Annotated in this window: 102 protein-coding genes and 2 riboswitches (1 of these 104 running past the window's edge); of the genes, 27 read left to right on the top strand and 75 right to left on the bottom strand. The window is 43.5% G+C overall.

All coding sequences use genetic code 11. The annotated features are described in order from the left end of the window. A protein-coding gene (locus BLT18_RS04755; protein WP_175487377.1) for a YheC/YheD family protein crosses the window boundary here: on the top strand, positions 1-1,074 show its 3' portion. 6 nt of this gene lie to the left of the window's left edge; the window shows 1,074 of its 1,080 coding nt (coding positions 7-1,080); its start codon lies beyond the left edge, outside the window; its stop codon occupies positions 1,072-1,074. Between the two features lie 155 nt (positions 1,075-1,229). On the opposite strand, the gene BLT18_RS04750 is transcribed toward BLT18_RS04755, so the two are convergent. The 5 genes from BLT18_RS04750 to BLT18_RS04730 all read right to left on the bottom strand — a co-directional run bounded on the left by BLT18_RS04750 (position 1,230) and on the right by BLT18_RS04730 (position 5,527). Next, entirely contained in the window at positions 1,230-2,402 is a 1,173-nt protein-coding gene (locus BLT18_RS04750; protein ID WP_091271712.1) for a pyridoxal phosphate-dependent aminotransferase, read from the bottom strand. Between the two features lie 449 nt (positions 2,403-2,851). Then, positions 2,852-3,289 carry a hypothetical protein gene (locus BLT18_RS04745; RefSeq protein ID WP_091271710.1) on the bottom strand — a complete coding sequence of 146 codons (438 nt, stop codon included), beginning with the start codon at positions 3,287-3,289 and terminating at the stop codon, positions 2,852-2,854. Then, a complete protein-coding gene (locus BLT18_RS04740) occupies positions 3,279-3,737 on the bottom strand; it encodes a DUF2243 domain-containing protein (RefSeq protein WP_091271709.1) in 459 nt (152 codons plus the stop codon). The genes BLT18_RS04745 and BLT18_RS04740 overlap by 11 nt, the downstream gene beginning before the upstream one ends. 123 nt (positions 3,738-3,860) lie before the next feature. After that, positions 3,861-4,493 carry a hypothetical protein gene (locus tag BLT18_RS04735; RefSeq protein WP_091271708.1) on the bottom strand — a complete coding sequence of 211 codons (633 nt, stop codon included), beginning with the start codon at positions 4,491-4,493 and terminating at the stop codon, positions 3,861-3,863. A 140-nt stretch (positions 4,494-4,633) separates the two neighbouring features. Then, positions 4,634-5,527 (bottom strand): ROK family protein, encoded by an 894-nt coding sequence (locus BLT18_RS04730; protein WP_091271707.1) that lies wholly within the window; start codon positions 5,525-5,527, stop codon positions 4,634-4,636. Positions 5,528-5,775: 248 nt separating this feature from the next. Between BLT18_RS04730 and nagE the strand changes: the two genes are divergently transcribed. Then, complete coding sequence (nagE, locus tag BLT18_RS04725; RefSeq protein ID WP_091271706.1) at positions 5,776-7,143, top strand: N-acetylglucosamine-specific PTS transporter subunit IIBC; 1,368 nt, start codon at positions 5,776-5,778, stop codon at positions 7,141-7,143. 242 nt (positions 7,144-7,385) lie between these two features. Here the strand turns inward: nagE and BLT18_RS04720 are convergent, their stop codons facing one another. The 5 genes from BLT18_RS04720 to BLT18_RS04700 all read right to left on the bottom strand — a co-directional run bounded on the left by BLT18_RS04720 (position 7,386) and on the right by BLT18_RS04700 (position 11,494). Next, positions 7,386-8,126, bottom strand: coding sequence for an SIS domain-containing protein (locus BLT18_RS04720; RefSeq protein ID WP_091271705.1), 741 nt, complete (start codon positions 8,124-8,126; stop codon positions 7,386-7,388). Positions 8,127-8,148: 22 nt separating this feature from the next. Next, positions 8,149-8,886 carry a GntR family transcriptional regulator gene (locus tag BLT18_RS04715; RefSeq protein ID WP_091271703.1) on the bottom strand — a complete coding sequence of 246 codons (738 nt, stop codon included), beginning with the start codon at positions 8,884-8,886 and terminating at the stop codon, positions 8,149-8,151. Between the two features lie 17 nt (positions 8,887-8,903). Beyond that, positions 8,904-9,653, bottom strand: a complete 750-nt coding sequence (gene nagB / locus BLT18_RS04710; protein ID WP_091271702.1) for a glucosamine-6-phosphate deaminase — start codon at positions 9,651-9,653, stop codon at positions 8,904-8,906. Positions 9,654-9,677: 24 nt separating this feature from the next. After that, positions 9,678-10,865, bottom strand: coding sequence for an N-acetylglucosamine-6-phosphate deacetylase (gene nagA / locus BLT18_RS04705; RefSeq protein WP_091271700.1), 1,188 nt, complete (start codon positions 10,863-10,865; stop codon positions 9,678-9,680). Positions 10,866-11,020: 155 nt separating this feature from the next. After that, positions 11,021-11,494: a thioesterase family protein gene (locus BLT18_RS04700; protein ID WP_175487376.1), complete on the bottom strand. Its 474-nt coding sequence runs from the start codon at positions 11,492-11,494 to the stop codon at positions 11,021-11,023. 116 nt (positions 11,495-11,610) lie between these two features. Here BLT18_RS04700 and BLT18_RS04695 point away from each other — a divergent pair, with 116 nt between their 5' ends. Beyond that, positions 11,611-13,170 carry a BCCT family transporter gene (locus BLT18_RS04695; RefSeq protein WP_091271697.1) on the top strand — a complete coding sequence of 520 codons (1,560 nt, stop codon included), beginning with the start codon at positions 11,611-11,613 and terminating at the stop codon, positions 13,168-13,170. 55 nt (positions 13,171-13,225) lie between these two features. Here BLT18_RS04695 and BLT18_RS04690 read toward each other — a convergent pair whose 3' ends face one another. Next, on the bottom strand, positions 13,226-14,218 hold the full coding sequence (locus tag BLT18_RS04690; protein WP_091271696.1) for a zinc-dependent alcohol dehydrogenase: 993 nt from the start codon (positions 14,216-14,218) through the stop codon (positions 13,226-13,228). Between the two features lie 169 nt (positions 14,219-14,387). Here BLT18_RS04690 and BLT18_RS04685 point away from each other — a divergent pair, with 169 nt between their 5' ends. Continuing rightward, positions 14,388-15,743, top strand: coding sequence for a hypothetical protein (locus tag BLT18_RS04685; protein WP_139184707.1), 1,356 nt, complete (start codon positions 14,388-14,390; stop codon positions 15,741-15,743). Between the two features lie 134 nt (positions 15,744-15,877). On the opposite strand, the gene BLT18_RS04680 is transcribed toward BLT18_RS04685, so the two are convergent. The 4 genes from BLT18_RS04680 to BLT18_RS04665 all read right to left on the bottom strand — a co-directional run bounded on the left by BLT18_RS04680 (position 15,878) and on the right by BLT18_RS04665 (position 20,042). Further along, a complete protein-coding gene (locus BLT18_RS04680) occupies positions 15,878-17,023 on the bottom strand; it encodes an MFS transporter (RefSeq protein WP_139184706.1) in 1,146 nt (381 codons plus the stop codon). 477 nt (positions 17,024-17,500) lie between these two features. Then, positions 17,501-18,064: a shikimate kinase gene (locus BLT18_RS04675; RefSeq protein WP_091271691.1), complete on the bottom strand. Its 564-nt coding sequence runs from the start codon at positions 18,062-18,064 to the stop codon at positions 17,501-17,503. Between the two features lie 160 nt (positions 18,065-18,224). After that, positions 18,225-18,989, bottom strand: a complete 765-nt coding sequence (gene aroD / locus BLT18_RS04670) for a type I 3-dehydroquinate dehydratase (protein ID WP_091271689.1) — start codon at positions 18,987-18,989, stop codon at positions 18,225-18,227. A gap of 291 nt (positions 18,990-19,280) precedes the next feature. Beyond that, positions 19,281-20,042, bottom strand: coding sequence for an IclR family transcriptional regulator (locus BLT18_RS04665; RefSeq protein ID WP_091271688.1), 762 nt, complete (start codon positions 20,040-20,042; stop codon positions 19,281-19,283). A 488-nt stretch (positions 20,043-20,530) separates the two neighbouring features. Here BLT18_RS04665 and BLT18_RS04660 point away from each other — a divergent pair, with 488 nt between their 5' ends. From BLT18_RS04660 to BLT18_RS04650, 3 genes are read left to right on the top strand one after another with little or no spacing between them, the layout of a single operon-like run. Then, positions 20,531-21,592 (top strand): tripartite tricarboxylate transporter substrate binding protein, encoded by a 1,062-nt coding sequence (locus tag BLT18_RS04660; RefSeq protein WP_091271686.1) that lies wholly within the window; start codon positions 20,531-20,533, stop codon positions 21,590-21,592. Positions 21,593-21,609: 17 nt separating this feature from the next. Then, positions 21,610-22,107, top strand: a complete 498-nt coding sequence (locus BLT18_RS04655) for a tripartite tricarboxylate transporter TctB family protein (protein WP_091271684.1) — start codon at positions 21,610-21,612, stop codon at positions 22,105-22,107. Positions 22,108-22,119: 12 nt separating this feature from the next. After that, positions 22,120-23,637 carry a tripartite tricarboxylate transporter permease gene (locus BLT18_RS04650; RefSeq protein ID WP_091271682.1) on the top strand — a complete coding sequence of 506 codons (1,518 nt, stop codon included), beginning with the start codon at positions 22,120-22,122 and terminating at the stop codon, positions 23,635-23,637. A gap of 197 nt (positions 23,638-23,834) precedes the next feature. Here the strand turns inward: BLT18_RS04650 and metE are convergent, their stop codons facing one another. The 5 genes from metE to BLT18_RS04625 all read right to left on the bottom strand — a co-directional run bounded on the left by metE (position 23,835) and on the right by BLT18_RS04625 (position 33,378). Further along, on the bottom strand, positions 23,835-26,105 hold the full coding sequence (gene metE, locus BLT18_RS04645; RefSeq protein WP_091271680.1) for a 5-methyltetrahydropteroyltriglutamate--homocysteine S-methyltransferase: 2,271 nt from the start codon (positions 26,103-26,105) through the stop codon (positions 23,835-23,837). A 41-nt stretch (positions 26,106-26,146) separates the two neighbouring features. Then, the gene (locus BLT18_RS04640; protein ID WP_091271678.1) at positions 26,147-27,184 is read right to left on the bottom strand and encodes a ribonucleotide-diphosphate reductase subunit beta; all 1,038 of its coding nucleotides are present in this window, start codon (positions 27,182-27,184) and stop codon (positions 26,147-26,149) included. Between the two features lie 23 nt (positions 27,185-27,207). After that, positions 27,208-29,475 (bottom strand): ribonucleoside-diphosphate reductase subunit alpha, encoded by a 2,268-nt coding sequence (locus BLT18_RS04635; RefSeq protein ID WP_245705181.1) that lies wholly within the window; start codon positions 29,473-29,475, stop codon positions 27,208-27,210. 311 nt (positions 29,476-29,786) lie between these two features. Next, a riboswitch (cobalamin riboswitch) is annotated at positions 29,787-29,984 on the bottom strand. 334 nt (positions 29,985-30,318) lie between these two features. After that, positions 30,319-32,538, bottom strand: a complete 2,220-nt coding sequence (locus BLT18_RS04630) for a PepSY1/2 domain-containing protein (RefSeq protein ID WP_091271675.1) — start codon at positions 32,536-32,538, stop codon at positions 30,319-30,321. Between the two features lie 198 nt (positions 32,539-32,736). Continuing rightward, a complete protein-coding gene (locus BLT18_RS04625; protein ID WP_091271673.1) occupies positions 32,737-33,378 on the bottom strand; it encodes an O-methyltransferase in 642 nt (213 codons plus the stop codon). A gap of 360 nt (positions 33,379-33,738) precedes the next feature. Continuing rightward, positions 33,739-33,844, top strand: a riboswitch (TPP riboswitch). Between the two features lie 274 nt (positions 33,845-34,118). Here BLT18_RS04625 and tenA point away from each other — a divergent pair. The 4 genes from tenA to BLT18_RS04605 are packed head-to-tail and all read left to right on the top strand — an operon-like array spanning position 34,119 to position 37,847. Continuing rightward, on the top strand, positions 34,119-34,823 hold the full coding sequence (gene tenA / locus BLT18_RS04620; protein WP_091271670.1) for a thiaminase II: 705 nt from the start codon (positions 34,119-34,121) through the stop codon (positions 34,821-34,823). Further along, entirely contained in the window at positions 34,820-35,416 is a 597-nt protein-coding gene (locus BLT18_RS04615; protein WP_091271668.1) for an ECF transporter S component, read from the top strand. Before tenA ends, BLT18_RS04615 begins: the two co-directional genes overlap by 4 nt. Further along, the gene (locus BLT18_RS04610) at positions 35,416-37,086 is read left to right on the top strand and encodes an ABC transporter ATP-binding protein (protein WP_091271666.1); all 1,671 of its coding nucleotides are present in this window, start codon (positions 35,416-35,418) and stop codon (positions 37,084-37,086) included. The genes BLT18_RS04615 and BLT18_RS04610 overlap by 1 nt, the downstream gene beginning before the upstream one ends. Continuing rightward, on the top strand, positions 37,083-37,847 hold the full coding sequence (locus BLT18_RS04605) for an energy-coupling factor transporter transmembrane component T family protein (RefSeq protein ID WP_175487375.1): 765 nt from the start codon (positions 37,083-37,085) through the stop codon (positions 37,845-37,847). Before BLT18_RS04610 ends, BLT18_RS04605 begins: the two co-directional genes overlap by 4 nt. 425 nt (positions 37,848-38,272) lie before the next feature. Here the strand turns inward: BLT18_RS04605 and BLT18_RS04600 are convergent, their stop codons facing one another. Beyond that, the gene (locus BLT18_RS04600; protein ID WP_091271663.1) at positions 38,273-39,022 is read right to left on the bottom strand and encodes an alpha/beta hydrolase; all 750 of its coding nucleotides are present in this window, start codon (positions 39,020-39,022) and stop codon (positions 38,273-38,275) included. 60 nt (positions 39,023-39,082) lie between these two features. Between BLT18_RS04600 and BLT18_RS04595 the strand changes: the two genes are divergently transcribed. Further along, complete coding sequence (locus tag BLT18_RS04595) at positions 39,083-39,373, top strand: hypothetical protein (protein ID WP_091271662.1); 291 nt, start codon at positions 39,083-39,085, stop codon at positions 39,371-39,373. Here BLT18_RS04595 and ctaD read toward each other — a convergent pair. From ctaD to BLT18_RS04575, 4 genes are all read right to left on the bottom strand, one after another. After that, positions 39,339-41,222, bottom strand: a complete 1,884-nt coding sequence (ctaD, locus tag BLT18_RS04590; protein WP_091271661.1) for a cytochrome c oxidase subunit I — start codon at positions 41,220-41,222, stop codon at positions 39,339-39,341. The two genes, BLT18_RS04595 and ctaD, sit on opposite strands and share 35 nt — an antisense overlap. A gap of 449 nt (positions 41,223-41,671) precedes the next feature. Further along, on the bottom strand, positions 41,672-41,881 hold the full coding sequence (locus BLT18_RS04585; protein ID WP_091271660.1) for a hypothetical protein: 210 nt from the start codon (positions 41,879-41,881) through the stop codon (positions 41,672-41,674). Next, positions 41,878-42,291: a hypothetical protein gene (locus BLT18_RS04580; protein ID WP_091271658.1), complete on the bottom strand. Its 414-nt coding sequence runs from the start codon at positions 42,289-42,291 to the stop codon at positions 41,878-41,880. The genes BLT18_RS04585 and BLT18_RS04580 overlap by 4 nt, the downstream gene beginning before the upstream one ends. Positions 42,292-42,805: 514 nt before the next feature. Beyond that, positions 42,806-43,201, bottom strand: coding sequence for an ArsR/SmtB family transcription factor (locus tag BLT18_RS04575; RefSeq protein WP_091271657.1), 396 nt, complete (start codon positions 43,199-43,201; stop codon positions 42,806-42,808). Positions 43,202-43,341: 140 nt separating this feature from the next. On the opposite strand from BLT18_RS04575, the gene gvpU reads away from it, so the two are divergent. Next, positions 43,342-43,764, top strand: coding sequence for a gas vesicle accessory protein GvpU (gene gvpU / locus BLT18_RS04570; protein WP_091271655.1), 423 nt, complete (start codon positions 43,342-43,344; stop codon positions 43,762-43,764). A gap of 158 nt (positions 43,765-43,922) precedes the next feature. Here gvpU and nadA read toward each other — a convergent pair whose 3' ends face one another. Genes nadA through nadB form a run of 3 tightly spaced genes read right to left on the bottom strand, consistent with a single transcriptional unit; the run spans position 43,923 to position 47,460 of the window. Beyond that, positions 43,923-45,020 carry a quinolinate synthase NadA gene (nadA, locus tag BLT18_RS04565; RefSeq protein ID WP_091271654.1) on the bottom strand — a complete coding sequence of 366 codons (1,098 nt, stop codon included), beginning with the start codon at positions 45,018-45,020 and terminating at the stop codon, positions 43,923-43,925. Between the two features lie 27 nt (positions 45,021-45,047). Then, complete coding sequence (gene nadC, locus BLT18_RS04560; RefSeq protein ID WP_091271652.1) at positions 45,048-45,881, bottom strand: carboxylating nicotinate-nucleotide diphosphorylase; 834 nt, start codon at positions 45,879-45,881, stop codon at positions 45,048-45,050. Continuing rightward, positions 45,862-47,460, bottom strand: a complete 1,599-nt coding sequence (gene nadB / locus BLT18_RS04555) for an L-aspartate oxidase (RefSeq protein ID WP_091271650.1) — start codon at positions 47,458-47,460, stop codon at positions 45,862-45,864. The genes nadC and nadB overlap by 20 nt, the downstream gene beginning before the upstream one ends. A 138-nt stretch (positions 47,461-47,598) precedes the next feature. Between nadB and BLT18_RS04550 the strand changes: the two genes are divergently transcribed. The 3 genes from BLT18_RS04550 to BLT18_RS04540 all read left to right on the top strand — a co-directional run bounded on the left by BLT18_RS04550 (position 47,599) and on the right by BLT18_RS04540 (position 50,469). Then, the gene (locus tag BLT18_RS04550) at positions 47,599-48,732 is read left to right on the top strand and encodes an IscS subfamily cysteine desulfurase (protein ID WP_091271649.1); all 1,134 of its coding nucleotides are present in this window, start codon (positions 47,599-47,601) and stop codon (positions 48,730-48,732) included. Positions 48,733-49,018: 286 nt separating this feature from the next. Beyond that, the gene (locus tag BLT18_RS04545) at positions 49,019-50,104 is read left to right on the top strand and encodes a branched-chain amino acid aminotransferase (protein ID WP_091271647.1); all 1,086 of its coding nucleotides are present in this window, start codon (positions 49,019-49,021) and stop codon (positions 50,102-50,104) included. A gap of 128 nt (positions 50,105-50,232) precedes the next feature. Beyond that, positions 50,233-50,469, top strand: a complete 237-nt coding sequence (locus BLT18_RS04540; RefSeq protein ID WP_091271645.1) for a hypothetical protein — start codon at positions 50,233-50,235, stop codon at positions 50,467-50,469. A gap of 271 nt (positions 50,470-50,740) precedes the next feature. Here the strand turns inward: BLT18_RS04540 and BLT18_RS04535 are convergent, their stop codons facing one another. From BLT18_RS04535 to BLT18_RS04515, 5 genes are all read right to left on the bottom strand, one after another. Further along, positions 50,741-51,718, bottom strand: a complete 978-nt coding sequence (locus tag BLT18_RS04535; RefSeq protein WP_091271643.1) for a 2-hydroxyacid dehydrogenase — start codon at positions 51,716-51,718, stop codon at positions 50,741-50,743. 28 nt (positions 51,719-51,746) lie between these two features. After that, complete coding sequence (locus BLT18_RS04530; protein ID WP_091271641.1) at positions 51,747-53,786, bottom strand: thioredoxin domain-containing protein; 2,040 nt, start codon at positions 53,784-53,786, stop codon at positions 51,747-51,749. A 161-nt stretch (positions 53,787-53,947) separates the two neighbouring features. Next, a complete protein-coding gene (locus tag BLT18_RS04525; protein WP_245705177.1) occupies positions 53,948-54,442 on the bottom strand; it encodes a DUF1259 domain-containing protein in 495 nt (164 codons plus the stop codon). Positions 54,443-54,804: 362 nt separating this feature from the next. Then, positions 54,805-55,572: a hypothetical protein gene (locus BLT18_RS04520; protein ID WP_091271640.1), complete on the bottom strand. Its 768-nt coding sequence runs from the start codon at positions 55,570-55,572 to the stop codon at positions 54,805-54,807. 211 nt (positions 55,573-55,783) lie between these two features. Continuing rightward, positions 55,784-57,217, bottom strand: a complete 1,434-nt coding sequence (locus BLT18_RS04515; protein ID WP_091271638.1) for a YfcC family protein — start codon at positions 57,215-57,217, stop codon at positions 55,784-55,786. An 893-nt stretch (positions 57,218-58,110) separates the two neighbouring features. Here BLT18_RS04515 and BLT18_RS04510 point away from each other — a divergent pair. Both BLT18_RS04510 and BLT18_RS04505 read left to right on the top strand, forming a co-directional pair. Then, a complete protein-coding gene (locus tag BLT18_RS04510) occupies positions 58,111-59,067 on the top strand; it encodes an SGNH/GDSL hydrolase family protein (RefSeq protein WP_091271636.1) in 957 nt (318 codons plus the stop codon). Then, positions 59,064-59,702 (top strand): YpmS family protein, encoded by a 639-nt coding sequence (locus tag BLT18_RS04505; RefSeq protein ID WP_091271634.1) that lies wholly within the window; start codon positions 59,064-59,066, stop codon positions 59,700-59,702. The genes BLT18_RS04510 and BLT18_RS04505 overlap by 4 nt, the downstream gene beginning before the upstream one ends. Positions 59,703-60,135: 433 nt before the next feature. On the opposite strand, the gene BLT18_RS04495 is transcribed toward BLT18_RS04505, so the two are convergent. From BLT18_RS04495 to BLT18_RS04450, 10 genes are all read right to left on the bottom strand, one after another. Continuing rightward, complete coding sequence (locus tag BLT18_RS04495) at positions 60,136-61,641, bottom strand: tripartite tricarboxylate transporter permease (RefSeq protein ID WP_091271630.1); 1,506 nt, start codon at positions 61,639-61,641, stop codon at positions 60,136-60,138. Positions 61,642-61,662: 21 nt separating this feature from the next. Beyond that, positions 61,663-62,115, bottom strand: coding sequence for a tripartite tricarboxylate transporter TctB family protein (locus BLT18_RS04490; RefSeq protein ID WP_091271628.1), 453 nt, complete (start codon positions 62,113-62,115; stop codon positions 61,663-61,665). Positions 62,116-62,170: 55 nt separating this feature from the next. Continuing rightward, positions 62,171-63,136 (bottom strand): Bug family tripartite tricarboxylate transporter substrate binding protein, encoded by a 966-nt coding sequence (locus BLT18_RS04485; protein WP_091271624.1) that lies wholly within the window; start codon positions 63,134-63,136, stop codon positions 62,171-62,173. A 76-nt stretch (positions 63,137-63,212) separates the two neighbouring features. Next, complete coding sequence (locus BLT18_RS04480; protein ID WP_091271623.1) at positions 63,213-63,872, bottom strand: RraA family protein; 660 nt, start codon at positions 63,870-63,872, stop codon at positions 63,213-63,215. Positions 63,873-63,890: 18 nt separating this feature from the next. After that, positions 63,891-64,274: a RidA family protein gene (locus tag BLT18_RS04475; protein WP_091271622.1), complete on the bottom strand. Its 384-nt coding sequence runs from the start codon at positions 64,272-64,274 to the stop codon at positions 63,891-63,893. Positions 64,275-64,294: 20 nt separating this feature from the next. Then, positions 64,295-65,518 carry a Rieske 2Fe-2S domain-containing protein gene (locus BLT18_RS04470; RefSeq protein ID WP_175487374.1) on the bottom strand — a complete coding sequence of 408 codons (1,224 nt, stop codon included), beginning with the start codon at positions 65,516-65,518 and terminating at the stop codon, positions 64,295-64,297. Positions 65,519-65,564: 46 nt separating this feature from the next. Continuing rightward, on the bottom strand, positions 65,565-66,527 hold the full coding sequence (locus tag BLT18_RS04465; protein WP_091271619.1) for a DODA-type extradiol aromatic ring-opening family dioxygenase: 963 nt from the start codon (positions 66,525-66,527) through the stop codon (positions 65,565-65,567). A gap of 32 nt (positions 66,528-66,559) precedes the next feature. Further along, entirely contained in the window at positions 66,560-67,543 is a 984-nt protein-coding gene (locus BLT18_RS04460; RefSeq protein WP_091271617.1) for an amidohydrolase family protein, read from the bottom strand. Between the two features lie 90 nt (positions 67,544-67,633). Continuing rightward, the gene (locus BLT18_RS04455; RefSeq protein ID WP_091271616.1) at positions 67,634-68,419 is read right to left on the bottom strand and encodes an enoyl-CoA hydratase-related protein; all 786 of its coding nucleotides are present in this window, start codon (positions 68,417-68,419) and stop codon (positions 67,634-67,636) included. Between the two features lie 33 nt (positions 68,420-68,452). After that, the gene (locus tag BLT18_RS04450) at positions 68,453-69,640 is read right to left on the bottom strand and encodes a CaiB/BaiF CoA transferase family protein (RefSeq protein WP_091271614.1); all 1,188 of its coding nucleotides are present in this window, start codon (positions 69,638-69,640) and stop codon (positions 68,453-68,455) included. A 201-nt stretch (positions 69,641-69,841) separates the two neighbouring features. On the opposite strand from BLT18_RS04450, the gene BLT18_RS04445 reads away from it, so the two are divergent. Both BLT18_RS04445 and BLT18_RS04440 read left to right on the top strand, forming a co-directional pair. Next, positions 69,842-71,719 carry a sigma 54-interacting transcriptional regulator gene (locus BLT18_RS04445; RefSeq protein ID WP_091271613.1) on the top strand — a complete coding sequence of 626 codons (1,878 nt, stop codon included), beginning with the start codon at positions 69,842-69,844 and terminating at the stop codon, positions 71,717-71,719. 187 nt (positions 71,720-71,906) lie between these two features. After that, on the top strand, positions 71,907-73,055 hold the full coding sequence (locus tag BLT18_RS04440; protein ID WP_091271611.1) for an ArgE/DapE family deacylase: 1,149 nt from the start codon (positions 71,907-71,909) through the stop codon (positions 73,053-73,055). 229 nt (positions 73,056-73,284) lie between these two features. Here the strand turns inward: BLT18_RS04440 and codA are convergent, their stop codons facing one another. The 16 genes from codA to BLT18_RS04360 form a co-directional block, all read right to left on the bottom strand. Beyond that, positions 73,285-74,544 carry a cytosine deaminase gene (gene codA, locus BLT18_RS04435; protein WP_091271610.1) on the bottom strand — a complete coding sequence of 420 codons (1,260 nt, stop codon included), beginning with the start codon at positions 74,542-74,544 and terminating at the stop codon, positions 73,285-73,287. A 353-nt stretch (positions 74,545-74,897) separates the two neighbouring features. Beyond that, positions 74,898-75,521 carry a 4-carboxy-4-hydroxy-2-oxoadipate aldolase/oxaloacetate decarboxylase gene (locus tag BLT18_RS04430; protein WP_091271608.1) on the bottom strand — a complete coding sequence of 208 codons (624 nt, stop codon included), beginning with the start codon at positions 75,519-75,521 and terminating at the stop codon, positions 74,898-74,900. A gap of 13 nt (positions 75,522-75,534) precedes the next feature. After that, entirely contained in the window at positions 75,535-76,200 is a 666-nt protein-coding gene (locus tag BLT18_RS04425; RefSeq protein ID WP_091271606.1) for an RraA family protein, read from the bottom strand. Positions 76,201-76,245: 45 nt separating this feature from the next. Then, positions 76,246-77,829, bottom strand: a complete 1,584-nt coding sequence (locus BLT18_RS04420; RefSeq protein WP_091271605.1) for a class I adenylate-forming enzyme family protein — start codon at positions 77,827-77,829, stop codon at positions 76,246-76,248. Positions 77,830-77,848: 19 nt separating this feature from the next. After that, on the bottom strand, positions 77,849-78,250 hold the full coding sequence (locus tag BLT18_RS04415; RefSeq protein ID WP_091271603.1) for a Zn-ribbon domain-containing OB-fold protein: 402 nt from the start codon (positions 78,248-78,250) through the stop codon (positions 77,849-77,851). Position 78,251: 1 nt separating this feature from the next. Then, positions 78,252-79,385 carry an acetyl-CoA acetyltransferase gene (locus BLT18_RS04410; RefSeq protein ID WP_091271601.1) on the bottom strand — a complete coding sequence of 378 codons (1,134 nt, stop codon included), beginning with the start codon at positions 79,383-79,385 and terminating at the stop codon, positions 78,252-78,254. 35 nt (positions 79,386-79,420) lie between these two features. Next, positions 79,421-79,834 (bottom strand): MaoC/PaaZ C-terminal domain-containing protein, encoded by a 414-nt coding sequence (locus tag BLT18_RS04405; RefSeq protein ID WP_091271600.1) that lies wholly within the window; start codon positions 79,832-79,834, stop codon positions 79,421-79,423. A 12-nt stretch (positions 79,835-79,846) separates the two neighbouring features. Next, positions 79,847-80,266, bottom strand: coding sequence for a MaoC family dehydratase N-terminal domain-containing protein (locus BLT18_RS04400; protein WP_091271599.1), 420 nt, complete (start codon positions 80,264-80,266; stop codon positions 79,847-79,849). Between the two features lie 36 nt (positions 80,267-80,302). Further along, positions 80,303-81,061 (bottom strand): beta-ketoacyl-ACP reductase, encoded by a 759-nt coding sequence (locus BLT18_RS04395; protein WP_091271598.1) that lies wholly within the window; start codon positions 81,059-81,061, stop codon positions 80,303-80,305. Between the two features lie 18 nt (positions 81,062-81,079). After that, positions 81,080-82,870 carry an acyl-CoA dehydrogenase family protein gene (locus BLT18_RS04390; RefSeq protein ID WP_091271597.1) on the bottom strand — a complete coding sequence of 597 codons (1,791 nt, stop codon included), beginning with the start codon at positions 82,868-82,870 and terminating at the stop codon, positions 81,080-81,082. 84 nt (positions 82,871-82,954) lie between these two features. Next, positions 82,955-83,236 carry a hypothetical protein gene (locus tag BLT18_RS04385; RefSeq protein ID WP_139184705.1) on the bottom strand — a complete coding sequence of 94 codons (282 nt, stop codon included), beginning with the start codon at positions 83,234-83,236 and terminating at the stop codon, positions 82,955-82,957. 192 nt (positions 83,237-83,428) lie between these two features. Then, a complete protein-coding gene (locus BLT18_RS04380; protein ID WP_091271595.1) occupies positions 83,429-84,421 on the bottom strand; it encodes a Bug family tripartite tricarboxylate transporter substrate binding protein in 993 nt (330 codons plus the stop codon). A 644-nt stretch (positions 84,422-85,065) separates the two neighbouring features. Next, on the bottom strand, positions 85,066-86,502 hold the full coding sequence (gene panF, locus BLT18_RS04375; RefSeq protein WP_091271594.1) for a sodium/pantothenate symporter: 1,437 nt from the start codon (positions 86,500-86,502) through the stop codon (positions 85,066-85,068). Beyond that, the gene (locus tag BLT18_RS04370) at positions 86,499-86,783 is read right to left on the bottom strand and encodes a YhdT family protein (protein WP_091271593.1); all 285 of its coding nucleotides are present in this window, start codon (positions 86,781-86,783) and stop codon (positions 86,499-86,501) included. Before BLT18_RS04370 ends, panF begins: the two co-directional genes overlap by 4 nt. Positions 86,784-87,198: 415 nt before the next feature. After that, positions 87,199-88,557 carry an aspartate aminotransferase family protein gene (locus BLT18_RS04365; RefSeq protein ID WP_091271591.1) on the bottom strand — a complete coding sequence of 453 codons (1,359 nt, stop codon included), beginning with the start codon at positions 88,555-88,557 and terminating at the stop codon, positions 87,199-87,201. 164 nt (positions 88,558-88,721) lie between these two features. After that, positions 88,722-88,970 (bottom strand): GlsB/YeaQ/YmgE family stress response membrane protein, encoded by a 249-nt coding sequence (locus BLT18_RS04360; protein WP_091271589.1) that lies wholly within the window; start codon positions 88,968-88,970, stop codon positions 88,722-88,724. A gap of 163 nt (positions 88,971-89,133) precedes the next feature. Between BLT18_RS04360 and BLT18_RS04355 the strand changes: the two genes are divergently transcribed. Continuing rightward, the gene (locus BLT18_RS04355) at positions 89,134-89,616 is read left to right on the top strand and encodes a hypothetical protein (RefSeq protein ID WP_091271587.1); all 483 of its coding nucleotides are present in this window, start codon (positions 89,134-89,136) and stop codon (positions 89,614-89,616) included. Between the two features lie 167 nt (positions 89,617-89,783). On the opposite strand, the gene BLT18_RS18740 is transcribed toward BLT18_RS04355, so the two are convergent. Beyond that, a complete protein-coding gene (locus BLT18_RS18740) occupies positions 89,784-89,858 on the bottom strand; it encodes a putative holin-like toxin (protein ID WP_407639916.1) in 75 nt (24 codons plus the stop codon). Between the two features lie 131 nt (positions 89,859-89,989). After that, entirely contained in the window at positions 89,990-90,544 is a 555-nt protein-coding gene (locus BLT18_RS04350; protein ID WP_091271808.1) for a DJ-1/PfpI family protein, read from the bottom strand. A gap of 178 nt (positions 90,545-90,722) precedes the next feature. On the opposite strand from BLT18_RS04350, the gene BLT18_RS04345 reads away from it, so the two are divergent. Beyond that, on the top strand, positions 90,723-91,511 hold the full coding sequence (locus BLT18_RS04345; RefSeq protein WP_245705176.1) for a carbon-nitrogen family hydrolase: 789 nt from the start codon (positions 90,723-90,725) through the stop codon (positions 91,509-91,511). A 578-nt stretch (positions 91,512-92,089) separates the two neighbouring features. On the opposite strand, the gene BLT18_RS04335 is transcribed toward BLT18_RS04345, so the two are convergent. Continuing rightward, complete coding sequence (locus BLT18_RS04335; protein WP_245705175.1) at positions 92,090-93,109, bottom strand: DUF3231 family protein; 1,020 nt, start codon at positions 93,107-93,109, stop codon at positions 92,090-92,092. A gap of 158 nt (positions 93,110-93,267) precedes the next feature. Here BLT18_RS04335 and BLT18_RS04330 point away from each other — a divergent pair, with 158 nt between their 5' ends. Continuing rightward, entirely contained in the window at positions 93,268-94,731 is a 1,464-nt protein-coding gene (locus BLT18_RS04330; RefSeq protein WP_091271804.1) for a spore germination protein, read from the top strand. A gap of 67 nt (positions 94,732-94,798) precedes the next feature. Here the strand turns inward: BLT18_RS04330 and BLT18_RS04325 are convergent, their stop codons facing one another. The 10 genes from BLT18_RS04325 to BLT18_RS04280 form a co-directional block, all read right to left on the bottom strand. Then, positions 94,799-95,488: a protein kinase family protein gene (locus BLT18_RS04325; protein ID WP_091271583.1), complete on the bottom strand. Its 690-nt coding sequence runs from the start codon at positions 95,486-95,488 to the stop codon at positions 94,799-94,801. Positions 95,489-95,697: 209 nt separating this feature from the next. After that, on the bottom strand, positions 95,698-95,967 hold the full coding sequence (locus BLT18_RS04320) for a hypothetical protein (protein ID WP_091271581.1): 270 nt from the start codon (positions 95,965-95,967) through the stop codon (positions 95,698-95,700). Between the two features lie 22 nt (positions 95,968-95,989). Continuing rightward, a complete protein-coding gene (locus BLT18_RS04315; RefSeq protein WP_091271580.1) occupies positions 95,990-96,763 on the bottom strand; it encodes a hypothetical protein in 774 nt (257 codons plus the stop codon). Positions 96,764-96,788: 25 nt separating this feature from the next. Then, the gene (locus tag BLT18_RS04310) at positions 96,789-98,252 is read right to left on the bottom strand and encodes an aldehyde dehydrogenase family protein (protein ID WP_091271578.1); all 1,464 of its coding nucleotides are present in this window, start codon (positions 98,250-98,252) and stop codon (positions 96,789-96,791) included. 19 nt (positions 98,253-98,271) lie between these two features. Further along, complete coding sequence (locus BLT18_RS04305) at positions 98,272-99,588, bottom strand: MFS transporter (RefSeq protein WP_091271576.1); 1,317 nt, start codon at positions 99,586-99,588, stop codon at positions 98,272-98,274. Positions 99,589-99,626: 38 nt separating this feature from the next. Then, positions 99,627-100,721, bottom strand: a complete 1,095-nt coding sequence (locus tag BLT18_RS04300) for an NAD(P)-dependent alcohol dehydrogenase (RefSeq protein ID WP_091271575.1) — start codon at positions 100,719-100,721, stop codon at positions 99,627-99,629. A 311-nt stretch (positions 100,722-101,032) separates the two neighbouring features. Further along, positions 101,033-101,506 carry a YjdJ family protein gene (locus BLT18_RS04295; protein WP_091271573.1) on the bottom strand — a complete coding sequence of 158 codons (474 nt, stop codon included), beginning with the start codon at positions 101,504-101,506 and terminating at the stop codon, positions 101,033-101,035. Positions 101,507-101,950: 444 nt separating this feature from the next. Continuing rightward, positions 101,951-102,172: a hypothetical protein gene (locus BLT18_RS04290; RefSeq protein ID WP_245705174.1), complete on the bottom strand. Its 222-nt coding sequence runs from the start codon at positions 102,170-102,172 to the stop codon at positions 101,951-101,953. A 33-nt stretch (positions 102,173-102,205) separates the two neighbouring features. Beyond that, a complete protein-coding gene (locus BLT18_RS04285; protein ID WP_091271572.1) occupies positions 102,206-102,805 on the bottom strand; it encodes a sigma-70 family RNA polymerase sigma factor in 600 nt (199 codons plus the stop codon). Between the two features lie 159 nt (positions 102,806-102,964). Next, on the bottom strand, positions 102,965-103,930 hold the full coding sequence (locus BLT18_RS04280; protein ID WP_175487373.1) for an alpha/beta hydrolase: 966 nt from the start codon (positions 103,928-103,930) through the stop codon (positions 102,965-102,967). 431 nt (positions 103,931-104,361) lie between these two features. Here BLT18_RS04280 and BLT18_RS04275 point away from each other — a divergent pair, with 431 nt between their 5' ends. After that, on the top strand, positions 104,362-105,972 hold the full coding sequence (locus BLT18_RS04275) for an amidohydrolase (RefSeq protein WP_091271570.1): 1,611 nt from the start codon (positions 104,362-104,364) through the stop codon (positions 105,970-105,972). 133 nt (positions 105,973-106,105) lie between these two features. Here BLT18_RS04275 and BLT18_RS04270 read toward each other — a convergent pair whose 3' ends face one another. Further along, positions 106,106-106,597: a hypothetical protein gene (locus tag BLT18_RS04270; protein WP_091271568.1), complete on the bottom strand. Its 492-nt coding sequence runs from the start codon at positions 106,595-106,597 to the stop codon at positions 106,106-106,108. A gap of 110 nt (positions 106,598-106,707) precedes the next feature. Beyond that, entirely contained in the window at positions 106,708-106,929 is a 222-nt protein-coding gene (locus BLT18_RS04265; RefSeq protein ID WP_091271567.1) for a hypothetical protein, read from the bottom strand. Positions 106,930-107,386: 457 nt separating this feature from the next. Between BLT18_RS04265 and BLT18_RS04260 the strand changes: the two genes are divergently transcribed. After that, positions 107,387-108,946 carry a right-handed parallel beta-helix repeat-containing protein gene (locus BLT18_RS04260; protein WP_217635728.1) on the top strand — a complete coding sequence of 520 codons (1,560 nt, stop codon included), beginning with the start codon at positions 107,387-107,389 and terminating at the stop codon, positions 108,944-108,946. Between the two features lie 197 nt (positions 108,947-109,143). Here BLT18_RS04260 and BLT18_RS04255 read toward each other — a convergent pair whose 3' ends face one another. After that, positions 109,144-112,395, bottom strand: coding sequence for an S-layer homology domain-containing protein (locus BLT18_RS04255; protein ID WP_091271565.1), 3,252 nt, complete (start codon positions 112,393-112,395; stop codon positions 109,144-109,146). 522 nt (positions 112,396-112,917) lie between these two features. Here BLT18_RS04255 and BLT18_RS04250 point away from each other — a divergent pair. Continuing rightward, positions 112,918-113,952, top strand: a complete 1,035-nt coding sequence (locus tag BLT18_RS04250) for a potassium channel family protein (RefSeq protein WP_091271561.1) — start codon at positions 112,918-112,920, stop codon at positions 113,950-113,952. Between the two features lie 678 nt (positions 113,953-114,630). Beyond that, a complete protein-coding gene (locus BLT18_RS04245) occupies positions 114,631-115,143 on the top strand; it encodes a sigma-70 family RNA polymerase sigma factor (RefSeq protein ID WP_091271559.1) in 513 nt (170 codons plus the stop codon). Positions 115,144-115,343: the final 200 nt, after the last annotated feature.

Genomic DNA, 115,343 nt, shown 5'->3' with positions numbered 1-115,343 from the left:
GGGATTGTCCTGCCTGCCCGTCTCATGAGAAACGCTATGAGAGGCAGCACAAGTCACCCCACCATAGATTATTACCGGCAGCTTGCACGAAATAATAACATTGATATTTGTTTTTATTCAATGAAACAAGTTTCGTCAAAAAAACGAACCGTTACCGGACTCTTTTACAACCACAGCTTTGATATGATGACGAAAAAGGCATTTCCGCTTCCAAAAGTAAATGTCTACCGAGTCGGGTCGTATATGCGAAACCAAACATCAATCAACAAAATAAAAAGACTGCGTAAAAACGGCTATGCTTTTTTCCATGCAGTGACAAACAAAGAACGCAGCAAATTCAGCGTCTATCAATATTTGGCGTCTAACCCGAAAACCGCCAAGTATATGCCAGATACCGCGATGCTTTCTTATTCAACGCTGGTACAAATGATTGACCGTTACGGTAAAGTCTATATTAAACCCATCCGCAGCTCACGAGGAAGAAATATTCATGTATTGGAGTCCAAACGAGATGGGTTTGTAATGACTCACATCGCAAATTTCCAGGAAAAGAAAACGAAAATGGCAAAAGGCGAACTATATGACCATTTCGAGCGCACGTTTACCGAACCGGAGAAATTTCTCGTTCAACAAGCCGTCCAGTCAGATACGTACAAAGGCAAAAAATTTGATTTTCGTATATCACCGCAAAAAAATAAGCACGGCCGCTGGCAAATAACCGGAATGATTGCCCGAATCGCTAATAAATGTGAAAACATTACCAACCTTGACCAAGGCGGACGTGTAAAGTATAAACTGTCGCCGCTTATTAACAAAAGTACAAAAAACAATATCAAGAAAGCATGCATCACCATCGCAAAAACGATTGAAGCGAAGTTTCCGCAAGTCATTGACCTTGGACTGGATATGGCAGTCGATAAAAACGGCAATGTGTGGATGTTAGAAGCTAATTTCCGTCCTTACCGGCGTCGTATCAATATTCGTCATACACGCATTCCATTTCAATATGCCGTCTGGTATTACCGGCAAAAGTTCTCCTCTGCTAGCAGTAATCAGTCACACACAGCTATTTAGGTTCTCTTTCTGGTTTGGCCCTGTAATGAGAAAAGAACTGCCAGGGCCTGCCCTTACATAAAAATGCCAACTTTTATCATCTTTGTTTTAAGACAAAAATGAATGTCCCTCACGCTTGCTGACGGACATTCATAGATATCAATTACCCAGTTCTTCTATTCTAGAGGAAATTGCGCGATACGCTTACCAGCTTCTTGTAATCTTTCTTCGGAATCCAAAAGCCCAACACGCACATAACCTTCCCCGTGTTCTCCAAACCCTCGTCCAGGCGCTACCGCAACGTGGCATTTTTCTAATAACACGTCTGCAAACTGTTCAGAAGTATATCCCTTTGGAACCGGCAGCCATGCAAAAAAGGTCCCTTGCGGTGCACGCACGTCCCATCCCGATGCCTGCAGTGAAGACATGAATGCGTGACGTCTCGATTCATATGTATTCACCAGCTGCTGCACCGAACGCTGACCACTGTTTAAAGCATGCACAGCTGCTTCTTGAACAGCGCCAAATAAGCTCACATACAAGTGATCTTGTAACAGATTAACAGCTTCTATCATCGATGCATTTCCCACGGCCATGCCGACACGCCAGCCAGCCATATTGTACGTTTTCGACAGTGTATACATTTCTACTCCGACCTCCGCGGCACCTGGTGATTGCAAAAAACTTTGCGGTTTTCCAGAGCCAAATCCGATAGCCCCATAAGCAAAATCATGCACAACCCCTATTTGATGCTGCTTGGCAAAAGCAACTGTTTGATCAAAAAAAGAGCGGTCGGCAGCAGCTGCTGTTGGGTTATTAGGATAATTTAAAAACATCAGTTTTGCTTTTTCTCTTATTTCTCGGGAAATATTGTGATAATCCGGCAAAAAGTGATTTCTTTCTACAAGCGGCATCGTTTCTACATGTGCTCCCGCTAAAGCCGTTCCAGATAGATAATCTGGATAACCTGGATCGGGCAGCAGCACGGTATCTCCTTCATTCAGAAGACACTGACTAATTTCCACCAGTCCGGTTTTTGCACCAAACAAAATCGCAACCTCGGTATCGGGGTCGACATCTACATTGTATTCTCTTCGATAAAAAGACGCCGTCGCCTCCTTTAACTCTTGACGGCCGCGAAATGGTGAGTACTTATGGTTGGCCGGCTTCTCTGCTGCTTCTTTTAATTTTTCAACAATATGTGCGGGGGTCGGCATGTCGGGGTTGCCTTGTCCTAAATTAATCACATCGTGCCCTGCTTGTTTTAAATGTTCTACTTTTTTTACAAGACTAGCAAAAAACTGGGTTGGAAGCCTCTGTAATGCATCTGATTGTTTAAATTGTGCCACAACCTCTCTTCCTTTCTATTTCTGTTTCTTTTAGTATGATGGTTTCCTACTGTTATGAAAAGAGGATTCGACCACATTCGAATATATTCCCCAGGAAATGCCGTATGATGCTGCAAAGCAATATAAAACGCACAAAACTCCTTACAAAAGTCTGTTCAGCTACGGTGACACCACGGAACGAATCCTGTCGCAAGAATCTGCAGCAAGCTCTGCACAGCGTACCGAATGCAGGAAGAGCAAGAATTCTTATACCCATAGTCATCCGAGAATAAATCCTGAGCGGCCGGAACTTGAATGCAAATATGAGTACACCGTATTCTATCTTTTCTTAGCAGCGTTAGAAAAACAATGTTTTGCATGTCTCTTCATTCTTTGTGTTATTCAAGTAAAAAAAGCCCCTATATAAGAGGCATTAGAATACAAAAAAGTCTATGTGTTTCACCATTGGTCTACTGAACGCCAATTTCCTCCTGATAGGCAATTAGACTTTCGTTTTCATACAGCAATTGATGCTGGTTAGTGGCCAGCACCACCTGCACAATATCGCCTTCCTGCAATGATCCAAGATCATAGTAATGTCCATATAGACGACCTTGCTTTGTTCCATTTATATAAAGATGCGCATGCCCTTCATGATAGCTTCCCTTGTTTGTGCCCACCTTTTCTGGAGTAAAGGTGAAATTCTCTACCTCCAGCATAAGAAGCCACTGCTCTGTGTTATCTTTCATCAACTTGCCGCTTACATCCGGGACTGGCTGGTTTTTTGGAACGTGCAAAACCTCGTGGTAATGCGCTTCTCCGCTCACATGACTATTTTCTAGATGCAGATGCACCATCACCGACACAAAAGCAGTAATCACAACAAAGCTTATAATCCTATACCACATAACTATTCCTCGCGTATCGATAAATCACATATCCAGCCAAAAACAACCCAAGGCCGATCGCCAAAAAACCTAAGTCATATAACAATGCATTCGGATCCCCAGGCTTTACACGGTGTATCTGTAACAGATGATGATTGATAATACCTTCTAACAGGTTAAAAACTCCTCCTCCTATGAGGAAAGAACCAATTAACAGCTGAACTCCTCTAGTCACATCTGTTGGCTTGCCAGCTATCCACAACACCAGCCCTCCACCGATTAGCGTAATCGTTACGGCCAAATGAAAAAAACCATCACTCATAATTTGTCCCTGCCGAGTTGTTTCCATTACCACACTGTGCCATTGCAAAAGCTGATGAAAGATAATACCATCTAGCGCTCCTAACGTTCCAAATCCCATAAGAAAACTTCCAATAATCAGAAACTTCCTCTTAGCTTGAACCGTCATCCGTCTGCCTCCTTTTTCACTGTTTCATTGATTCATTATTTCCTAAAACAAGGAATTAAAACCAATTTCGTGTGAAAAAGAAAGTGGTAGAGCTAGATGAGCAGCTTCATACTGATTTTTTTCTTATAATTGCAATATTTTTTGTTCGGCTATGTACTTGATAACCTCCTCCGCCTCGAGTTCGCTGTTTACGTAATATCTGCTTCGTTGAGGGGGGGTCGGTTTTTCAAGGACATTGAGTTTATAACAGTACCGAAACAATAACGTAATAAACTGCCTCAGTGTAGAAGATTGATAGGTGGTAAATGGCTTCAATTCACCGGCAAACGTCTCGTAGTACGTTTTGGATGAAAAAGGTTCCTTGCCTTTCCATAACTCTAAATAACGGAGAAATTCCCGAAAGAAATCCAGACTGACTGCATATGTCTGAGGTGTTTTTTTAAATTTCAGAACCTTTTCATCAGCCATATAATATAACATGAGTGTGTCCTGCTTGCGTTGATTAGCCAGCACTGCCGGCTCACTAGCTGCTTGACGAAAAGAGCTGAACCCTTCCTGTACAGCAATGTCTCTGTTTTCCTGAACGGCAGCACTCACTTTATTTACACTTGTTTGTATACTATCACCAGTAACAAATGCTTCAATTTCAGCTAACTGTTTCATATACATTACGGCCTGTTCAGCCTTGTCGAATTCATGTGATTGAATGGATGCTTGTAGAATATCCTGCAACTTTCCTTGCAGTTGTGATGACATACGGTAAAGCTCCTTTCTAGTTTTCTTCCTATTTAATTGTACACAAAGTAACAGGTTATGGCTATTAAAATTAAAGCGTTTTCTTCAACTAGTCCATCAGTCCCGTCTGTAAGTCCTGTACACTATTCACATCATACATATTATCCCAACAAGTTAGCTGCCCCGACAGCAGAAGCTTCTGTCTTCAGAGACGCCTTTCGAACCCTTGCTGGAATCATCACATGTCTTTTCACATATGTTTCAATCTCGTTTATAAACATACCTTCTTTCTGAAGTACACCACCTCCCAATACAATGTCATCAATATTAAGTAAATGAACAGCATTGACCAACGCAAGCCCAAGATAACCGGCACCTTCCTTGATTACTTGCTGGCACCACTGATCACCTTCCTCTGCCAATGCAATAATACACGGCATGGCAATCGCTGCATAAGAGCCGCCTTTTGACTGCGCTTTCTTCTCTAATGCTTGTCCAGAGGCATAATGTTTTAAGCAGCCTTGGTGGTTGCATGAACAGGAAATACCATTTCTTTCTACAGCCATATGGCCAATTTCTCCTGCTCCTTTTAGCAGCTTTCCATGTTTCACAATGCCCGCTCCAATGCTTGTTCCTACGGACACATATAAAAATGAAGCATGCTTGTCATTGGCTGTATCAAGCTCTGCTAATGCTGCTGCATCTGTGTCATTGCATAAGTAAACCGGAAGCTGAAACGCTTCTTCCAAAAAACCTCCAATAGGCAAATCGTGTATTCCCAGACTTTGTGCATATCGTATGGTACGGTTAGTATCATCAATGATTCCAGCACAAGCGATTCCTATTCCCATTAATGTATAACCATACTGTTTTGCACGATCATATAACTGTTGAATGGTGTGTTGGACAGTTCGCAAAAGTGACGTATGTGCATCCCCAGCTTGCGAAAGTGTCGGGTACTTTAAGGTTTGAATGATGTTATTTTGATTGTCGATTACCACTCCTAATGTTTTCGTCCCCCCGATATCGATGCCTATTCTCGCTGTTTGCTGCATGTTTACATCCCCGTTTCCACATTATTTATTAGCAATATAACATATTTATACATCAAAAAATATCTGGATGCTTTTATCTATTTTTCTATCATAAAGAGACAGAGGGCTTCATTCTTTCATAAATGGCTAACTATTTAAGCGCTCTAGTGGTATAGACAACTATATATTACAGTGTTATACTGTATTTTACAATGCTATTGATTAATTTTCATTGTAATCGCTTACTTTACACACAAGGGGGTTTCATCATGCTTAGTTTTTTACAGCGAATCGGTAAAGCCCTAATGCTCCCGATTGCAACATTGCCCGCTGCCGCTTTATTGCTTCGTTTGGGGGAAGAAGACTTTTTTGATATTCCCTTTATGGCAGCGGCAGGATCGGCTTTATTTGATTATTTACCTCTTATTTTTGCTATTGGTGTTGCGGTGGGGTTATCCAAAGACGGTAACGGAGCTGCTGGACTTGCCGGTGCGATTGGTTTTTTAGTCTTGCAAGAAGGCACAGCTGCCGTGAATGAAGAAATTGATATGGCATTTCTCGGTGGTATTCTTTCTGGTATTGTTGCTGGTCTTTTATATAACCGCTTCCATGGAATTAAATTGCCAAATTGGCTGGGCTTTTTTGGCGGAAGGCGTTTTGTTCCAATTGTTACCGCCGGCTCTATGGTCATTTTAGCTGGCATTTTCGGATTTGTTTGGCCGCCTATCCAAGCAGGGATTGACAGCATCGGCCAATGGATTATCGATGCAGGAGCAGTTGGCGTTGGCGCTTACGGATTTCTCAACCGTCTCCTTATTCCCATTGGATTGCACCACGTTCTAAACAGTCTTGTCTGGTTTGAATTTGGTTCGTTTGAAGGAGCCACTGGTGACTTAGACCGCTTTTTTGCTGGTGACCCAACGGCTGGTATTTTCATGGTCGGTTTCTTCCCGGTGATGATGTTTGGTCTTCCCGCAGCTTGTATCGCGATGATTTTGGCTGCTAAGCCTGAACGAAGAGCACAAGTAGCTGGTCTTCTAGGGGGACTTGCATTTACATCGTTTCTTACCGGTATTACCGAGCCAATTGAATTTACATTTATGTTCTTGTCCCCTCTCTTGTACGTTATTCATGCTGCCCTGACAGCTGCAGCAATGGTAGTCACATACTTTGCCGGTACATTGCATGGTTTTGGCTTTTCAGCTGGTGCAATTGACTATTTCTTAAACTTTAATATTGCAACAAGGCCTCTGCTGCTGGCTGGAATCGGCCTGGTGTTTGCGGTTATCTATTTTGTTGTCTTTTATGCAGCTATTAAAGGATTAAACTTAAAGACACCTGGTCGTGAAGATGAAGATGATGTGGCATCTGCAAATGATGCAGACGACAAGTATGGCGCGATGGCTGCTGCATTTGTTGATGCCTTAGGCGGATATGAGAATATCCAGAGCATCGATAACTGCGTGACGCGCCTGCGCCTAAAAATTCACGACATGGATAAAATTAATGAAGAAAAAATTAAGCAAAATGGTGCACGCGGAGTAATGAAAGTAAACAATACTGACTATCAAATCATCGTTGGCACCGACGTGGAATTCGTCGCTGATGCCATGCGTAACAAACAGCCAAACGAGTAACTGGCAAAACAGAGCTGTCCCATAAAACTGGGACAGCTCTGTTTTTACACTGATAGGAAAGGGTAACACAATCACATGGATAAATTTTCGACGTCGCCAGCACATGAAAGAAATCAGTAAAGGAGCAAAGTTCAGCTTATCGCTGAACCCTTACAGCGAAAGTCGCCGTTTTTTACCTTTTCATCCTTTTCATCCTTTGACTACATTCCACATCCCTAAAATGGAACAAAAAAGAGCTGATATCAGCTCTTTAACAGAGGTATCTGTTGTTGATACGCTTCTACCATCTTTCGGTTGTGTTCATCACTGCCTTCTATATTAGCACTCTGAAAGATAGGAATATCCATGTCTGCTTTTGTTAATTGATGAACTACTTCTGCCATCATCCCTTGAAGTATCGCAATGTTTATCAGTGAGGACCCTGGCGCAAAGCGCAATGCGGACGGTGATTCCGTCTGAAGAAGTGCATCTCCTGCTGGAATATGATTGTCCAACACGATGTCTGCCACGTTGTGCAAATGTTTTCCTGATGTGTGGCGCGACGCTTGGGATGCAGCATATGTGGTCGACGTTAAACCGATCACAACAGCGCCCGCTTCTCTTCCAATCAAAGCAGCATCAATAGGAACACCGTTTCTGCCCGACGTAGATACAACAATCAGCACATCTTTTTCTGTCAGGGGGACCTTTTCCATAAAAGAAACAGCCCATCCTGGCTTACGTTCTAGCTGCGATGATTGATTAGGCCCTTGATGAAGCATCAATGTCTCTTCTAAAATCGGATATACAGGAACAAGACCGCCAGCACGATAAAATAACTCTTCAGCCATCATATGTGAATGCCCGCAGCCAAAAACATACACCAAGCCGCCGCCGCTTATTTTGTCAGTAACTGCCGAAGCCGCTTCTTGAATAACTTGTTCTTCTTTTTTCTCGACTGTTTCCATGAGCTGCTTAATTTCAGCCAGATAATTAGTAAACATAACACCCTCTCTTTTCTTCCAATTAGTGCCGGCGCGTACTACGAGGCAAATGTATGCTGAACTTGTATCGATCTCCCCGGTACGCCGAACGAACATACTCAAATGGCGTCCCATCTTGTAAATGGGTCTTCCTAGAAATCCATAGGATTGGATCTCCTGCCTCTATTTGTAATAATTCCGCTTCTTTTTCTCCTGCAAGTGCAGACTCTAACGTTTGTGATGCATGACCAATCGTAAGCCCCAGTGTTTGTTCGATATAGTTATATAATGAAGACTGAGCAATATCTTTCGACAGATTTGTCACTACTCCAGCGTGTATAGATGTCATTTCCAATGCCATCGGTTTGTTATCAGCAAGCCGAACTCTCTCTAATTCATATACACTGTCGGTCTTCTTCATGTTCAAAGCATCCGCAACATCACGGCTGGGCGGTGTGACACGGAATTCATACAATTTATTTCCGGGTTGAAAGCCTCGTGCTTTCATATCCTCCGTAAAACTTGTTAAGCCTTGCAAGGGCTGCTCCAGCTTTTTCTCCGCTACAAATGTCCCTTTTCCTTTTTCACGCCGCAGCAACCCTTCATTGACCAGTTCAGTAATAGCTTGCCGCACCGTCATTCGGCTGATATTAAATTGCTCAGCAAAAATCCGCTCAGATGGGAGCATATCCCCAGGCTCCCATTCGCCATCATCCATTTTTTTCCGAATCCATTCTTGAATTTGATAATAAATTGGTAACGGTGAATTTTTGTCAATCATCCGTGTTTCCCTCTCTTTCATCCCCTGACCATGTCTTTATACGACACAAGAGAAAGCGCTTTTTTATCTGCTATAATTGTAACATACGGGTGCTTTTTCAAAATGGAAGCGGGAAACGATTCATCTATATCGCCTTCTAATAACCTTTTCATTGCTTCTTGCTTTCGCTCTCCTGAAGCCAGCAGCACAATTTGACGGCTTCCCATAATGGTAGCGATCCCCATCGTAACCGCTTGCTTGGGAACAGCTTGCAATGATTCAAAATAACGAGCATTGGCTTGACGTGTAGACTCGTTTAAATCAACAACATGCGTGCGTGATGAAAAAGACGTGCCGGGTTCGTTGAAACCGATATGACCATTTTCACCGATTCCTAAAAGTTGTACATCCATGCCGCCGTGCTGTGTAATCAATTGTTCGTAACGCTTCGTTTCCTGTTCAATATCCGGCGCATCCCCGCGCGGAAGATATGTCTGTTCTTTGTCTAAACGAAGCGGCTGAAAAAAGTGCTCGTCCATGTAATAGTGATAGCTGTGCGTATCCGAAGGCAGCAGCCCCACGTATTCATCAAGGTTAAAAGTCGTTACATGAGAAAGATCGATATTTTCTTTTTCTGCTTTTTGAACAAACACACGGTACGTTCCTTTTGGTGTGCCGCCCGTTGCTAAACCTAGTACGGTATGCGGCTTCTGCTGAATTTGTTGGAATAGCAAGGAAGCCGCTTTTTCGCTCATTTCCTGTTCATTTTGTACACGTATTACGTCCATGTCAGTCCCCTCCCTCTGCCAGGTTTATTGTTCATAAGCCAGTGTTCCTTTACACCACGTTCTGATAACCTCTTTAGAGTCACAGTCCAATTGAACAATATCAGCATCTTTTCCAACAGCAATGTTTCCTTTTCTATCTTCCACACCCAGCTTACAAGCTGCATTCCACGATGCCATAGCACATGCCTCTTCCTCTGTACATCCTGTAAATGCGATGCTGTTTTTCAAGGCTTCGTTCATTTTCAGCATACTGCCGGCGATGGTCCCATCTTCCAAATACGGTCGATTTCCACGTACTGTTACTGTCTGTCCACCTAAATCATACTCTCCATTTTGCAGGCACTTGGCACGAATCGAATCTGTAATCAACAACAAGCCAAATGCGCCTTTTAGTTGATAAGCCAGCTGCACCATCGTTGGATGAACATGCACTCCATCAGCAATAATTTCATTCGTCAGCTCTGGCCGGATTAAAGCAGCAGCGGCCAAACCGGGTGTTCGGTGATGCAATCCGCTCATTCCATTAAATAAGTGGGTGACATGTGACAGTCCATCATCAATCGCTTTTTCCACTTCTTCTGATGATGCATTCGAATGAGCCGCAGCGGCAACGACCCCTGTTTCATGTAAGAAACGAATCAGGTCATGATCAGGATCTTGTTCGGGGGCTAAGGAGACCCATTTTATCAGTCCTTCTGCAGCCTGCTGCCATTTTTGGAACAACGCCGTATCCGCTTGCCGCAAATGTTCTTTTGGCTGCGCCCCTGCTTTTTCTTCTGTAAAAAACGGCCCTTCTAAATGCACCCCTACCATCTCTGCTTGATTATCTCGTTGGCCAGAGCGCTTAAAGGCAGCCGCGTTAACTAAAGCATCCGTGATTGCTTGTTCACTTTGCGTTAAGGTCGTAGCGAGAAAAGACGTGGTGCCTTCTGATGGCAGGGAGCCCGCTATCGTTGAAAGTGCTTCTTCTGTCGCATCCATTGTATCTGCATTGCTCGTGCCATGAATATGCACATCAATCATCCCGGGCACAAACATCGTCTGAGCATCAGCTGTTACTTCTGGAAGTATTTTTTGTTCATTAGGTTGTTCATATTGAGCATCCTTTCCTATGTCGGAAACTTTCCCATTTCGGACTACAATATACATTTTTTCTTGTTTGTACAGTGGATTTACAATCGTAGCGCTTCGGATGACGAACGACCTTGCCATTGTGAGCCCCCTCCTTATCTCTTCTTCACGATTTCTTTGTATGTTCATCTTAGCAAACAAAATATATAGTTGTCTATACCAATTAACATGCGGTTTATATCATTCTTTATACCCCTTCCTTCTAAATAAAAGGAGGCCGCCACCCTCCTTTCATATTATGTTCCCTTCCTTTGGCGAATACCAATTCGTCTTCCTGCTTCTTTTGGCCATGTTTGCTCCCTGGTTTCCTCAGCGAAAGATTGAATGTTTTCATACACAACATCCGGAAAGTGTCCAGCTTTGCGTTCTTTCTGGTTAATGGCCATCAGCATTGTCTCCGCTGTTGCTAACTTTTCATGTTGGTCATTTCTCATTTCCATAAACAAATGAATCCGTTTTTTATCGTAGTCGAGTATACGCCCATGTACGGTAAAATGTTCACCTTCTCGTATTTCTTTAACATATACGACGTGTGTCTCTAATGTAAAAATCGTTGTGCCATACTCGTCACGTTCTCTTTGCCCCATTCCAAGGTCATCGGTAAATGAAAAGCCGGCTTCACTGAATACTTTGTAGTAAGCGGCATCATTCATATGCTGGTTGTAGTCCACTTGTTCTGCAACTACCACATTACTTAATAAATCATGCATCGTCTCCACCTCTTTCAACGTAAAAAGCATAGTATACATATCTAAGGGAAAGCTACCATGATAGATAACTAAAGCACTGTCTTGAGTAATATTATACCAAATATGAGGGGATAGATATGGATAAAAATGTAATGGATTGGCCGACATTTATCGGAGCATTGCTGCTATTGATTCTTATTGCAGCTCCACTTGTAATTGTTCCTGATTACGGCGAGGCTGTCATTTCCGCTGCGAATGCTTTTGTGACAGAAAACTTAGGCGTTTTATACTTATTAATCGGAATGGTTTTATTTGTGTTTTTGTTGTATATTGCTTTTAGCCGTTATGGCCGCATTGTCCTTGGCAGCCGCGGGGTGAAACCCGAATTTAACACACTGACGTGGGCGGCAATGCTGTTTGCCGCTGGAATCGGTTCTAGTGTTCTGTATTGGGGGACGATTGAATGGGCGTATTATTACACCGGCCCTCCTTTTGGCCTTGAACCAGGTTCTGATGAAGCGCTGCAATGGGCGACGACGTACGGCATTTTTCACTGGGGCCCTATTGCCTGGGCGATATACTGCTTACCAGCACTTCCCATTGCTTATTTTTATTACGTACGCAAACGCCCGGTTCTCAAAATTAGTGAAGCCTGCCGCCCCGTGTTAAAAAAATATTCAGATGGACCGGTTGGCACCATTGTTGATATATTGTTTATGTTTGGCCTTTTAGGCGGAGCCGGCACAACGATGGCGCTTGCTACACCGCTTATCGCAGAAGGTGTTAACTACTTTACCGGCATCGAGCCAAACATGACATTAAACACCATTGTTCTTATTATCAGCACGATCATTTTTGCAGTCAGTTCTTACAGCGGCCTTCGTAACGGAATCCGCGTATTAAGTAACATTAACTTATGGCTTTCGTTTGTGCTTTTGGGCTTTATCTTTATCATCGGCCCGACTGTGTTCCTCAGCAACACGATATTCAACAGTATCGGGCGCTTGCTGGATAACTTTTTTATGATGAGCATGTGGACAGAACCTTTCGCCGGAATCGGAGGATTTCCCGAAACTGGATTCCCGGAAGCTTGGACCATTTTTTATTGGGCGTGGTGGCTTGTTTATGCACCGTTTGTCGGCTTATTCGTTGCTCGCATTTCCAAAGGCCGCACGATTCGGGAGATGATTGTCGGAACGCTTGTCTACGGGACAATCGGCTGTGCGCTGTACTTTGGAATACTGGGCAATTACGGTATGTATCTGGAATTAAGCGGGCAGCATTCTGTTGTTGATGTGCTGAACGAACAAGGTGCACCGGCTGCGATTATCAGCACGATTGCGAAGCTGCCTGCCAGCAGTATATTTGTGGCCATCTTCGTTGTTCTAGCCATCATCTTTTTATCCACTACATTTGACTCTGGCTCTTACATTTTAGCCTCCGTCACGCAAAAAGAGATTGATGATGAGCCGCTGCGCTGGAACCGTCTGTTTTGGGCATTTGTTTTAGCAGCCCCATCGCTTGTATTGATGTATTTGGGCGGTCTTGAAACCTTACAAACCGCAAGTATTGTCGGCGGGTTTCCATTGATTATTATTATGGTGATGCTGATTATCTCCTTTACGCGAGCCATTAAAGAAGACATGCCGAAAACATTTGGCAGCAAGTATTTCATTTACCGGGATGAACAGGAATAAAAAAAAGAGAAGCGCAAACACTTGTGCTTCTCTTTTCCATCTTACTATTCACTACCTATGTTGTTTGAAAATCCAGCAAAATTTTCCCATACCGGCCAGAGACAGCATCATCATATGCTTGCTGACATTCTTGAAACGGATATATTTTTGAGATGACAGGTTCCGCCCGAAATGCATCATCGTTTAGGTACGCGATCGCTTTTTCAAAGTCGTGAGGCATCGTATAGATAATCGAACCGTAAATAGTCACTTCTTTACGGACAAGGCGGATGACTGCCACATTCGCTTGTGGAGCCATGCCTACAACGACAAAGTCTCCGCCAGGCTTTACAATTTCTACACCTTGTTCAAAAGAAGCACTTGCTCCAGCCGCTTCCACGACGATATCATATTGATCCGCTTCTGCCTCTGAGGGGAGAAGTGTCTTCACATCGGGATAATGGTGGTTGACTTTCGCCAGCTTTTCTTCGCTAATGTCAATGGCGGTAATATCTGCCCCAGCGTAATCGCACATCGCAATCGTCAACATGCCCTCAGTACCGCATCCAATGACAGCCACAGACACTCCTTTTTCCACTTTTACTTTTTCAAGCGCGTGTACAATGACGGCTAACGGCTCAATTAAGACTGCCTTCTCGCTTGGTAATGTTTCCGGAACTGGCAGTACATACTTCGCTGATATCGTAAATGTCTCCGCAAACCCTCCATCATCATTGACACCGAGCGATTTTTTATATTTACAAATATTTGTTTTTCCTGCCTGGCAGAATTCACATGCGCCGCAAAACGAGTTCGGCTCTACAACCACCCGTTCTCCCACAGTGTACGGAGCTTTTTCCCCTGCTTCTGCAATCATCCCAATCAGCTCATGTCCAGGGCGAACCGGGTAGCTGGCGTGAGCTATTTTTCCTTTATAGACACCTACGTCTGATCCACATATCCCCCCATAAATGAGCTTCACTTTCACCTCATCGTGTTCAGGCTCTTTTGCATCGGGGTATTCTTTTAACTCCAGCTGTTCAGGTTCCTTGACGTTTAGTCCTTGCATATTTTCACCTTCATTTATGATTGTCCGCCTCTAAAAGTCGTTGATAGACAAAAAAAAGAGTTGTAATATGATTAATAGTGCTTTCTATAACATTATTAAATCTACTTCATCATACGATATCGATTAGACGATTTCAATATGATGGCCTGCGCTGAAAGTTGGAATACTGATGTGGAGTCTTTTGTTATATCCGCTTCTTATTGTTTTATATATTATTCATGAATTTGTATATTCCGCGCCTCTAGCATATATCATTGGGGCGCTCGCCAACGTCGCCATTTTTTATGCGTTGTTTCGAACACAAGGGTTGTACCGCATCTCGGGTATTCTTTTTTATACAATCGGCATCCTCTTATTTTTCTATAACGGGCTGGAGTGGCACGAGTACTTTCTTTATTTTGATTCAATGCTCGGTATTCTCGCCTTGTTTTTATTTCTGCCGTTTTTGCAGTCATTAATACGAGTAGGGCGCTACGACACCAACTTGCAATTATTTTTAAAAGAGCGCGTCACCAATGTCCATCAGCTTTACAAACGAAGCTTTTTCGTTGGACATTCGCTGGGGCTCTTTTTAAACATTGCATCGATTCCGCTGTTGTATCACTCGTTAAAACGTACGGTGTCACAACTGCCAGAGCGGCTGCAGCTGGTGTTTTTTAGAGAAAATTTATTACGCGCCTATGCTTTTTGCATCACATGGAGTCCGCTGGAGATTATGGTCATTACATCTCTTGACATCACTGGACAAAGCTATGTATTTGTGTTTCCGTTTATTTTTTCTATCGTTATATTAATGATCGCCATTGACATTTGGCAGTCTCGTTATAAGTATCAGTCCTATCCGATCGAACAGCCGTATCAAACAGAAGCGCCCAAACACAACATACATAAAAAAGCACGCGAACTTCTTCTTATGCTGCTTATATTAGTAAGCGGCGTATCAGTCATTGATTATATACTTGGAAAAGGCTATTTATTCTCTCTCGTCTTATTCATCCTGCCTTTTTCTATTGTTTGGGCATACGTGCTGCGTAAGCCAAAACGTTATTTTGCCGTTGGAATGCCGGCATGGAAAACTCGCACAAAAGGATTGGCTAATTTCTTTTTCATGTTTTTAAGTGCTGGTTTTTTCGTGCAAATGGTTTCTATGACAGCACTCATGGACGTGCTGCAGCATGGTTTTCTTTTTCTAGGAGATTATATTTTATTATTTTATATAGCGATTGCACTCTATTTCTTACTCTTTTCGTTTGTCGGCTTTCACCCGCTTGTTTCGATTTTTCTATTGGCTGAAGTACTTCAGCCGGTGATTGGCGACGTATCCAGTATATCTTTAACGATTGTTATGATTACATGCAGCCTGTCTCCGGTCATGTATAGCCCGTTTAATATATCCGTTACCATTTTAGCGAACCAAGTCGGCTTAAACCCGTACCGCCTCGGTGTGAAAAATATCCCCTTTGCCGTCTTTTACATGAGTATCGCTATTGTCATTGCTTATGTGCTGCAATTCTTTTGGACATAAGAAAAGCACAAGTGTCCTTGAAAAACAGCTGGGCACTTGTGCTGAAGATGAACCGCACCAACATTCAGTTTTTTCCGCTAGTGCAGGAAAGCCCGGGAAAGCCGGACTTTTAACAGCTATATTCCTTCCCGTTGTCAGCTGTCACCTTTTCCAATCTTTAATGCTGCCCCTAATCCGGCAGCAACAGCCGCTGCACCAATTAAAAACATGCTTGCCAGCCCCGCTGCACTTGCCACTGCACCTAATAACAACGGAGTGACCACTTGCGTGGAGCGATTCAGTGTGAGACGCAGTCCCAATGTTTCTCCCGCTCGACCTTCTAAACTAGACTCAAGCGTCAGCGTAATCGATAATGGTGCCCCTAATCCCAGGCCGACCCCTAACAAGAAGACGAGTGCACCGGTGACAATGATGGACGGCGAAAACGGCAGTACCGCCAGAGCAGCAGCCACGAGTACAACCGTTCCAATCAACAGTTTGATACTTCCAAAATAATCCAGCAAGCGAGTCAAATAAAAGCGGACAAGAACCCCCGCTAAACCGTTCATGGCGATAAAAAAGCCAATGACAGAGTCACTGTAGCCAAATTCCACGCCTAAAAGCGGAAAAAATGTCATATATAAGTCTCGTGCAAATAAAATAAGCGCACTATACATGAGCGCCAAACGCAGGCTTGGAATCCGGAAAAGCTGGGTAAATGATTCGGATGAGGTGTTTTGCTGCTTGTCCCTTTTCTCTCCCGGAGGTACATTCGGAGTAAAATGAACCAGAACAGCACCAATGACCCCAGTTGCAGCTAAAGCTGAAAACGCTACTTGATAACTGCTCATATCAGCCACAAACCCGCTCATAAGCGGCCCCAAAAACATGCCCGCTCCAATGCCTAAGCTAAACCAGGACACGTTCTTGCTGCGATTCTCCTTTGTTGATATCCGGCCCACGAAATCCTGGGCCGCTAATACAAAAATGGTCTGTGCTGAACCAGCAATCACTTGTGATGCATATAAACTTGCCATATTTGAAAACAAACCAGGGAGCGCAATGCCGATGACACCTAAATAACTTCCAATAATTAATGCTGTTTGAGAAGGTAAATGGTCAATTTTCTTGCCAATATAAATGGCAAATAACAAAGGAACGAACGAAAATAAGCTTGTAATGAATCCAATATGTGTCGCACTTGCTCCAAGGTCATTAGCGAACAATGAAACAGTAGGACGCGCGCCCATTACTGCAATAACGTTCAAACAACCTATGACCATAATTAATCCCAGTTTCATACGCCCATCACCAGCTTCCTGTTCCTGCACGTTTTTACGATAATAGATTCTTGTACAAATATACAGGAATGTAAAAAACAAAGCCAAAGGAACGAACTTCTTCCAGGTATAAATAATGTCAATGACTCAACTGCACTGTTATGTCAGCCTTTTGGCTCTCTCATACAAATGTCAGAGTGCATAGATAGTGTGCTTTTTTCTGCTGTCTGGTTGGTGGCAGCCAAGGACGACACCTGCAGCCGTGACGAAAACGAACTTCTACCAAAACCACACACGTCCTATGCCGGGTGTAGAAGCCGCCGTCTCCTGCGGAAGTAAAATCCCGCAGGCAGCGCGGGCAGGCTGCCACGGAAGTTGAAGCTCTTCCCGCGGCAAGGGAGCTTGAAGAGCCATCCAACCAGAAAGGAAGATGATGAATGATCACCCAGAACCAAAAAGAGTGTGCCGCACATCACCGGCACACTCTCCTCCCTTTCTTTATTCCACCGCGAGCGGCTGATATAAATCCCAGCCAAATTTTAATAACCGGACAATTTCATCAGCCACTTCGTCTGCATCCATTTGGTCTGTTGTGACTTGGAAACTGTTGACGTCATATGTGCTCTGCCGCTTTTGGAACAATTCTTCTATCTCTTCCATGGACTTGTTATGCAACACTGGCCGGCTGTCAATAATCAAATTTAAGCGGTCTTTCCATGAATCCCAAGTTAAATGCAGCGAAATGACAATGCAATATTTCATGCATGCTTCGCGAATATCATCTTGGGCATATGCTCCGCCGCCAAGAGAAAGAATTTTCAAGCGCTTGTTTTTGCAGTAATCAATGGAGATATCTTTTTCGATACGACGGAACTCTTTTTCCCCTTTTTCTTGAAAAATATCAGGGATAGCCATTCCATATGTTTCTTCAATCGTCTGATCGATATCAATAAAGTCGCGGTATAGTTTTTTCGACAAACGTTCGCCAATAGTGGACTTTCCCACTCCCATAAAACCGACTAGAGCGATATTTCTTTCTCGAAGCGAAGGAATATTCTCCATTCTACACACTCTTTCTTTGCTCGTTATTTATTGTTTCATTCTACCCAATCCATCAATAGCATGTCAAACCAGCTATTGATGGATGCACCGCTGTTCTATACAGCTTTGCAATGAATGTGATCGTATCATATGCCAATCAGCCGGCAAATGCTATCAGCCTTTATTTATTCTGCAAGTACTCTTCTACTTGTTTCACTACTTCCATCGGAATTTGTCCAGGGGCGGAACTTTGACTCCCTACTGCAAATGTTAATGCTGACCCAAACTTCCAGCCAACCAGCCGGGTTAATGCCCCATCTGCCCCCATGGACATTGTAATAACCGGTATATCCATTTGTTCATAAGATTGTTGTGTCACCTTTAAAACAGACAGTACGTCCGTCATATTGACAGGCATCACCGCCAATTTACCGATATCCGCTTGATACGCTGCAGCTTTTTCGAGCTTGGCCAACATATCAGCTTCTGACGGGGTCTTGTCAAAGCTGTGGTAAGACAGAATCACTTTCACTCCGTGCGCCTTCGCTGTATGAAGAAGCGCTTCAATGTCAGCGGGATGCTGCTCGAGCTCATAATCAACCAGATCCGCACTGTTTGTTTCACACACGCGCTTTAACAAATCAACTGTCTCACGCTCATCCAGTGGAATGGGTTCTCCCCCTTCTTTTTCAGAACGAATTGTCAACAACAGCGGGATGTTTCCTACCTTTTCACGCAGTTTGGCTGCTGTTGTGATAACGGCGTCAGTGTGATGGATCTGTTCAAAAAAATCAACGCGCCATTCGATAACATCCGGCTTTTTTTCATAAACTGTTTCCGCTTGATACATGAGTTCTGTTTCACTCTTTGCCACCAATGCAGAACAGACAGACAGTTTCCCCCCCATTAAAATCGTATCTCTGACTTTCACTTGTTTCACACCCATGCCCTCACCTCATTTTTTTCATCATTCTTTTCCTGTATACTGTTACTTTTTCATGAGCAGGATCTATTGTTGTTTTTTAAGGCGTTATTGCCAGATTTTACTGCGAACACAGCCTTCTTTTTTCCACATGAAACCGGGCAAATCACACTTGGTTCCCCCTTCTAGTGCCGTCGCCTGTTGCTGACCCTGCCGATAACCATTGTTGTGTTACATATGGCATCACCTTTAACAAAGCCAGCCGTTGAACTGCCCCTCCGCTTTATCATAAACACTCTTTGCGGGGGTGGCTGCCTACGGACGATAAAAACCATACCCTAAGTCATGAGAAATATTTATGGCTGCATCCATAAGAAGACTTTTCATATTCTCATAGTCATTTGGGAAACGGCTTTTCGGTCCTGAAACAGCTAAAGCCGCTGCCATACTTCCCTCAATGTTAAATATGGGAGAAGCCATCGCAGCTACTCCTTCACCCCGTTCATCTGTACTTATCGCAATATGTTCCCTCTTTATCATTTGCAGCTCTTTGTCAAACACATCGGGATCAGCTTTCCTTTCCTGCTCTGTTAGAATACGCGCCTGGAACGAAGCGGACTGAAACGCCAGCAGTACCTTTCCTGCCGCTCCACGTGCCAGCGGCAGCTTCTGTCCAACAGGAACTGTATGTTTAATGGCTTGCATGCTTTCATATTGCTGTACACATATTCGGTAATCGCCATCCAGTGTATAGATACTGACGGTTTCATTCGTAGCCTGGCGCAGGCGTTTCATGGCTCCTTCTGCTGCCGAACGCAGCTCTATTGATTTCCCGGCAGCATGCCCAATAAAATAGAGCTGCCTGCCAAGCTTATATTTTGATGTGACAGGATTTTTTTCAACGAAACCATTTCCCTCTAACGTTGCTAACAAACGCATTGTCGTGGATTTTGCCAATCCAATGCTGTTGGCTACTTCCGTTAGCGTTAACTCGGATGTTTCTGCACAAAAGCAATACAAAATATCAATGGCTCGCTGTAATGTCCTTATCCCTTTTGGAGGGTCCTTTTTTTCCATGAACGTTCCTCCTTTGTTTTGGCACATGGAACTGAATTTCATTTCGTGAAAATTGACTTCATTGTATAAAGCCTTATCGATTATTTCAAGTAGACAGAATCGTGCGGTTCACAAAAAAGATGAAATTCGCCCTTTCTTTTTTGCCCCTTATACTTTTATAATGGAAAGCAGTAACGTGATAAATAATACAGGGGAACTTTCTCTTTATCAATGAACGAATGGACATTTCTATAGTGACATCTTCTGAATCTTTTGATACAATGCTTGTAATCAAAGTTCCACTTATTAATACTAAATTCCATACTGTGGAATTTCTTTTTTTGTACTGATAAGAAAGTATAAGTGCAACGAGGCTATCACCTGCACCTAAATGCTTGGCGCTGGCCAAGTTTTCTTTATTGTAATCCTTTGCATCTGTTTATTGATGTTTCTGTACATACAACGTAAACAGAAGGCAGACATGTATAGGCATACGAGGGGGAATTGGCATGACGTGGAAAAAGAAAACGAAAAAACTGGCTTCTGCTGTGCTTCTTACACCCATGCTCTTTTTAGCAGCATGCGGCGGGCAGACGGACACTGAAATGTCCGAATCAGATATTGAGAATTATCCAGAACGTGATATAAGAGGTGTGATTCAGTGGGGCGAAGGCGGTGCGACCGACAATATTTCACGTACATTGGCTCCGCTTGCTGAAGAAGAACTGGGCGGCACACTAGTAATGGAAAACCGTGAAGGCGCCTCTGGTGCAACGGGTGCCCAGTACGTGTATGATCAGCCTGCTGACGGATATACCCTTCTTTTTGGCGCTGAAAACCCTAATGGTTTGTACCAGGTTTTAGGCATTTCAGAAAGAGATTACTTAAGTGATTTTCAGCCAGTATCTATTATCGGGCAAAGCTATGCAGGAATTGTAGTAAACAAAGACTCTGAGTTTGATACATTAGAAGAACTTGCAGACTATGCATCCGACAACCCTGGAGATATTACAATGGGGACTTCCGGTGAAGGCGGCCTTCCTTATGTGGCTAGTGCTATGCTTTCCGCTGAACTTGGCACCGAATTTAACCAAGTTCCATATGATGGCGATGGCCCGCTGGCTACAGCACTTCTTAGTGAAGAAATTGATGCCACTGTTCTTGCTGTATCAGCAGCACAAGAATATGTGGATTCCGGCGACTTTAAAATGCTGGCTGTCATTAACGATGAACGCCTTGAATCCGTTCCGGATGCACCTGCTTTAACAGAAGCATATCCTGAGTTTGAAAAATATTTGCCGTGGGGACCTTTTCAAGGTGTATTTGCTCATAAAGACACACCAGATGCAATTATAGATAAGCTAACCGAAGCATTTGCTGCTGCCCAAGAAGATGAACAATTCCAAACAACATTAGAAAACCTTGGCGTGCAGCCATTAAATATCCATGGCGAAGAAGCCATTGAGTATTTAGAACAAAATCGTTCTACTTCAACATGGATGTTATATGATGCAGGAGCCACTGACACGTCACCAGAAGAATTTGATATTCCAAGAGTTGACGAGGAGTAACAAGGAGCGAACTAACCATGTCCATAAAATCATCGCTGCCTGGACTTTTAATGGTCATCATAAGCCTGGTTGTATTAAGCCAGGCTCTTATGATGGAAGATCAATCTGTTACTGATCCTTCGAGCGGGAGCTTTTTTCCGGCTCTTATCTCCGTTATTATGCTCGCAGCCGGCATTTTTACCATTTTTCAAGACAACCGGGCACGCGCTGCCACACAACAATCAGACAAAGATGCTGTAGAAAAAGCACCAGATACAACCACTACTGCGTCTGAGAGCAACCTAATCTTTACGAAAAAAGACTATCAGCTTATCATTGCTTATTTTGCTCTTGTTGTTGGATTTGTATTATTGCTTCCGGTATTAACTTTTTTTCCAGCTGCGTTTTTATTTTTAATAGCCAGTATGTTCTTTCTCAAAGGAGTATCCTGGTTTGTAAACATTGCTGTTTCCATCGGTACCATCGTTGTCATTTATTTTCTATTCTCACAATTGTTCAATATTGTGTTTCCGTAAGGAGAATGCACCATGGACGTACTACAACAATTTCTCACGCCCTTTGTCAACATAGAGCTGCTGTTGTTCGTTGCAGCCGGGACGCTGGCCGGTATTTTTGTTGGTGCTATTCCGGGCCTTTCCGTAACGATGGCTGTTGCACTCTTGTTATCGTTGACCTATTCCTGGGACTTGCTGCCAGCGCTCGCGTTAATGCTGGGCATTTATTACGGGGGCGTTTTTGGTGGTTCACGAGCAGCCATTCTCGTCAATATGCCCGGTTCTCCTTCTTCGGTGGCAACGTCATTTGATGGATATCCTCTCTCACAGCGCGGAGAGGCACGCATGGCCTTAACGTTAACAACCATCTTTTCCTTTCTTGGAGGATTGGTTGGCGTAGCCGTTTTAGCTACAGCCGCCCCTCTTGTCTCGTCTATTGCTATTCAATTTGGACAGCGTGACTATTTTCTGCTGGCCATGCTTGGGTTGCTGTTAATCGGCAGCTTGAGCCAAGGTTCGATGGCAAAAGGTATGTTTTCAGCTGGTGCCGGTATTATCTTAGGACTTGTCGGCATGGATACAATCGGCGGCGGCAGCCGTTTTACATTTGGGTCCCTTCAGCTGATGAACGGTATCGATTTTGTCGTAGCGATATTAGGTTTATTTGGCATGTCAGAAATCCTTTATCAGCTGAAAACGTTGAATGAGAAAGGACAAACTGTCACATTGAAGAAAATGGCCTTTCCGCCGCTTCGGTTTTTGCTTGGTTTTTTGCCGCTGTCGATGCGGGTTTCTGTCATGGGTGTTTTAATTGGAGCCTTGCCTGGTGCAGGCGGTGAAATCGCATCGCTGCTTTCCTATGACCACGCCAGGCGTACAACGAAAAATCCGAAGCGCTCATTTGGAAAAGGGGCATATGAAGGCGTCATTGCACCAGAAGCGGGAAATAACTCAGCTATCGGCGGTGCACTGATTCCTATGTTAACGCTAGGTATTCCAGGTGATGCTGTTACAGCCATTTTCATCGGTGCCCTTTTCATTCATGGCTTGCAGCCAGGTCCGATGCTGATGGAACAAAGCGGCGACTTGTTTTGGGTTATGGTCGGCTCATCTGTCTTAGCTAATATCTTTTTGTTGATTTTCGGTCTGCTCGTTGTTGGCATATTTGTTCGGGTCGTTACGATACCAAAACAAATACTGCTTCCGATTATTGCGGTAATAACTGTTATCGGTGCTTATGCCTTAAATAACAGTATGACAGACGTATACTGGATGCTTGGCTTTGGTTTTGTTGGTTTCTTTATGAAAGTTTATCAATTCTCTGTTGCACCGCTTGTATTAGGTTTAATTCTAGGACCGCTTATCGATTCTTCGTTTCGACGTGCGTATATGACAGCTCAAGAACCTGGTGCTTTTCTCATCGGATTTGTGAATAATCCTATCAGTTTATTGTTAACATTGGCGTTTTGTTTCACATTATTTTCACAAACAAAAACGTATCAAAAAATGATGGCTTCTTTTAAAAAGAAGCAGAAAGTGTTTCGTAAGTGATTTTCTCCCTAACCGTTTAGGGGGTGACATTAGAAACAATTTGATTTCCGCACTTACACGTGACGTGGCAGTACTTAGCAGAGCCCATGCCTCAGCTTGTAACATGCCAGCTTCACATGCTGCCTTACCTTTTTTATACGGAAAGAACCTGAAAACAGCTGCTTGGCTATAGCCAAGCAGCTGTTTTCATTTTTGTTTTACACCTGTTTTTGTTGAACGGACAATCGGACATCTTGAGCAGCCTGCACCATATTTTTTAAAGCGGCTGTTGTTTCTGATTCTTTTCTCGTTTTCAAGCCGCAGTCTGGATTCACCCAGAATAAGGATGGCGGTAATACACGCAGGGCACGTTCAACCATATCTTTTATTTCATGGACTGAAGGTATGCGTGGACTGTGGATGTCATAGACCCCAAGTCCAATTCCTTTATCATATTGGCCTGTTTCGAACGCTTTAATCAATTCCCCATGGCTCCGCGATGTTTCAATAGACACAACATCAGCATCAAGAGCACGAATATCTTCTATAATGTCGTCAAATTCACTATAGCACATATGCGTGTGAATTTGAGTTGTATCTTTTACTTGTGAGGTTGCTATACGAAATGCCCGTACCGACCAGTCTAAATATTCCTGCCACTCCTTTTCTTTTAGAGGCATTCCTTCACGAAGGGCTGGTTCATCGACTTGAATCATTTCTATTCCGGCTTCTTCTAGTGCTTTCACTTCATTACTAATAGCAACTGCAATTTGCTCACACACTTCTTTTTCTGCAATATCATCACGTACAAAAGACCAATTCAGTATCGTTACCGGTCCTGTCAGCATTCCTTTTACCGGCTTATCCGTTAGAGATTGGGCGTAAAGAGTTTCTTCCACTGTCATCGGTTTTATGTACTCAACATCACCGTATATAATCGGTGGTTTTACACATCGTGAGCCATAAGACTGAACCCAAGCATACGAAGTAAAGGCAATTCCTTTCAGCTTCTCCCCAAAAAACTCAACCATGTCATTTCTTTCAAATTCACCATGAACAAAAACGTCAAGACCAATGTCTTCCTGGATATTTATCCACTCTTCAATTCTCTTTTGAATATACTGTACGTATTCCTGTTTTGATATATCACCTTTACGAAAATCACGCCGCTTCACTCGTACTTCTCGTGTCTGCGGAAAACTTCCGATTGTAGTAGTCGGAAGCAGCGGAAGGTTCCACTTTTCCTCTTGAAGCTTCTGTCTTTCTGCAAATGGAAGCGGGCGACTGTCCCGTATTTCTTTTATGTCAGATGGTCTAGAAAGGCACCGGAAAGAGGACTGCGCAAGCGCCTCTCGCGAACGTAAGCTATTCTCTAATATATCTTCATGCGCGGACGGGTTTTTCAACACTGCAAGCTCCATTAGTTTCTCATCTGCAAAAGCAAGCGAATCTTGAAGTACTTGCGGAATATCCTTCTCAAGCTCCGTTGTCACGGGTACGTGAAGCAAGCTGCAGGAAGGCTGGACCATGATGTTTTCTTCCCTGACTATCTCTTTTAGTTGTTCCAATAATCCAAGTTTCTCCCTGAAGTCCGCGCGCCATATATTGCGTCCATCAATAACACCGGCAGCCAATACCTTATCTGATGGAAAGCCATGTACATGTATATTATGCAGTGTTTCACTACGTCCATACACAAAATCAAGACCAATCCCTGCTACCGGCAGACTAATCATTCTTTGATAATCATCGACAGAGCCGAAATACGTCTGCAATAGAATCTTCAAGTGCGGAGCTGCCGTTGTCAAATGCTCATAGGTTTGTTTTAATATTTGCCATTCATCGTCTGACAGTGAAACCGAAAGAATCGGTTCGTCTATCTGTACCCATGAAGCACCTGCTTCTTCTAACTCTGTTAGAATAGTTTCATATAAAGGCAGCAGCTTGTCGACATAACTTGAAAACTCTTCCGGCTCATATCCCTTAGACAGTTTTACAAACGTTATAGGGCCAACGATTACCGGTTTCCCTTCTATTCCCAATTCTTTTTTTGCCTCTTGATAAAACTTCAATGGTATGTTTTCCGTTAAAAACGGCTCTGATTGCTCCAATTCAGGTACGATGTAGTGATAATTTGTATTAAACCATTTTGTCATTTCGCAGGCAGGAGCCTTATCCGTTCCGCGTGCCATTGCATAATAAGTAGACAACGGTACACGGCCTGCGGATTTCCCAAAACGTTTAGGTACAATACCGAACATCACGGCTGTGTCTAGCATGTGGTCGTAGCAGGAGAAATCACCAATCGGTATAAGATCTAATCCTTTCTCTTTTTGTTTTTTTAGAAAGGACAATCTCAGCTCCTTCATTCGTCTTTCAAAATCTTCCTCTCCCATCGTGCCAGCCCAAAAACTTTCCAGCGCTTTTTTCCACTCTCTTTTCTCTCCAAGCCGGGGATATCCCAGGCTGCTGCTTTTTATGTTTGTCACAGTTTTTTTCCTCCCTAAAGTTCATGGAATATAATAATAGGTTATAAGGCGTCAAAGTCGTTCTCTTGATCAACAAGGTTGTAATCGGTCACGGTTGTTTCAAAAAAATCAGCTTTTCCTTTCGAGTTGTCGTTATATACAGAAATCCATTTCATCGGATTTTTCTGATGCCCTTCAAAGACAGGGTCAAAACCCAGCTCTTTTGTGCGTTTATTTGCCATAAATCGAATATAGCTTTCCAGTTCTTGCGAATGAATGCCTTCTATCTCATCACCGATAATATAGTTGCCCCATTTTATTTCAAGCTCTGCTGCCTTTTGAAACGTCTCTTTTACAAAGTTGGCAAATTCCTCCGTATGAAGCTCTGGATTCTCTGTTAAAGTCTCCTTTAAAATGTTTGCAAATAAGGAAACGTGCAGCTGCTCATCTCGGTTAATAAAGTTAATCATCTTGGCTGTACCGAGCATTTTTTGATTACGAGCCAAATTATAGAAAAAGGCAAAACCAGAGTAAAAAAACAAGCCTTCCAAAATAACATCATAGACAATAGCCCGAATGAACGTTTCCTTTGTCGGGTTCTCCGTGAAAGCTGTATATCCATCAGCAATAAATTGGTTGCGCTCAAGCAGGACGTTATCCGTCTTCCAGTATTCAAAAATTTCCTGCTGCGTATGACTGTCTGTTGTGCTTGATAACACATACGTATAAGATTCGTTATGAACGACCTCTTGAAACGCGAGAACTGTCATAAGAGCATTTAAACTCGAATCGGTTAAATAGTCGGCAACTTTTGAAGAAAAATCAGTCTGCACACTGTCGAGAAAAGCAAGCAAGCCAATAATCTTATTAAAAGCGTTGCGTTCTTTCTCGCTTAGTTCTTTGTATTGATTGCGGTCATGAATTAAGCTTACTTCGTCCGGTATCCAAAAGTTTCGAAGCATATTTTTATACATTGGATACGCCCATTTTTTAGAGGTATCATCCCAATTCAAGATATTAGAACTTTTGCCGTTAATAATTCCCGTTGATCGGTTAGCTGCTGCCGTATCATACAAAACACGTTTATTTAATGTTGACATTCTGTTAAACTCTCCTTTTTCTATCAGCTTGAACAGCTTTCGCAGTCCTCAATAACTGTAGCAGTGGAACGTGTATAGTATGTCGTTTTTAAACCTGACTTCCACGCTTCTAGATGTAAATTCAGAAATTCAACAGCTTTAATATGCCGAGGGACATATAGATTAAAACTAATTGCTTGGTCGATATGCTTTTGACGGACGGCGTTTTGCTTAATGCTCCACTTTTGGTCAATATTAAAAGCGGACTTGTAATACCAGATTGTTTCAGGACCTATGTCTGGTGCAGTGACTGGTGATCGGAAACTTTTTTTCTCTTCAATGTGCTCTTGTCGGAAAATAGGATCAATGCTTGCAGTAGATCCTGCAATAAGAGAAGTTGTCGCGTTCGGTGCCACAGCTAATAGATACCCATTTCGAATACCATCTTGCTGAATGGACTCAGCCAACTTCCTCCATTCATCTGTAATGTAGACATTTCTTCCCTCTTCATCCTGAACTGCATACTGTCGTTTTAAATAAGCACCTGTCTCCCATTCACTGCCATCAAATAAAGGATAGGCTCCCTTCTCTTTTGCCAGCTCGGCACTTGCTTTAAATGTCAGATACGCAATCTTTTCGTAAAGCTTGTCAGTGAAAACTACCGCCTCCTCTGATTCCCACCGGATTCCTTTAAGCGCAAGCAGGTGATGCCACCCAAATGTTCCCAGGCCTACTGCCCGGTAGCGTTTATTTGTATATTCTGCTTGCGGGACACCAATGTTGTTTAAGTCAATCACATTGTCGAGCATACGAACTTGTATCGGAATAAGGCGTTCGAGGACGTCATGCTGTACAGCGCGTGCTAACGAAATCGAAGAGAGGTTGCAGACAACCATATCTCCTGGAACTTTTTCTGTAATGATAGTTCCATCTGCTGTCATTGTTTCTTCTTTCATCGTTGTTGCACTCATATTCTGCATTATTTCCGTGCACAAATTGGAGCTGTATATCATCCCCTTATGTTTATTTGGATTATCGCGGTTCGCTGAGTCACGATAAAACATATAAGGGGTACCTGTTTGTAACTGTGATTTCAATATACTTTTCATTATTTCAATTGCTGGCACTTTTTGCTTGGATAAATCCGGATGATGCACACACATCTCATATCTTTCTCGAAACGTTCCGCTGCCTTTCTCTTCATCATAACTGTCTTCTAGTGACCATCCCATCACTGTCCGTACCTCATGCGGATCAAACAAATACCAATCCCCGCGCTCTTCTACTCGTTCCATAAACAAATCCGGCACACAAACACCTGTAAAGATATCATGGGTCCGCAGGCGCTCATCTCCTGTGTTCAGCTTCGCATCAAGAAACTCTTGAATATCCCGATGCCAGACATCAAGATAAACAGCAAAAGCACCTTGTCTCTGTCCAAGCTGATCAACGGATACCGCTGTATTGTTCAGCTGTTTCATCCAGCCCATAATCCCCCCGGCAACCCCTCTATATCCTCGAATGGAAGATCCGCGGCTTCTGAGCTTCCCGAAGTAGATTCCGACACCACCCCCGTTTTTTGATAATGAAGCCACATCTGTATTCGAATCAAAAATCCCCCTAAGGCTGTCATCTACTGTCTCCACAAAGCACGAACTTAGCTGGCCTACACCTTTACCTGCATTCGCAAGTGTCGGCGTTGCTACTGTCATGTACAAATTAGAAAGAGCCCAATATGCCTCTTTTACAAGCTTTTTTCGCTTTTCACGTGGTTCATTAGACATTAGTTTCATAGCAATGATCATAAAGCGTTCTTGCGGAAGCTCAAAAACGTTTCTATTTTTATCAGTTGCTAGATATTTATGGGTAAGTGTCAAAATACCGATGTGAGTGAATAATTTATCACGCTCTGGATCAATTACCTGCTCTAATTCGGCGATTTCCTCTTTGCTGTAGTCGCGAAGAAGAGCAGAATCGTACACTCCCTCACGCCGAAGAGTACCTAATAAATGAAACAGCGATCCGTACTTCTTGTGTTTGTCATATCCACGATTTTCTGATGCTTGCCGGTATAAGTTTTGTAAAAAAATATCAGCTGCTACATATGTCCACTCTGGCTCATTTCTGTCAATTCGTTCCGTCGCATGCAGGATAAGAAGGTTAGCTAGTTTTGAAAATGACTCTGGCGGTTGTTTTTTTATATATTGGAGCACCGTTTCTTCATATTCCGTCTTATCCAAACGCGAATAAGGCCGTACAGCTTCACTGATCCACTCTTGAATTCTTTCTTCCGGCAGTACGCTGTTCTCCATCTTCTCTGTTATAAATGATGTATTCACCTTTTCTCCTCCTTCACGATTTTTTTTCTTTGTTCGCTCACATCCGCTCCGGTGTGTGAAACAGCAACGTCCACTCATACAATCTGAAACCATAAAAAAAGGGTATTATTACGCACGCAGTTGGGAGAGCGTACGCAACAATACCCTTGTCTCAATCCATTAGATATGAGAAAAACCAGGCTTGCGTTTTATTGCGGAAGTAATCGTTATCCTCTATACTGTAACCGAAAAACTGTTATACTTTCCTCACAGTACAAGAACACCTCCCTATCTCCCGTAGGTCAAACAGTGTTGTTAAACAGGCAGGTCTCCTGGCTCCAGTATGGTTACTCCCCCACCTTCCCGAATCTCCTCGATTCAGTGGTATCATGTAGAGAGTCCTTCACTGTTACAGTGGCGGGACCGCGTCGGATTTGCACCGAACTTCCCTTTTAAATTTTGAAACAAGATTGTTTCAAAATACCTGTTTCTTCCTTTATAAAATTGCTATACATACACTATATATTGTATAGACGAAAAAAATCAATACAATATATGGAATTAGGACATTAGTCACAACCTGTTTCCATCCTAACAAGATTCTGTTGCATGAGATCCTAAAGTGCAACCTTTTCATCGGCTATACGCTAACGTGCGTATTGGTTATATGCCTCGACGCTGTAACTGCCCAATTGTCCTATGCAGAGAAAGAGATTAACTTATAACTAATAGAAACAATGATTTTTGAAAACAAACGAAAATTCACCTTTCATGGAAGCCAAAATATTAAAAACACCCATTATTTTTTATACAGGCTCTTTCACAGACCGTTTTCTTTTAACGTATAACTCCACCGATCTCACTTGCATTTTCTGCCAGTCGAAAGCTTGTAACGGCTAATTGTGCCAGCGTGACTTCGCTTTCTGGGTTGAAGGCATTGTTGTCATCACCTTCGAATATACCAAGCTCTTTTGAAAGTGCAACATATCCTTTATACGCGTCTTCAATTTCATCTGCATCGCTGAACGGCACACGATAAATATCAGAATGTTTAGCCGCTTCTTCTAGCCCGAGCGCACGAATGTACCAGTAAGCCAGCTGTTGACGTGTCAGCGACTCGTCCATCGGAAAGGACGCATTATCTGTGTCAACAATCTGTTGCTGCGCAGCCCGCTCCACGACTTGATAAAGTTCGTGGTCTGGACCAATATTGTTAAACGTTTGTGTTTTTTCTTCCTCTACAGGAGCAGGATGATCGTAAAACCTTGTCAACGACTTCATCACCATTTCAAGACCTTCTCCGTTTGTTACTGCATCGTTTGGATGCGGCGGATTTTCTGAAACAGACAAAATCCCTGCATCAATTAAGTAATTCAACTCGTCTGCTGCCCAATGTTCGGTATAAACCGGCTCACTTTCTGGTTCATCCGCTGATGTGCGTTCTTGCCACTCCCCTCGAATGGCATCATAATAAATTCCTTGCCACTCCGGGTGATAAACAAGATAATGGTGATCACTGTCTTCTGATTGGGGATGATTCACATAAGACAATGACACATCTAAATCTTTCACGTAATCATTTAAAGCCGTTTCTTTGTCGACCGCTTCATCTTTAGCCGGCCACTCTGTAATAGACAGCGGGTTTTGGCGCAGTGACACAAGGGAGCCATCCTCAGCTGAAATAGCAACAGAAAGAGAACTTCCATTTACGATTAAACCATTTTTCACTTGAGGGAATTGAAAATGATAGATTCCTTCGTTTACATTCTCTCCCCCTTCATAAAGCGGGTAGGCATGGTTATGCATCGCAGATGGCGCATGCTGTTCGAGTGCTTGTACCGCTTTCTCTAATGCTTCCTCGTGGTTCAAGTTCTCTTCTGGTGTTCCATTGCGTATAGCGGAATTATGGAAGTTTATAATTTCTCCTGTTTGTTTATCAATGTCCACACTGCTGCCATAACCTGAATGTTCTTGACGAATCATATAATGAATGCTGTACACGTCTGTATCATTGTAGTTACGTTCTTGAACAGATTCTAGATGCAGTTCTCCTTCACCCTCTGGTACAACAAACAGCTCTTCTACTAATGTTTTCGCCTCGTCAGCAGATATCGGTTCTCCTGTCTCTTCATCTGGCGTGTCACCGTCTTTTAGCATCGTAACTTCCGGTGCTTCAGGCAGCTCTTCTATAAATGCTTGATTTATTTCCCACGTTCCATTTACGGCATGAACGCTTTGAATTGCCGGCTGAGGGCCATAAACAAGCTTTACCTCCGGCTCTTCTTGGCCTGGTTCGTGCTCTACTGCATATTGTAATTCTACATTTATGTTTTCCTCGATTGCTTCTATCACTTGTTGTTTATCAAGCACATTGTCTTGGGGCTCATAGGAAGCGGAATCTTGTACTGGCTGTCCGGCATAGTACTGTGTAATTTCGCCATTTCCAAGCACCGTCACACGAGCCTCTTGGTTTTGAACAGGCACCCCATCCTCAAGCCGTTGAAAATAAAATTGATATTCCACTGGTTCTGTTAACGTACGATTTCCCCACGATATTTGTGGATGTTGACGCTCACTTTGCTGATAGTCTCCATCAGTCATGCGCTCCACAAAATCCGTTGCCTTTTGCTGTGCTTCTTCTTGTGTGACATCTGGCGGATACAAGGCTCCAGCTGTATCTTCCGGCTGGTAGTGAAAATTGTGCAGCTGCAAATCATCGCCAATAAATTCAACTGTGCCATTTATATGGTCATTGCCGACTTGCTTATTAAAATGCAGCGAATGACGTACGACATCATCATCCACACCAATGATATGGTGGTTGTTCATGCGAAAGTCCTGTTCTGATAAAAAATCAAACTTGTCTGGAAACAGTTCATGCAAACGTTGAATCAAATCGGACTTTTGGACCTCCACATCTGCCGCGCTAATTTCTACTTCTTGGACTGCATTATTCTCTTCCATTTGGTGCTGCATGTCTTGGGCTGAAGCAGCACTAGTAACTCCAAGTGCCAGCGCTGATGAAAGGGAAAGCAGCCCAACGTAGCGGTGCCTCATACAAACATCCTCCTCTTTTCATAGATACCTAGTGTCAATCCATTTTCATGAAGTAAATCCATACTTTTACATTGTAACAGACAATAGTCATCGTTATAAGGTCTTATTCCAGCGTTTGCTATTAACATAAACCAGCAGATGGCGGGACAAAAGTCCAAGGACGAGAAAATAATCCGTAAGTAAGATCCACACATGCCGTTATCCTTGCTTCACTTTCGATACAGTCATCCCGTCACCAATCGGGACAAGCACAGACTCTAATTGAGGATGGCTGGCTGCTGTTTGGTTGAACTGTCTCATTATTTCAGTATAACGTTTTGGCTCCACATTTTTATCTGCTACACTTCCGCGTGCCAATACATTATCAGCCACAATGACAGCACCTGGTTTGGCCAGTTTGATACAGGCACGCAGGTATGCTTCATAATGGGCTTTATCCGCATCAATAAAGAAGAAATCAAAACGTTTCTGCTCGTTAATAAGCTTTTTCAGACTTTGCAAAGCCGGGCCGGTCATGTAAGACACTTGCTCACTAAAACCTGCTTTCGATAAATTGTTGTAAGCAATGCTGACATACTTTTTCTCTAATTCAAGAGACGTTAATGTACCTGTTCTGCCTATCCCCCTGGCCAGGCAGATGCCACTGTATCCGCCTAATGCTCCAATCTCTAGAACATCCTTGGCCCCTGACATGGATACAAGCATCGTCAGCAGTTTGCCAGACGAAGGAGAAACGGAAATGTCTGGCATTCCGTTTGCTTTTATCGAAGAAAGAACCTCTTCCAACACAGCATCATCATCGTAAAATACAGTATCTATGTATTTGTTTACCTGTTCCAACCCATTCCCTTCCTTTCTCACCTCTCGCGTCGTGCGGACGAGCTCGCACACCGGCAGCTGCCTTCCATTCCAAAACAGAATGAAACACGAAAGATATGTGCTTGTTTTCGCTATATTTGTAAAGTGTACCACGGAACCAGCTTATTTTCCGCAAATATTGTCCCCTGCTGCAGCACGATATGGAGATATAAAAAGAAGAAAACTGACGCTCAAAAGACTTATTTGCCACGGTGTAAAAACTAAGTGCATTCACACAACAACAACGCAAAACTGCCATGGATAAAAAATTAATTCCCTTTGTGATTATGAATATTTTGACAACAAAATGAAGACATGATATGGTTATAGACAATTCAATAGGGAGTCCACTGGGGGCGCTTGTAAAAGCTGAGATAAGGACACAGTCCTTGGTCCCTTAGAACCTGATCTGGTTAATACCAGCGGAGGGAAGTGGAGACGGATGACTGGCAGGCCGATGAATTGGCTCGCCGTTTATAATGCGTAAAGCAGTGCCGTCCCCATTTCCGGGGACGGCTTTTTTATGCTTTAGAAACAGGGAAAAACCGATTCTATTTGCATGAGAGAATCTGCACATAAGTAAAAATGCTGTTCCGCCATAAGGACAGAGCGGCAAGCCAAGTGTTTCTAATGTATGCAGCCATTTTTCACAGACTGCTTCTGCTGCCGTCATTCTTCCTTACAGGTTCGACTTCCTAACATTATAAGGAGGAATGTTTTCTATGAAGTTTTCTCAAAAAATTCGCCAACAGGCAGATCGTATGTTTGAAGAGTGTTACCATCATCCGTTTGTGCAGGGAATCGGCCAAGGGAAATTGGAAAAAGAACAGTTAATTCATTACGTAAAGCAAGACTATGAATATTTAAACGCTATGATTCAAGCACGTGCACTTGGCATGGCAAAATGTAAAACACGAGAAGACATGGAAATGTTTCATACAAGCATTGGATTTATCTTAAACAGTGAAACACATCCACATCACAACATGTGCAAGCAAGCTGGTGTCCGTTATGAGGATTTGCAAGGATATCCGCTTGCTCCCGTCGCCCAGCACTACGCCAAGCACATGCTTCACACTGCGTATGAAGGGACAATTGGTGACATTATTGCTGCTACGCTGCCTTGTCCTTGGATTTACTTGTACGTTGGGGAGCGGTTAATGAAAGAAATCAATCCAGATCCAGATCATCCATTCTACGATTGGATTTCTTTTTACGGCAATCAAGAAGAACCGCGCATGAATGTGTATTTAGATACGCTAGACCGCCTGGCTGAAACAGCGTCAGAAGAAGAAAAACAACGCTGGCAAGAGCACTTTTTAGAAGGCTGTCAGCTGGAATATATGTTTTTTGATATGGCCTATCATGCTTCAGACTGGCCTTTTGATAGAGAACCTGCTGCACTTTCAGGGCGTGGGAAGCAATGAGTCTTGGAAAACCGTTGAATTTGCGTGAGATCGTCGTCATGGCTTTCATTTCAGCAGTCTTCGGCGTCCTCTATTTACTCTGGATTTTTCTTAACCAAATTGTTACTGGTGTATTAGGACCAGTTGGCGGTGGGCTGATGGCTGGTTTTTGGATATTGGCTCCTGTTGTTTGTGCACTCATTATCCAAAAGCCAGGTGCTGCCCTGGCAGCGCAAATGATAGCCGCCGGCACTGAAGTGATGGTCGGTTCGGTCAATGCAGGAGCTGTACTGCTTTTAGGTCTGACGCAAGGACTTGGAGCAGAACTTATTTTCGCCCTGTTTTTATACCGAAACTACCGTTTGCCGGTACTTATGCTGGCTGGAATGAGCGGCACATTTGCCAACTTTCTTACTCAATACGTGATGTATGGCTACAGTCAATATGAAACGATGATTGTATGGTTCATGCTCGGCACCATGCTGGTTAGCGGGGCGCTTCTTGCCGGCTGGGCAGGGCAGGCACTCTCTTATGCTCTTGTACGCACCGGTGTGTTAAACAACTTTGCGCTTGGCCGGTCGTATTACCAGAAAAAAATGGAGGAGTCAGCGTGATGAGCTATGTGGAAACCAAAGAGATGTCCATCACATACCCACTCGAACAACATGCATCGCTCCCTCCCGTCAGCGTTGGTATCGAAAAAGGCGAAAAAATCCTTATACTCGGGGCAAGCGGGTGCGGAAAAAGCACACTCGCTTTGGCTCTGCAAGGGCTGATTCCCCGCTCCATCGATGCCAAACGCAGCGGAAGCGTAACAGTCGATGGCACCGATCCGAAATCATGGACAGCCAAACAAGCGAGCAGCCACATCGGTGTTTTATTTCAAGACCCACAAACGCAATTTTGTATGCTTACCGTTGAAGATGAAATTATTTTTGGACTAGAAAACCTCGGTCTTTCCAAAGAAGAAATCAAACGACGCTTAGAAGAAAGCCTCGCTCTTACGAACCTAACAGACAGGCGTCATGATGCTCTTCAGACACTGTCTGGGGGACTCCAGCAAAAAGCAGCCTTTGCTTGCCTTTTAGCTATGGATGCCAACACATTGATTGTAGACGAGCCCACAGCCAATCTGGACCCAGAAAGCAGCAAAGATCTCTTGCAATGCTTGGCAGATGTTTCAGAACAAAAAAATAAAACTGTACTTTGTATTGAACATAAGCTAGACGATGTCCTGCCTATTATAGACCGTGTCATTGCTCTTTCTTCATCAGGCGGGGTATTCGCACAAGGACAGCCGCGAACATTTTTTCAACAAAACACTTCTCTTCTTCAAGATGCGGGTATCGCCATACCTGAAGTGTGCGAAATGGCTTTCAAACTCGAACAAGAAGGCTTGGTAACGTGGGGCTGTTTTCCACTGACGTTACGTGAGTGGGAAGCAGAATGCCAACGATTAGGAATCCAAAAAACAAATCATATGCCATGTCCATCAGAAGTGGCTGCCTCTTCCGAACCGATTTTAGAAACCAATGCATTATCATTTTCATACCGAAAGCAACCGGTTCTTCAACACGTTACATTTTCGCTTCATCGTGGACAGTTTGTTGCGCTTACTGGTGCAAATGGATCTGGAAAAAGCACACTTTTTCAACTGCTTTCAGGAATTTATACACCTGCACAAGGCGACGTAGCACTCCATGGCAAAAGCCGGCACGACATCTCTGATTCGGACTGGATGCAGCATATCGGTTATGTGTTTCAAAATCCAGAGCACCAATTCATATGTGACACGGTTGAAGAGGAGCTTACCTATGGCCTGAAAATGAAGGGCACCTCACCCGCTGTCATTGCCTCACAGGTAGATGAACTGCTCGAGACATTTTCACTCACTGCTAAGCGCGCTGCCAATCCGTTCTCATTAAGCCAAGGGCAAAAGCGCCGCCTGTCGGTTGCGACGATGCTAACGAGCGATCAAGACATCCTGCTTTTAGATGAGCCGACATTTGGCCAGGACGAAGCGAATACAACCGCTATGATGGATCTGCTTTTGGCGCTGCACCGACGCGGGAAAACAATTGTTATGATTACGCACGACATGGAGCTCGTTTATCAATATGCAGATCATATTCTGCTGCTGCACGAGGGGACAATCGCGTATGATGGCCCGACCGATGCTTTTTTTGAGAATACAACGCTGTTAAAACAAGCTCATTTAACACCTCCCATCAACCGGGAATTAGCAGGCTGGCTTCCATCTTTTCAAAAGGAGGAAGTGCTGTGATTGAACAATACCAAAGGAAAGAGGCGTTTTTACAGCACGTCAACCCATCGTTAAAGCTGATAAGTGTTCTGTTTATTATTGCGGTGATGATTCCTGTGTTTGATCCATGGACTCCTCTTGTTTTATTTGCAGCCACTGTGCTGATGATTACGAGTTTGGGAGGCGTTTCGCTGCGTTTTTTGTTGCTGTTGTTATTACCGTTTGTACTGTTTGCTTTTAGTTTTGTCTGGATTCAAGTCGTTTTTCCGGATGAAAGAGGCAGCACCGTTTTGTTTTCTATTGGCAGTATGCCGGTTGCACTGGAAAATGTGTTGATTGGTATGTCACTTGGTATGCGGGCACTTGTGTTTGCTTCCTGGTCTTTATTGTTTGTGTTAACGACAGAACCAACAAAACTGATGCTTAGTTTAATTCAACAATGCAAACTCCCACCGCGCTTTGGATATGGAATGATGGCTGCCTACCGTTTTCTGCCTACCTTTCAACAAGAGCTCAAGCAAATCCGCAAAGCTCATAAAATCCGCGGACTCGGTACGAACAGCAAATGGAGAAATGCCAAACGCTACGCAATTCCTCTTATCGCTGGTGCTGTGCGAAAAGCGGAAAGAACAGCTGTGGCAATGGAGTCCAAAGGATTTGACGGAAGTCGAAACCGCCAGTTTTACCATACAATCACTTGGAATAAAAACGATGCCCTGTTTTTATTGCTGTTTATCAGCTTAGTGGCTAGTCTTATCACCTTTCGCTGGGCGTTATTATAAGAAACAAGCGCTTTTAATCATAAATACAGAGTGATGGCTTGATGTTATCACCTTTATACACCAGAAACCTTCCTTTCTCCATGTTTCACGCAGTGGCTACATGGCAGCAAAGGAAGGTTTCTTTGGTATTCGCAGCTGTGTATCTGCATGCACATAGAGAGGCTGGGACAAAACCCAGTAAATGAAGAACGCCCTCACTTATTGTGAGGGTTTTCTGCGTGCAAGGGTAGATGGTACAAAAATACATTCGCTTGCCGCGGGCAAGGCTTCAGCTAACCGACGGAAGATCACCGTCGGTGGATCTTCAGCTCTTGCTTCGACGCACAGGACGTGCTAGTGTCGGCGTTAGCCACACGATGTGGCTGGTCTTAGCCGACGCCCCACAGGCGTCTCATGATTTTTGACCATGTCTGCTTTTTGTTGACTTACCCTTCGGTGGACACGGTCAACCCATTAATGAATGCGATACTCTCTAATGCAATTTTTCCTTGGTCATGGTCTAACGTGGCAACGTGATAACTATCTTCCATGACAATCAGGTGTTTATCATCAGTCGGTATCTCTTTATAAATAAACTCACTGTTGTTCATTGGCACGACATGGTCTTCCCGTGACACAAAAATACGAGCTGGTACATGAATGTGAGAAAGTTTTTCTTTCGTTTCTTTCATGAGCTTTTCCAATTCTTTTAATGATTGGACAGGGATGTTGTCATAAGCAAGCTCTGCTACACCTTCTTTTTTGATATCGGAGTGAATCCCTGGAATAAATCGTTCTTCTCTGTCTGATTGCAGCATAGGGATATCAAGTGCTGCATTAATCAGGATAATGCCTTTGGTACTAGGGTACTGATTCGCTAGATGAAGAGCCAGTGTTCCTCCCATCGACAATCCTGCTATATAAATGGAATCACATGATTCTTGTAAAAACGCATATCCTTCCTCTACCGTTGCGCACCATTCTTCATATGTGGACTGCTCTAAATCGTTTGGATGGGTGCCGTGACCTTTTAAACGCGGTCCAAATACTGTAAAACCTGCCTGATGAAAGCGTTGGCCGATGGGATATACACTTGCTGTTGTACTGCTAAACCCGTGAATCACAAGTACTCCTGTGTTATCTCCTTCAAAGTAAAAAGGTTCTGCTCCTTTCATCACCAGATACCTTTCATCCATGATTTTCTCCCTCCTACTTTTCTATCCTTTGAACTTCTTTATATAAGAGGGTTTCTCCTTGTGGGCAAACTTTTTTATGACAAAAAACTTTTAGAAAAAACCGAATTGCCGTCCAGCCCCTATAACAGAGACCGCTGTTTTGTTGCGCGTATCCAAGGCTTTCCTGAAAGATTTTCCACAGTTGGCATACACCTCACCCGGCTTATGGGACACATTGATGGTTTACCCCATGCCAACAAATTATATTTCCCTGTCAATGCAAAAAAACAGCGTCTGCGCGCAGTTTTTTCCTGCACACAGACGCAGTCTGTACCACTTAAAGGGAACGGCTGTTTTTTTCAATTTCTTTGACTTTATCTTTATTAATATGCCAGCCATGATCTTCTCTAATAGACCGGGTCACCATGGCCCCAAATGTCAGCAATACCCCGGCAGCAATTGCTAAAAACGGTATGATGGTCGATTCTACCGCATTCATTAATGTCAAGCCAAACCCCCACCAAAACAGCCCAAAGGCAATAATAAACGGCAAAATAGACGGACTTGGCATGTGAATGTCAACAATCGGTTCAGCCGCTTTCATGTGGCCTTCTCCGTGAACTTTTTCATAAAACCATGGATCTAGTGAACGAACTTGCGGTACTTGCGCAAAATTATACTCTGGCACCGGATTCGGTGTGGACCACTCTAGTGTCCGAGCGTCCCACGGGTCGCCAGTTTCTACGCGTTCGCCTTTCACGGCGGAATAAATGACATTAATCACAAGCGCCAAGACAGCGGCGGTCATCAAAAAAGTACCCATCGTTGAAACAAAATTATACGTCTCCATCCCTTCCCCTGGATGGTAGGTAAAGTAACGGCGAGGCATGCCGATAAGCCCGAGTATATGCTGTACGAAAAAAGTGAGGTGAAAACCAATATACATCAGCCAAAACATGAGCTTTCCTAATGTTTCATTCAGTTTGTGGCCAAACATCTTGGGGTACCAATAATACAGCCCTGCAAGAATACCAAAGACAATCCCGCCAATAACGATATAATGAAAGTGTGCTACAACAAAATACGTATCATGATACAGATGGTCAACCGGTGCCATTGCAAGCATAACACCTGTCACTCCGCCTAACACGAATGTTGGAACAAAAGATGAAGCACACAACATAGCTGTATTAAACGTAATTTTCCCGCCCCACATCGTAAACAGCCAGTTAAATATTTTAATGCCGGTTGGTACTGCAATCGCAAACGACGAAATGGCAAACACCGAATTTGTTATCGGCCCAATTCCAACCGTAAACATATGGTGCACCCACACCATAAACCCTAAAAATGCAATTAACAATGTCGCAAAAATCATGGCAGTATGACCAAATAAACGCTTTCTTGAGAAAGCCGGAATGACTTCTGAAAGAATTCCAAAAGCAGGCAGTACGAGGATATACACTTCTGGATGACCAAAAATCCAAAAAATGTGCTGCCATAATACCACGCTTCCTCCGTACTCTACTTGGAAAAACTGTCCGCCAAACAAACGGTCTAACATTAACATCGCAAGCCCTGCTGCTAGTGGTGTAAACGCAAATACGATTAAAATAGAAATGACGAGTGTTGTCCAGCAGAACAATGTTAAACGCATCATGGTCATGCCAGGGGCACGCATATTAATAATCGTAACAATGAAATTGATACCAGACAGCAAGGTTCCAATACCACTTACTTGCAGCCCCAGCACATAAAAGTCGACACCTAAGTTGCCATACTCTCTTGTAGACAATGGTGTGTACGCAAACCAGCCAGCATCCGGTCCTCCTCCAAAAAACCAGCTGACACTGAGCAAAAGACCGCCAAAAAAGAAAATCCAAAACGCAAGTGCATTGACAAATGGAAATGCAACGTCACGTGCACCGATTTGCAATGGAATTACAAAGTTCATGAACGCAAACAACAGGGGGGTTACCGCAAGAAACAGCATAATTGTCCCGTGCATCGTTAATAACTCATTATATGTCTGCCCCGTTAGAAAGGTATTTTCTGGATACATTAGCTGAATTCGCATCAACAATGCCATTACACCGGCTTTGATAAAAAACAATGAACCGGCAATTAAGTATAATACCGCTATTTTTTTATGATCAACGGTAGTAAGCCAATCCCACAGCACACTGGTTTTTTCCTTATAATCCACTGCTGTTTCTGCCATACTTTCGTCATCCTCCCGGAAGTAAAAATTTTACTATTTTGTTAAACAGCCCCGCATTCATTATTTCCATTCAAGAGAGAGGATATACGAAAAATCCCTGTGTCATATGAAAACACAGGGTGTCATGGGTTTCTTATGTTTTTTTCCAAATAGCTTCGCACACAAAAACCGTACTCTTTGTAAAGGGCAGTTCTGATCCAGGATATTGCGTATTTTTTGATGGCAGCTGCAAGAGGCTGTGCAACACTTACAGCCAGTTTCATATCTAATTGCGCAGACTTGGGGGGGGGGGGGGCACAGGCCCATGATGACTGCGTCATTTCTGCATATTGGAGCATTAGTAACGGTGTCGTCATTTCTTCTATTTTTCTCTAACGAAAGCCTTGCTCTATTTTATCACACCCAAACAAAAAACAGCCTGCTTGAAAACGGCAGGCTGTTTCTTCGCATCAGGTGTCTTGTATCTTTAACATTTTCACAGAATACAACGATAAATCTTCTTTCACGACATCATAAAATGTACGCGCTTGTTCTTTGGATGTAAATGTTATTTCCGGCTCACTTGGATTTTGAGCGTAGGATTCCAAACCTACCTCGTTGCCATTCTGATCTACTGCGATAATAAGATATTTCTCTTTCGGTTTTTCTGTTGTTGTCATTCGTTTTCCCTCTCCTTTGTGTATGCACACGAAACATGTTGTTGTAAAAATGCTTCTATGGCATCTCTATCTCCCTTTCCGTCATAATATACCGCTTGATCTTGTTGGTTTTCTACAACAAGCAGCGAAGGGATACGTTCTATATTCCAGTCATTCATAGCGCGTTTGTTTGTGTGAGATATAATTTCGATATCAAAACCTTCGGGTTTACACGCATTATTGGTGTGAAGCAAAGCTTGATAATAGGGCTGTTCTTCATACACATTGTCATCATTGGAAAATAACAGCACCGTCGTACCTTCATCTATATTTGCGCCTAGCTCCGGTATGGCAGCTGTGTTCGTACATCCAGACAATCCTAATAAAAGGAAGATGACACTAATCGTACTGCATGCTGTTTTTTCATTCATGTATGAAGATTCCCTTCCTTTCCGCAACCAAACGTTTGTTGAGAGCTAAGCGGTTTCCATTTTTATATTCCTGTTCTTTTTGATTGACAAACATGAAGATAAGCTCGTGAACAAAAATAGCTACTTTTGACCTATATCATCTTCTTATCTTTTCCATTACCGATGCTTGCACCGTCTACCCTTGAATGATGTTATGGCAGAAAAACTCCTTTTCCTAAAAGCAACGGGTTCCCTTGTTAGGTACAAACTGGTGAATGACATGGAGAACACAAGGTAAGTCAAGTCGCAGAAACAACCAGCAGATTTCACCGTACGAGTCACATTAGAAAGACTCGGCTTGCCGCCGAGTCTTTCTGGTGGGATACACCGTTTTCTTTTCCTTTTCATCCCTTAACAAAGGTAAACAAGAGACTGAGCCGCATTCAACACCAGTGACGCTAAAGCAGACAACCAGAGCTGAAAGGATGTGCCGCGCGAACACCTATATGCCAATGACATCCAGTTGAAACTATAATTATTGTTCTGTTTTGCGGTCTGCCATTTCTTTTTGGTGGATGGTGGCCAGCTTAGCCATTTCTTCGACATGACTGTCATCTAACGAGTAATAAACCAGTTTGCCTTCTTTTCTGTATTTAGCTAAACCGAGCTTGCGCAATGTTCGCAAGTGATGAGATGTTGATGCAATGGAAGCTTCAATAATATGAGCCGTATCACAGACACACAATTCCCCTTCATAAGCCAGCGCTTGTACAATTTTCATTCTGTTTTTATCAGCCAGTCCCTTAAACATGCTGACCATGTGCTCAATGGCCTCATCTTCCATGGCAGCTTTTACACGCTCTACTTTTGTACGATCGACACATGTGATTTCACATACATCATCTGCTGAAGATTGTTTTGATTGAGCCATTGTCGTCCTCCTGTTTATAGACTTGTATGCCCATTATATTATAATCAAGCACATGTTTGAATGAACAGCAAAATGAAGACAATATTCATAAAACGTTTATGCTCGGTAAAGAATAGACAGCAGGAAAGGGGGAACAAAACATGACAGAAGACGTGTATGCCGGCAAACATAGCGACCATTTGCTGCACTATCTCGTTCGGCTTGCCGACAACGGAGCGGAAATAGACATCACCTTAAACGTGTCTGGCACAACCATTGTCGGGACGCTTATCGGTAATGTAACTTACCTGGATGAGGTTCAACGTTATTTGCAGACGAGCCACAGTGATTTAAAAGAAAAAATGACGAACTTCTTTGAAAAAACAGCAGACAAATTCCAAAAACATACGGATGAAGATGAGTATGAAAGCGGGTATATTCACCTTCGCGATGCTAAAATTCTAGAAGTTCACGGAGAACAAGCATTTACCGGCAATCTGTGGCGTGGAAAGCTCGCTGATGTTTGCGGTTTTAGCTTTGGATCGATTCGAGTAAAACATGCCGAAAGCAGTCGCTTCGAGTAAGAGGAAACAAGGCTGTCTCAAAAGGGTGCGGCCCTTTAAGACAGCCTTTTCTCTGCTCAGTTGTGCGGGGGTGTATTTATCGATAGGAAGACAGGAGTGCCAAGGTCTGTCGTCAACACCGTTTTTAAGAGAACGAAACTGATAAACATGCTCTCTTTTTAACGATGCAGCATACGCTCTAATGCTTTTTGTGACGCTTTCTTAGTCTTTTCATCGACTTCAATCACGTGATGCGGATTCCCTTCAAGAATGCTTTCTAACGACCACAACAAATGCGGCAGATCAATGCGGTTCATCGTTAAACATGGGCACATGTTTGGATTCAGCGAAAACACATGCTTATCGGTTTCTTCCTGTGCCAGCCGGTTGACCAAATTCATCTCTGTTCCAACAGCCCAAGTTGTTCCGCTTGGTGCCTCTTGAATAGTTTGAATAATTTTGTTGGTAGAACCAGCATCATCAGCCGCTTGAACAACATCAAATGTACATTCTGGATGGACAATAACACGAACATCATCATACGTGCTGCGAACGTGATGAATGTTATCCATCGTGAATTTTTCATGAACCGAACAATGTCCTTTCCATAAAATCATACGCACATCATCTGTGTGTCCATCGACTTCTAAATATTCATTGACCGGGTCCCATACTGCCATTTGTTCTAACGGAATACCTAACTCATACGCCGTGTTGCGGCCAAGATGCTGATCTGGCAAAAACAGAATCCGCTCTTTTTGTTGAAAAGCCCATTTCAGCATATTCCGTGCGTTCGATGACGTTAAGGTCGCTCCTTCGTTTTCCCCGCAAAACGCTTTAATAGCAGCCGTACTGTTGACATACGTGAGCGGAGTCATCGTATCTCCAAAAGTTTCTTGCAGCACATCCCATGCTTGTTCCACTTGGGAGATATCAGCCATATCCGCCATCGAACAGCCAGCTCTCATGTCCGGAAGCAGTACAGTTTGATGATCCCCTGATAAAATGTCTGCTGTTTCTGCCATAAAATGCACACCACAAAACACAATATATTCCGCTTCTTTATTGGCCGCTGCCACTTTGGCCAGCTGTAAGGAGTCTCCTGAAGCATCCGCAAATTGAATCACTTCATCTTTTTGATAATAATGTCCTGGCATAAATAAACGCAGACCGAGTTCCTCTTTGATTTCACGCACACGCGTCTCCATCTGTTTCTCGCTTAATGAACGAATGTGTTCAGGAAGGGTATGTACCTGAAAACGTTCTAACACATTCATCGCTTTCCACTTCCTTTCTTTAGGTTGTTACGATTGAATAAGAAAACTAAGATCTAACGCTGTCACCGAATGAGTCAGGCAGCCAAGAGAGAGATAATCAACACCTGTTCCTTGGTAGCCTGCTACATCTTCGATCATAATGCCCCCGGATGCTTCTGTTACAATCGATGATGGGACCAATGCTTGCAGCACTCTTACTTGTGATGGAGTGCAATTATCAAACATAATGACATCCGCATTTGCCGCTACTGCTTCTTTTACTTCTCGTTCGTTCGTTGTTTCTACTTCGACTTTTATCATGTGCCCGCCATAGTTCTTTACTTTTGCTACTGCTTTTTCCAAACTTCCAGCTGCGGCAATGTGGTTGTCTTTAATCATAGCGGCGTCATAGAGACCAAAACGATGATTGCTTCCTCCGCCGCAAGCAACCGCATATTTGTCCAGCATCCGAAGTCCTGGCATCGTTTTTCTTGTGTCACACACCCGAATCGATTCATCTGCTAACGTGGTTACAGCGCGTTTTGTCATCGTCGCAATACCACTCATTCGCTGTACGATATTTAACAGAACTCTTTCTCCACTCAAAATCGCTGTGGTTGGACCCTGGATGCCAGCCACCACTTCCCCTGCGTTCACTGTTTCTCCGTCTCGTTTATATACCAAAGTTTCAATGCGTTGATCTAACAGAGAAAAACCTTCTTTCAGTACATCCACTCCAGCAAAAACCCCATCTGCCTTTGCTATAAGCTGTCCCTTTGCTGTATCCTCTTCGGAAAAAATCGCCTTTGTCGTGACATCGCCTGTTCCGATATCCTCCATAAAAAACCGCTCTAACATCTGTTTAAGTTGTATGGTATTCATGCAACGCTGTCCTTTCTGCTTTTTTCTTTTTCACAGGAATCGCTTGCTTATGCTCATAGTAAAGAGAATAGTCCCGCCAAGCCGGAGACTCATCTGTAATATCTGTACGCAGGTGAGCCCCGCGTGATTCTGTACGCATGAGTGCGGCATTGGTTACCATCCAAGCAGCTGCTAACAAATTTTTTACTTGAAGCGCTTTGCTGCCTATGTCTTTTCCAGCCGGGGCAAACAAGTCATCTTCATAGCGAGCCAGCCACGTCTTCATAGTACGCAGTGCATCTGGATCTTTGACAATTCCAGCATAGTCATCCATCTGTTTTTGCACACACGACAATGACGGCCATTCGTTTGCTCCTTTTTCAGCCGGCCATCCCGGCGCTTGTTTGTTCGCTTGCAGTGAGACAGGCGTCTCCAGCAAGTGCTCGGACAATAAAAGAGCAGAAGCTGCTCCTTCCAATAAAGAATTACTCGCAAGTCGATTCGCCCCGTGCATGCCCGTACAAGCTGTTTCCCCAATCGCAAATAAACCATTTTTACTCGTTTGACCATACGCATTCACGGCAATGCCGCCCATAAGAAAATGCGCCCCCGGCCGAACCGGCACTAATCCGCGTGACACGTCCACCTTTTCAGCATGGAGTCGTTTTGCAATGGAAGGGAACTTTCTATGAAACTGTGAAATTGGACGAATCGATAAAAAGACATCACCGCCTGCATCGATGACGTCATGAACCGCTTTGGCAACAACGGCACGCGGTGCTAAATCTTTCAGAGGATGTTTGCCTTCCATAATAGGATGTTCCTTGTGATCAACCAGCACACCGCCTTCCCCGCGAATCGCTTCAGATAAAAGCCCGGCTCCGCGTCCGTGAACATACAGCATGGTCGGATGAAATTGAATAAATTCCATATCCGTAAGCGTCACACCCGCCCGATATGCCATCGCCAATCCATCTCCGGCTGCTTCTTTCGCGTTGGATGTGACCGAGTACAACTGCCCGCAGCCGCCTGTGGCAAGAATGGTCGCATTTGCTGTCATCGTCCATGCACGTCCTTTTTCATCCTTGCCGCGGATGCCAACACAATCGTCTCCATCCATCAACAAATCATAAGCATGAAAATGCTCTATACATACCACACGATCTTTTGCAATTGATGTTAGCTGTTTCATCATATGATAGCCTGTTGCATCTCCTCCCGCGTGAAAAATGCGACGACAGCTGTGCGCTCCTTCTTTTGCCAGGGCAAATGTTCCATCCGCGTGTTTGTCAAATGCCACACCACATGAAAACAAAAAATCCATCACGTCAGCAGCCTGCTCAATGATCATTTGAACGACGGAGCGATTATTTACTCCATTTCCAGCTTCTAGCGTGTCTGTTACATGTAAATCCACATCATCATTTCGAGCAATCGCTGCTGCAATACCACCTTGCGCTTTTGGAGAGTTGCCTGATGTAAGACTCCCTTTTGTAACCAAGGTAACCTGTCTGTGTTTTGCTAGTTTAATAGCAGCAATTATGCCAGCTATTCCGCTTCCTACAATAAGAATATCTGTATTGATATGATTTTCATTCATAACTGCGCGGCGGCCCCTTTTTCTTTACATGTGTCTTGACATATATATTTACACAATTTTAAACTAAGAGCAACCACTCTTGGCAAAAAATTTTAGTTATATGTGAAATGTTGAGCGAGAGGATGGAGGGAGAACGGAATGATTTATTTGGATCATTGTGCAACAACACCCATGAGCCGCCCTGCACTAGAGGCATATGTGCAAACAGCGGAATCTTTTTATGGAAACGAACAAAGCTTACATGATCATGGAGATTACGCACGTCAGCTTGTTCGCCATTGCCAAGCTGAGCTTGCATCTGTCATCAACGGAGAAGCCTCAGGGATATTTTTCACCAGCGGGGGTTCTGACAGCAATATTAGTGCCATTTTAAGCCTGGCTTATGGAAATCAAGCACGCGGAAAGCATATTATCACTTCTCCTCTTGAACATCCATCGGTCTATCAAGCATTAGAGAAGCTGAAAACAGAAGGGTTTGAAGTAGACGAAGCGGATGTGAAGCCAAATGGAGAGGTGTCTGTTATATCTTTAGAAGAGTATATACGAGATGATACGATTCTCGTGACGATCTGCCACGCCTCTAGTGAAACGGGTGTTATTCAGCCGCTTGAAGACATTGGTGCGGTGGTAACAAAACACGGTATCTGCTTTCACACTGATGCCGTCCAAACATTTGCAAAAATACCGATTGATGTGAACAAAGCTTGCCTTAGCGCTCTATCGATGAGTGCTCATAAAATCAATGGCCCTAAAAATACAGGGGCATGTTATATTGCTCCTCATGTAAGCTGGCAAAGCATCTATCCACGTGTTGTACATCAACAAGGATTCAAACCAGGCACGCTGGATACAGCCGGTATCGCTGCCTTTGCGACAGCTGCTTTCCATATGCATCAACAGCAAGATCAACTGTATGCAAAGTGGAGAAATATGCAGCACTGGCTATTAGAGCACATCAACAATGACCACGCTGTGTTAATTGGTGACAAAAACAAACGGCTTCCTCATCATCTCTCCCTCCGCTTGCATGGATATGAAGGTCAATGGGTAATGCTTCATTGTAACCGGCAAGGTATTGCCATTTCAGCAGGGAGTGCTTGCAAGGCCTCTTACACCGATCCGCCTAAAAGTTTGCTCGCTATGGGACTTACTGCAGAAGAAGCACATGGGTTATTTCGCATTAGTTTTGGCATCGATACCACCGATGATGACCTCAACGCCTTAGCTTATACACTGAATCAATGCGTTCCGAGTGTTAAACCATCACTGTGAACATTTTTGCTGTCGTATGAAATACGCAGTCCTGCATGGAAAATAGATGATCCCTATATGTTAGCAGCAACAGGAAAAGTGGCATGCTAATGGAAAAGTTAATCAAACGTTTGATTCATTATTATGTTCGCCTCGTCCCTATTTCTGCGTAAATTTTGCCTAAGTATCACACCCTACATAACATGGTTTCTAATTTTTTCTATAAGAGAAATACTGAAAATTATGCGCATTTGGAGTAAACTAGAGAGAAGAAACTTTTTCAGTTTATCAGAAAGAGGGATATAGAATGGATCAACAAGTCACCATCTATCAGGCAGAAACCCGAAAAGCTAAACCTGATTATAATGAATTGAGCTTCGGCAAACATTTTACTGACCATATGTTTGTAATGGATTACAGCACAGAAAAAGGTTGGTATGATCCACGAATTACACCGTATGAACCACTGTTGATGGATCCTTCATCCATGGTGTTTCATTATGGGCAGTCCGTATTTGAAGGGTTGAAAGCGTACCACTCTGGTGACGATGTATTGCTGTTTCGTCCAGAGAAAAATTTCGAGCGCTTAAACAAATCCAATGAACGCATGAACATACCAGCAGTTGACGTTGATTTCATGGTCGATGCGCTGAAACAATTGGTTGATATTGACCACGACTGGATTCCAACCAAAGACGGGCAGTCTTTGTATATTCGTCCATTCATCATTTCAACGGAAGCTGGACTGAGCGTAAGACCCGCTTCTCAGTACAAGTTGATGATTATCATGACACCTGTCGGCGCATACTACTCCAATTCTGATCACATGAGTCCGGTAAAAATATACGTAGAGGATGAATTTGTTCGTTCCGTGAAAGGCGGCGTTGGTTTTACGAAAACATCCGGCAACTACGCAGCCAGCTTAAAAGCACAAACAAAAGCAGCAGAGCTCGGCTATGACCAAGTGCTCTGGCTGGATGCCCTTGAGAAAAAATACGTAGAAGAAGTCGGCAGCATGAATATCTTCTTCAAAATTGATGGTGAGATTGTGACACCAGCGCTAAATGGAAGCATTTTAAGCGGAATTACCCGTAACTCTGTCATTGAACTGCTTCGTTACTGGGGCTATACCGTGAATGAACGCCGTATTTCCATCGAAGAAGTATACAACGCTCAAAAAGATGGTACATTAGAAGAAGTATTCGGAACAGGAACGGCTGCGGTCATATCTCCGGTAGGCACGTTAAAGTGGAAAGAGGAAGAACTCGTTATTAATAACAATGAAACAGGAGACGTATCACTGGACCTTTATGAAACAATCTCCGGCATTCAAACTGGTAAAAAAGACGACGTGCTCGGCTGGACCATTCCACTTGGCGTGAAGCAAACATAATATTTGCTTCCTTATCGTCCAATTCCTCTCTTTTTGGGGAAACACACAGAACGCTTTGGGATTCACTGCATATGTTGAATCTCGATCGTTCTGTTTTTTTATGGCCAAAAAGAAAGGAGGAGACGACGATGCACCCTAAGCGGCATCCCGGTGTAGCAGCTGTACTTAGTGCCTTGTGGTCTGGCCTTGGCCAAATCTATAATGGACAAATTGGCAAAGGCATGGCATTAACCATTATCCAGCTGTTGAACTATTTATTACTTTCGGTCTTGATTGGTTTTATAACTTTCCCCTTAGTTTGGATATACGGCGTTGTGGATGCGTATCGATATGCAGAAAAAGCCAATCGCAGGCACGGTGATTAGCGAAAATACTCCAAAACAAGCGGTCCCAAACGATGTTTCACAGCTGAAATACTCTGCTCTTTCCACGGGCAGCACTTGTGCTTTATCGTAAGTAAAAATCTCTGCGCGGCTTTACTTCCACAGGATGCGGCAGCTTCTACGCCCGGCACAGGACGTGTGCAGTTTTAGAAGAAGGTCCTTTATTTCGCTGTTCCTGCAGAAATAGACGTGTATTTCAGCTGATATTCATCAAAAATAAAACCATCCCAACCTCGTGAGGCAAATTCTTCTTTTATGATAACTCCACATCATGGTTTATTAGATTAGGCGGGCGGCTACCTTGCAGGACTGCATCCACGTTTTTGGCTGCCACCATAGACATGGCCTCTTCGGTTTCTTTTGTCGCCGAACCAATGTGCGGCGTAGCGACCACTTGATCCATCTGTAATAATGGATGGCTTACCGACACAGGTTCTTCCTGAAAGACATCAAGCCCTGCAGCGCGTATTTCTCCGTTATTTAATGCATCTACTAATGCTGCTTCATCTACCGTCTGGCCGCGTGATCCATTAACAAACACCGCGTGTTTCTGCATTCGCTCAAATTGAGGCTTCCCCATCAAATGATAGGTTTCCTCCGTTAATGGTGTCATCAAACAGACAAAATCAGCTTCTTCCAACAAATGATTAAGAGAACGATGCGACGCGTTGTACGTCTTTTCAAGTTCTGGCTTTTTCGATCGATTATGATACAATATCTTCATGTCAAATCCAAAATGCGCCCGCTTTGCAATGGCCTCTCCAATTCGGCCCATGCCGATAATCCCCAGCGTCTTGTGATGAACGTCTACCCCAAATTTACTGTCTGGAAGAAGCCCTTGCCAGCCTCCGCCTTTGACATAGTTATTTAGCTCCGGAATCCGGCGTGCTGCTGCTAAAAGCAGCCCAAAAATAGCGTCAGCGGTTGTATCATTTAACACATCCGGCGTGTTTGTCGCAGCAATCCCGCGTTTCGTTAATTCATCAATATCAAGGTTGTCATAGCCGACAGAGACGTTACTGACAACTTTTAGATCAGGGGCAAGATCCAGCAGTTCTTTTCCAACGTCAAACTCCCCGCCAATAAACGCAGATGCTTCCGTTAATGCCGCTTGCAATGCCGGGTCTGAAAGCGGTACGCCGTGCGGAAAATGTGTCACTTCATATGTTTCGCCGAGCCGGCGTTGTGCAGCCTCCTGCACACGCCCGTACGCCACAACTTTTTGTTTCATTTCTTGTGCCTCCTTTTCTTATACCATTTTAATCATCAAGCATTGCTAAGGCATCATCTGTTTCTGTAACCGGCTGATGACAGGCAAAATTTTCACAAACAAATATAGTCGTTTTTCCTTCTTTTTTCTCATAACTAGCTGCAAAAGGAGCAACCTCTTGAAAGTGTTCCGGCTTGTCACTTATTAAGTACGTGACTTCTGGATAAAACTCCTGCGTAAGCTGTTCTGTCATGACATTTGCTTTTTCATCATTGTCATTCGTTAACACAATGACTTCTTTCATATGGCTGTGCAGAAGCAGGTAACTCTGCAGAAAGTACATGTGTCCGCTCGGATATTGCTTTAATTCTTTCGCAAATGCGGCCAGAGCCTGACGTGTTTTTTCTTCGTAGCGGTGTTCACCGGTGAAACGTGCAAGGCGGAGCAGCTGTACCGCTGCTACACTGTTTCCAGAAGGCATCGCCCCGTCAAATGTTTCTTTCGGACGAACGAGAAGCTGTTCAGCATCATGGCCGTAAAAGAAAAATCCTCCATTTTCCGCATCCCAAAACAAATGAATTAACTGATCGCCATAGTGCTTCGCCTTTTTCACATAAACAAGATCAAGCGAGCTTTCATACAGCTCTAATGCGGCCCAAAGCACATTGGCATAATCCTCCACAAACCCTTTATATTTCACTTCCCCTTCACGGTAACGAACCATTAAACGACCGCCTTCTGTCAGCTTTGATTCAATAAACTGAAAGGCTCGTTCGGCTTCTTTCAGATAACGCTCTTGTTGAAACACCCGGCCCGCTTTCGCAAGTGCCGCAACCATTAAGGCATTCCACGACGTTAGGATTTTATCATCTTTATGTGGATGCACTCGTTTTTCACGATGTTCAAATAATCGTTGACGCGAGGCTTCTAACCGCTCTTTTACGTTTTCTGGGTCCAATTGATGTTGTGCGGCAAACGCTTGCGGAGACTGGCGAATGAGGTTGGGAATGCTTTTTCCTTCAAAGTTTCCTGTTTCTGCAATGTCATAGACACGGCAAAACAATTCGCCTTCCTCTTCTCCAAGCACCTCTTTCACTTCATCTGGGGTCCATACGTAAAACTTCCCTTCCTCACCTTCCGAGTCCGCATCCTCTCCTGAGTAAAAAGCACCGTTGTCCGCTTGCATATCACGTAACGCATACGTCAGAATATTTTCAGCTGTTTCACGAAATCGCTGCTCCCCCGTCAATTGATACGCTTCTGTATAAGCCATCGTCAACAAGGCATTGTCGTACAGCATTTTTTCAAAATGGGGAACGAGCCACTTTGCATCTACAGAATACCTTGCAAAACCGAACCCAATGTGGTCATGCATGCCGCCATCCGCCATTCCTTCAAGTGTTTTCAGCGCCATTTTCAACGCCATTTCATCGCCAGCGTAACGATAATAACGGAACAGATATAACAGGTTGTGCGGAGATGGAAACTTTGGAGCACTGCCAAATCCACCGTAATGGATATCAAAATTGCTGCGCAGCTCTTCCACGCCTTTTTTCAACACGTTTTCGGTTAATTCTGTCTCCTCGCCAGCACGCGGCGTCAGCACTTCTACCATTTTATTGCCTACTTCTTGCACTTTCTCTGGGTCTTCTCTATATTTATCATACAGTTGCGTAATCACATCTACCAATCCCGGCATCCCGTGCATACTGTGCTTTGGAAAATACGTTCCCGCATAGAAAGGCTTTTGGTCAGGGGTCACAAACACATTTAACGGCCAGCCGCCGTGGCCTGTCATGGCTTGAAGAGCAAGCATATAAATGGAATCAATATCGGGGCGTTCTTCGCGGTCCACTTTCACGGCGACAAAACGTTCATTGATTAGCTCTGCTACTTCTTCATCTTCAAAGCTTTCTTTTTCCATCACGTGGCACCAATGGCAAGTAGAATAGCCGATGCTGACCATCACCGGTTTGTCCTCTTTTTTCGCTTTATCAAATGCTTCTTTTCCCCATGGATACCAATCGACCGGATTATTTTTATGCTGAAGCAAATACGGCGACTTTTCGTATTGCAGATGATTCGCCATCTCTATCCACCCTTTCCGCGTAATAACAACTCTACTTGCAGTGTACCCGAAAGAAGCCAAAGAAAAAACCGAACCTGTTTTGGTTCGGTCCCATCGCTTCATATAAATTAAATAATGTTTAATATGATTCCATCAACCTTTTGACAAAAACCTGTGTTTTTTTATTTATCGTCTTTTAACACGCTTAAGGCAGCGGCTGTTTTTTTTGCGAACTCTAATGGCGGCTCCACTGATTGAAAATGAATATACATTAGGCGCGGGTCGTCGAACAACCAATGATTGTGAATAGCCGTTACTTGGATATTTTGTTTTACTAATCTTTCAACAAATGGATTGATTTCGTGCTGTAAAATAACGGTTTCCCCCAAATTGAGGGCATTTCCGTTGTTATCCATTCCCTCAAACGAGAAGAACTGTGGAAATACAAGCGGTGAATTCGTTTCACGTCCCATGATGCTGGCTTCAAGGTCTCTTGTGCGAGCAGCCACACAAACACCATTTGTTTCATCAGGTTCTGCATGTAAAATAGCAGCAAAGCGGTCACAAAGGTTCCGGCAGTCATCTTTCCTCCCGTGTCTGCGGCCTCTTCTTTGTCTTGCGTTCTGCACTTCCAACATCTCATCTATCTGCCTTTTCAACCTTTCCTGGTTTGACATTTTTCCACCTCCTCTCTTTACTTCATTCATATGTACACACCATAAGTCTTGCATGAGTACATGTCCTTTCCATTTTCAAATTGGATAATCGGCATTTATAAAAAAACAAACGTCTCTTTTTAATGAACCATGGTATGGTTGCACATTCACAAAGAACAGCACAAGCACCTTGAAAGGGGAAGGTTCAGCTCAAACTGCCACGTCGTTTGCGCTGGAGAGTCTGGGCGCTTGCGCTGGACTGTGAAAACGCCAAACTTTTATACTTTCCTGCTTATTAAAAAAAGCCGAACCTGGTGAAGCAAGGTTCAGCTTTTGGCATCGAAAGACTGGTGCTGCTTTTGCATCCGAAAATCCAACCGTTCTTAAATGGTGTCTTCTTTTGATGTTTGATTGTCTTCTATTGCTCCTATCAAACTGGCAACATCTTGTTTCTTCAGGACATCTTGTTGTTTCTCCATATCGATCAATGCTTTGCGGAAACCATCACTCTCTACAAACATACGAAGTGTATGGACGCTGTCGTTTTTTAAATATTCTTGTATGTCCCGAGGAAGCAAGTTAAAAGCGTCTCTTACATCTCGTGCCACTTCTCCGTTTTCTAACGCTTTTTTCATATGTACATGTGCGGTGTTACTGCTGTTTGCAGGTTCAGTGTCAGCACTGCCTCTTATGTAATAATTCAGATCACGGTACAAACGATACAAGCCAGCAAAATGATCATCTCTTTCCAGCCCAGCCATTTTCATATTTTCTTCTAACTGTTTCGAAAAAGTAGTTAAACGATCATGAACATCTTGTAAGTCTCGTTTTACGTGTGGTTTTTCCGCATGCTCTACTGCCTCTTTCGTCTCTGGAATAAAAGCATCGATCACTTCTTTGGCTTCGACAATATTAAAGTCCGCACGCTGCCAGCCTTGCTTGTAGAATTCGTTCATTTTTTCATATCCCAATGCAATGACTTCATTCACAACGGGAGGGGTATCATGCTTATCCGTCTTTTCTATTTCTTCTTGTGATTCTTTTGGTGTGTTATTGTTTTGTGCTTGTTCTTCCTGCAGCTGTTCATTTGGTCCGCAAGCAGATAAAGCCAGTACTGCGCTGCATGCAAGCATCCACACAGACTTTTTCATGTACTTTCCTCCTCTTCCATCTAGTTCTCTAGTCTAAATAGACGGTAATGTTTTCCACTTGTTACATGCTTTTGACACAAATACTTATCATTTTATACGAAAAAAATGCCTTGATGGTTTCTTTCATCAGGTAAAAACTTCCTAAAAGGTGCTGGCTCATGCAGAAATAAAAAAGGAGGCTGCCTGTTAAGACAGCCTCAGTTTCAAAGAATTACCATCCAATAGATTGGGCGGTAATAAGCGATACAATAGATATAACAAACCATATCCCTATAAGCGGCATCATAAACTTAAGCCATTTTATATAGGAAATGCGGGCTAATGCCAAAAATGCCATAATTAAGCCTACTGGATAAATCAAATTCGTAAACCCATCTCCAAATTGGAAAGCAAGTACCGTTGTCTGACGGGTCACACCAAGCAAGTCAGATAAACCTGCCATAATTGGCATCGTAATTAACGCCTGGCCGCTGCCTGAACCAACTAAGAAATTAAAGAGCGCTTGCACTACAAACATCATGACTGCGGTAATTTCTGTTGGAACGATGCTGACTAATTGACTCGAACCGTAAATCACTGTATCAAGAATGTGACCTTCCTCTAAGATAACGGAAATGGCCCGAGCCAGACCGATAACGACAATGGCAATGACAAATCGTTTAAAACCTTCATTAAATGTTTCCGCTATTTGGCTTGGGCTCAATCCACAAATCAGCCCAAGCGCCATGCCCATAAACGCATACCATCCACCGATTTCAATAAAGTACCATTGCCAGTTCAAAAGACCGTACACCATCACAGCCATTCCGATAAACAAGAAAATGATTCCAGCCATTTGCCTGCCGTTCATCTGCTCGTTATCCGTGGAGTGTTGTTGCATATACTCGGCATCAAAGCCATCTCCGTACACATAGCTTGTTGATGGATCGCGTTCTATTTTTTTCGCATAACGCACCACATAGCCTATGCCAATAAGTAAAACGATTGCCAGAATGATGATGCGCAGGCCGATTCCGGAATAAAGCGGCACCTCCGCAATATCCTGAGCTACTCCTACAGTCGCTGGTGCTGTCAGAGCGACGGAAAGTCCGGCCCCGCAGCCAATGGTCACCATGGCAAATGCAGTAAATCGGTCATAACCAAGTTTGACAACTAACGGTATAACAATGGGAATATATACTAATGCCATTTCAAAGGCACCAGTGATGGTTGTAAAAACTGCCATTGGCACCATCAGGGCCGGTATCACCCAAATACGTTTTGAACGAAACAAGCTGGCAATATATTGGATAACGATGCCTAGAATTCCTGTACGTTCGATAACAGCAAACAACCCGCCAATCATCATTCCCCCAAAGATAAGGTCTCCTGCTTGTACCATTCCAGTGGGTATAGCAAAAATCAAATCAAAAAAGCTGAGATTAGGTGCATCCGTCAACTGAAACGATTCTGGAACAATCATGGACACACCATCTGGAGTCTGCTCTCTTTCAAACTCCCCTTTTGGCACGACAAGGGTTAAGACATACGCAAAAAGGAGCAGCGACACTAAAATGACGTAAACGTGGGGCATTTTCCACTTCGATTTTTCCGGTGCTTGCTTTGACGCCTGTTCTGTATGTACTTTCTCTTTTTTCGCTTCCATGCTGCTTCCCCCTTTTTAGATGATTTTGACAATTCCAGTCGATAAACAAAGGCATGAAGTACCCTTGATAATTTGCAATTTTTATGCCATCCTTTGCAGTCATTGCCATATTCAAGCGTTTGCACCTTATCGATACGTTTCATATTATTTTAACTGTGCAAACAGTAATCTGCACCGTAAAATTTTTCACCCTTTCGTAAAAAATTTTTTACAAAGAAAAGCGTAAGTACCTTGCAAGGGAGACGTTCGGCTACGGTGAAGGAACTTTGGTAAGGTTCTTCGGTAAGGTTCTTCGGTAAGGTTCTTCTACTAAGAACGCACACGTCCTGTGTGCAACGTAGAAGTCACCATATCCTATGGAAGCACGTCCTGTGGCGGGCGTTGAAGTCACCATATCCTGTGGAAGTATCTCCTGTTGACAACGCCGAACTTTTATACTTTCTTACTCTATAAGAAAAGCGGCCAGCACCCTGAAAAAAGAAGCTCGGGCTAAGGAGAAAAATCTCCGTCCTGAGAGCCTGCAAACTGCCTCGCTGCAACGTATACGGCTTCTCTCCAAAGGATTGATAACACAATGATCTGCCTGTGCTGCGTCAGGACAAAAATAAGCAACGCCGCATCTTCTGTGCATGACGTTGCTCTTCTGCATTCCTTTTTCTCCTTTTATGTAAGGTATAGCCTGCTTCCGCTTGGTCAAAACTTCATATTGTCCCTCTATTAAACATTTGCGGACACACTGATACATTTATCGGCCTTCGTGTCGTGATGCAAAGCTCCTAATTCCTTCATGTCTATCGAATTCCTTAAACTACTATTCTACATTCTGTTAAAATAAAAATTATCATATCATTAGATAACGGATGGGATGTAGGAGAATATGATGGTGATAAACAATGAAAAAAAATAAATTATGGTTATACAGCTTCATACTGTTTTTATTGTGCATTTTAGGAGCATGGGCGGTAAACAATATGACGTCTGCAGCAGGGGAAGACAGCTCCCGTCCTTTCAGCAGCGTGTCCCAGCCTTTGGACCATCCCAAAAAACATACTCCTATGGACGAGTACCATGCGAAAGAGGCGGTTGAGACTGCTTCTGTTTCCCAATCTTCCATGATTGAAAACCATGTCCAGACAGCCGTTGCAGAAATGGTGCAAGAACATCGGTCTGAACACATTGACACTAGTGTCAATATGGTAGCCATCGGTGATTCCCTTACACAAGGTGTCGGTGATGCTACGAACAATGAAGGATATATTGGTATTTTAGAAAGAATAATCAGCAGCAGCAGCGTTCCGCCTGTAAACTTTACCATTGAAAATTACGGCAAACGCGGTAACCGGACGGATCAGCTTGTTCAGCGTATGCAGGAACCGGAGATAAGTACATCCATTAAAAATGCAGACGTAATTCTCATCACTATTGGTGCAAATGACATCATGCACATTTTTCGCTCCAACCTCCAGAATCTCACATATGACGTATTTGCCGATGCTTCCGCTGACTACGAAAACCGTCTGGAAGAAGTGTTTGAAACGATTCGTGCCAAAAATGAAGATGCCTCTGTCTATCTTGTCGGCCTGTTCAATCCATTTCATCTGTACTTTGACCACATCCCCGAATTAAATCAAATTGTAAAAGACTGGAATGAGATTGGAAATGACATCACAGCAGAAGATGAACAAGCTGCATTCATTCCGCTTGATGATGTGTTTCAATCAGCGGACGAGAGTTACTTTGCCGAGGACAACTTTCATCCAAGCAGCAAAGGATATGTAGAAATAGCCAAGCGCGTATTTGAATATATTAAACCAGAAGTACTCCCAGCAGAAGGTGAAGACACACAATGATTACCCGCTTAAAACGAATGAATAGATGGAAAATATCCTTTTTCCTCTTGCTTGCGGTAAATATCGTCGTTATGTTTTGGTTATATATGCAGTTTAATGCTGACCCGGATGAACCGATATTTTTGCCGCGTAACCAGTCCGAAGCAACCGATGTCGAGTTTTCGATTGTAACAGACAAAAACAATTTAAATCAGCTGATTAACCGGTATATTAATGAATTTTATGATGGGCAACGGGCTCCTTACTCTATAGAACTCGATGATGGCGTACACTTGAGTGGTTCGATTCGAGCATTCGGCCAGCAGATTCCGGCAACCGTCGTGCTAAAACCACTCGTGCAAGAAAATGGAGATTTAGTGTTAAAACAAGAATCTATTAGTCTTGGACAGCTGCAGCTTCCTAACCGCCAAGTATTAAATTATATTAAGAAAAACTATGAAATGCCGGAGTGGATTGAGGTCAATCCCGACCGCGAAGACATTTATGTAGCCGTTACAGAAATCAGCAATTCCCAAAATATCGAAGTGAAAGCAGAACAATTCAGCCTGACAAATGACCGCATCTCATTTAGTATTCATACGTCTTATGAAAGCCTTCCATTTAACAAAAACACTATCATGAATTATTTTCAATAAAGAACAGTGCCAGCGCCTGAAAAGAAAGAATGTCGGCTAGGCATGCGAGATACTCTTATAAAAAAAGCGTGCTGTCCTTTCCTGTCCATAAAGCAAAACGAGAATGACCTATTCTTTGGAAACGGTCATTCTCGTTTTTTATTTTACTGCCCTTCAAATGTGTCACGTCACATCCCATCATCACACCCCCCTCTCCTCTTTTCCCCCTTTCGATTTACCATAAATGAAATAACTTATACTGTGCTTTGCCTTTGCAGAACTTACATGTGCATCTCCTATGTTCGGAGAGCTTTCCAATGTGAGGAATAATTGTCGCTTGTAACCCTTTTACTACATGGTTTTTACAAACAAACAGCATTTTCCCATCTCCCTTCATCACATCAGGATGCATGAAAAAATGAGCAGGCATCCACGTATCCCCATCATTTTTCTTTTAAGACGAAATGCCACTTGAATTGGACGTTGTTTCCTGTTTGTTTCTATTAAGCTTAGTTATGATGGTAATCAAAATTAATGCAGTTATCATCAATAATATGACAAGTGAATAGGGTCTTGTGACAAAAATCAGATAACTGCCGTCAGACATAATCAGCGATCGCCGAACATTCGATTCAATAATTGGTCCTAAAATAAATGCTAATACAAATGACGGAATGGAGAAGCGAAGCTTAATAAGAAAGAAAGCACATAACCCTAATATTAACGCCACCCATACATCAAAATATGAGCTTTGTGCGGTATATACCCCTATAATCGATAACATCAAGATGACAGGTACTAGAATAGAAGCGGGAATCGTTAATACTCTGGCAAACCATGGTGTTAATATTTTTCCGGTAATAAACATCGCAACAGTTGTTAAAAAGAACCCGACGAAAATGCCATATGTCAAAGCTGGTTCATTTGTTATCACTTCAGGACCCGGCTGAATACCATGAATCACAAAAGCCCCTAAGATCACAGCGGTAGCAGCTGACCCAGGTATACCTAATGTTAATAACGGCAGAAGCGCTCCGCCGACAGAAGCATTGTTGGCCGCTTCTGGTGCCGCAATCCCTTCCGGACTTCCTTTTCCAAATTGCTCTTTGTGTTTGGAAGATTTCTTGGCAATCGCATAAGCAAACCAAGAAGAAGCCCCTGGTCCAATTCCCGGAATGATGCCCATAATCGTCCCAGTTATCGAACCAATCCCCATCGGCTTTGCGGTTTTTGTCATTTCCGGAAGAGATAACCTTACTTTTTTCCCTTCTCTATCGACGTTCCGCTTTTTATTTAAGTTTTTATTGATCATGGTCAATATTTCACTAATCGCAAACACACCTGTAATGACAGCAATAATATTTAAACCATCAATCAGTCCATTAAACCCTTCTGTAAAACGCAGCGCCCCGGTGAAATCATCCATTCCAATCGTTGCTGCCATCAGGCCAAGCACGACAGAAATAAGACTTTTCGTTATATCTTGAGAGCTGAGCGCTCCCACTCCTGCAAGACCTAAAAGGCCGATCAGTGCGAATTCAGGTGCGGAAAGCTGTAAAGCAAACGAAGCCATTGGAGCTGCTAATGTGGTTAAGATTACGGCGCCGAATACACCACCCATGGTAGATGCTGTGAGAGAATACGCTAATGCTTTTCCAGGGGAATTGCTGCGGGCAAGCGGTGTTCCATCCATTAACGTAGCTGTAGCAGCAGGTGTGCCGGGAATACCAAGTGTAATCGATGATATCGATCCTCCGTATTCTGCTGCTTGATAGGTGGCAAGCAGCAGTAATATAGCAAATAACGGTTCCATATTATAGGTCAGAGGAAGCAGAATAACAATGGCCACCATAGCGCCTATTCCAGGTAAAGATCCTGCAAACATTCCAACAAATGTACCGCAAAGAATGACAAAGATTAATAACGCAATGTCAATAATATCCAGGTGCAAAAATTCCATCCCCAACCTCCTTTTTTCCCTTTAGAACCTTACTGTCATGACAAGGTCAAACACAACATAGAAAAATAGAGACAATCCGAATGCCATTGCCGCATTAGCAGCAACAATCCGCACATTCATGCCTGTTGAAAAGCGGTAAATTGTAAATAAAACGAGTAAAAATAGAAAGGTTTGCAGATAGAAAAATCCAAAGGTACTTACGCTGGCAACAAATAAAACAGTCACCATAATCGTAGCAGCGAGAAGTTTTTTACTAGGCAGTTCAATTTTTTCTTCATCTTTAGAATATAACGTCTGCAAAAAACTAATTCCACAAAGCACAAACAGGGCTATTGATAAAACATTGGGAAAATAACCAGGTCCAATCGTGTCTTGATTCGCTGCCCCGGACAAATCGTTTGCTTGCATCCAGTAACGAGCCCCTATCAATATGAGAACTATCAGCACAACGTAGGTTGCTTTTTTTTGGCTCATCAATACAGCGCCTCCTTCCTGATTTGGCAGATAAGAAGTGGTGCATCCGCCGTATTTATTCAATCAACCCTGCTGTTTTTAAAATCTTTTCATCGGTTTGAAAGGTAGAGGTAATTTGCTCTTGAAATTCCTTTGCGTCTGCATAGACAGCTTCATATCCCAGCTGTTCAAATTCTTTCTGTAAATCAGGATCATCAAGTGCTTTTTTGAAAACCTCATCTAAGATGTCTGCTTTTTCTTCAGGCAGTCCTTTTGGTGCGATTAATCCAACCATTTTATTATCTTCAATCTCTACACCTTTTTCTTTTAATGTTGGAATATCTCCTTTTATATCTCTTCCAGTAGAGCTGAACAGCGGACGGACATTTCCATCGTCAAGATGTGTCTTCATACCAGGGACAGTCCCCACTGTTGCATCTACGTGCCCCCCCAATAGAGCTGTTGTTGCTTCTGCAAAACCATCAAACGGAACGATGTCAAAATCTATTCCGGCTTCTGCTTGTATGGTCTCAAGTAACGGCACTGCTCCTGGCACAGCAGACACTTTAAAGTCACCTGGATTCTTTTTTACATAATCAAGCCAGTCATCAAAAGATTCCCACGGGGCATCATCGTTAACAAACATATAGCCATCTACCTGCAATACTTTCATGATTGGCTGAAAGCTGTCGTGATTATAGGACACATGCCCGTAGTGGGGTTCGGCTGTAATCGCGGACGTTTGTACAAAACCGAGCGTGTAACCGTCTGGATCTGCATGAAATACTTCTGTCACCCCGGCCGTATTCGCTCCCCCCGTCTTATTAATGAGGGCAAAGGATTGTTCGTTTGGCAAGTATTGCTCCGCATATTTGGTTAATGTACGTGCAGCCCCATCGTAATTGCCGCCAGCTGGAAAAGGTAAAATGATTTCAATTGCCTTTTCTGGATATTCTTCTTCGCGGCCTGATGTCTGCTCTGAACATCCGCTTATAATAAGTAATAAAACCGCCATATAAATAATTAAGCAATGTTTTTTCATGTGCCGGCCTCCCCCTTATGTAATGACACCGTTTTCAAAACGAAGGGGAAGTATGCTTTCCCCTTCGAAAAACGGCTTACTCCTCTTGCAGCATCGTTTCATAGTTTTTCCCCATCACCGAACTCACAGGGACTCCCTGCCTGATGCTTTGCGCCATTTTTTCTTCCTTTTTCATAATCTCTTCTGCCTTGTCTATCACTTCTTTTGCTATTTTTTCGGGAATAAATACAACCCCGCTTCTGTCCGCGATAACCAGGTCGTTTGGCTTCACATCGATTCCTGCTACCGTAATTGGTTCATTACATGATTCTTCTGCAATTCTTCCCCTTGCTGTAACGGGAACAGCACTCGCTGCATAAGCCGGAAACTGCAAAGACCACATCTCATCCACATCCCGCAGTGCTCCGTCGATAATAATGCCGCTGATTCCTTTTTGTGAAGCTGCTACAGATAAATTCCCTCCCCAGCCAGCAACATCTGTTCTTCCATGTTCAACGACAATAACATCTCCATGGGAGGCAGCTTCCACAGCAGCGGTGCCTAAATGGCGGGAAGAAGGAGGAGCCGAGTCTTTCGACGTAAGTTTTACGGTAATCGCTCTGCCCGTAATTTTCTTTGCCACCGACACCTGCTTGATCCCAAGAGCTGCTCCTTGTATTCCTAACGAATCTAATGCATCGGATACAGCGCATGTATCCAGATGGCTGAGTTTTTCTACGAATATATCTTCTGGCATAACGTTGCTCCTTTCTTTTCACAGCACGGCTGTAATTTCTACTTGTGCACACATTCCGCGGCGAAGATCTTTCACCGTGATATGCCGGGCCGGCCGATCATCAGGGTCAGGAAACATTTCCCGCCAGCCGTCATTAAACAACGATCGTACGCTGTCATCTTTTAAGTAAACCGATAGTTTAATAATATCTTTAGGAGATCCTCCTGCTTCTTCCATAAACTGCTTGATGTTTTCAAATAAACACGTTATCTGCTGCTGTTCATCTTCTGGCAGCTCATCAGTTCTTGCGTCTTTTCCCATAATGGCAGAAGAACAGACGAAAGAACCGATTCTAGCCCCCATCGGAATAGGAGCCTTTCCGTGCGTGACACCTGAAAGCTGAACCGATTTCTTTGCTGTCATTGAAATATCCCCCTTTGTTTTTATTTTGGTGTATTGCGCCAATCTTCTTCCTGAGGCAGCACACCATTGGTCGACCGGATATTGAAATAATCAACCTCTTCATCTAACCCCTTTGGCACTTTATCTTCCTGCATATCTTTTAAGCCCTTTAACAGATGTCTTCGAATTCTTGTAATCAGCATATCGCTTGAGCCTAAATATTCTTTGGAACGATCAACAATTTTTCCCATGCCTTCGTTAATAACATAATCTTCTACCAGGACTCCGTACAGACCCGTAAAATGATCTTTCATTTTAGAGCGATCTTGTTTCCATCTCTCTTCATAGCTTCCTTCATAAAAATTATCGACAGGGTTATTCGGATCAATGCCAAATTGTCTTTCAATGATCGCTGCATCTTCAAATGTCAACTCACGATTGTAATTATAGAATACGAACCATTGCACAGAACGGTAATCGTCAATTGGAATAACCATTGAGCCGACATGATTTTCTTCTGGCGATTTTGGTATGAATGAATACCACGGCTGGACATACTCAGAAATTCTTACGTATTTATCACCATTTGGCATATTGCGTAAAGCACCAGCTCGATACCCGTATGGCTGCGGATCAATTTCATACCTCGGCGATAAATCATATTTTGTTTTCGATACTGTTGCACCGACCTTTTCTGTCCATGATTTATGCAGCACCGATACATGCGCAGAATCCAATGTTCCCTCTAAAATTTGCAGCCAGTTGCAGTCCACTTCGGCAATCCGGATTAACAAATTGGACTCAGGCAGGTTGTTAAATTCAAAGTCTGGAAATTGTGTCGGCTCTCCTTCACCGAGCCATACCCAGACAATGCCTCCTGCTTCACGTACTTTATAGTGTTTTAGCGGTACTTTTTTACAAAAAGACTCCATGCGCTCTGCTGGTTCCGTAGGTGCTTCCACGCACTGCCCCGACACGTCAAATTTCCAGCCGTGAAACAAACATGTTAAAGCATTATCTTCATTACGTCCTAGCGCAAGCGATGTCCCCCGGTGCGGACATGCTTCATCAAAAAAGCCAACTTGTCCATTATCTGCTCGAAACGCAACATAACTCTCTCCAAATAATGTTACGCGTACCGGCTCTCCCCCGCTTTCCAGGCGTCCGGCACGTACAGCCGGCACCCAGAATTGTTTCATGAACATTGCCATTGGGGCGTCTCCTGTCACCCGTGTTAATAATTCATTATTTTCTTTTGATAGCATAATAATCTCCTCCCTCATCACTATCATTTATCATCTGCATTTGTTGTTACTGCCAGTAAACAAATCCCATCCCACATCCTGTTCCTGCCATGGAACGGTATGTAGGAATATAATCCACCAATTCCATATCTAAATGTTCGAGTGCTCCTGCTGCAGCAATCCAATTTAAAATTTCAGACGTTCCAGAAACAAATCTCTCTTTTGGTATCGAGGTCAGTGCTTCTTCATCCTTTGTTTTAATGCCTTGTAAAATGCGCTGATCCAGTTCTTCATCTATTTCAAAGTGGGTTAACCCGCCGGAAGCAATAACAGCTACCGTTTGATCACTGTCCCATGATTCAATTGCTTTTCGAACCGCTTTTCCGAAATCATAACAGCGCTTTGGACTCGGAACATTCGGAGCAAAGAAGGTATTGATCATAACCGGAACCATTTTTGTTGGAGGTTTATCTTTTTGCAGCCTGCGGCGTACAAAAGTATGAGCATGCCCAATTGAACGTCCCTCGGGTTGTTCACTGAATTGAGAAACATCAAAATTTTCTTCCATCAATGTTTCGATAATATGTTTGCCAAGCTCGCTTTCTGTCGGATATGCTTCTGGTTCCTCACCATGCCTTGCCCAATAAGCTGGACGAATCGACTCTGGCAGAACCTCTTTATCATGAGGCAGGTCATAAATTTCATCTCCCCAGAAGACGGAAAATGCCGGCATATTGTCCCGTAAAAATAATTCTTTTTGATCGTCTCCCATGACAACAAGTACATCTGGAGACACTGCTTCCAATGTATCACTAAGCTTTTTTATCGAAGCTTCACAGTCATCATATTTTCTCTGCCATACTTCTGGTGTTAAGTGACTCTCTAACCAGTCTGGAGCATTAGCCGCCAAACGTTCATAATCAATGTCAGGATTGTATTTATCTCGTTCTGCATGCAGCTTCCACACATCAACAGGCGTGCTCAACTGCGGACTGTGGGATGCCCCCATTCCTAAAACAATTTTCGCCATAAAACCGCCTCCGTTCCATAATTTAAAATTTTTTAAATATTTAAGTTATATAATTTTTTTGCATTTCCCTCAAAAACTTTCATCTTATCTTCTTCAGTTAAAAACTCGATGCTTTCAATCACCGGCTTTAAATCATCAAACGTATGTCCCGTTTCTGGATTCATCACAGAACCCGTGCCTGGGTTTTCGGTGCCAAATAACAAGTTATCGCTGCCAATCACTTTAAATGCGAGTTCTAGTGCTTCTTTGGAGTAGTTCACTGTATCAAAGTACAGCTGTTTAACACTTTCATCAAAGTCAGGTTTATTCGAACGCAGCCGCCACGCTCGAAAGCGTCCCATGTGAAATGGTATAGCTCCCCCTGTGTGGGAAACAACAAACTTTAAGTTTGGAAAATGTTCGAACACATCAGATTCTAAAAGAGACATAATAGCGATGCTTTCTTCATTAATAAAATGCAATGTGTAAGATTCTCTAGGTGAACAGCACGAAGCGGAATGAATTAAAATAGGAACATCCAGCTTCTCAATCTCTTCGTAAAGCGGATACCAATATTCATCCCCAAGCCCGGGCGGGTCAGGTGCTCCTCCTTCCATTGGGTCAGGGTTTAACTGGACGCCGACAAAGCCTAACTCTTCCACACATCGTTTTAATTCCGGAATGCAGTCTCGTATGTCCGCTCCAGGGTGTTGTGGAAGTCCTGCAACTCCCCGAAAATAGCCCGGCTGCAGCTCGACCTGGCGTGCAATAACGTTATTAACAAATTCGGTCCACAAATGCGAAACTCGTTCGGGCTTAATCGAGTGCATCGCCAGATACGGACGAGGTGAAATGAACTGCATATCGGTACCGACTTTATTTAAAAGCTCAATATGTTTTAACAGCTGATTATTTATCGCTTCATCGTTTAACTCTGGAAATTTATCAAACGGATTTCCACGGCTCCCTAACAGCCTTCCTTGAAATTGATACACTTCAGGCGGCGCAACCGTATGACCATGTATATCAATAATCATATACATTTGACTCCTTTCATCATAAACGTGTCTTATTTTTTATTATTCAGCATTATTTTCTATAAACCTGCAATATTTGTTTAAAAAATATCAATTTTCTGTGAAATTTGGCGAACGTTTTTCTAAAAATGCCCGCACTCCTTCTTTGTAATCTTCCGAGCTGTAAGAGCTGTCTATCATTTGTTTTAGTGCACCAGAAGGCTCCCGGTACCCGCGCGACCATTCATCTATGGCTTGTTTTGCTCCTTTTACCGTGCGCTGCGAACGTTTTGTCAGCATTTTTGCGTATTCGTATGTTTTTTCAATGATTTCCTCGTCTGCATAAAGATGATCAACTAATCCGATCTGATACGCTTCCTGCGCCCCAACAATACGCCCGGAAAACAGCAGATCTTTAGCTCGTGATGGTCCGACGATATCAGCTAAATTCTTTGTGCTCGAATACATATAAATAATTCCCAGTTTAGCTGGTGTAATGCCAAACAAACCATTGTGAGCACTGAACCGCATATCCGCAGCTAAAGCGATAATACACCCTCCCCCGATACAATGGCGTTGTATCGCTGCTATCGATGGTTTTGAAAATTTCATAAGAGCAGCTTCGGCTTCTTCCACTGCCCGATTATATTCAGCTTCCCCTTCTTCTGTTGCCCGTACTGTTTGAAACTCCCCAACGTCAGCACCAGCAATAAATACCGAGTCATCTACTCCTCGTATAACGAGCGCCTGCACCTCTGTATCGTTTTCTATCTCGTGAAGAAGACGGGGGAAAGCACGCCACATATCGTAGTGAAATGCATTCTTTTTCTCCGGCCGGTTAATAAAAAGAGTGGCAACACCTGCTTCTTTTTTTACGAATAAATCGTTCTTTTCCATATTTACTTCCTCCCCCTGCAGCCTGTTGTCTGCTTATACAATCGCTTTGTGTTTCAACCTTTCTATCTCGGCTTTGGAATAATCCAGCTCTTCTAGTATATGATCAGTGTGCTGGCCAAGCATAGGGGCTGGAAGGCGAAATTCAGCAGGGGATTTGGACATCTTTGCGGGAAACCCTAATGTTTTCATCAAGCCCACTTCAGGATGATCATAATCGATTACCATTTCCCGGTGCTGTGTCTGCTCATTGTGCAAGGTTTCTTCATAATTTAAAATCGGTCCGCATGGAACACCTTGTTTTTCTAAACGTTTCAGCCACACATCGGAAGGCTGTGTTGTTAAAACAGCTTCTATTTCTTTTTCTAGTTCCTCCACATTTTCAATACGGTCATTTCCTGTAGCAAACCTTGGATCGTTTTGCCATTGCGGCCTTTCTACAACATGGTGACAAAAACGTTCCCACATCCGTTCATTCACAATGCCTAACAAAATAAACCCTGACTGCGTTTTATAAGCTTGATATGGAGCAATCCGCCGATGTCTTGACCCACTTGGAACAGGAATTTCACCTTTTCCAAAATAAGCGGCTGCCTCCCACACTGTCCATGCCAGGGCTGAATCAACTAAAGAAACATCGATATACTGTCCTTCGTGATGCTTTAGTTTGTAAATGTAGGCAAATAAAATATGATACAACGCCGTTATCCCAGCTCCAATATCATGTACAGGCACTCCTACTTTTACAGGACGGCCATTTGACTCTCCTGTCATACTCATAATACCTGACATTCCCTGTGCCATAATATCAAGCCCTGCTTTATGCTTGTACGGACCTGTTTGGCCAAACCCTGAAATCGAACAGTAGATAATATCTGGATTTTTCTCTTTTATCGTTTCATAGTCAATTCCGAGCTTTTTGGTAACACCGGGCCGGTAATTTTCTACAATCACATCCGCTGTTTTAGCGAGCCGGTAAAACACTTCCTGCCCCTCTTCTGTCGTTAAATCCAGCCTGATTCCTTGTTTGTTGCGATTTATCACAGAAAATCCGTAACTCATTCCGCTTTGAAATGGAGCCATTTGCCGAATGAGGTCACCTTCTGGATATTGCTCCACTTTAATCACTTCAGCCCCCATGTCACCAAGTACCATGGTGCAGTATGGGCCAGCTAAAACGTGTGATAAGTCTAACACTCTAACGCCTTCTAACGGCTGCATCATCTCTCCCTCCTTTTTTTAAGGTTACTTATAATAAAAGCAAATTCCATGCCAACCTGTAAAACCCCCCACTGCAGCAGATTCACGATTTTTTTATGTTTTATCTGCTGTTTCTTGTGAAACGTATCATGTTTCATACGTTTCAAAAAATTCAGTATAGTTGTATAATAGAAATAACTTTCATTTGTTGAAGGAGACAGGACTATGCATCCTAAAATTTATATCGTTGGATTTCCGCAATTTTCGGACTTAGCTCGAGAAAATCTAAAAACGCTGCCACCTTGGCTGGACTACCAAATTAAAGAACTGCCGCTTGAACTTTTAGAAAATGACTCTTCTATCGAAAAACTGCAGTCTCTTTTTGAACCAGGAGCCGTAATTATCAGCGGCGTTCACCTCGCACGTTACCTGAAAAAACGCATTTCCAACTTTATTATTCCGGTCAGGGTTACAACGTATGATTTGTTGAAAGTAGCAGAGAGAACAGGTTCTAAAGATATTGTTGTTATGAACTACGGAGACAACATTAATGAAATCTATAAAATGTCATACTTGCTTCATGTACGTATCCGGCAAATTGCTTTTAACACGAAAGAAGAAGCCTATCAGATTTTCAAAGAATTGAAGGAAGAAGGCGTCACGTTTGTTGCAGGAGGAAGCTGGGTTTGTGAGAATGCGAAGGACTTCGGATTGGATAGCATATTTTATTATTCGCCACGAGCGATATCAGCTGCTTTCAATGACGCTATGAACATTTTAAGAGCCTACCGAAGCGAATTAGAAAAAATGACACTGTTCAAAACGATATTAGATATTAATCGAAGCGGCATTATTTCTACCGATTCTGATTTAACTGTCCGGGTTATTAATAAAATGACAGAACAGCTGCTTGGTATAAAGAGTCAGCACGTTGTTGGAAAACACCTGTATGATCTTGTTCCATCTTTACAAGAAAAACAGCTGCCGTCTGAAAGCGGCACAGGCCAGTTTCATATTATCTTCGAACATCACACCACCCGTTTCATTGCCGATATGGCCCCTATCGACTTAAACGGGGAACTGATGGGATACTTGTTATCTATCAATACAGCGACAAGCATTCAAAAAGCCGAGCAGAAAATACGGAAAAATATAACGAAACGGCCGATGACGGCCAATTACCATTTTGACGACATCATTGGCTCCAGCGCCGCTGTTCAAGACACTAAACAGCAGGCACGAAAATTCAGCAGCGAAGATTCATCTATTTTAATTCACGGCGAATCCGGTACAGGGAAAGAACTGTTTGCTCAAAGCATTCATAACGCAAGCCCCCGCAAAAATCAGCCATTTGTTGCGGTTAACTGTGCCGCTCTTCCAGAAAATTTAATCGACAGCGAACTATTTGGTTATGAAGAAGGTTCCTTTACCGGTGCTCGCAAAGGCGGGAAAACCGGTCTTTTTGAACTTGCTCATCAAGGGACGATTTTTTTGGATGAAATTAGCGAGCTGCCGCTGCACCTGCAGTCAAGACTGCTGCGTGTGTTACAAGAAGAGGAAATTGTGAGAGTCGGCGGCAATCAAATTATTCCGGTCGATGTCCGAATTATTACCGCTTCTAATAAAAACCTGCTTGATTGTATTAAGGAAGGCCGTTTTCGTGAGGATTTGTATTTTCGAATCAGCGTCCTTCCACTCTATATCCCTCCTTTACGTGAGCGGGAACACGACATTGTCGAGTTGTTTCAATTTTTTATAAGGAACAACAAAGCCCTTCATTCTCTCGATCTTGATTTGCTTTTGCAATATCATTGGCCCGGGAACATTCGTGAGCTGGAGAATGTCGCCAAACGTTTTGAAGTGCTCTGTAAAGGTGAGACGTTAACGAGCGAAACGGTTCAACGAACGCTGTATCATTCTCTCTTTCCAAGTCATGCATTATCACCTTTTGAGGAATATGAACAACAACGCTTGTCTGAATCTGAACAAATTAAACAAGCGTTACATAAGGCAAATGGCAATAAAGAACAAGCAGCTAAACTTCTTGGCATCAGCCGTACAACATTATGGAGACGCATGAAAGAGAACCACTTGCAGCTTTAGCATTACGGTGCTTCACTAGTAACGGCTTCCACTCTATAACAGAATAAACAGCATTCTGACAATCGCCTGTTCACCTTTTGACGTTGATATGATGTTTTATAACAATTCACTTATTTGGATAGGAATTCATTCACCGGTTAACATGGAATACAGGGGGCACACTAACATTAGAACGAGAGGTGACAATATGGATCAAGAACAGGCTGTATCTTTTTTAAAAGACATCATTCAGATAAAAAGTGTAAACCCTCCGGGAAATGAAACAGCTGTCGCTAAAAAATTAAAATCTCTTTTCGATGAATATGGCATCGAGACAGAACTTATTGAATACGACGACAACCGGGCCAATTTGATTGCTCGTGTCACAGGGGAACAAGATGGGCCTGTACTCGGATTAACGGGCCATATGGATGTCGTTCCGATTGGAGAAAATGAATGGGAACATGACCCTTTTGGAGCAGAAGAAGAGAATGGCAAGATTTATGGACGCGGTGCTTGTGACATGAAAAGCGGACTGGCTGCCTGTGCGTCAGCTATGGTGTCGCTGAAAGAAGAAGGCTTGCCGATAAAAGGGACAGTCACCCTTTTTGCAACTGTTGGCGAGGAAACAGGAGCTGTTGGCGCAAGACAGCTAACAGAACAAGGATATGCTGATTCCTTAGACGCCTTAATTATCGCAGAACCGACTCGAAATCAAGTGAACATCGCCCATAAAGGTGCGCTATGGCCGCAAATCATCACATACGGTAAAACCGCTCACGGTTCGATGCCGGATAAAGGGATAAATGCCGTTATTCACATGAATGAAATCATTCATCGGATAGCAGGCGGAGACTGGGAATGGCAATACGAGGAAGACGAGCTGTTGGGCGGAGCAACTTACAGCATTGATGTGATTAAAGGGGGCTCTAATACAAATGTCGTCCCTGATCAATGTTTTACCAATATCGATATGCGGACGGTTCCTTCTCAAGATCACAATCAAATCATCGAACAAATGCAACAAGTAATAGAAGCCGCAAAAGAGAAATATCCAGATTTGAAAGCTGACATCCGCATATTGAACGACCAGTCCCCTGTGAAAACATCCAATGATGATTCTTTTGTGAAACTGGTACAAGACGTCGTCAAAGTAGACGGCTCGGCAGAACTAGGCGGTATCACAGCTTATACAGACGGTTCGCAATTTAAACACGCACAAAAAGAATTCCCCATCGTCATATTAGGACCAGGGGAAACATCCACCGCGCACCAGCCTGATGAGTACGTTGAAATCAATAAGTACTTAGATAGTATTCATCTCTATAAAGAAATTGCAAAGAAATTTTTATCATAATGGATAGCAGCAAGAAAAGCGGCTGCAGATGATCTCTGCGGCCAGTGCCGCCCCCCCTCCCGTCACACAATGAAAATGCCAAACTTTTATGCTTCTCACCTTATGAATAAAAAAGGCCGTCCCAAAGGGTATGATTCACGCCCTTTTGAGACAGCCCTATTCCATCTTATGTGCCTGCAAAAAGCAGGGTCTGCCGCAAGTTCACCGCTTCTTCAACACAAGAGACAATCTACGAAAACGCCTGCACGTTCATGGTTGTTTCTGCAGGTTTTGTCTCCACCATCACTTTGCCGCTGCGAATAGAATAGAGAACAGGTGCCTGAGTTCGAACCGCGTCATATTCGGAATCAGAATCAATGACAATAAGGTTTGCCTTTTTTCCCTCTTGGACACCATAATTCTCTTCTATTCCCAAGGCTTTAGCTCCATTTGTTGTGATCAGATTCAATGATTTCACGATATGGTCATGGTCTGTCATATGACAAGCATGCAGCCCCACTTCAACCACGTGCATTAAATTGCCGTCACCAAGCGGATACCAAGGATCCATAATGGAATCGAGGCCAAAGCAGACATTGATCCCTTCCTTCCATAACTCTTTTACGCGTGTCAGTCCGCGGCGGACTGGGTGATTATCAAATCTTCCCTGCAGATGTAAATTAGCTTTTGGCAATGCAATAAAATGAATGCCTGCTTTCTTTAACGTCTGGAACAGCTTATATGTATACGCATTGCTGTACGAAGCCATGGCGGTCGTGTGACTTGCAGAGACACGATGTCCCATTCCCCGTTTAAATGCTTCTCCCGCCAGTACTTCGATATACCTTGATTGATCATCATCAATCTCATCACAATGGATATCAACCAATTTATCGTACTGTTCGGCAAGGTCCAGTGCCTTTACTACTGAACGAACGCCATCCTCACGGGTTAGTTCATAATGAGGGATACCGCCAACCACATCAGCCCCCATTTCCAGCGCTTTAATCAGCAGTTCTTCTCCGTTTGACTTCGTGTAGAGCCCTTCTTGAGGAAGCGCTGTAATCTGCAGATCCATCCACGGTTTGATTTCCTCTTTCACTTCCAGCAAGGCTTCCAGTCCTTTTAGTGTCGGGTCGCTTACATCCACGTGGGTACGCACATGCTGCACACCATGTTTCAATTGCATCTTTATTGCTTGTAAAGCTCGGTTTTTGATATCAGCTTTTGATTCGTTCATGATTTGTTTCCGCTCCGACCAAATTTCAATCCCCTCAAAAACAGAACCGGATTGATTCCATCGGGGAGTGCCTGCTGTAAGAGCATAGTCTAAATGAATGTGCGGCTCTACATATGGAGGCAGCACCATGTTTCCATGCAGATCGATAACAGTTTCATCACTTGTCTCAGCGGTTCTTTCGGCCGGTGTTATCGCTTTTATATATTCTCCTTGAACCTCAATACTCCAGCTGCCTTCTTGGCCGTAGAGCTTTGCATTTGTTAAAATCATTCGCAATCAACTCCTACATTTTCTCTTGCATTCATTAACTGCTTCTGAACAATGACTCGCTTTTATTTTAACATACATTATTTCAGAAATGCCCATATCAGAAATGGACGCAGCCTCTGTGTCAGACTTACTCCCTCTTTTTGAATAACGAAAATGTAAAAAAGACGTTACGAAAACAAATACGCACTTGCACTTCGCAGAAAAGCAAGCTGCAGCAGTTTGTTATCTTCTTTATTTGTCCGCTGATGCCTTCACCGCTCCCATTCAAGCCCAATTTTCATACCGTGAAATGTTCCTAAACAACAAAAAAGCAGGTCCCATCTCATGAGAGCAGACCTGCTTTTCCGGCTTTTCTATTTCCATCCGTATATCTCCATCGTGTTTTTTCCTGCCTTTAATTGTTGTCTAATCTGCTCCTCGTGTTCGGCTCTTTGTTTGGCTTTTTCGAGTACGGACAGAATATGTTCTTCTGGAATGACAACGACGCCATCGTCATCTCCGACAATCAAGTCGGATGCCTGTATACGCGCCTGGCCAATCAGGATTGGTTCATTGATTGTTCCGCCGCCATGCTTTGTTGTTCCTTGAATGCACAACCCGCGGCTGAAAACGGGAAACTCGGACGCAACGATATCTTCTTTATCTCGGACACACCCATCAATAACAAGTCCTTGAATGCCCCGCTCTTGGGCAGCTAATGTCATAATGTCTCCCCAATACCCTGCGTCATACATGCCTGAGACTTCAACGACAAGAACGTCTCCTGGCTTTGCTGTTAAAATAGCTTGATGCAGCATAATATTATCTCCCGGCGGCGAATGAACCGGCACGGCACGGCCGCACACTTTCATACCCGAAGCAAGCGGTTTAATTCCAGCCGGCAGGCTCCCGGTTTTTCCAGCTGCTTCACAAAGCGTTGCCGATGAAAACCGGCTCGCATCTGCGACTTCCTGTGTCACGGCGTATTCTTGTTTCATGCTGCCTCCCCCCTTATTTTTGTTCTTGCTTTTGAGCTTTTGCTTGCAGTGCATGGTACCCGTATGTTTGGCGTGCTTGCTTTAAAGTGGTGCCTAATGATACATCTTTTCGTATATCGTTTTCTTTTTGTTCAATCATTTCAGCTGTTTCCAAAATGTCTTGTTCAAATTCTTGCGGAATGACAATGACTCCATCATCGCTTCCATAGATAATATCTCCTGCTCTTACTTGCACGCCGCCAATTTGAACCGGCACATTATAATCCACTGCATCTACACGATCTTTTCCTGTTCGCATGTAATGGCCTTTGCTAAATATCGGATAATTAAGTTTCAAACTGTCTGATACGTCTCTGCACACACCATCAATGACCGTTCCTGCTAACCCCTTTTGGTGAGCAGCTGCTGTTAAAATATCTCCCCACACCGTACAGTCTGTTCGCCCGGCATTATCAAGCACAACAACGCTGCCGCTTTTTACATCATCAATAAAATCCCCGACACTTGCCTTTTCATGAGAACGTGCTGGCAAATATTTCACCGTAAATGCTCTTCCAACCATCTCGCATCCAAATTGAAGTGGAGAAATCCCCATACACGCACCCGCCATTCCTAAACGGTCCATTGCATCTGACACGGCTGCAATTGATATATTTTTATACGCCTCTATAATATCCACAGGATACCTCCGTTTGTTTTATCGTTTCATTATTCTTCATATTCATTACCGTAAAGACACCAGTTTTTCATCTAAAATAAAATCTCTAAGAGCAAATTTTTTAACTTTTCCTGATGGTGTCTTTGGCAGTTCTTCTTCCATTAACACCACGTGATCTGGCACTTTGTAATCCGCCACTTGTTCTTTCATATAGGCTTTTAAATCTTCAGCTGTTATCACAGCGTGTTGTTTCACTTTGACTGCCGCACAGGACACTTCTCCTAAAACGGTATCTCTCACACCCACTACTGCTGCTTCTAAAACATCCGAATGGCTGTAAAATACATCTTCAATTTCAGATGGATAAATATTATAGCCGCCGCGAATAATCATATCTTTTTTCCGGCCGACAATACGCACATACCCATCAGCATCCATCGTTGCTAAATCACCCGTGTAAAACCAGCGGTCTGCATCAATAGATTCTTGGGTTTTTTCGGGAAGTCCATAGTAGCCTTTCATTAACCCAACACTTTGACAGGCAAGTTCCCCGACTTCTCCAGGCGGCATTTCTTCTCTAGTATCATTCACTATTTTCAGCCGAACGCCTTGAATGGCTTTCCCAACTGTTTCAGACAGAGTGATGTCATCATCATCGAAACGTGTCATCGTTAAAATCGGTGAAGTTTCTGTCATGCCGTAACTGATAAGGACGTCACAGCCCATTTCTTGTTTTACTTTTCGTATCGTTTCCACTGGACACGGTGCTCCCGCCATAATAGAAACGCGCAATGAGGATAAGTCATAGGAATGAAATGATGGATGATTTAACTCCAAAACGAAAATGCTGGGCACACCGGAGTGAATGGTAATTCGTTCTTGTTCAATCAAGCGCAGCGTCTTTTCTGCTTTGTATGCCTCCATCAAAACTGCTTTTGTTTCACTGCCAATCAGCCGCAGGATACCAGCAATACCCATAATATGAAAGTACGGACTCGCATGTAAAAACACATCATCTTCCTGGCACTTAATTGCCTCGCAGCTTGCAACCATCGAATGAACGAGGTTTTCATGGGTCAGCATGACACCCTTTGCCTTACCCGTCGTACCAGACGTATAAATAATCGCAAACACGTCTTCTTTTATATCAATTTTTGTCTCTACGCGCTCTCCATTATGCTGCCTCTTCACATCGTCATAACTCACCCACTCTTTTGCTTGAAACCGCACAGTAATGACATGCTGCAAGGACGGCAGACGCTCTGTCAGCGCTTGAAACTGCTGCACGTGGTTGACTTTGTCAAATGTGTCCGTCATAAATACAGCTTTTGTTCCTGAATCCCGCAGAATATGTTCTGCTTCATCCTGGCGGTAGCGTGTATTAAGCGGAACAAGTACAGCTCCTGCTTTGGCAATGGCAAATACTGCAGCTATAAACTCATACCAGGTTGGCAAACAAACAGCTACCCTGTCGCCTGGTTCAATGCCGAGCTGCTTTAAGCCGCAAGCCAGTTCACTTGCTTCTTGTTCCAACTCTCGATACGTCAGCCGCCGCTTTCCATCAACAACCGCCTCTTTGTCAGGAGAATTTTTGCCTGCTTTATCAAGAAGTTCTGCAATCGAAAGACCGTAGCAGTCGCGAATGTTCATAGCATTTCTCCTTTCTTTCTTATTCTTCTACTTGAAAACAAGGCAGCGTCAAGTCTTCGTCTACCTTTTTATAGACAACAGACACGGGCTTGCCGATAGAAACATCCTCTCTGTCACCGACAATTCTGCTTAACATTCTAGCGCCTTCTTCTAAATCAATAATAGCTACAACAAAAGGAGTGTCTTGTTTAAAAGGCGGCCTTGCTTTATGAACGACGGTGTAACTGTGAATATGCCCCTTGCCGCTTGCTTCTGTCCAGGTAACATGATCGGAAAAACAGTGCGGACAAATCGTACGAGGATAAAAAATGGCATTGTCACAATCATTGCATTCTTGAATCATTAACTTGTGTTCTTTCGCCCCTTCCCAAAACGGGGCAGACTCTTCGTCGAGCGGCGGCTTTGGATAAATTTGTTCCATATTAATCCCTCCCTAATACGAGTGTCGACGTTGAGGAAAGCGTTCCGCCTGTTCCGTTTACTAACGCAATGTTCGCATCCTCCACCTGCCGGTCTTCACACTCACCCCGCAGCTGCCGAACTGCTTCGATGATTAAGAAGATTCCGAACATTCCAGGGTGACAATAAGATAAGCCGCCTCCATTCGTATTTAACGGAAAAGAACCCCCTGGCGCTGTACGTTGGCCGCTGACAAAATCGCCGCCTTCTCCCGGCTTGCAAAACCCTAGCGCTTCTAGTGTAAGAAGCACGGTGATTGTAAACGAATCATAGACTTCGACCACATCAATATCATTATGTGTCACACCAGCCATTCCCATTGCTTGCTTTCCACTTTGCTTCGCACCTGTGACGGTCAAATCATCCATATGTGTAACGGAATTATGGGTATGTGTTTCCCCATGCCCTAGTATCCATACCGGCTTTTTCTTTGCTGCTTGAGCTGCTTCTTTTGACGCAATGACCACAGCACCGCCTCCATCCGTAATTAAACAACAATCCAGTAAGTGAAGCGGCTCACTAATCATCGGAGATTCCAATACATCTTCAATGGTTATCAAGTCGCGTTTAAATGCTTTTTCATTCAAATTGGCCCATTTCCGAGTAGCTACAGCAATTTCTGCTAACTGTTCCGATGTTGTACCATATTGATGCATATGACGCATCGCAGCCATTGCATAGTGGCCTGCCGGCGATGGAATGCCAAACGGTTCTTCATATTTTTGGGTTAATGTTGTGGGAGACGGCGAACCATTTGTCCGGTTCGTGCTGCCATACGTAATTAACGCCACATCAATCAGACCCGCTTTAATCGCAGCAACCGCATGTGCTGCGTGAGATTCAAACGAAGAACCGCCAATATTGGTTCCACCTGTATACGTCGGCTGAATCCCTAAATATTCTCCAAGCATTAATTGTGGAAAGTGAGCCCAGCTTCCTGTTGTAAACAATGCATCGACATCATCTTTTGTAAAGCCTGCTTCATCTAGTGCCGCTTTTGCTGCTTGTGCTTGCAGCATCAGCACATTTTTCCCATGCGCTTCTCCTAAATCAGACTCTGCTACGCCAACAACAGCTGCGTGTCGTTTGGAACTCATGTATGAACCCCCCTCTTTCTCTATGAAAATATGTCTTATGCATGAAACGTGATGCTGGCTTGTCCTTTTGTTACCGGCTTGCCGGCATCTGTTTCCGCCCAAATGTCCAGATCGACCGTTTTAGTATCAGCGTTCTTTTCTGTCACAACGGCTTTACACGTCACCGTATCGCCTGGAAAAACCATGCCGCGGAATTGGACGTTTAAACGGCTGACAAAACCATTCGTCCCTGCTGCATCTTGTGCCAGCTGCCCCAAAAATCCCATGCTGAGCATGCCATGGGCAATAATACCCGGCAGCCCGACTTTTTTGGCTGTCTCTTCGTCTTGATGAATCATATTAAAATCTTTCGATGCCCCTGCATATTTCACAAGCTGCAGTTTTTCAATCGGTGGTTTCACAAGCGTCAGCTCTTGTTCTGGTTTTAATTCTTGCCACGTCATACTCATGTTCCTTCCCCCTTAACGGTAAATAATCGTTGTTCTTCCTGTATAAACAAGGCTGCCATTGCTGTCTTCTCCGCGCGTTTCCAGCACATAAAACGTCATTTTCCTTTTACCGTCACGCTCATAAACATCTACTAACTCACTGATACAATGAAGGATGTCTCCCGCGACAATCGGGCGTTCATACACGAATTCTTGTTCCCCGTGAAGCGTCCGGCTTAATTCCAGATCAAGCCCTGGCTTTGGCAAATGAAATGTTGCCGGAAACGTAGGAGGAGCAACAATGCTTGGATATCCTTTTTCTCTGGCATATTCTTCATCGCAGTACAGCGGATTATCATCTCCTAGTGCATCTGCAAATGCCTTAATCGATCCTTTTTCCACTTCTACTGTCGTCCACTCTGTTTTCGTTCCAATAGCACTTGTATCCAGCATGTCTGTATCACCTTTCCTTTGAAAATAGTTTTTTCATTAGCGTGCGCCTCCACCGACATACAACACTTCTCCTGTGACATAACTTGCTTCATCACTCACTAAAAACGACACAACATTGGCGATATCTTCTGGCTGTCCAACCCTGCCGATTGGAATCGATTTGCTTGCCCCTTTTTTCACTTCGTCAAAATCCATCCCTTGCCGCTCGGCAGTTGCTCTTGTCATATCTGTTTCGATGAACCCGGGAGCGACGCAATTAGCGTTAATGTTAAACTTTCCAAGTTCTAACGCAAATGTCCTTGTTAACCCTTGCAGCCCGGCTTTTGCTGCTGAATAATTAGCCTGGCCGCGCTTTCCCAGTGCACCTAAACTGCTTGTAGTGACAATTTTACCGTACTTTTGTTCCACCATGTATTGTTGAAAGGCTTTTGTTACTAAAAATGAGCCTTTTAAGTGTGTATCAAGCACGATATCCCACTCATCTTCCGACATTTTAAAAAGCAGGTTGTCTCTTGTTACACCAGCGTTGTTTACCAATATATCGACACGGCCAAAGCGGGAATGAATATGATCTGCCGCAGCATCCACTTCTTCGCGGCTGGACACGTCACACCCGACAGCAATCGCTTCGCCGCCCTTTGATTGAATCGTATCTACGGTATGTCTTCCAAACTCCTCTTTTAAATCGATGACTGCCACCTTCGCTCCGTCATCTGCTAACTTGACAGCTGTAGCTGCTCCAATTCCTTTTCCTGCTCCTGTCACCACTGCTACTTTTCCTTGTAAATTCCCCATAAAACAGTCCTCCTCTATTTACATGCTGTAACTTTCTGAATCTATGACCTTTTGTGCTATTTCCCGCTTGAACAAGATGGTATTGATAGGGATAAAAAAGGTATTTTCTGTTATTTTTTGAAGCTGCTGATGCAATTCGTCCCCATCAAACATCGCCGCGGCAATTTCTTTCGCAAAATCAATTACGTCTTCAAATGCCTCTTGTACGTATACTGTTGTCATCTTCATAACGTACTGAGCTGCTTCTTCTCCTCGTTCAGCAATGATTTTTTCCGTCCTTTTGACAGCGCTTTCTATCGCAAACATGAGAATAATTATATCTCCAAAGTTGCTGGTAACTTCTTGTTCATCTTCCAGCGTCTCTTCAAATACGTCGAGTGCGTAAGATAGAAGGTAAGTAAATAATTCCTTTGTTTTGCTTAACAGCTCATTTTCCCTGGACAACGCACCGTCATGGCTTGGTGTTTGATTATCTGCTGTGAACGTTTCTTGAACACGTGCTAAAGCATCTTCTAACGCACGGAATTTTCCTTTTTTCAGCTTCCTAATGACAGTGTTAGTAATAAACATGCGGTTCATTTCACTAGTACCTTCAAAAATCCGCTTGATTCTGGAGTCGCGATATAAACCTTCAATCGGATACTCTTTCATATAACCGTATCCACCATGAATTTGCAGTCCCTCATCTACTGCAAAATCCAGCGTCTCAGAGCCAAATACTTTATTAATTGAACATTCCATCATATATTCGCCCACGGCTTTTCTCGATTTCTCTCCTACATTCGAGTCATTAAAGTCAAGCTCTTTCAACCCTTTGTCAAACAAATGAGCCGTTCGGTACACCATACTTTCTAAGACATATGCCTTCATGTTCATCTCTGCCAGCTTTTTTGCTATAAGCGGGAACGATGAAATTTTCTTGCCGAATTGAACACGCTCATTGGCATAGGCAGCGGAATGATAAATAGTATTTTTCGTATTGCCCAAGCAGCCTGCCCCAACGGAAAGCCGGCCGAAATTTAAAACATTAAAGGCAAAAATATGGCCTTTTCCAGGTTCACCGAGCAAGTTTTCCACTGGCACTTTGACATCCTCAAACGTCATCGAACACGTAGAAGAAGCTTTCAGACCCATTTTGTCTTCTTCCGGCCCGATACTTACTCCATCCCATTGCCTTTCTACAATAAAGGTGCTGAAGTCTTTTCCATCTAATTTAGCAAACACGATAAAAATATCAGCAAAACCGGCATTGGTAATAAATACTTTGCTGCCGTTTAAAATATAATATTTTCCGTCTTCCGAAAGATAAGCATTCGTTTTAATGCTTGAAGCGTCTGTCCCCGACTGTGGTTCCGTTAACGCAAACGCTGTCGTTATGTCACCGGTTTGCAGACGCGTGAGATATTTTTCTCGTTGATGCTTCGTTCCAAAAAAGGTAATAGGAAGCATTCCAATGCCAATGTGCCCGCCAATCGGCATTGTCAAAGCAGCTGACTGGGTATTGAGCTTTTCTTTCATTAACGCAAAGCGTATGCCTTCTAATCCCAATCCGCCATACTCTTCAGGCAAAGAAGCCCCCAATATTCCAACATCGCCCGCTTTTTTAATGACTTGAAGCGTCAGATCGTAATTTAGTTTCTCTCCTTCTTCTCCCAAAGACAAGATTTCTTTTTCTACAAAATCTTCGGTCGTTTTGGCAATCATTTGGTGTTCTTCAGAGAAATCTTCTGCAGTAAACACCTGATTATAATGAATATCTTCGGTGATAAAACTTCCTCCTGCAATTTGTACATCTTCTACTTTGCTCATCCTCATTCACTCCTCTTTATTTTTCTCTTTTCATTGATGAGAAAAGTCCCTCCTCTGCGGCGATATCCCCTTTTCTTGTACACTCTATATAATAAGCAAATAGTGTGCCAACCTTTTTGCCCCTGTCATAACAAGGATTGCTGCTCGAAATGTTGCGTTTTTCGTTTCAAGTGAAACGAGTATTGTTTCACTTGTTTCTAAAATCACAAGAAAAGATACGAAAAATGGTGGTTGAGAAACCCACTCAACCACCATTCTTGTCACCGTAGACACTGCTGCTTTAGAACGCATCTGCCACAGACGGGACGCTGTCCGCGGGCCATGGCCCAAGCCTCCACAAACGGTTTTGCAGGGTCTTCGCCTCATGCTGTTCCCGCTGGAATCGCCCGTCTTCTGCTCCTGCTTCGGACAGCGTATGGATGAAAAATCTTTAAAATAACAACCAACATATACACTTTTCTCCCTTCAAAAAAAGAAGACAAACGCGTATCGGTTTGTCCTCTTCTATAATATAGTTTTAACTAGTTTTTATTTTCTGAATACTAATAGTGTCTTCTGCTATTCTAGTAACCCTGCTGTCTCTAAAATGCGCCGGTCAAATTCATATGTGTCCGTAATATCTTGCTGGAATTCTTCTGGTCCGGCATATACTGCTTCAAGCCCTGCTTGCTCAAATTCTTCTTGCAGGTCAGGATCATCAAGTGCTTGCTTAAACACATCGTGCAATAAATCCAGTTTTTCCTGCGGCAAATCTTTTGGTGCGATCAACCCTACCATTTTATTTTCTTCTACATCAATGCCTTTGTCTTTCAACGTTGGAATATCGCCTTCTAACTCTCTGCCTGTGGAACTAAACAACGGACGGACATCTCCAGAATCAAGGTGTGTTTTCATTCCAGGCAATGTGCCAATGGTTGCATCAACGTGACCTCCGATTAATGCCGTTGTGGCTTCAGCAAATCCGTCAAACGGCACAATATCATAATCAATGCCAGCTTCTGCTTTTAATGTTTCTAACAGCGGTACAGCTCCAGGAACCGCTGACACTTTAAATTCGCCAGGATGTTCTTTCACATAGTCGAGCCATTCATCAAAGGTCTCCCACGGTGCATCATCATTAATGAACATATACCCATCTACTTGCAATACTTTCATAATAGGCTGAAAACTATCATGTGTATACGATACATGACCGTAATGCGATTCAGTAGTGATAGTAGAAGTTTGCACAAACCCAAGTGTGTACCCATCCGGTTCTGTTTGAGACAGTTCTGTCACACCGGCTGTATTAGCACCTCCTGTTTTGTTAATCAGTGCAAACGACTGATCGTTGGGTAAATACTTCTCGGCATATTTTGTTAAAATACGCGCAGCCCCATCGTAATTACCTCCTGTTGGGAAAGGCAAAATCATTTCAATCGGTTCTTGCGGAAAATCAGCAGCAGCGTCATTGGATCCTTCTGCTTCTGATTTGTTTTCCGTTGAAGTTCCAGTCGCACAACCAACCATCAAAAACACGGCTAACAGCGTAAACAACATACATCTTTTCATTTCCTTCTAACCTCCTCAATTTTGAAATCGCTTACAAAAATATGAAGAACCACACGGCCTTTCCCTTTTTCGCTGCTTTTTGATTTTCTTAACACTCCTCTCTTTTTTAGAATCAGACAACCTTATCACTATGCACGTTTCATGCCAAACGTTTCATTCGTTTGATTCACGTTATTTAACAACGAATCGTTTTACATTTTGTTTCATTTGAAACAAATCATGTGAACACGTTTCAAAAAAATGAAACAAAGGAAATCGCAAGTGCTTGAAAGAGGGAGGTTGGGCTGCGGATTACAAAAAAGGAGCTGCCCAAAGGTCACAAAAATAACCTTTGGGCAGCTCCTTTTTCCGATTTACAAGTAATACACCCTTCATTTTGACAAATTCAGGTTCACTCGCCGCAGGCAGCACCTCAGCTTTCTCAACAGCTTACCGCTTGCTCCTTCGCAGAAGGCGGCAGCTTCTGCGCCCGACACAGGGCGCAGACGGTTTTAGCAGACGTTCATTCTTGTCACGACCGCAGGCGCCTCACTTGACTGCCGTGCAAAGATGATTAGTCAAAAGCGCTCTTCACCTCGTCATTCCACTATGTGATGCCGAATCCTTGTTTCATGCGAAACATATAAATATGCTTCTTTTTCTTGTTATGACAACGAAGCTGCTTTCCTTGCAGTCAGCAAGCTGGCAGTCACGTAACTTAGAAAGGACAGCAGCACAGGCACCGTTACCGTGTGCATGCCAAATGGTTCCGGCCATATATTGTGAATGATGCTGTAAGATGCGACCCCTGCAATAATGGATGCCATGGCACCGTACTTATTGCCCTTGGCCCAGTACAAGCCGAGAACAACCGGCCAAATAAATGCAGATTCCAGGCCGCCAAACGCAAATAAGTTCAGCCAAATTAAAAGATCCGGCGGGCTTAATGCTAACGCAAACACAGCAATCCCTAATAAAGCGGTGACCGCAAAACTCATTGTTTTCACTTTTTTGCGAGTGGCCTTTGGATTGACATAATTCAAATACACATCTTTTACAACAGTGGAACTGACCAACAACAATAGGGAATCAACCGTTGACATAATAGCTGCCATCGGGGCGGCAAGTACGACACCAGCAAGCCAAGCCGGCAGCACTTCCATCGTAATCGTTGGCATAACAGAGTCTGCCACTTCAATTCCTGGTAAAATCGGTCTTGCCATGACACCAACAAGGTGCATGCCAAACATCATAAACGCAACGACTATCGTGCCAATGATTAACGCACGATGCATTCCTTTGGCGTCTTTATAGGACATTGCCCGAACTGCTACTTGCGGAAGACCAACCACGCCGACACCCACAAGAATCCAAAAGGATGAAACATATAATGGCGTTAAACTGCCGTCGTGGCCAAACGGGCTGACCAAGTTCGGATTTTCATTGGCCAAATCGGACATAATGTTTCCCATTCCGCCTCCGGCAATAATCGTTCCAACTAAAATAATCAGCGTTCCAACAAACATCACAATGCCTTGCAGCGCATCCGTCACAGCGACTGCCCGGAAACCTCCGATAATGACATAAATAATTACCGCAAAAGCAAAAATAAACAATGCCGATGTGTACGATAACCCCGTCAGTGACTCAATTAAACGAGCACCGCCGACCCATTGTGCTGTCATGGCCGAAAAAAGGAAAATAATAATACTGACAGCACTTAACAGCACAACCGCCTTGCTGTTATATCGTCCCTTTAAATAGTCCACTAACGTGATAGCTTTATACTGTCTTGCTTTGATTGCAAACTTTTTCCCTAAAATCATCAGCACAAAATAGCCTGTCGCGACTTGTGACATAGATAACAGCACCCAGCCGAGGCCTTCGCTGTATGCCGCTCCCGGCCCGCCGACAAAACTGCTCGCACTTCCATATGTAGCAATCATCGTCATCGCCAGCACCAAGCCGCCTAACTCCCGGCTTCCTAGAAAATACTCTTGCAGAAAATTACTTTTTGCCGCAATATGACGCGATGCCCAAAAACCAATAGCGAAAATGAAGAGAAGAAATACGAGCAGTGGAATTACAACATCCCAATTCATGACTTCTCCTCCTCTTGACCTTCTTCAAACGGCACCTCTTTAAAAAATGCTTTCACCACAACTATCACCAGCACTATCATGATGAGTGAACCAATGATGCAGCTATAAAAAAACCAAGCCGGCATTCCCCATATATACTGGTAATCACTGACCGGCTTAGATCCAAGGCCATAGGCAAAACCAAACCACCATAAAAAATTAAACAACACCAAGCCCACACCAATCCAGGCTTCGCGATGAGCAATCTTAAACCGCCAGTCTTTCTTTTCATGTGCTGCCATCGATCACTTCCCCCTTCCCGGACTATATTTTATCGAAATTATTCAAAAAATAAAAATAGTGCAGATGCAAACAACGTCCATTATACAATAGGTGCCCTTTAGAAAACACTAGAAAAACGCAGGCTGCCGTTGGTCCCTAACCGAAAGCCATTACTTTTCATACAGAAAAAGACTGTCTCAAAGAGAGAGCTCTTTGAGACAGTCTGCCGCATAACAAATGAAGCTTCATATAGATTGCTTTGTTTCACACAATGGCTGGACATATAAACTAATAGAACTTGTTAGCAGCTGCAATGTGACAGGCAGGAGCAGCGCGTGAGATGCCAAACAAACCAGCCGGTACGTTGCAGGGAGCAGAGGCTGTGCTTGCGGCAGGCATTCACCAGCAGCACCGTCACAAATACATCCACCGAACTTAACCGAGCTTTTCTGTAAAAAATACGTTTTTCATGACAGTGCTGATAAAAGCAGCGTCGTCATCGGTAAGAGAAAGAGGCGGAGCGATATTGATGATGTTGCTGTAACCGGAAACAGTGTCGGCATTTTTCCCTGCGATCAGGCCATGCTTTTTACAAGCCTGAACAACTTCTGTGCTGTACGAATCATCCACAGGCTCTTTTGTGTCTTTATCCTTCACCAGTTCAATACCTATTAACAGTCCCTTTTGGCGAACATCTCCCACATGAGGATGATCAAAGAGTTTCATAAGCGCCTTTTTGATCGCTGCCCCTTTTTCTTCCGCGCGCTGGCATAAGTTTTCTTGCTCCATTAATTCTAAGTTTCTCACCGCCAGTTTACAAGCTGCTGGATTGCCTCCGAACGTGTTGACATGCCGAAAATGGTCATTTTCACCTGTTTGCTGGAATGACTCGTACAATTCTTCTCTTACTGCTGTTGCTGCTAACGGAAGATAACCGCTTGTAATGCCTTTTGCCATCGTCACGATATCTGGTTTGATGCCATAGTGCAAAAATCCGAATTTCTTTCCTGTCCGTCCAAAACCACAAATCACTTCATCAATGATGAGCAGCACATCATGCTTTCGACATACTTTTTCTACCTGTTTCACGTAACTTTCATGCGGAATAAGAATGCCGCCTCCTGTAATAATTGGTTCCATGATGACAGCTGCTACCGTTTCCGGACGTTCAAACAAAATCGCATCTTCCATCACCTGAGCACAAGCAAGGTTCCATGCTTTATCATCGAATCCTTCTGGCTTACGATACGAATCGGGCGCTCGTACATGAATAAATCCTTCCGGCAGCGGTTCATAAAGATACTTTCGCTGCGCTTGACCCGTTGCCGCAAGTGTTGCCAGTGTGCTGCCGTGATAAGAACGATAACGGGAAATGATTTTATATTTGTGCGGGTTTCCATGTTGGCGATGGAATTGACGTGCAATCTTAAAAGCCGTTTCATTCGCTTCTGATCCACTATTGGCATATACTATCCGGTAGCTTCCTGCGAGCCATTCACGCAGCTTTTCGGCTAGTTCGATGGCAGGCGTGTGACTGTTCGTTAATGGATAAAACGGCATGGCTGCAAGCTGCTGGCTGGCGGCCTCTACAAGTTCTTTTCTCCCATAACCTGCATTCACGCACCACAAACCCGACATAGCATCTAAATATTTGTTGTCTTCTATATCAGTAATCCAAGCTCCCTGTGCTTCTTTTACTACCATCGCATGACCATCTTTTTGATACGGCTTCATATGGTGCCACACATACGCTTTATCTTTTTCATACCAAGATTTCTTCTGCTTCACGACCATCCCTCCCCCATTATCATTACAACGAAGGCGCTGCTTCTATGACTATCACTTATAATTACGGTAAAAATGATTACAGCACTGAAAGATGTTTTCCATGTGACGGGGGTGACATATTCATACCTATGAAAAAGCCCTCCGCTTCGAAAAACGGAGGGGGGATAACATTACTTGCGAATTGCTTTAATAATTAAACTCAATACCGCAATAAATATAATGGCACCTAAGAGAGCTGGAAAAAAGGCAATTCCACCGACAGAAGGACCCCATGCTCCAAAGAGACTTCCTCCAATCCAAGCTCCGACAATACCAGCTATAATGTTGCCAAGAATGCCGCCTGGTACATCTTTACCGAGAAGTAGACCTGCCAGCCAGCCAATAATACCGCCGATAATTAAAAATAAGATAAATCCCATACACCACATAACTCCTTTCATTCATGATGAAAAAATGTCTTGCAGATGTTGTTCCCTATTAGTCTATTCGTTACACTTTGTACACATGTTTTTCTTTTCATTTGGCTTAGAAAAAAGTACAAACAAGTCATGGACAGTTTTCAACTAAAGGAGCAAATCAGCTATGCGGCGTTTTTTCTTTCGGTTAACATTTTTGCAGTCATTCCTCATTCTAGGCACTCCCACGATGATGCTCATTCTTCTCCTTACGGCAGCGCCGTCATCATCTTATGAAATGTTGGTGAATAGTGCAGCAGCTGGTTTCATTTATGTGCTGCTGGCGTTTTTTCTCTATCCTTTGCTCATCGCTGTGAAACACCTCCGCTTTCGCAAGCTGGTTCTGTTCACACGGGTGTACATACGGTTTCACATCGCGCTCGCTGTATGGGGAGCGCTCATGCTGTTTCCTCATGCTGCCGGCATGCCCTCTTTCTATCCTGTACTGACATTAAAAGCGATGAGCGGATCGGCCGCAGCAGCTGCTTTTATGGCCGTGCTTCTTACCGGTTATTTCCGCAAACAAAAATCATCAGGCAAACGCCGCCGTTATCATCGTTATGCTGCATTTGTCTTTGTTTTGGCTTGTCTTATTCATGTCAGCGTGTAGCGATTGGCGAAAGCGGAAAGTTTTGGTATAATGAAAGTACATCATCATATAATAAAAAGACCGCAGGTGCGGCGAACACCTACGGTCCTGCCATAGCTTGGTTCCCTCAACGGGGTCCGGCCAGGAGAAAATAAATCACCCGCTCGAGCCGTCAACTCAAGGGTGATTTATTTTTGTGACAAGAGCATCACCACTAACGCTCCAAATGAAATCATGAGCATCAGCGCTTCATACACTGTCATCATATAGGCACCACCCCCTTCCCTTTTGGGGATGATACCGAACCACCCTTCAGTTAACCAATGCTATCGCATGTTTATTATATCATATTTTTTCCAGTTCCATCAGCCGCGCTTTTAGCTGTTACTTCTGTTTAACGCTCTTTTACCTGCTTTACAAATTCCTTCATCAATGCCGGCAGATCAGGCCAGGCATGACCAGAAACGAGATTTTTATCTACATAATCCATTTCATTCACGTACTCTGCACCCATGCGCTCCACTTCCGGCTTACACGCCTGGTAAGCTGTCATTTTTCTGCCCTTTACAACGTCTGCAATGGGGGTTAACACTTGGCTGCCATGACACACAACAGCAATTGGCTTATCTGCTTCAAAAAAGTGAGAAACAATGCCTGGCAGATGCTCGTCCAAGCGAATATGTTCAGGGGCACGTCCGCCTGGAATAATGATGCCGTCGTAGTCTTCAGGTGTGACGTCAGCAAAAGCAATATTGGCATCAATCATATAGCCGCGCTTTTCTGTGTATGTTTCCCAATCTTCAAAGTCGTGAACGACGGTGTTAAGCTTTTTCTGATGAGGTGCGGCAATATCTGTGTCAAATCCCTCTTCTAGACAGCGGAAATAAGGGTAGTATACTTCCAGCGCTTCCACAGCATCTCCTGTCACAATTAATACTTTGCTCATCATCCAACCTCCATCTCGCAGATTTGGTTCCAGCATATCCATTTTACCATTTATTGGAGAAAGTGATGTTACAATCATGTAAAAGTCTTCACGGCAAAATTATGCAGAAGTATTGACAGCGGATAGATTCATTCCTCTTAATGAAGGGAAGAGGATAGAAAAAGAGGAGGATGAGCAAAACGTGATTATTTCTTCCATACAAATGGATATTGTTCCAGGAGACCCTAAACAAAATCGACAAAACGTCGAAACACTCGTTTCAAAAGAAGTTAAACAGAATCAGCCTGATATCATTGTGCTGCCGGAAATGTGGACCACAGCTTACACACTGCCGCAGCTAACCGATATTGCAGACCATGAAACAAGTAACACGATACCATTCTTACAACAGCTGGCCAGCACCCACAACGTTCATTTAGCAGCTGGTTCCATCGCCTATCAACAAGGAGACGACATGTTTAACCGTGCTCTTATTATTAACCGCAATGGAGAGCTTGTGTATCATTATGACAAACTTCATTTGGTGCCGATGCTGAACGAACCTGATTATTTAACAGGCGGTAAACATAAAGCCCAAGTGTTTGAGCTGGGCGGCATCAAAATGGGAGTCATTATTTGTTATGATCTGCGCTTTCCTGAGCTGGTCCGAGCGCTTGCGCTAGAGGGGGCACAGGTCATTTTCCTTCCTGCTGAGTGGCCAGACGCCAGGCGTGATCATTGGCGTTATTTACAGCTGGCCCGCGCCATCGAAAATCAAGTGTATATGATATCATGCAACCGAATTGGCACGTATAACAATACAACGTTTGCCGGCCATTCCATGATTATTGATCCGTGGGGAAGCATCTTAGCTGAAGGAAGCACCGATCAAGCAGAAGTCATACGAGCGAGCCTTTCCCCTGAAAAAGTAACCGAAGTCAGGCAGCAAGTTCCGGTGTTTTCAAGCCGGGTTCCGCATTACTATGCCTAAAATTCGCAAGGGGTGAAAAAATTATTTCCTGACTGCGATTTTGAGTGCGATTGGTCATGTTTAATGAAGGGATTTGGAGATAAATGATAAAATAAATAGCAAAGAGATATGAGAACTGATAAGCGATTGTTCTTCAAATAACGAGCAAGTTTCTTAAAGAAGAATTATTAAGGGAGACGTTGTATGACAAATAGAATAAAAATAATCATAGCAATAAGTGTCTTGTCTATTGTTACAGTAGCGTTTTTAATTAGTACTCAATCATATTTCAATAACAAAGAAATTAGACTTGCGAGTGACAAATGCTATGAAATAGGCGGCTTGCCTAAAGTAGAACGTGATTCTCTGACTTTAAGCTATTCATTTTCTTGCCAAAAGGATAACTAATTTAGGTGCAGTGTAGTGGCTAAATGCTTATGTCACTAAAGGAGGCGTTTGTTGAAGTATAAAAAAGAGATTGGAGTTTTTTTCCAATCTCTTTTTTATACTGTGAATTCCATTGGATATTTCTGTGATTTAACATGTGTTTTTCCAAGTGATTCACCAGTTCGCACTTAACAAGCGAACCCGTTAATCCCTTATTCCAGCTCCTTTTTGTGTGCTAGTTCGTCGCGGTCGACCGCTTCTGGTGTGCGTTCCATCCATCTGCGTGCAATTAACAAATTCGCAGCATCATCCACATATAATCCGTTATCTGCCAGAAAACGCGTGTACATAGCACCAATGTCGCGTCTGCCATTTAACGAAGCGGCGTTGGCATATGTTCTTATTTTCATCGAAAACATCTCCATTTTATGAAACAGCATCAGCTTATCAGAGAATGGAGAGATGGTCGATGTTGTCACCAAATTATCCAAAAAAGGGGTTCCAGGTAAACCGTTCTCATGCAGCTTATTGAATCCAGCTTTAATATGCCGGTCTGTAATTTCTTTTCCACGCAAAAAGAAATCGCGGATCTTTCCTTCGCGTGCTACTTGGCTAAATGCAACAAGCAGCGCTTTACTCGTTGTATCGTTGTCCAAATTCGAATATATATGAGCAATTTCAAGCGCATGCAATGGACGAACTTCTCCTAAAAAGCCGCTTAAATAGCGTTGTTTTTCAATAAAATCGGGATGCCGAGGGTATGGTATCTCCGGCGGCTTCACCATCAGTCCTTTATCCATCAACACTTGCGTTACTTCATTTAAAAACCGCATCGTTGCCTGAACCGTATTTGTAAAAAACTCTCTCGTATCACTTCTTGTCATCAATGGGATGGCCACTGAATATAAACTGAGTCCCGCTTTTCCTGTGTATTTTAAATAATGAAGGTAAAATTCATCCTTAAAAAGCCTCGGCGCACCCAGATGAACATCTTCATCCGTAAAACCAACCGGCACGGGAAAATTCTCTTTTTGAAAGATTTCACGCGCATCAACAACGAGTGAATCGCATAAATCCAGTGCATGGTCTACAATGCGCTTGATATCAGGGTCTTCGACATGCTGTTGAAAATAGCGAAGGACGCATTTTGATAAAGTGTTCCCCGTATAAGTGGACCAAATTTTCCCAATTTCTGCCGATGTCAGCTTCACATCTTCCGGGCTGGTTCCCAAGGCCTTCCACCTCCTGTACAAATAACATGCCCCGTTTAAACAAGACGTATGTATAGAGACTTGCATGTTTCATTGCTGTGTAAAAGTTCATTAAATCCCGTATAACCATGCTCATTCTACGCATGTTATGAATGGAAGCATAAAGGACGGTGGAACCATTGAGTGAAGAGAAGCCAAAGCAGCCAGTTTTTGATGATTTTCATAACAATATTGACTACTTGAAACAAGAAATTGGCATCGGAGAAAGCTTTGATACGATTCATCTTGACTTGCACTACGCAGGCCGGGATATGGGCATGTTTATGATTGACGGGTTTGCAAATGATGAAGCGCTGCAAAGAATCATGCGGTTCCTTGCTAACCTGACACCTGAACATCTCGAGCCTGATCCGCTAGAGCAATTAATGAAAACATATCTTCCCTACATTGAGCTTGACAAAGAAGATGACTTAGACAAAGTTGTTTTTTGGGTATTAAGCGGAGCAACGGCTCTTGTTGTCGAAGGCATTAATCAAGTCATTATTATTGATACTAGGACATATCCCGTCCGCTCCCCTGAAGAGCCTGATCTTGAGAGGGTTACACGCGGTCCGCGGGATGGCTTTGTGGAGACAATTGTTTTTAATACGTCGCTGCTTCGCCGCAGAGTACGCGACCCTTCTTTGCGGATGGAGTACATGTCGATTGGCAGACGCTCAAAAACAGATATTTGTATTTCTTATATTAAAGATATTGCCAATCCACAAATGATAAAAAAAATCAAAGACTCCTTGAAAGATATTGATGCAGAAGGGTTTCCAATGGGAGAAAAAACAGTAGAAGAGTATATTTGCGGACGCCACTGGAACCCTTATCCAACTGTGCGCTACACGGAGCGCCCTGACACGGCTGCTGCTTATTTGTATGACGGTCATATTATGGTTATCGTCGATGGCTCTCCTTGTGTTCTGATTACACCGACCACCTTTTGGCATCATTTACAGCACATAGAGGAATATCGCCAGCGCCCGGTTGTTGGCACGTACTTTCGCTATGTGCGTTTTTTCTCTATTTTGCTGGCTATCTTTTTGCTGCCGTTATGGTTTTTATTTGCTGACAACCCAGGGCTTCTGCCCGATGGACTAGACTTTATAGGCATTAAAGAACCTAGTGCGATACCACTATTAGCACAATTAATTATGATTGAAATTGGTATTGATATGCTGCGCATGGCAACAATTCACACCCCTAGTTCGATGGGAACCGCCCTTGGGCTTGTGGCCGCGATTGTGATTGGAGAAATTGCCGTCACCGTCGGCCTTCTTACTCACGAGGTAATTTTATATATTTCGATTGTCGCGATTGGAACATTTGCCACGCCAACATATGAGCTGGGGTTAGCCAACCGTCTTTACCGGCTCGTTTTGCTTGTATTAACAGCCATTTTTGCAGCTCCGGGCTATATCGTCGGCTGTCTGTTATGGGTGGTATTCCTCACGCGCTTACGATCATTTAATATTCCATACTTATGGCCGTTTATGCCGTTTTCGTTTCCTGAGCTGCGCGATGCCTTGCTGCGTCCGCCAGTACCGATTAATAAACACCGCCCAACTGCAGTCAAGCCGCAAGATCCTGATCGTTAATTTTCCCATGATAAAAGCAGCAGAGGAATCAAAATCTCTGCTGCTCATTATTTAATCAAACGTTTGATTAACGTGTATGTTCTTTTTTGAACAAGAAGAGTTTCTTCACTTTTTGTAAGAACTCATCATAAGACGAAAAGTGATCACTGCGCTGGTTATACCACTTTCGAACGACCTCCGCGAGCCAAAATGGCACAGGCCTTCCTTTGATAAGAGGATAATACTCATCATAAGCTTGTTTTAAGTGTTCAAAACGGTAGTCATTGCCTGGAAGCGCATACTCCGACACATCTATTAACTTCCCTCGTCCATGTTGAAGCAGCATGTTGCGAAGGTGAATATCACGCGGATTCAATCCTCGCTGTTTGACATAGCATCTTGCATGTTCAATATCTTTCACGGCTTGCTCTGGAATCGGAATTCCTTGCAGTAAACAATCATAAAACGTCGTGCCGTCTTCATAGCTTAAGACAAGACAACGCTCTTCTGCCCCATAAAAATCAGGAAAATACGAGGAAGGGCCTAATGATTGATATACTTCGGCTTCGGTTTTTATTTTCAACTGCTTATCCCTTGCAAACAGTTTAAACGCATACGCGGGCGCTTGAATGGACTGAAAAACAGCAGCGTCTGTCCCTACCCCGACACAACGAAGGTCATCAGTTTGTCCTTCTACGATGACAGGCTCATTATTTTCTTGCGACGTCACCGTTATAGAGTCCAACGTCTTGGCAGCTTGTTTCCACTCATATTCCATGTTTTCTCCAGTCTCCCTTTAGTTATTCAGCTTACCATATCACGATGAATCATAACAGTGCTGTGTGTTCAACAGATGTTAAAAAAGGACAAACGTCCTGAAAAACGGAAGAAACCATTTTTTGCTGCCTTTTCATCCTTCCAACCACTACAAATAGAAAACCACCTTCTCTTTCTCTGTCCTTTGAGAAAAAGAAGGTGGAGCTTCTTTTACGATTCATTTCCTTCTAATACGGATTCCCTCATCCGATCAACCAGCTGATGGATATCTTGTTTGGCGCTTGGATGATCGGTTTGCATATCCTTTTTCGTTAACGTTAACAGCTCATCTAAAAACTGTACATACGTATCGTCGGTTTGTTGAAACAGCTCTTCCCACAACTCTTCCAATTCGTTGTCGCGAGCGGAGAGAGCTTCTTCCTCATCAGTACGCTCTACGGTATCGTAAAGCCTTTGACTCCATTTTTCAAAATCAAACATGTTATCACCTGCACTCATTATTTTATACAGAAGGCAGGGGGCCTGTCCGCTCTGCTCCTAACAAATCTAAATCCCTGCTCATAATTTTAATCGTGTTTTCTAACTTTGCTTGCTGTAATTCTAACAAATGGCGGCGCTTCTTCGCATCTCCGCAGTATTTTTTCATAATGTCTCTGCCTACCGCAATATGGCGAGGCTCATCATTTACTACTTCTTTTTCAATGCCTTTTACTAATTCGTCCGGCAGCAGTTGTCTTGTGATGCTGTTTTCTGGCTTTAACGTGCCGTATCCAAACAAGAAAACTAAAATTACTTCGCCGGTCAGCTGTAAATTCAGTGCAATTTCAGCAATGTCTTCATATTCATTGGTCAAGCGGAACTGCTTGATCACCTCTGGACTCACGTCATAATCCTGCAGCTTCGGACTTCCTCCATAATGCTTACACCAACTTCCCCAAATACGCTGGTGTTTCACTTCATCGATAATTTGCTGAGCTAAACGAATGCGTATACCGATGTCATCGTCTCCTTGTTCGAGCATAACGATTTGTTTGGATGGAGGATGCACTCCATTATAAAACTCACGCCACGCAAGCCTTGCACAAAATTCAATCAGGTTTTTCTGACGTGTCTCTTCATCGAGCTCCACCGTTTTCCAATGCTCTTTATCAAAAAACGCTTCTCCAAACATTTCCGATTTACGGATAATGTTTTCGGTAAATTCTTTTGGCGTCCAATCCATTAACTCCTTATCAGATAACTCTTGATATTTTGGCAATTCAACAGCTGTTGTCATAACACTCATCCTTTCTTTTTTTGTATTATTGAAAAATGGGATACGAACGTTTTTCTTTTTGTACAGATACCCATTTTACTGTCGTAAACTTTTCAAGTATCCATTTCCCTCCGAATCTGCCAAGTCCTGAATCTTTCTCTCCGCCAAATGGCATGGCAGGTTCACTGTTAACGGTCTGGTCATTAATGTGAACCATTCCGGTGTGCAATTGTTTGGCAACACGCAAACTTCGTTCCGATGATCGACTAAATACAGAGGCTGTCAAACCATAATTGGTATCATTGGCTGCCTGTATCGCCTCTTCTTCATTTTCAACGGCGATAACAAGGGCAACCGGGCCGAAAATTTCTTCTTGAGCAATGCTCATATCGTTATCAACATCTGTAAAGATAGTCGGGAAAACGACATTGCCCTCTGTTTTTCCTTCTAAATAGAGGGTTGCTCCTTCACTGGTTCCCTGATGGACAAGTTCTTGCATTTCTTGCACTTGTTTTTGATCAATAAGCGGGCCGATGGTTGTATCTTTTTCTTTTGGGTCCCCTGCTTTCAGCTGCAGGACTTTGTCTTTTAATGCCTGAACAAATGGTTCGTATACGTCTTTGGTAACAATCATGCGGTTAATGGCCATGCATATTTGTCCTTGATGCATGAACTTTCCGAAAACGGCTGCGGCAGCTGCTTGTTCTACGTCTGCATCGTCCAGCACGATAAAGGCATTATTCCCTCCCAGCTCCAACGACACTTCTTTTACATGCTGGCCGGCTAATGCACCGATACGCTTCCCGACCTCGGTCGATCCGGTAAAAGAAATAACGCGCGGAATTGGATGTTCTACCACTTTGTCTCCAATTTCCGAACCTGACCCAACTAAAACACTGATTAACCCCTCAGGCGCGCCTGCTTGTTCAAACACATGTGCAATAAAGGTTCCGCCTGTAATCGGAGTATGAGAAGCTGGTTTAATAACGACGCCGTTTCCAGTCGCCAGCGCTGGCGCAACCGAGCGCATCGATAAGGACAATGGATAATTCCAGGATGTAATCACATTAATCACACCTGCCGGCTCCCGGTAAATTCGGTTTTCTTTTCCTGGCACTACAGACGGTGCAGCCTCTTCCTCCATCTTCATTGGATAGGTCGATGATTCTTTTATTAAAGCAATCGCTGCCTGTACTTCTGAGACTGCTTTAATATATGTGGCACCTGTTTCCTCGATAAGAAGCCGCACAGCCTCTTCCTGTTGTTCCTCCAGCAGCGAGGCAGCTGTTTCCATCACGCGCACACGTTGTTCAGGCGGTTTTTGAAACCATTCCGTTTGTACTTGCTGTGCAACACGGTAGGCTTCATCCACGTCTTCTGCACTTGCCAGCTGAAGCGATGTCAGCAGTTCTCCATTGTAAGGATTGTTATTTTCGGCCGTCTTTACAGAAGAACCATCTCGCCAGACTCCGCCTATTGGCATCTTGCTCCATTTAGTATATTTCATCATTATCACCTTCTGCTGTAAATTAGTGAACAGCCACTTTCGGTTGTTCCTCGTCATTATTTATATCGTTGTTATTTGGCGGTCTTAAGAAAAGAAATGTTGTGATAACCCCGGATAATAAGATAATCGATGTTAAATAGAAAGCATTGCTAAAACTTTGGGTGGCTTCAACAATGTAGCCGGTAATAACAGGTGCAAATATTCCCGGCATCGTTTGAAAGACTTGTAAAAAACCGCCTTGTACACCAGCTTGTGCCGGCAGTGTTTCTGCTGCAACCGGGCCTACTACGCCACCTGCGGCTCCAATCGCAACGCCGCCGACAGTAAGACAAGCGACAGCTAACAGCGCAGCTTCCACCTGTACAGTGAGAAGCAGAGATATCATCGCCAGCAACAGAGAACCAGAACACCAGTAAGCGCGGGCAATTCGTCTGCTTCCTGTGCGGCGGAGCAGATAATCAGCTATTCTTCCTCCGCCCATGATTCCAATGGCAGCGCCTAGATATGGAAAGGCCATCGCAAATCCCATCGATTCTAAATTAAAGCCGCGCTCCATATTTAAATAGCCAGGCAGCCACGTCATTAAGAAATAAAGAGCATAACCAAAACAAAAAGCAGCCCACCAGTTTGAAAAAATTGTGGCGCGTACGCCTTTTGGAATACTTAACAACTCTTTCATTGACTTTTTCTTTTCTTTCTCTTGTGTGATATTAGCTTTGTCTTGTTCATTCATCAGCCAGCGCTTTTCTTCTTCCTGCATGATGCTGCTTTCTTCCGGTTTATTCGTAAACCATGCTTTCCAGCCGATAATCCAAAGAAAGCCAAGTACCCCTAATACGTAAAAGGGAGACCGCCAGCCAAACGTCGCCACCATCCAGCCAATGATAGGAGCTCCAATCGCAGGCCCTAAATAAACGCCGGAAAACGCCAGGCCGTATGCGGAGGAGTATTCTTTCGGGCTCGTCCAATTTGAAATAACTCTTACACCATTCGACATCGTCGGCCCTTCTCCTGCACCAAAGAAGACACGAGCAATAAAAAACGTAACCAAGTTCCATGCGCCTGCGGTAGCTATTGTAAAAAAGGACCAGACCGCAACGCCCCACGTATACACTTTCTTTGGTCCTACTTTATCAGCAGCCAGGCCGGCAATAAAGGAAAATGGGACGAGCCCCCAGAAAAACGCGCTCAACACCCATCCCCACTGGGAGGCGGTAAACCCGAACTCTTCCATAATTGGTTCGGTTGCGATAGAAATGACGATACGATCCATGAAATTTATAATCATCAAAATAGTCAAAAATCCGATAATAAACCAACGATAGTTTTTTTTAAACAAGCGAGCACCTCCGTTGTCGTATTTCAGCCTCTTCAAGCTTACGAAAAGACAATAACTGGTTTAATACTCTTGCCGTTTTCTGCGTCTTCACATGCTTGATTAATATCTTCTAACGAATAGTACGAAAGCAATTTATCAAACGGAAGCATTCCTTGTTTGTATAAATCAATGAGCTTTGGAATAAATACTTGCGGGATTCCGCTCCCTTCCACGACACCGGTAATATTCCGCTCCGAACGCAGTGTTTTCACATCCAAACTCACTTCTGTTCCAATAGGAGGAGCTCCGATAATCGCAGCTGTGCCTGATACTGCCAGACAGTCAACGGATTGTCTTAACACATGGGGAACTCCGCTCGTTTCCAGTGAATACAGCACACCTTTTTTCGTCCATTCCATAATCTTTTCGATAGGATCTTGTTCGTTGGATTGAATGGTATGTGTAGCTCCTAACTCTTTTGCTAACTGCAGACGGTCTTCATGAATATCCACCGCAATAATCGGGGTGCACCCTGCTATTTTTGCGGCCATAATGGCACTTAAACCAACAGAACCACATCCAAATACTGCAAGTGCTGAACCCGGTTCTGGCTTTAGTTTATTCAATACCGCCCCGCATCCTGTTTGAATGCCGCATCCCAATGGACCAAGCATTTCAAGTGGTACGTCTTTTGGCACTTTCACCATATTGTTCGCATTTGCCACTGCATAGTACGAAAAGCTGGACTGACCAAACAGATGGGATAGTTCCCGTTCTTGATCATTCAAGCGCTTCGTACCATCAAGCATATTCCCGCCAAAATTCAATTCGAAAAAATGCTCACAAGCATAGGGCTTTCCATCCCAGCAGCTCTCACATTCCCCGCATGAGCTGTACGTTAATACGACATGGTCGCCAGGTGTTACGTTCGTGACACCTTCTCCTACTTTCTCTACAATTCCGGAACCTTCATGACCTAAAACAGCTGGCAGGTCGACCGGAAAGTGCTGGTCTCTTACAACCAAATCCGTATGGCAGATTCCTGAACCAACCATTTTTACTAATACTTCATTGGCTTTTGGTTCATCAATGGTTATTTCTTTCACATGAAAAGGTCCACCTTTTTCTGTCACAACTGCAGCTTTCGTTATCATTATTTGCCTCCTTTTTATTAAACACATATTGTGCAAAAGTAATTATACTCCTATGTTCCATTGATACATCATCTTTTCACACAATAAGTAAACGTTTTCAAAACAGACTTTAACACGTTTTGTGATTAAGTTGTAAAATCAGTATAACGCCAAGGATAAATATTGTCAATATTCAAATAATAAATATTGACAAATACAAAACAAAAAGCAAAGCCGCAGGAGGAAGTTCGAGCCAGCTTTCCACGTGAAAACGGCGTGTCCTTCCCTGCTTGTACTTTGCTTCTGTTCTTCTCTCACACCTAATTCCATATTTACGTCAACATCGATCCGCCTTCTCGCCTGATGAATAATTCATACAAAAACAAAAAACACATGCCGCCGCTTGCCAGCAGTACGTAAAAGAAAATGCTGCCTCCAATCGTTAGAGCATCAAGCAGCATGAAACTAATGATAAAGGAAAGCAGCCCAAGCGCTGTAAAATAATACGCAGCACGTATCCGGTGTGTTTTTAACAGGCGGCAGCCGATCAGAAACAGCACATATAGTGCACTTACGGTCATTAACACAGGGAAGAGCGGTTGAAACTTGGCAGCATACACAAAATGGTCCAGCCAGGTAATCTGCGACGCTTGTTCCACATTCCCATAAACAACGTGAGAAAATGGCGTTGAGTACTTCCACTCCCACGGATCATACAGCACAGCGCTTCCTTCATACCACGCTGCAACGGTTGAAACGAAAAACAACGCGAAGACAACCGCGAGTTGAATGACAAACCAATGCATTACTTTTTCCTCCTGTCTCTTGCACATGCTTATATTTTGCCATTTGTTAAGACGAGAACAGAGGCTGTTCGTTACACCATCTCTTTCTATTGCTGTACGATGTGCTGAGGGCTTCTTCTCAACACTTTTCAGACAATAACATACAGACGTGAAAAAGTGTCTATGTCCCTTTTTCCATTCCTATGTTCAATACATTCGCTCATTCATACTGATAAACCTTTATTATTTGCAAAAACGCAGACTTCTCTTTATTTAACGAGGAGGGAAATTCTTATGACATGTTAAACGAATTACCAGCGTGATAACAATAGGAAATCGCACATCACTCAGCCACTCACTCCAAACCGGCAGATCTGTTATTATCAAAACTATCCCTCTCCTTTATCCAACCGCACCGTGAGATAGACACGACGCACGGAAAAATACCTGCCTTTTCGATACCCGCTAACAGCTGTCTGTTTTTCTTTTGATAAACTCCCAAAAACCCGGAGCATCGCTGTACCCTATCTGCTCCCGCTTTTCTAACATCTTCACGATCATTTCCTGTTTTAAGTCTTCTCTATCTTGTTTCTTCGTCTCTCTTAACGAATAGCTGATACTAGGCTCTAACTCTCTTAACAGCTCCATTACATCCTCTGGAACATTTGTTGTCAGGCGCTGGTTCATATGTTTCCATCCCCCTTTTCATCGAGGCTGCAGCTAGTCACGCAATGCCAATCTTTTTCGTATTTTCGCTAAGGCTTGCAAGTGCTGCTTTGATATATTTTGAGGCGATTCACCAAAGATACGAGCTGCTTCTCTATTGGTATAACGATAAATATATAGAAGAGCTAAAATATCTTTCTGCTTGTTTGATAAGTTTTTCACAGCTTTCACTACTTGGCTCGATTGAATATGCTCTTCGATATCGCTCTCTTTATCCAATATCTCCTCCACATAATCCGGTTCATAGGATTGAAGCATGTCTATCATGGAAATATCAGTTCCTGTCTCTTCTTCATATAGAGGCTGATCGGCAATAAGTGGAAAACGCTGTTGGTGCTGCGTTCTTCTTTTGTCAAAATCAACAGCGCATGTCTTGATAAGCGTCTTCATATATCGATAGGTTTTTTTCTTAATAAAAAACTGTTTAAACGTTTCATCGATGTTCCGTGCTTTATTTTCCGCAGGAGCATGAACGCAGTCTATTAACCGTTCTCTATTCTCCTTCTGCTCCATGAATTGACGCAGGACAGGTTCCTTAAAAGCTGATTGATGCTTTGTCACAAAGGTTTCGAATGCCTCTATTTTTTTGTTCATTGCAAACACCCTCCTTACATAATAAGAGTGAAAAAAAGCACCTCATTATCAACCAATAATAGAACATATGTTCGTATTTTTTATTATAGCATCATTCCGCACACAAAAAAAGGCGCTTCAAGGCGCCTTTTTCTACTGCTCACCGCGTGCAAACACGCATCATTTTTTCTCTTTTAATGTGTCATCCAAAAAGTCAATCAACATCTTCGTTACTTTTGGCTGCACCCACTCTATTCCTCCATGTCCAGCTCCTTTTACAACATACCGTGTCGTGTCTACTTCCGCTTCTGCTAGCGCTTCATGCAGGATTTCCGTTTGGCTGGCCAATACGAGATTATCTTTATCGCCATGCATGAGCAAAAATGGCGGATCGTCTTCGGATACGTACGAAATCGGATTTGCCTTATCAGCTGCTTCGAGGTTGTCATGAATCGAACCTCCCGGCCCAAAAACAGATGGGCCGTTCACCCACATCGCTTCCGGAGCAGATGGTGAATCATGCAGAGCAGCTAGATCTTCTGGCTTTCCTTCTCCTACTTTCGTCAAATCAGATAGTCCATACAAGTTAATGACAGCCTGTACATCACTGCTTTCTTCTGTATACATGCCGGTGTCAAAAGATGAGTCTCCATTTGTCACGCCTGCAAAAGATGAGAGGTATCCGCCCGCTGAACTTCCCATCACCGCAACTTGTTCAGGATCAATATGAAATTTCTCCGCATTCGCCCGTAAAAAGCGAATCGCCGACTTCACATCGTGAAGCGGTTCTGGAAAAGAGCTTTGCGGTGTGACGCGATATTCCATGCTCGCTACTACATACCCTGCTTCTGCTATCTCCATACGCTGCTGGATGCTTTTATCATTATTAGCTGACATGAATCCTCCGCCAGGAATAAACAGCACAGCCGGCAAGGTCTCCTCTGTATCTGGCACGAGCACATCCATTTCTAATGGATAATTCGAATAGCCATATGTATCCGGCTGTGCATAGACAACATCAGAAATAAGATCCACATATGGTTTTTTAATAGGCACCTCCAGCGGCTGAGACTTCGGGCTTGCTTGTGCAGCAATGGGAATAAGCAAACAGATGATAAGAAAAGCAGCAATACATTTCGATTTCACTTTTTACCCCTCCTTTAGATGTTCATGTAAAATATAACGAATATTACAAAAATTTTATACGTTTGTCATAGAGGAAAAAGTTACGGCTTATTCCTGCATGATAGAGGAAGGATAAAAGAAATATATTTTCTTTATGGTCATCTCTCACGTCATATTGCTCATAGACCTACAAACGATGATGAGAACCCGCCAGTTCCTTCCACAAACACGCACAAAATTCCACCATCTTAATCACGAAAAATTGCTCTTCGTTTTAAAAATACAATAAAAACTCTTTTATTTTCTGAATTGTTGTAATAATATTAATTTTACATATATTAATACACCAATGCTTTTACAAGTTTACTTCACAGAAAGGGGGGGAATCTGAGGTTTCTCTCATTATGTTTTTTAACATATCGTCAAATTATCAATAGAAAGGTTGTGTTCATTTGGTTATTAAAAAATCTGTAATAACTGTCTTCCTTTTCGTTTTGCTAAGTGCTGCATTTACAGGGGCGGCTTCTGCCAAAAATGTTTTAACGCCCAATGGAAACGACACCGTAGACATGATTTTGAAAAATGGTGCAGTGTACACGGGAACGGACAAAAACCAGCCTGCAAAAACAGTAGCGGTAAGGAACGGGGAAATCGTTTATGTCGGGAATAACAACAGTGTCATGTCTCTGAAAGGACCTGATACCAAAATAGTAGATTTGCAAGGAAAAATGGTCCTGCCCGGCTTTATTGACAGTCATAATCACGCCTATCTGAAAGCAGAAGAACTGTACTGGCTAAACCTTACCCCATACTCCACAATAGAAGAATATGGACAAGCTATGCAGGACTATGTAGAACAACATCCCGACATCGAGCAGCTGCGGGCTGTCGGCTGGAATGAAACGATGGTCAAAGAGGAAGCCGACAAGCAAGGGGTTCTCCCGAAGGAATTAATTGATCAATATGTGGAGGATTTACCTGTCGTTGCTATTTCCAACGGTCACCACGACTTATGGGTCAACTCCAAAGCCTTGGAAATAGCCGAAGTCGATAAAGACACTCCAGACCCACAGGGAGGAATCATTGAACGGACGGAAAGCGGTGAACCAACAGGCGTGTTACATGAATTCTCCGCCCAAAACTTAATTATTAACGCTCTTCCTCAACCCGATTTTACGCTCGAAGAATATAAAGAAGCGATTACTGCTTTTCAAGAGATGGCTGCAGAACGAGGCGTGACTTCGGTATTTGTGCCGGTTCATTATCCAACAGAGCCCTACCTTCAAGCACTGCAAGAACTTGATGATGCAGACAAGCTGACAGTACAGTATGACATTGGACTGTGGGCCGACGAAACGAAAGGAGTCGAACAAGTTGAAACGTTCAACGAGATGCGTGACACATATGACGGAGACATGTTTACGATCGATTCGATTAAAATATTTGGAGACGGAGATGGCACACTTGTCTGGGAACAAGATATGCTCGAAGAAACCGTGGCTGCTTTAGATAAAGAAGATTTTCGTGTATATGTCCATGCCTTTGGTGACGGAATTGACGCTGCACTGGATGCTTTTGCATACGCGGCCGAACAAAACGGAACAAGAGACGCGAGACACGCACTCACGCATATCCCGTATCTCAGCGAAGATCAGCTGCAGCGATTTCAGGACTTGAACATCACGGCAGTTCCGCAACCAGGTTCTAGATGGGGAACAGACATCATGCAAAGCTATATTGGTATGGATATTCCTGTTGCTTCCTCTAGTGACTACCCCGTATCCGACTTTTGGCCGCTCGTCGGTGTAGAAGGCGGGATGACAAGACCTGATGCAGACGAACAAGCATCGTTGGAAGACATGCTGCAAAGCTACACGATAAACGGAGCAGAAGCATTGTTTATAGAAGATGAAACAGGCTCCATTGAAGTTGGAAAAAGAGCGGATTTCGTCATTTTAGAGAAAAATCTATTTGACGTTCCGGCTGATAAGATCAGCGACACGAAAACAGTAATGACAATCTCTAATGGAAAAATCGTATATACAAATCCCGCTTTTGATTAAACAGCGCTTCACCTCACCATGTCAGAACGGACAAAAAGGACCTGCTTCTATCTGCCAAGCAGGTCCTTTGTTCACGTTATCGTTCCATGAAATAAATCTCATCCAACAGTACACCGCTCCATGACGCCCCCCATTACGGAAGAGGAACACCGATTTCATGCGGAATGCCAAAATGACGATAAAAAATCGTAACACGATCAAGCGGTTCTTCATGTCCTATGCTGAGTGCATAGATGGTGATATCTTCCTCTTCTTCCCCTTGGTTGACTTGTTCAAGCTGCTTGACTGGGTCGGTATCTGCCTGAAGAGTGACATTGGATACATCTTCAAATGTATACTCCCTTCCTGCTTCCTCTTTTACCTCATCTGAAACAAGAAACCCTTTCGCATGATCACTGACTTGAATCTGAGCTGTGTCTGGAGCATGACCACCGTTGACGAAAACACCTTCTATCTCAATAGTTCCAATCGGGCTTGTATTTCCGACAGTAAGCAACTGAATGTGACCATCATTTGCAGATGAGGCCGGTGACGCTTGCAGCGGCGGATTCATCACAAAATACACATACCCCCCTGCAAACAGCAGCACTACACACACACTACTGCCTATGATTATGTTCTTCATCGAACCCCTCCGTTTCGGGACGGCCTTTTCAGGAACGCACCAATCATCCATCAGCTGTTCCTGTCAGGACGCATCAAAAATAGCAAACACCAAGACACACCTCTGCCGCATCAAACAATCCAGTACGAAACTAGAATGAATAACGTAACGACTCGTGCTAATGTCAAAAGCATATGTAAACCATTCGAGCGAAATAAAAGCGCTCCCCCTGCCTTTTTCACACACCTGCTGTCAAGCAGCACGAGACAACACCGGCACAGCTCGGTGTGTACTGCATCTGTTCGGCTGTCATCATCGAAGCCAACAACCCCAAGGCCGCCTATCTTATGCACAGGACTTCTCCTGCCTTTTTACAATCCTACTATTCTCCATTGTTGCAAACCATCTCTCTCAACTCAATCCATCTTTGAAAAATGCTGCTTCTCTCCCACGTTTTTCTATTAGGCAGTGATGGATTTTGACACATATTCCCCCAATTGTACAGACCGGTCTGTGTATCTTCCATATAATAGCAACAACATGTGTGCAGAAAGGAGAATTCCCATGGGTAACAAACGTGGCTTTTATCAAAAAAACCAAATGCCTGCACGAAGAATGCGCTCCGAACACTTACGTTCTGTTATGCCTCCAACAGGATGTGATTTTTATTCTCGTAAGCGATGCACACCCGGACCGCCTGGGCCACCTGGACCTCAGGGACCGGCAGGACCTCAGGGTGAACCAGGATCACCTGGACCTCAGGGATTGGCAGGACCCCAGGGTGAACCAGGATCACCTGGACCTCAGGGATTGGCAGGACCCCAGGGTGAACCAGGACCACCTGGGCCGTCTGGGCCTCAAGGACCTCGGGGATTAGAAGGACCACAAGGGGAACAAGGTCCCCCTGGGCAAGGCAGTTATTTCTTAAGCGACCAATCCAACGATGATACATCGCTTCTTCCCGCTGGAACAACCGTCACCTTGACGCTTCCGCCTATATCAACACAAGAGGGAGAAAAAGTAAAACTGAACAGCTTCATCCATCTTTACATGGAAACCTCCCTCTCATCAAACTATGCATTGCACGCCAGCTATACCTTACAACGATTAGGAGATGAACCGCAAACACTAACTAGCGCCGATATTAACCAATCGGTACAAAATAGCACCACCATAGCAATAACAAACACCTATATCCCTTCTATCAGCTGGATCGATGAGCCTCCAGCTGGAACGCATGAATACCAAATCACTGTTACTGCAGTAACAGCGGAAAATATCACGACATTAAGCATTGGCAGCCGCTCCTTGAACGCATCGGCACAAATTAGCTATGACCCTTACAATGTGTACGTAAAAGCAGGAGCAGAAGATGGCAATGGATCATTGGAACATCCTTTTGGCACCATTGAAGAAGGAATGAGTGCTGTTTTTCAAGGGGGAACGGTTCACATTTTGGAAGGGACCTATACTATCGAAGACCAGCTAGTCATTACACAACCCCTGCGCTTAGATGGTTCGTCAGCTGAAACCGCACCGCAGCTTGTATTTGCTGCCAGCACAAGTGATGATGCGGTCTTAATACAATCAGATGATGTCACAATCTCTGGATTACATTTGATTGCAAATCGTCCTTTAACAGGAATCAATGCCATTATTAAAGTACCGCTGCAAGCGCTTGCTGACTTATATCAAAACATTAACATTGAAAATAATATCGTGGAAGGAACGATACGGAGCGGTTATTTTTGGGCCGAAGATCTGACGATTACAGAAAATGAATTTATTCACAACGCGGTAAATACACAAAGTTTACGCTTTCAAATGGTGCGGGGCACAACAACTGTTACTGGCAACACGTTTGACGGAAATACCACCAGTGTTGGCGCTGTCATTTTTGAACCGAACATCGCCTCATATACAATGTCTGGCACGATTTATGTAAACGAAAATACCGTCAGACGTTTCAATCAATTCGTCAATTTCTACGGGCTGCTTGAGGGATTGACGAGTTTGTATATTGAAGATAATGACGTGGATCACGAAACAAATTCCGGCAGCAGCATCATTTTAACTACTCGCATCAATTATACTCTTGTCGAAAATCTTGTCATACAGAATAATTATTTTGAAAACAATGACCCCATTCGTTTAGCAGTATATTTTGCCGGAGGAGGCGGCGGCAGCAATATTCCGCAAAACGGGCAGATTCACGTCTACAGCAACACCGCTTATTTTCCAAATGGCTATGGCCAGCGTCCCGGCGACACCGTCGATGCCTCATTCCCCGTTGGCTACAACAATGCAGCAGCAAACGCTGGCATGACACTTGCCGCCTTTGACCTGCAAAACAACGTGCTGCAGACATAAAACATGAGCTGGAACGCGCTGTCCCAGCTCATGTTCTTATTCTATCTTTCGCGCCTTGTTCATGTTACGTAGACGTAAGGGAATGAACCCCGGCATAAGAAGTATGGCTATATCTCTCAAGACCTAGTCACTATCATATAGTCTAAAAAAGCCTAGTAGAGCTCTCGACTCTACTAGGCTTTAAACCTCTTGTTCTATCAGCGGTAATTTTTAACCTCAGTGTCCACATCTTCAAATGTATTTTCGTCTTCAAGGTATGTGGCGAATTCATCATCGTCAGCACCAGTGACCGTAACACCGCCGCCAAGGCCGATGCCTTCACCAGCATCTTTAAACGTATTGTTTGTAACATCAATAGTCGCATTTTCCGTACCGCCAATACCAGCTTCTACATTGGTGAATGTATTGTTTTCTGCTGTTAATGCAGCATCGGATTCTTGAGCAGCGTTGGCATAGATACCAGTTGTTACATCAGAAACATCCGCATTGTTGACAGTGAATTCTACGTCTTCACCGCTTCCGATAATGCCGTTTCCGGATCCATCACCTGAAATAGTTACATCGTTAATCACAACACCGCTAGCATCTACGGCAATACCAGCAGCTGTACCGTAACCTTGAATATCACCGACAGCAATGTCAGCACCGTTACCGTTGATTGTTACATCATCACGAGTAACAGCAAATGCATCAAATTCTGTTTCGCCATCTAAATTAATGGTTTTCACAGACCCATCTTCTAAAGCCGCGCTTAACTCCTCTTGATCCGATACGTTAGCAATCGTTTGATCCACATTCACATCGATAGAGAAGTCAACATCTACTTCATTATCGTCATCAACGGTGATGGTATCAACATACAATGTCGCTGTACCATCTTCATCAACAGAACCATCATTGTCAACAACGGAAACGTTGTCACTGTCGTAGTCAAAGCCGTCAATGTCTACTGCTTTGCTGGAGCCTTCTTCTGTTACTTCAAATGCATCTTGAAGAACCTCGTTCACTTCTTCATCGTAAGTGAGTTCTACTTCATCTTGTGTCTGGGAAGCAACGTATTCTGTTTCTTCTGTTGTATCCACTAGTTCAAAGGTTGTATTTACAACTTCCAGGCTTCCAATCTCAGCTTTTACGGTGTATGTTCCTTCACTTTCACCTTCAAGGTCCAAGTCACCGCCAACGCCTAGTTCTGCAGCTGTACCAGTGTAAGTGTCTACTTCTTCGCCATCTTCATTTTCAACGGTCCATTCTGCTTCTACCGCTCCGTCTACTTCGACGCCGTTTTCATCAACTGGGAACAACTCCAGCGTTGTAGTCGCTTGCGTGTCTTCATTGTTCTCTCCGTTGAGATCCAAATCTGTTAAACCGGAAAGTTCATAGTCTTCCACTTCGCCAGCTTCCACAACATTCACGTCAATAGATTCAGAGATTGAACCGTCTTCGTTCGAAACAGTTACTGTGGATGTGCCAAACTCCTCTGCGACAGTATTGAGTGTAATTGCTGCAGAACCATCTGCATTTGTTGTTACTTCACTATCTGCTTCAATGGATTCGCCATCGACTTCAACAGTAAGTTCTTCTTCTTGAGAAAAGTCATCTCCGTGCTGGTCTTGCAATTGAACATCCAGCGTTGTGCTTTCGTTAACATTCGGGTTAATGGAAAGAGATCCGTCTTCTGCTTTCTCGTTGTCTAGCACAATGCCATTTAATTCTGGCTCTGCCACAACATCAATTGTAATGATTTCAGAAACGTCTCCGTTTGTTACACGCACATCAGCTGTTCCTTCTGAACGAGGTGTGAGTGTTCCATTCTGCTTATCAACAATTAGAACTCCTGGTGTTAACGTTTCAAACGTAGTGTCGTTTGATACTTGCTCACCATACTGGTCATGGAACAATACGTTTAATTCTCCCGTTTGTCCCAGTGCGATTTGCTGATCGGATTCAAATTCGTCGTCGTCCCAGCTAGCAGCGCCAACAGTATAATCAACTAACTCTGTTGCTTCACTATCATTACCTGTAATCTTGAAACGGTCGCTCTCTACATCGCCTGCTTCAATGGTAGCAAAAATAGATTCGCCGTCTGCTAGTTTTACGCTGCCGTCAGCAGAAATGTCGCCAGTGGAATGGAACGTTACATCCTCTGTTTCTGTCACATCAAGACCAGTCGTCGTGAAGACTTTGTACTCAATGTCAGTTTCTTCACCAGCTTTGATTGCTTGGTCCGATACTTCAATTTCTGCGATGTCTCCAACGATGTAATCAAAAGAACCCGTTACGGACTCTTCTCCCGTTTCTACTGTCACATCATAAGACGTTTCATCAGAGAGCTGGTTGTACAAATCAAGCGTAGCGGACTGGCCGTCTTCGGCAAGTGTCACATCGCTTACGAATTCACGCTCACCGTTGTCTGCTTCCAGCACAACATCGTTACGGTCAAACTCTTCTACTTCTTGGTTGAATGTTACTTCAACACTAGTAGGTGTTACCGCTGCTGCGTTTTCTACCGCAAGCTCAGGAGCAATACCAGTGATTGACTCATCCGTTGCTTCTCCCTTATAAGAAAGTGCATACTCTTGATTACCTGTTTGCTCTTCTGTTGTCAAACGTACAACGCTTCCCTCTGCATCTTCACTTGCTTCAGAATCAGCTGGTGCAATAACTTCTGCCTCTTCTACCGCAAGTTCAGGGTCAAAGGCGAAATCGTCCGCTTGTACGTTTTCCACTTGGGAATCCAAACTTACTTCAACAGTTGTGCTGTCAACGGCTTGTACACTGCTTACGTTTGCAATGTCTTGCTCGAGGTCAAGAGCGCGGTCTAAGAATACAGCAAACTGCGCACGTGTGACAGTTTCTTTCGGACGGAAGTTGCCGTCTCCTGTGTTGGTAATGCCGTATTGCGCAAGAATTTCAATGTTTTCTTTGTGGCTTGCGTTTGCTTCATCCAAGTCATTTACAACCGCGTCTACATCATCGCGGTGTTCTAAATCAAACGCACGCACGAGAATCGTTGCCATTTGCTGGCGGGAAAGATCCATTCCAGCCGCAAATACCGTGTTGTCTTCACGGCCTTTAATAAGTCCTGCTTCTTTTACCGCAGCAGCATATGGCGTGAAGTAACTTTCATCTGTCAAGTCTTCAAATGGAGCACTTGCATTTTCGTCTACTTCCAGATCAAATGCGGCAACGAGCATCGCTGCTACTTGACCACGTTTAATTTCTAATCCCGGACCGTATGTACCGTCCTCAAAACCTCCGATAATGCTATTATCAGCCAAACGCTGAATTGATTCAGAAGCCCAATAGTCATTCGATACATCCGGGAATGCTTCTGCAGCATCCGCTGTTTCTACATCTACTGGTGCTACTGCTCCGAAAGTCGTTGCAGCCATAGCAGCAGAAACAGAACCTGCTAAAAACTTACGATATGATTTTGGATTGTAAGACAAAATAATTCCTCCTTGATTAGGTTCTCTATTATTTATTCATCGTCATTCCCTTTTTTGATAGATACCTAACATTTATTATAGGGATTTCCTCCGATGAATGTTCCCTCCAAAAATACTAAAGACAGGGAGTGATTAGGAAACAAAACCATTGCTTCCTTTTTTAGGATATTAAATCAGACGCTCTTTGAAAATCAAACTACAGTATTAGGCAGCAAGGAACCTCCCTATATACCCACGACTTCATGTGGTCCGTTCATCCTTTTTTTCTTCCATTATCATATTTAATTACCATTTGTTATTAATAGATTCCATATTATTACAAATTAGACATTTTACTTATAATTCCTTCATTGACAGTTGTTCAACGAATCTGCGAAAAGTTTTCAACGTGTACAACAAAGGACTTTCTTCCTCTTTTCTAACAATTACCGCCTATTTTTCATTATTTCGTCTTACGACTCTGCTTGCACTTGGGGCAACTCCTTTGTACCAGTATAATAGAAACAGAAAGGAGATTGGGCCATGATTATTTTTCAGCGGCTGTTGTACAAGCTCATTTCTGTCAGCAACCGGTTTTTGTTGTTGACGTCGCTTTTGCTCGTTGTAACTAGTTCATTGTTGGTCTATGTGATCGAGCCGAACACGTTTGAACACCCAGTCAACGGCTTTTGGTGGGTCATGACAACCGTGACAACAGTCGGGTACGGGGACTACTATCCTGTTACCCTGGCCGGAAAAGCTCTCGCTGTTGTCCTATACATTTTCGGGATTGGTTTGATTTCCATTGTGATTACAAAAATCGTAGATCAAATCTTTCTGTTTCAGCGAAGAAAGGAGCAAGGAAAATTGGATTATAACGGTTCAAATCACTTCGTCATTATTGATTGGAGCACCAATGCCAGGCTTGCCATTCAGGAAATTTTACATAGTGATCCAGAAGCAGAAGTAGTCATCATTGATCAGCTGGAAAAAACACCGTGGTCTCATGAGAGGGTTCATTATGTGCAAGGCAGCCCTGTCGAAAAAAGCGTGCTGGAACAAGCTAATCTCAAAGAGGCAAAAGCCGTGTTTATTTTCGCAAATGAGATCACGGAATTTGGAAAAGTCATTCAGGATGCATCATTTGTGGATGGCAAAACATTGCTCATCGCAACGACCATCGAGCGCCATTACCGGGATATTTATACGATTGTAGAAATCAAAGACCGCCAAAACGTGGACAACTTTACTCACGTGGATGTTGATGAATTCATTTTAAGCACAGATACGGTATCACAGATGGCAGTGCGTGCTGCCTTTCACCCGGGAAGTTCCCGTATTATGTCGCAGCTATTGTCCAAACAACACGGTGATGATTTATACGAAATTCGCAGACGTCCGCACTGGAACACCTATCGCGACGCGTTTCAAGAGTTGTTAAGAGAAGGGGCAACGTTAGTATCGGATGGAGACCAGTTAAACATTAACAAAAAACTAGACGAGCCTCTCTCCGAAAAAGCACGTCTCTTTGTTATATGTGATGCAGAAACGTATCAAAAAATAAATGCTCCGTCATGAACAAGGGAAAGGGACTGCTAAGGTAAATGCTTTTTTGCAAAGAATTCTCTACTAACAACAACACGAGCTGCTCTCCATTCAAGAAAGACCGTAAAACGTGACAAAGGGGCTGTATCAAAAGCCTTTCGTGTTGGGTATCTTCAGAGATCGGCGATTCTTTGTGTGTGATAGAAAAAAGAACGATGGAGTGTTTTTTCGTTCCCTTATCTTGAATGGTGATCAGGTGAGACGTCGTCTAAGACCAGCCGCGTCGTGTGGCTGGTCTTAGACGACACTAGTACGTCCTGTGCGTCGAAGCAGGAGTTGAAGACCCACCGACGATGATTTTCTGCCGGTTAGCTGAAGCCCTGCCCGCGGCAAGCGAACCGGAAGAGCCATCCAGGATGAGACAATCTCATTTCAAGCTTATAGACGAAGAGGGGCTGTCAAAGGGTCATTTTTAGAACCTTTTGACAGTCTCCTTATTTTTTTCGTTATCTTAAAAACATACAAACATGGGCGTTCGTTCATGAAAAGCTTACCATTATTTCCGTTTGCCCCAGCAAAAATTAATATATTGCACGTCAACCAGGACAATAATGGAGTTTTTGTCATTCGCTTCGTTTCTATATTCCCGGTTATGCTCAATGTACCGCGGAATTTATGAGAAGGCGCGCCGTTCTTAAAGGAGAAACATAGATGAATGACGCACTAGGTATTCCTTTTGAAGAAGTGGCAGAAGACTTTGCCCCGCTCGTGTTCGGGATGATCAAACGACTGAAAATCTATAAAAACACAGAAGAATATGCTCACATCGGCTTCATTGCCTTATGGAAAGCGTATCAGCAATTTGACCCAGCCAAAGGAGCATTCAGCAGCTTCGCCTACTCCTACGTGCGCGGCGACATGCTCGCCCACTTAAAAAAAGAAGCGCGTTATGATGAACGTTATCAGCCCATCAGCTTTACCGATTACACTGAACCAACCGATCCTCACAGTGAAACCATCCAGCAGCAAATTCAAAGCATTGCTCCTTATATCGAGGACCTCACTCCGCGTGAACGCGACTGGGTGGTTCAATATATTATCTACGGCCGAGGGATTACAGAAATTGCGAACCGTTACAACGTAGCAGCATCCACGGTAAAATCATGGCGGAAACATGCATTACGTAAACTGCGTGAACAGGACATGAAAAAACGAATCTTGTAACCAAGAAAGCGCAAGCGCCTTAAAGAAGGAGGTTCGGCTACGGTGACGGAACTTCTTTAGGAACTTCTGTAAGGTACTTTTGTAAAGATGCTTTTGTAAAGATGCTTCTACTAAGAACGCACACGTCCTGTGTGCAACGTAGAAGTCACCACTTCCTGTGGAAGCACGTCCTGTGGCGGGCGTTGAAGTCACCACTTCCT

Source organism: Alteribacillus persepolensis (genome assembly GCF_900099605.1).
Classification (GTDB): Bacteria; Bacillota; Bacilli; order Bacillales; family Marinococcaceae; genus Alteribacillus; species Alteribacillus persepolensis.
This window is presented reverse-complemented; position numbering and strand designations above follow the sequence as displayed.

Coding starts and splice junctions, on each gene's coding strand:
- BLT18_RS04295 (WP_091271573.1), bottom strand. CDS start 101,506: ATGCATTGGTTTGTCATTCAACTCGCGGTTGTCTTCGCGTTGTTTTTC.
- BLT18_RS04545 (WP_091271647.1), top strand. CDS start 49,019: ATGGATCAACAAGTCACCATCTATCAGGCAGAAACCCGAAAAGCTAAA.
- BLT18_RS04575 (WP_091271657.1), bottom strand. CDS start 43,201: ATGGCTCAATCAAAACAATCTTCAGCAGATGATGTATGTGAAATCACA.
- BLT18_RS04665 (WP_091271688.1), bottom strand. CDS start 20,042: ATGGAAAAAAAGGACCCTCCAAAAGGGATAAGGACATTACAGCGAGCC.
- BLT18_RS04325 (WP_091271583.1), bottom strand. CDS start 95,488: ATGGAATATGAGTGGAAACAAGCTGCCAAGACGTTGGACTCTATAACG.
- BLT18_RS04530 (WP_091271641.1), bottom strand. CDS start 53,786: ATGGCGAATCATCTGCAATACGAAAAGTCGCCGTATTTGCTTCAGCAT.
- BLT18_RS04685 (WP_139184707.1), top strand. CDS start 14,388: ATGTGGAGTCTTTTGTTATATCCGCTTCTTATTGTTTTATATATTATT.
- BLT18_RS04480 (WP_091271623.1), bottom strand. CDS start 63,872: ATGCCAGAAGATATATTCGTAGAAAAACTCAGCCATCTGGATACATGC.
- BLT18_RS04505 (WP_091271634.1), top strand. CDS start 59,064: ATGATTACCCGCTTAAAACGAATGAATAGATGGAAAATATCCTTTTTC.
- nadB (WP_091271650.1), bottom strand. CDS start 47,460: ATGAATGAAAATCATATCAATACAGATATTCTTATTGTAGGAAGCGGA.
- BLT18_RS04690 (WP_091271696.1), bottom strand. CDS start 14,218: ATGCAAGGACTAAACGTCAAGGAACCTGAACAGCTGGAGTTAAAAGAA.
- BLT18_RS04360 (WP_091271589.1), bottom strand. CDS start 88,970: ATGGGATTTATCTTATTTTTAATTATCGGCGGTATTATTGGCTGGCTG.
- BLT18_RS04320 (WP_091271581.1), bottom strand. CDS start 95,967: ATGTTTGATTTTGAAAAATGGAGTCAAAGGCTTTACGATACCGTAGAG.
- BLT18_RS04695 (WP_091271697.1), top strand. CDS start 11,611: ATGGATAAAAATGTAATGGATTGGCCGACATTTATCGGAGCATTGCTG.
- BLT18_RS04535 (WP_091271643.1), bottom strand. CDS start 51,718: ATGAAACAAAAAGTTGTGGCGTACGGGCGTGTGCAGGAGGCTGCACAA.
- BLT18_RS04525 (WP_245705177.1), bottom strand. CDS start 54,442: ATGTCAAACCAGGAAAGGTTGAAAAGGCAGATAGATGAGATGTTGGAA.
- BLT18_RS04395 (WP_091271598.1), bottom strand. CDS start 81,061: ATGGGGAATTTACAAGGAAAAGTAGCAGTGGTGACAGGAGCAGGAAAA.
- BLT18_RS04660 (WP_091271686.1), top strand. CDS start 20,531: ATGACGTGGAAAAAGAAAACGAAAAAACTGGCTTCTGCTGTGCTTCTT.
- gvpU (WP_091271655.1), top strand. CDS start 43,342: ATGACAGAAGACGTGTATGCCGGCAAACATAGCGACCATTTGCTGCAC.
- BLT18_RS04350 (WP_091271808.1), bottom strand. CDS start 90,544: ATGATGAGCAAAGTATTAATTGTGACAGGAGATGCTGTGGAAGCGCTG.
- BLT18_RS04455 (WP_091271616.1), bottom strand. CDS start 68,419: ATGGAAAAGAACGATTTATTCGTAAAAAAAGAAGCAGGTGTTGCCACT.
- BLT18_RS04270 (WP_091271568.1), bottom strand. CDS start 106,597: ATGAAGAACATAATCATAGGCAGTAGTGTGTGTGTAGTGCTGCTGTTT.
- BLT18_RS04550 (WP_091271649.1), top strand. CDS start 47,599: ATGATTTATTTGGATCATTGTGCAACAACACCCATGAGCCGCCCTGCA.
- BLT18_RS04515 (WP_091271638.1), bottom strand. CDS start 57,217: ATGGAAGCGAAAAAAGAGAAAGTACATACAGAACAGGCGTCAAAGCAA.
- BLT18_RS04510 (WP_091271636.1), top strand. CDS start 58,111: ATGAAAAAAAATAAATTATGGTTATACAGCTTCATACTGTTTTTATTG.
- BLT18_RS04430 (WP_091271608.1), bottom strand. CDS start 75,521: ATGAAACAAGAATACGCCGTGACACAGGAAGTCGCAGATGCGAGCCGG.
- BLT18_RS04495 (WP_091271630.1), bottom strand. CDS start 61,641: ATGGAATTTTTGCACCTGGATATTATTGACATTGCGTTATTAATCTTT.
- tenA (WP_091271670.1), top strand. CDS start 34,119: ATGAAGTTTTCTCAAAAAATTCGCCAACAGGCAGATCGTATGTTTGAA.
- BLT18_RS04540 (WP_091271645.1), top strand. CDS start 50,233: ATGCACCCTAAGCGGCATCCCGGTGTAGCAGCTGTACTTAGTGCCTTG.
- BLT18_RS04245 (WP_091271559.1), top strand. CDS start 114,631: ATGAATGACGCACTAGGTATTCCTTTTGAAGAAGTGGCAGAAGACTTT.
- nagA (WP_091271700.1), bottom strand. CDS start 10,865: ATGGCAAGGTCGTTCGTCATCCGAAGCGCTACGATTGTAAATCCACTG.
- BLT18_RS04315 (WP_091271580.1), bottom strand. CDS start 96,763: ATGACAACAGCTGTTGAATTGCCAAAATATCAAGAGTTATCTGATAAG.
- BLT18_RS04355 (WP_091271587.1), top strand. CDS start 89,134: ATGCGGCGTTTTTTCTTTCGGTTAACATTTTTGCAGTCATTCCTCATT.
- BLT18_RS04745 (WP_091271710.1), bottom strand. CDS start 3,289: ATGTGGTATAGGATTATAAGCTTTGTTGTGATTACTGCTTTTGTGTCG.
- BLT18_RS04290 (WP_245705174.1), bottom strand. CDS start 102,172: ATGAACCAGCGCCTGACAACAAATGTTCCAGAGGATGTAATGGAGCTG.
- ctaD (WP_091271661.1), bottom strand. CDS start 41,222: ATGGCAGAAACAGCAGTGGATTATAAGGAAAAAACCAGTGTGCTGTGG.
- codA (WP_091271610.1), bottom strand. CDS start 74,544: ATGATTTTAACAAATGCAAAGCTCTACGGCCAAGAAGGCAGCTGGAGT.
- BLT18_RS04250 (WP_091271561.1), top strand. CDS start 112,918: ATGATTATTTTTCAGCGGCTGTTGTACAAGCTCATTTCTGTCAGCAAC.
- BLT18_RS04415 (WP_091271603.1), bottom strand. CDS start 78,250: ATGGAACAAATTTATCCAAAGCCGCCGCTCGACGAAGAGTCTGCCCCG.
- BLT18_RS04675 (WP_091271691.1), bottom strand. CDS start 18,064: ATGGAGAATATTCCTTCGCTTCGAGAAAGAAATATCGCTCTAGTCGGT.
- nadC (WP_091271652.1), bottom strand. CDS start 45,881: ATGAATACCATACAACTTAAACAGATGTTAGAGCGGTTTTTTATGGAG.
- BLT18_RS04630 (WP_091271675.1), bottom strand. CDS start 32,538: ATGAGGCACCGCTACGTTGGGCTGCTTTCCCTTTCATCAGCGCTGGCA.
- BLT18_RS04445 (WP_091271613.1), top strand. CDS start 69,842: ATGCATCCTAAAATTTATATCGTTGGATTTCCGCAATTTTCGGACTTA.
- nagB (WP_091271702.1), bottom strand. CDS start 9,653: ATGGACGTAATACGTGTACAAAATGAACAGGAAATGAGCGAAAAAGCG.
- BLT18_RS04420 (WP_091271605.1), bottom strand. CDS start 77,829: ATGAACATTCGCGACTGCTACGGTCTTTCGATTGCAGAACTTCTTGAT.
- BLT18_RS04715 (WP_091271703.1), bottom strand. CDS start 8,886: ATGATTGACAAAAATTCACCGTTACCAATTTATTATCAAATTCAAGAA.
- BLT18_RS04450 (WP_091271614.1), bottom strand. CDS start 69,640: ATGATGCAGCCGTTAGAAGGCGTTAGAGTGTTAGACTTATCACACGTT.
- aroD (WP_091271689.1), bottom strand. CDS start 18,989: ATGGGTGTGAAACAAGTGAAAGTCAGAGATACGATTTTAATGGGGGGG.
- BLT18_RS04285 (WP_091271572.1), bottom strand. CDS start 102,805: ATGAACAAAAAAATAGAGGCATTCGAAACCTTTGTGACAAAGCATCAA.
- BLT18_RS04740 (WP_091271709.1), bottom strand. CDS start 3,737: ATGACGGTTCAAGCTAAGAGGAAGTTTCTGATTATTGGAAGTTTTCTT.
- BLT18_RS04390 (WP_091271597.1), bottom strand. CDS start 82,870: ATGAGCAAAGTAGAAGATGTACAAATTGCAGGAGGAAGTTTTATCACC.
- BLT18_RS04580 (WP_091271658.1), bottom strand. CDS start 42,291: ATGAATGAAAAAACAGCATGCAGTACGATTAGTGTCATCTTCCTTTTA.
- BLT18_RS04300 (WP_091271575.1), bottom strand. CDS start 100,721: ATGATAACGAAAGCTGCAGTTGTGACAGAAAAAGGTGGACCTTTTCAT.
- BLT18_RS04720 (WP_091271705.1), bottom strand. CDS start 8,126: ATGTTTACTAATTATCTGGCTGAAATTAAGCAGCTCATGGAAACAGTC.
- BLT18_RS04385 (WP_139184705.1), bottom strand. CDS start 83,236: ATGAGGCGAAGACCCTGCAAAACCGTTTGTGGAGGCTTGGGCCATGGC.
- BLT18_RS04640 (WP_091271678.1), bottom strand. CDS start 27,184: ATGTCAACATTAAATAAACGTGTTTTGTATGATACGGCAGCAGCTAAC.
- BLT18_RS04655 (WP_091271684.1), top strand. CDS start 21,610: ATGTCCATAAAATCATCGCTGCCTGGACTTTTAATGGTCATCATAAGC.
- BLT18_RS04400 (WP_091271599.1), bottom strand. CDS start 80,266: ATGCTGGATACAAGTGCTATTGGAACGAAAACAGAGTGGACGACAGTA.
- BLT18_RS04440 (WP_091271611.1), top strand. CDS start 71,907: ATGGATCAAGAACAGGCTGTATCTTTTTTAAAAGACATCATTCAGATA.
- BLT18_RS04405 (WP_091271600.1), bottom strand. CDS start 79,834: ATGAGTATGACGTGGCAAGAATTAAAACCAGAACAAGAGCTGACGCTT.
- BLT18_RS04310 (WP_091271578.1), bottom strand. CDS start 98,252: ATGATGAAATATACTAAATGGAGCAAGATGCCAATAGGCGGAGTCTGG.
- BLT18_RS04600 (WP_091271663.1), bottom strand. CDS start 39,022: ATGGATGAAAGGTATCTGGTGATGAAAGGAGCAGAACCTTTTTACTTT.
- BLT18_RS04365 (WP_091271591.1), bottom strand. CDS start 88,557: ATGGTCGTGAAGCAGAAGAAATCTTGGTATGAAAAAGATAAAGCGTAT.
- BLT18_RS04700 (WP_175487376.1), bottom strand. CDS start 11,494: ATGCATGATTTATTAAGTAATGTGGTAGTTGCAGAACAAGTGGACTAC.
- BLT18_RS04650 (WP_091271682.1), top strand. CDS start 22,120: ATGGACGTACTACAACAATTTCTCACGCCCTTTGTCAACATAGAGCTG.
- BLT18_RS04490 (WP_091271628.1), bottom strand. CDS start 62,115: ATGAGCCAAAAAAAAGCAACCTACGTTGTGCTGATAGTTCTCATATTG.
- BLT18_RS04380 (WP_091271595.1), bottom strand. CDS start 84,421: ATGAAAAGATGTATGTTGTTTACGCTGTTAGCCGTGTTTTTGATGGTT.
- BLT18_RS04680 (WP_139184706.1), bottom strand. CDS start 17,023: ATGAAACTGGGATTAATTATGGTCATAGGTTGTTTGAACGTTATTGCA.
- BLT18_RS04460 (WP_091271617.1), bottom strand. CDS start 67,543: ATGATTATTGATATACATGGTCATACGGTTGCGCCGCCTGAAGTGTAT.
- BLT18_RS04635 (WP_245705181.1), bottom strand. CDS start 29,475: ATGGAGAACAGCGTACTGCCGGAAGAAAGAATTCAAGAGTGGATCAGT.
- BLT18_RS04730 (WP_091271707.1), bottom strand. CDS start 5,527: ATGCAGCAAACAGCGAGAATAGGCATCGATATCGGGGGGACGAAAACA.
- BLT18_RS04370 (WP_091271593.1), bottom strand. CDS start 86,783: ATGGCAGCACATGAAAAGAAAGACTGGCGGTTTAAGATTGCTCATCGC.
- nagE (WP_091271706.1), top strand. CDS start 5,776: ATGCTTAGTTTTTTACAGCGAATCGGTAAAGCCCTAATGCTCCCGATT.
- BLT18_RS04410 (WP_091271601.1), bottom strand. CDS start 79,385: ATGAGTTCCAAACGACACGCAGCTGTTGTTGGCGTAGCAGAGTCTGAT.
- BLT18_RS04520 (WP_091271640.1), bottom strand. CDS start 55,572: ATGAAAAAGTCTGTGTGGATGCTTGCATGCAGCGCAGTACTGGCTTTA.
- BLT18_RS04475 (WP_091271622.1), bottom strand. CDS start 64,274: ATGACAGCAAAGAAATCGGTTCAGCTTTCAGGTGTCACGCACGGAAAG.
- panF (WP_091271594.1), bottom strand. CDS start 86,502: ATGAATTGGGATGTTGTAATTCCACTGCTCGTATTTCTTCTCTTCATT.
- BLT18_RS04585 (WP_091271660.1), bottom strand. CDS start 41,881: ATGACAACAACAGAAAAACCGAAAGAGAAATATCTTATTATCGCAGTA.
- BLT18_RS04615 (WP_091271668.1), top strand. CDS start 34,820: ATGAGTCTTGGAAAACCGTTGAATTTGCGTGAGATCGTCGTCATGGCT.
- BLT18_RS04735 (WP_091271708.1), bottom strand. CDS start 4,493: ATGTCATCACAACTGCAAGGAAAGTTGCAGGATATTCTACAAGCATCC.
- BLT18_RS04470 (WP_175487374.1), bottom strand. CDS start 65,518: ATGCTATCAAAAGAAAATAATGAATTATTAACACGGGTGACAGGAGAC.
- BLT18_RS04610 (WP_091271666.1), top strand. CDS start 35,416: ATGAGCTATGTGGAAACCAAAGAGATGTCCATCACATACCCACTCGAA.
- nadA (WP_091271654.1), bottom strand. CDS start 45,020: ATGAATGTGTTAGAACGTTTTCAGGTACATACCCTTCCTGAACACATT.
- BLT18_RS04485 (WP_091271624.1), bottom strand. CDS start 63,136: ATGAAAAAACATTGCTTAATTATTTATATGGCGGTTTTATTACTTATT.
- BLT18_RS04465 (WP_091271619.1), bottom strand. CDS start 66,527: ATGGCGAAAATTGTTTTAGGAATGGGGGCATCCCACAGTCCGCAGTTG.